The sequence below is a fragment of the Vibrio clamense genome (assembly GCF_050337905.1).
In the GTDB taxonomy this organism is placed as follows: Bacteria; Pseudomonadota; Gammaproteobacteria; order Enterobacterales; family Vibrionaceae; genus Vibrio; species Vibrio cortegadensis.
This window is the reverse complement of the sequence record NZ_JAKJTJ010000019.1, coordinates 173,014-288,356: the sequence shown is the minus strand read 5'-3', so window position 1 is coordinate 288,356 and position 115,343 is coordinate 173,014. Positions and strand designations below refer to the sequence as shown.

At 42.1% G+C, this 115,343-nt stretch carries 108 protein-coding genes, 4 tRNA genes and 1 other annotated feature (2 of these 113 only partly in view); of the genes, 64 read left to right on the top strand and 48 right to left on the bottom strand.

Going from position 1 to position 115,343, the window contains the following annotated elements; translation table 11 throughout:
- Positions 1-541: the 5' portion of a response regulator transcription factor gene (locus tag L4C39_RS04190; protein WP_171756413.1), read on the bottom strand. Its footprint begins 140 nt before the window's first position; the window shows 541 of its 681 coding nt (coding positions 1-541); the start codon lies at positions 539-541; the stop codon falls past the left edge of the window.
- A 129-nt stretch (positions 542-670) separates the two neighbouring features.
- Here L4C39_RS04190 and L4C39_RS04185 point away from each other — a divergent pair, with 129 nt between their 5' ends.
- The 3 genes from L4C39_RS04185 to L4C39_RS04175 are packed head-to-tail and all read left to right on the top strand — an operon-like array spanning position 671 to position 3,490.
- Positions 671-1,669: a glycosyltransferase family 2 protein gene (locus L4C39_RS04185; RefSeq protein WP_261888332.1), complete on the top strand. Its 999-nt coding sequence runs from the start codon at positions 671-673 to the stop codon at positions 1,667-1,669.
- A complete protein-coding gene (locus tag L4C39_RS04180; protein ID WP_429744601.1) occupies positions 1,666-3,111 on the top strand; it encodes an ArnT family glycosyltransferase in 1,446 nt (481 codons plus the stop codon). Before L4C39_RS04185 ends, L4C39_RS04180 begins: the two co-directional genes overlap by 4 nt.
- Positions 3,092-3,490 carry a GtrA family protein gene (locus L4C39_RS04175; protein WP_136993770.1) on the top strand — a complete coding sequence of 133 codons (399 nt, stop codon included), beginning with the start codon at positions 3,092-3,094 and terminating at the stop codon, positions 3,488-3,490. Before L4C39_RS04180 ends, L4C39_RS04175 begins: the two co-directional genes overlap by 20 nt.
- Before the next feature lie 100 nt (positions 3,491-3,590).
- On the opposite strand, the gene L4C39_RS04170 is transcribed toward L4C39_RS04175, so the two are convergent.
- Positions 3,591-5,960, bottom strand: coding sequence for a YgiQ family radical SAM protein (locus L4C39_RS04170; protein WP_429744599.1), 2,370 nt, complete (start codon positions 5,958-5,960; stop codon positions 3,591-3,593).
- Between the two features lie 332 nt (positions 5,961-6,292).
- Between L4C39_RS04170 and L4C39_RS04165 the strand changes: the two genes are divergently transcribed.
- Both L4C39_RS04165 and L4C39_RS04160 read left to right on the top strand, forming a co-directional pair.
- Complete coding sequence (locus L4C39_RS04165; RefSeq protein ID WP_017051995.1) at positions 6,293-6,973, top strand: hypothetical protein; 681 nt, start codon at positions 6,293-6,295, stop codon at positions 6,971-6,973.
- Positions 6,974-7,073: 100 nt separating this feature from the next.
- A complete protein-coding gene (locus L4C39_RS04160) occupies positions 7,074-7,268 on the top strand; it encodes a DUF4250 domain-containing protein (protein ID WP_017051996.1) in 195 nt (64 codons plus the stop codon).
- Positions 7,269-7,470: 202 nt separating this feature from the next.
- Here L4C39_RS04160 and L4C39_RS04155 read toward each other — a convergent pair whose 3' ends face one another.
- Complete coding sequence (locus L4C39_RS04155) at positions 7,471-8,382, bottom strand: LysR substrate-binding domain-containing protein (RefSeq protein WP_017051997.1); 912 nt, start codon at positions 8,380-8,382, stop codon at positions 7,471-7,473.
- Between the two features lie 332 nt (positions 8,383-8,714).
- Here L4C39_RS04155 and metE point away from each other — a divergent pair, with 332 nt between their 5' ends.
- Positions 8,715-11,054 carry a 5-methyltetrahydropteroyltriglutamate--homocysteine S-methyltransferase gene (metE, locus tag L4C39_RS04150; RefSeq protein WP_429744596.1) on the top strand — a complete coding sequence of 780 codons (2,340 nt, stop codon included), beginning with the start codon at positions 8,715-8,717 and terminating at the stop codon, positions 11,052-11,054.
- Positions 11,055-11,246: 192 nt separating this feature from the next.
- Here the strand turns inward: metE and L4C39_RS04145 are convergent, their stop codons facing one another.
- From L4C39_RS04145 to trpL2, 17 genes are all read right to left on the bottom strand, one after another.
- The gene (locus L4C39_RS04145) at positions 11,247-11,651 is read right to left on the bottom strand and encodes a GspS/AspS pilotin family protein (protein WP_113797391.1); all 405 of its coding nucleotides are present in this window, start codon (positions 11,649-11,651) and stop codon (positions 11,247-11,249) included.
- The gene (locus L4C39_RS04140; protein ID WP_017052000.1) at positions 11,652-11,948 is read right to left on the bottom strand and encodes a YciI family protein; all 297 of its coding nucleotides are present in this window, start codon (positions 11,946-11,948) and stop codon (positions 11,652-11,654) included.
- A 116-nt stretch (positions 11,949-12,064) separates the two neighbouring features.
- Positions 12,065-12,463, bottom strand: coding sequence for an acyl-CoA thioester hydrolase YciA (gene yciA, locus L4C39_RS04135; protein ID WP_017052001.1), 399 nt, complete (start codon positions 12,461-12,463; stop codon positions 12,065-12,067).
- Positions 12,464-12,571: 108 nt separating this feature from the next.
- Positions 12,572-13,144, bottom strand: a complete 573-nt coding sequence (locus L4C39_RS04130; RefSeq protein ID WP_017052002.1) for a septation protein A — start codon at positions 13,142-13,144, stop codon at positions 12,572-12,574.
- Between the two features lie 104 nt (positions 13,145-13,248).
- Positions 13,249-13,500: a hypothetical protein gene (locus L4C39_RS04125; RefSeq protein WP_017052003.1), complete on the bottom strand. Its 252-nt coding sequence runs from the start codon at positions 13,498-13,500 to the stop codon at positions 13,249-13,251.
- A gap of 189 nt (positions 13,501-13,689) precedes the next feature.
- Complete coding sequence (locus tag L4C39_RS04120) at positions 13,690-14,316, bottom strand: CDP-alcohol phosphatidyltransferase family protein (RefSeq protein ID WP_371730476.1); 627 nt, start codon at positions 14,314-14,316, stop codon at positions 13,690-13,692.
- The gene (locus L4C39_RS04115; protein ID WP_017052005.1) at positions 14,309-14,956 is read right to left on the bottom strand and encodes an ATP-binding cassette domain-containing protein; all 648 of its coding nucleotides are present in this window, start codon (positions 14,954-14,956) and stop codon (positions 14,309-14,311) included. The genes L4C39_RS04120 and L4C39_RS04115 overlap by 8 nt, the downstream gene beginning before the upstream one ends.
- The gene (locus tag L4C39_RS04110; RefSeq protein ID WP_429744592.1) at positions 14,922-16,649 is read right to left on the bottom strand and encodes an ABC transporter permease; all 1,728 of its coding nucleotides are present in this window, start codon (positions 16,647-16,649) and stop codon (positions 14,922-14,924) included. Before L4C39_RS04110 ends, L4C39_RS04115 begins: the two co-directional genes overlap by 35 nt.
- A 67-nt stretch (positions 16,650-16,716) precedes the next feature.
- Positions 16,717-17,856, bottom strand: a complete 1,140-nt coding sequence (locus tag L4C39_RS04105) for an ABC transporter substrate-binding protein (RefSeq protein ID WP_017052007.1) — start codon at positions 17,854-17,856, stop codon at positions 16,717-16,719.
- Positions 17,857-18,150: 294 nt separating this feature from the next.
- Positions 18,151-19,410 carry a dicarboxylate/amino acid:cation symporter gene (locus L4C39_RS04100; RefSeq protein WP_113797387.1) on the bottom strand — a complete coding sequence of 420 codons (1,260 nt, stop codon included), beginning with the start codon at positions 19,408-19,410 and terminating at the stop codon, positions 18,151-18,153.
- A gap of 479 nt (positions 19,411-19,889) precedes the next feature.
- Positions 19,890-20,696 (bottom strand): tryptophan synthase subunit alpha, encoded by an 807-nt coding sequence (gene trpA / locus L4C39_RS04095; RefSeq protein WP_017052009.1) that lies wholly within the window; start codon positions 20,694-20,696, stop codon positions 19,890-19,892.
- Complete coding sequence (trpB, locus tag L4C39_RS04090) at positions 20,696-21,913, bottom strand: tryptophan synthase subunit beta (RefSeq protein WP_017052010.1); 1,218 nt, start codon at positions 21,911-21,913, stop codon at positions 20,696-20,698. The genes trpA and trpB overlap by 1 nt, the downstream gene beginning before the upstream one ends.
- A gap of 145 nt (positions 21,914-22,058) precedes the next feature.
- Positions 22,059-23,489: a bifunctional indole-3-glycerol-phosphate synthase TrpC/phosphoribosylanthranilate isomerase TrpF gene (gene trpCF, locus L4C39_RS04085; protein WP_429744589.1), complete on the bottom strand. Its 1,431-nt coding sequence runs from the start codon at positions 23,487-23,489 to the stop codon at positions 22,059-22,061.
- Between the two features lie 4 nt (positions 23,490-23,493).
- Complete coding sequence (gene trpD, locus L4C39_RS04080; RefSeq protein ID WP_017052012.1) at positions 23,494-24,492, bottom strand: anthranilate phosphoribosyltransferase; 999 nt, start codon at positions 24,490-24,492, stop codon at positions 23,494-23,496.
- Positions 24,493-24,525: 33 nt separating this feature from the next.
- Entirely contained in the window at positions 24,526-25,116 is a 591-nt protein-coding gene (locus L4C39_RS04075; RefSeq protein ID WP_429744587.1) for an aminodeoxychorismate/anthranilate synthase component II, read from the bottom strand.
- Between the two features lie 2 nt (positions 25,117-25,118).
- Complete coding sequence (locus tag L4C39_RS04070; RefSeq protein WP_429744585.1) at positions 25,119-26,798, bottom strand: anthranilate synthase component 1; 1,680 nt, start codon at positions 26,796-26,798, stop codon at positions 25,119-25,121.
- A 77-nt stretch (positions 26,799-26,875) separates the two neighbouring features.
- Positions 26,876-26,977: a sequence feature (Trp leader region), on the bottom strand.
- Positions 26,924-27,034 carry a tryptophan operon leader peptide gene (trpL2, locus tag L4C39_RS04065; RefSeq protein ID WP_084654809.1) on the bottom strand — a complete coding sequence of 37 codons (111 nt, stop codon included), beginning with the start codon at positions 27,032-27,034 and terminating at the stop codon, positions 26,924-26,926. It overlaps the preceding feature by 54 nt.
- Positions 27,035-27,118: 84 nt before the next feature.
- Here trpL2 and rnm point away from each other — a divergent pair, with 84 nt between their 5' ends.
- The 3 genes from rnm to rluB all read left to right on the top strand — a co-directional run bounded on the left by rnm (position 27,119) and on the right by rluB (position 29,824).
- Positions 27,119-27,979, top strand: coding sequence for an RNase RNM (gene rnm, locus L4C39_RS04060; RefSeq protein ID WP_113797377.1), 861 nt, complete (start codon positions 27,119-27,121; stop codon positions 27,977-27,979).
- A 47-nt stretch (positions 27,980-28,026) separates the two neighbouring features.
- On the top strand, positions 28,027-28,647 hold the full coding sequence (locus L4C39_RS04055; protein WP_017052016.1) for an L-threonylcarbamoyladenylate synthase: 621 nt from the start codon (positions 28,027-28,029) through the stop codon (positions 28,645-28,647).
- 145 nt (positions 28,648-28,792) lie between these two features.
- The gene (gene rluB / locus L4C39_RS04050) at positions 28,793-29,824 is read left to right on the top strand and encodes a 23S rRNA pseudouridine(2605) synthase RluB (RefSeq protein ID WP_136993781.1); all 1,032 of its coding nucleotides are present in this window, start codon (positions 28,793-28,795) and stop codon (positions 29,822-29,824) included.
- Positions 29,825-29,921: 97 nt separating this feature from the next.
- Here rluB and L4C39_RS04045 read toward each other — a convergent pair whose 3' ends face one another.
- Both L4C39_RS04045 and L4C39_RS04040 read right to left on the bottom strand, forming a co-directional pair.
- A complete protein-coding gene (locus tag L4C39_RS04045) occupies positions 29,922-30,404 on the bottom strand; it encodes an RNA methyltransferase (RefSeq protein ID WP_017052018.1) in 483 nt (160 codons plus the stop codon).
- Between the two features lie 118 nt (positions 30,405-30,522).
- Positions 30,523-30,843: an HI1450 family dsDNA-mimic protein gene (locus L4C39_RS04040; RefSeq protein WP_029203296.1), complete on the bottom strand. Its 321-nt coding sequence runs from the start codon at positions 30,841-30,843 to the stop codon at positions 30,523-30,525.
- Between the two features lie 147 nt (positions 30,844-30,990).
- On the opposite strand from L4C39_RS04040, the gene L4C39_RS04035 reads away from it, so the two are divergent.
- Positions 30,991-31,758, top strand: a complete 768-nt coding sequence (locus L4C39_RS04035; RefSeq protein WP_113797373.1) for a nucleotidyltransferase domain-containing protein — start codon at positions 30,991-30,993, stop codon at positions 31,756-31,758.
- 10 nt (positions 31,759-31,768) lie between these two features.
- Here the strand turns inward: L4C39_RS04035 and L4C39_RS04030 are convergent, their stop codons facing one another.
- Complete coding sequence (locus L4C39_RS04030; RefSeq protein WP_429744581.1) at positions 31,769-34,132, bottom strand: DNA polymerase II; 2,364 nt, start codon at positions 34,130-34,132, stop codon at positions 31,769-31,771.
- A 388-nt stretch (positions 34,133-34,520) separates the two neighbouring features.
- Between L4C39_RS04030 and uvrY the strand changes: the two genes are divergently transcribed.
- From uvrY to nspC, 10 genes are all read left to right on the top strand, one after another.
- Positions 34,521-35,165, top strand: coding sequence for a UvrY/SirA/GacA family response regulator transcription factor (gene uvrY, locus L4C39_RS04025; protein ID WP_029203297.1), 645 nt, complete (start codon positions 34,521-34,523; stop codon positions 35,163-35,165).
- Positions 35,165-36,997: an excinuclease ABC subunit UvrC gene (uvrC, locus tag L4C39_RS04020; RefSeq protein ID WP_113797369.1), complete on the top strand. Its 1,833-nt coding sequence runs from the start codon at positions 35,165-35,167 to the stop codon at positions 36,995-36,997. The genes uvrY and uvrC overlap by 1 nt, the downstream gene beginning before the upstream one ends.
- Positions 36,998-37,043: 46 nt before the next feature.
- Positions 37,044-37,601, top strand: coding sequence for a CDP-diacylglycerol--glycerol-3-phosphate 3-phosphatidyltransferase (gene pgsA / locus L4C39_RS04015; RefSeq protein WP_017052024.1), 558 nt, complete (start codon positions 37,044-37,046; stop codon positions 37,599-37,601).
- A gap of 317 nt (positions 37,602-37,918) precedes the next feature.
- Positions 37,919-37,992, top strand: a tRNA-Cys gene (locus tag L4C39_RS04010).
- 26 nt (positions 37,993-38,018) lie between these two features.
- Positions 38,019-38,094: transfer RNA gene (locus tag L4C39_RS04005), tRNA-Gly, on the top strand.
- A 96-nt stretch (positions 38,095-38,190) separates the two neighbouring features.
- A tRNA-Leu gene (locus L4C39_RS04000) sits at positions 38,191-38,277 on the top strand.
- 34 nt (positions 38,278-38,311) lie between these two features.
- Positions 38,312-38,387, top strand: a tRNA-Gly gene (locus tag L4C39_RS03995).
- 830 nt (positions 38,388-39,217) lie between these two features.
- Positions 39,218-42,115, top strand: a complete 2,898-nt coding sequence (locus L4C39_RS03990; protein ID WP_429744579.1) for a pyridoxal phosphate-dependent class III aminotransferase — start codon at positions 39,218-39,220, stop codon at positions 42,113-42,115.
- A complete protein-coding gene (locus tag L4C39_RS03985; protein WP_429744577.1) occupies positions 42,115-43,359 on the top strand; it encodes a carboxynorspermidine synthase in 1,245 nt (414 codons plus the stop codon). Before L4C39_RS03990 ends, L4C39_RS03985 begins: the two co-directional genes overlap by 1 nt.
- A 72-nt stretch (positions 43,360-43,431) precedes the next feature.
- Positions 43,432-44,565 (top strand): carboxynorspermidine decarboxylase, encoded by a 1,134-nt coding sequence (gene nspC / locus L4C39_RS03980; protein WP_171756431.1) that lies wholly within the window; start codon positions 43,432-43,434, stop codon positions 44,563-44,565.
- Positions 44,566-44,647: 82 nt separating this feature from the next.
- Here the strand turns inward: nspC and L4C39_RS03975 are convergent, their stop codons facing one another.
- The 3 genes from L4C39_RS03975 to L4C39_RS03965 form a co-directional block, all read right to left on the bottom strand.
- Complete coding sequence (locus L4C39_RS03975) at positions 44,648-45,868, bottom strand: diguanylate cyclase domain-containing protein (RefSeq protein WP_261888318.1); 1,221 nt, start codon at positions 45,866-45,868, stop codon at positions 44,648-44,650.
- A gap of 101 nt (positions 45,869-45,969) precedes the next feature.
- Positions 45,970-46,482, bottom strand: coding sequence for a glycine cleavage system transcriptional repressor (locus L4C39_RS03970; protein WP_017054567.1), 513 nt, complete (start codon positions 46,480-46,482; stop codon positions 45,970-45,972).
- A gap of 213 nt (positions 46,483-46,695) precedes the next feature.
- Complete coding sequence (locus L4C39_RS03965; protein WP_040887335.1) at positions 46,696-47,580, bottom strand: DUF3943 domain-containing protein; 885 nt, start codon at positions 47,578-47,580, stop codon at positions 46,696-46,698.
- A 216-nt stretch (positions 47,581-47,796) separates the two neighbouring features.
- On the opposite strand from L4C39_RS03965, the gene L4C39_RS03960 reads away from it, so the two are divergent.
- A complete protein-coding gene (locus L4C39_RS03960; protein WP_017054565.1) occupies positions 47,797-49,038 on the top strand; it encodes a CinA family nicotinamide mononucleotide deamidase-related protein in 1,242 nt (413 codons plus the stop codon).
- 232 nt (positions 49,039-49,270) lie between these two features.
- Entirely contained in the window at positions 49,271-49,519 is a 249-nt protein-coding gene (locus tag L4C39_RS03955; protein WP_017054564.1) for a hypothetical protein, read from the top strand.
- A gap of 129 nt (positions 49,520-49,648) precedes the next feature.
- Here the strand turns inward: L4C39_RS03955 and yfaE are convergent, their stop codons facing one another.
- The 4 genes from yfaE to ubiG all read right to left on the bottom strand — a co-directional run bounded on the left by yfaE (position 49,649) and on the right by ubiG (position 54,654).
- Positions 49,649-49,927 carry a class I ribonucleotide reductase maintenance protein YfaE gene (gene yfaE / locus L4C39_RS03950; protein ID WP_429744574.1) on the bottom strand — a complete coding sequence of 93 codons (279 nt, stop codon included), beginning with the start codon at positions 49,925-49,927 and terminating at the stop codon, positions 49,649-49,651.
- On the bottom strand, positions 49,927-51,060 hold the full coding sequence (gene nrdB / locus L4C39_RS03945; RefSeq protein WP_017054562.1) for a class Ia ribonucleoside-diphosphate reductase subunit beta: 1,134 nt from the start codon (positions 51,058-51,060) through the stop codon (positions 49,927-49,929). Before nrdB ends, yfaE begins: the two co-directional genes overlap by 1 nt.
- A gap of 87 nt (positions 51,061-51,147) precedes the next feature.
- Positions 51,148-53,430 (bottom strand): class 1a ribonucleoside-diphosphate reductase subunit alpha, encoded by a 2,283-nt coding sequence (gene nrdA, locus L4C39_RS03940; RefSeq protein ID WP_171756437.1) that lies wholly within the window; start codon positions 53,428-53,430, stop codon positions 51,148-51,150.
- Positions 53,431-53,916: 486 nt separating this feature from the next.
- Entirely contained in the window at positions 53,917-54,654 is a 738-nt protein-coding gene (ubiG, locus tag L4C39_RS03935) for a bifunctional 2-polyprenyl-6-hydroxyphenol methylase/3-demethylubiquinol 3-O-methyltransferase UbiG (RefSeq protein ID WP_113797654.1), read from the bottom strand.
- A gap of 336 nt (positions 54,655-54,990) precedes the next feature.
- Here ubiG and gyrA point away from each other — a divergent pair, with 336 nt between their 5' ends.
- Positions 54,991-57,645 carry a DNA topoisomerase (ATP-hydrolyzing) subunit A gene (gene gyrA, locus L4C39_RS03930; protein ID WP_429744571.1) on the top strand — a complete coding sequence of 885 codons (2,655 nt, stop codon included), beginning with the start codon at positions 54,991-54,993 and terminating at the stop codon, positions 57,643-57,645.
- Between the two features lie 170 nt (positions 57,646-57,815).
- A complete protein-coding gene (locus L4C39_RS03925) occupies positions 57,816-58,457 on the top strand; it encodes a TPR domain-containing protein (protein WP_429744820.1) in 642 nt (213 codons plus the stop codon).
- A gap of 115 nt (positions 58,458-58,572) precedes the next feature.
- Here the strand turns inward: L4C39_RS03925 and L4C39_RS03920 are convergent, their stop codons facing one another.
- Positions 58,573-58,884 carry a DUF1330 domain-containing protein gene (locus L4C39_RS03920; RefSeq protein ID WP_429744569.1) on the bottom strand — a complete coding sequence of 104 codons (312 nt, stop codon included), beginning with the start codon at positions 58,882-58,884 and terminating at the stop codon, positions 58,573-58,575.
- A 377-nt stretch (positions 58,885-59,261) separates the two neighbouring features.
- Complete coding sequence (gene nrfA / locus L4C39_RS03915) at positions 59,262-60,695, bottom strand: ammonia-forming nitrite reductase cytochrome c552 subunit (protein ID WP_429744567.1); 1,434 nt, start codon at positions 60,693-60,695, stop codon at positions 59,262-59,264.
- 460 nt (positions 60,696-61,155) lie between these two features.
- Between nrfA and nrfB the strand changes: the two genes are divergently transcribed.
- The 15 genes from nrfB (at position 61,156) to fabV (ending at position 76,511) form a co-directional block, all read left to right on the top strand.
- Positions 61,156-61,743: a cytochrome c nitrite reductase pentaheme subunit gene (gene nrfB, locus L4C39_RS03910; protein ID WP_261888314.1), complete on the top strand. Its 588-nt coding sequence runs from the start codon at positions 61,156-61,158 to the stop codon at positions 61,741-61,743.
- Positions 61,744-61,747: 4 nt separating this feature from the next.
- On the top strand, positions 61,748-62,440 hold the full coding sequence (nrfC, locus tag L4C39_RS03905) for a cytochrome c nitrite reductase Fe-S protein (protein WP_017054553.1): 693 nt from the start codon (positions 61,748-61,750) through the stop codon (positions 62,438-62,440).
- The gene (gene nrfD / locus L4C39_RS03900; RefSeq protein ID WP_017054552.1) at positions 62,437-63,393 is read left to right on the top strand and encodes a cytochrome c nitrite reductase subunit NrfD; all 957 of its coding nucleotides are present in this window, start codon (positions 62,437-62,439) and stop codon (positions 63,391-63,393) included. Before nrfC ends, nrfD begins: the two co-directional genes overlap by 4 nt.
- A 94-nt stretch (positions 63,394-63,487) precedes the next feature.
- The gene (locus L4C39_RS03895) at positions 63,488-65,419 is read left to right on the top strand and encodes a heme lyase CcmF/NrfE family subunit (protein ID WP_429744564.1); all 1,932 of its coding nucleotides are present in this window, start codon (positions 63,488-63,490) and stop codon (positions 65,417-65,419) included.
- Positions 65,409-65,936, top strand: coding sequence for a DsbE family thiol:disulfide interchange protein (locus L4C39_RS03890; protein WP_113797336.1), 528 nt, complete (start codon positions 65,409-65,411; stop codon positions 65,934-65,936). The genes L4C39_RS03895 and L4C39_RS03890 overlap by 11 nt, the downstream gene beginning before the upstream one ends.
- A 41-nt stretch (positions 65,937-65,977) precedes the next feature.
- Positions 65,978-66,391: a heme lyase NrfEFG subunit NrfF gene (gene nrfF, locus L4C39_RS03885; RefSeq protein ID WP_371711245.1), complete on the top strand. Its 414-nt coding sequence runs from the start codon at positions 65,978-65,980 to the stop codon at positions 66,389-66,391.
- Between the two features lie 115 nt (positions 66,392-66,506).
- The gene (locus L4C39_RS03880) at positions 66,507-66,695 is read left to right on the top strand and encodes a hypothetical protein (protein ID WP_017054548.1); all 189 of its coding nucleotides are present in this window, start codon (positions 66,507-66,509) and stop codon (positions 66,693-66,695) included.
- A 210-nt stretch (positions 66,696-66,905) separates the two neighbouring features.
- Positions 66,906-67,535 (top strand): GTP cyclohydrolase II, encoded by a 630-nt coding sequence (locus tag L4C39_RS03875; RefSeq protein ID WP_113797334.1) that lies wholly within the window; start codon positions 66,906-66,908, stop codon positions 67,533-67,535.
- A gap of 195 nt (positions 67,536-67,730) precedes the next feature.
- Entirely contained in the window at positions 67,731-68,990 is a 1,260-nt protein-coding gene (locus tag L4C39_RS03870; RefSeq protein WP_017054546.1) for an imelysin family protein, read from the top strand.
- A 155-nt stretch (positions 68,991-69,145) separates the two neighbouring features.
- Entirely contained in the window at positions 69,146-70,531 is a 1,386-nt protein-coding gene (locus tag L4C39_RS03865) for a di-heme oxidoreductase family protein (RefSeq protein ID WP_429744561.1), read from the top strand.
- A 10-nt stretch (positions 70,532-70,541) separates the two neighbouring features.
- Complete coding sequence (locus tag L4C39_RS03860) at positions 70,542-71,603, top strand: imelysin family protein (protein WP_429744559.1); 1,062 nt, start codon at positions 70,542-70,544, stop codon at positions 71,601-71,603.
- On the top strand, positions 71,593-72,690 hold the full coding sequence (locus L4C39_RS03855) for a DUF1513 domain-containing protein (protein WP_429744557.1): 1,098 nt from the start codon (positions 71,593-71,595) through the stop codon (positions 72,688-72,690). Before L4C39_RS03860 ends, L4C39_RS03855 begins: the two co-directional genes overlap by 11 nt.
- A 493-nt stretch (positions 72,691-73,183) precedes the next feature.
- Positions 73,184-73,840: a 2OG-Fe dioxygenase family protein gene (locus tag L4C39_RS03850; RefSeq protein WP_017054542.1), complete on the top strand. Its 657-nt coding sequence runs from the start codon at positions 73,184-73,186 to the stop codon at positions 73,838-73,840.
- Entirely contained in the window at positions 73,824-75,053 is a 1,230-nt protein-coding gene (locus L4C39_RS03845; RefSeq protein WP_429744555.1) for a cysteine desulfurase-like protein, read from the top strand. The genes L4C39_RS03850 and L4C39_RS03845 overlap by 17 nt, the downstream gene beginning before the upstream one ends.
- A 255-nt stretch (positions 75,054-75,308) precedes the next feature.
- A complete protein-coding gene (gene fabV, locus L4C39_RS03840) occupies positions 75,309-76,511 on the top strand; it encodes an enoyl-ACP reductase FabV (RefSeq protein ID WP_017054540.1) in 1,203 nt (400 codons plus the stop codon).
- A gap of 76 nt (positions 76,512-76,587) precedes the next feature.
- Here fabV and L4C39_RS03835 read toward each other — a convergent pair whose 3' ends face one another.
- Positions 76,588-78,270 (bottom strand): aspartate:alanine antiporter, encoded by a 1,683-nt coding sequence (locus tag L4C39_RS03835; protein ID WP_017054539.1) that lies wholly within the window; start codon positions 78,268-78,270, stop codon positions 76,588-76,590.
- A gap of 186 nt (positions 78,271-78,456) precedes the next feature.
- Positions 78,457-78,723: a GrxA family glutaredoxin gene (locus L4C39_RS03830; RefSeq protein WP_017054538.1), complete on the bottom strand. Its 267-nt coding sequence runs from the start codon at positions 78,721-78,723 to the stop codon at positions 78,457-78,459.
- Between the two features lie 331 nt (positions 78,724-79,054).
- Between L4C39_RS03830 and L4C39_RS03825 the strand changes: the two genes are divergently transcribed.
- On the top strand, positions 79,055-80,284 hold the full coding sequence (locus L4C39_RS03825) for an iron-containing alcohol dehydrogenase (protein WP_017054537.1): 1,230 nt from the start codon (positions 79,055-79,057) through the stop codon (positions 80,282-80,284).
- A gap of 138 nt (positions 80,285-80,422) precedes the next feature.
- Here the strand turns inward: L4C39_RS03825 and L4C39_RS03820 are convergent, their stop codons facing one another.
- The 5 genes from L4C39_RS03820 to L4C39_RS03800 all read right to left on the bottom strand — a co-directional run bounded on the left by L4C39_RS03820 (position 80,423) and on the right by L4C39_RS03800 (position 85,815).
- Entirely contained in the window at positions 80,423-81,277 is an 855-nt protein-coding gene (locus L4C39_RS03820) for a MurR/RpiR family transcriptional regulator (protein WP_017054536.1), read from the bottom strand.
- A gap of 325 nt (positions 81,278-81,602) precedes the next feature.
- Positions 81,603-83,246 (bottom strand): pyridoxal-dependent aspartate 1-decarboxylase PanP, encoded by a 1,644-nt coding sequence (gene panP / locus L4C39_RS03815; protein ID WP_017054535.1) that lies wholly within the window; start codon positions 83,244-83,246, stop codon positions 81,603-81,605.
- 128 nt (positions 83,247-83,374) lie between these two features.
- Entirely contained in the window at positions 83,375-83,887 is a 513-nt protein-coding gene (locus L4C39_RS03810; protein WP_017054534.1) for a hypothetical protein, read from the bottom strand.
- Positions 83,888-83,961: 74 nt separating this feature from the next.
- Positions 83,962-84,867, bottom strand: a complete 906-nt coding sequence (locus tag L4C39_RS03805; RefSeq protein WP_017054533.1) for a LysO family transporter — start codon at positions 84,865-84,867, stop codon at positions 83,962-83,964.
- 27 nt (positions 84,868-84,894) lie between these two features.
- Positions 84,895-85,815 carry an HDOD domain-containing protein gene (locus tag L4C39_RS03800; protein ID WP_136993804.1) on the bottom strand — a complete coding sequence of 307 codons (921 nt, stop codon included), beginning with the start codon at positions 85,813-85,815 and terminating at the stop codon, positions 84,895-84,897.
- Between the two features lie 377 nt (positions 85,816-86,192).
- Here L4C39_RS03800 and L4C39_RS03795 point away from each other — a divergent pair, with 377 nt between their 5' ends.
- Positions 86,193-86,774, top strand: coding sequence for a TfoX/Sxy family DNA transformation protein (locus L4C39_RS03795; RefSeq protein WP_113797314.1), 582 nt, complete (start codon positions 86,193-86,195; stop codon positions 86,772-86,774).
- 136 nt (positions 86,775-86,910) lie between these two features.
- Here the strand turns inward: L4C39_RS03795 and L4C39_RS03790 are convergent, their stop codons facing one another.
- The 3 genes from L4C39_RS03790 to L4C39_RS03780 form a co-directional block, all read right to left on the bottom strand.
- A complete protein-coding gene (locus tag L4C39_RS03790; RefSeq protein WP_261888302.1) occupies positions 86,911-87,453 on the bottom strand; it encodes a hypothetical protein in 543 nt (180 codons plus the stop codon).
- 176 nt (positions 87,454-87,629) lie between these two features.
- Positions 87,630-88,127, bottom strand: coding sequence for a response regulator (locus L4C39_RS03785; protein WP_429744550.1), 498 nt, complete (start codon positions 88,125-88,127; stop codon positions 87,630-87,632).
- Entirely contained in the window at positions 88,120-90,099 is a 1,980-nt protein-coding gene (locus L4C39_RS03780; RefSeq protein WP_113797310.1) for an ATP-binding protein, read from the bottom strand. The genes L4C39_RS03785 and L4C39_RS03780 overlap by 8 nt, the downstream gene beginning before the upstream one ends.
- A gap of 208 nt (positions 90,100-90,307) precedes the next feature.
- Here L4C39_RS03780 and L4C39_RS03775 point away from each other — a divergent pair, with 208 nt between their 5' ends.
- Positions 90,308-91,582, top strand: a complete 1,275-nt coding sequence (locus L4C39_RS03775) for a DUF945 family protein (RefSeq protein WP_429744548.1) — start codon at positions 90,308-90,310, stop codon at positions 91,580-91,582.
- A 129-nt stretch (positions 91,583-91,711) separates the two neighbouring features.
- Entirely contained in the window at positions 91,712-92,809 is a 1,098-nt protein-coding gene (serC, locus tag L4C39_RS03770; protein ID WP_017054526.1) for a 3-phosphoserine/phosphohydroxythreonine transaminase, read from the top strand.
- A 214-nt stretch (positions 92,810-93,023) separates the two neighbouring features.
- On the opposite strand, the gene cydC is transcribed toward serC, so the two are convergent.
- The 4 genes from cydC to L4C39_RS03750 form a co-directional block, all read right to left on the bottom strand.
- Positions 93,024-94,745, bottom strand: coding sequence for a heme ABC transporter ATP-binding protein/permease CydC (cydC, locus tag L4C39_RS03765; protein ID WP_429744546.1), 1,722 nt, complete (start codon positions 94,743-94,745; stop codon positions 93,024-93,026).
- Positions 94,738-96,522, bottom strand: a complete 1,785-nt coding sequence (cydD, locus tag L4C39_RS03760) for a heme ABC transporter permease/ATP-binding protein CydD (RefSeq protein WP_429744544.1) — start codon at positions 96,520-96,522, stop codon at positions 94,738-94,740. The genes cydC and cydD overlap by 8 nt, the downstream gene beginning before the upstream one ends.
- Before the next feature lie 112 nt (positions 96,523-96,634).
- Complete coding sequence (gene trxB / locus L4C39_RS03755; RefSeq protein WP_429744542.1) at positions 96,635-97,594, bottom strand: thioredoxin-disulfide reductase; 960 nt, start codon at positions 97,592-97,594, stop codon at positions 96,635-96,637.
- 257 nt (positions 97,595-97,851) lie between these two features.
- Positions 97,852-98,877: a phage integrase gene (locus tag L4C39_RS03750; RefSeq protein WP_429744540.1), complete on the bottom strand. Its 1,026-nt coding sequence runs from the start codon at positions 98,875-98,877 to the stop codon at positions 97,852-97,854.
- Between the two features lie 100 nt (positions 98,878-98,977).
- On the opposite strand from L4C39_RS03750, the gene L4C39_RS03745 reads away from it, so the two are divergent.
- Complete coding sequence (locus L4C39_RS03745; RefSeq protein ID WP_429744538.1) at positions 98,978-99,355, top strand: DUF6575 domain-containing protein; 378 nt, start codon at positions 98,978-98,980, stop codon at positions 99,353-99,355.
- 112 nt (positions 99,356-99,467) lie between these two features.
- Here the strand turns inward: L4C39_RS03745 and L4C39_RS03740 are convergent, their stop codons facing one another.
- Positions 99,468-100,898 (bottom strand): MvaI/BcnI family restriction endonuclease, encoded by a 1,431-nt coding sequence (locus L4C39_RS03740; protein ID WP_429744536.1) that lies wholly within the window; start codon positions 100,896-100,898, stop codon positions 99,468-99,470.
- A gap of 411 nt (positions 100,899-101,309) precedes the next feature.
- On the opposite strand from L4C39_RS03740, the gene L4C39_RS03735 reads away from it, so the two are divergent.
- From L4C39_RS03735 to L4C39_RS03725, 3 genes are read left to right on the top strand one after another with little or no spacing between them, the layout of a single operon-like run.
- Positions 101,310-102,884 (top strand): DNA cytosine methyltransferase, encoded by a 1,575-nt coding sequence (locus tag L4C39_RS03735; RefSeq protein WP_429744535.1) that lies wholly within the window; start codon positions 101,310-101,312, stop codon positions 102,882-102,884.
- Positions 102,885-102,893: 9 nt separating this feature from the next.
- Positions 102,894-104,084, top strand: coding sequence for a hypothetical protein (locus L4C39_RS03730; protein ID WP_429744533.1), 1,191 nt, complete (start codon positions 102,894-102,896; stop codon positions 104,082-104,084).
- Entirely contained in the window at positions 104,084-105,397 is a 1,314-nt protein-coding gene (locus L4C39_RS03725; RefSeq protein WP_429744531.1) for a hypothetical protein, read from the top strand. Before L4C39_RS03730 ends, L4C39_RS03725 begins: the two co-directional genes overlap by 1 nt.
- A 56-nt stretch (positions 105,398-105,453) precedes the next feature.
- On the opposite strand, the gene L4C39_RS03720 is transcribed toward L4C39_RS03725, so the two are convergent.
- Positions 105,454-106,077, bottom strand: a complete 624-nt coding sequence (locus L4C39_RS03720) for a LexA family transcriptional regulator (RefSeq protein WP_429744529.1) — start codon at positions 106,075-106,077, stop codon at positions 105,454-105,456.
- Positions 106,078-106,386: 309 nt separating this feature from the next.
- Here L4C39_RS03720 and L4C39_RS03715 point away from each other — a divergent pair, with 309 nt between their 5' ends.
- The 17 genes from L4C39_RS03715 to L4C39_RS03635 form a co-directional block, all read left to right on the top strand.
- Positions 106,387-106,590 carry an excisionase gene (locus L4C39_RS03715; RefSeq protein ID WP_429744527.1) on the top strand — a complete coding sequence of 68 codons (204 nt, stop codon included), beginning with the start codon at positions 106,387-106,389 and terminating at the stop codon, positions 106,588-106,590.
- Between the two features lie 35 nt (positions 106,591-106,625).
- The gene (locus L4C39_RS03710; RefSeq protein WP_429744525.1) at positions 106,626-107,165 is read left to right on the top strand and encodes a phage regulatory CII family protein; all 540 of its coding nucleotides are present in this window, start codon (positions 106,626-106,628) and stop codon (positions 107,163-107,165) included.
- A gap of 9 nt (positions 107,166-107,174) precedes the next feature.
- A complete protein-coding gene (locus L4C39_RS03705; RefSeq protein WP_429744523.1) occupies positions 107,175-107,378 on the top strand; it encodes a hypothetical protein in 204 nt (67 codons plus the stop codon).
- A gap of 10 nt (positions 107,379-107,388) precedes the next feature.
- Positions 107,389-107,631: a hypothetical protein gene (locus L4C39_RS03700; RefSeq protein WP_429744521.1), complete on the top strand. Its 243-nt coding sequence runs from the start codon at positions 107,389-107,391 to the stop codon at positions 107,629-107,631.
- Positions 107,619-107,846 (top strand): hypothetical protein, encoded by a 228-nt coding sequence (locus tag L4C39_RS03695; protein WP_429744519.1) that lies wholly within the window; start codon positions 107,619-107,621, stop codon positions 107,844-107,846. Before L4C39_RS03700 ends, L4C39_RS03695 begins: the two co-directional genes overlap by 13 nt.
- Positions 107,843-108,112 (top strand): hypothetical protein, encoded by a 270-nt coding sequence (locus L4C39_RS03690; RefSeq protein ID WP_429744517.1) that lies wholly within the window; start codon positions 107,843-107,845, stop codon positions 108,110-108,112. Before L4C39_RS03695 ends, L4C39_RS03690 begins: the two co-directional genes overlap by 4 nt.
- A 6-nt stretch (positions 108,113-108,118) precedes the next feature.
- Positions 108,119-110,038 (top strand): rolling circle replication-associated protein, encoded by a 1,920-nt coding sequence (locus tag L4C39_RS03685; RefSeq protein WP_429744515.1) that lies wholly within the window; start codon positions 108,119-108,121, stop codon positions 110,036-110,038.
- Positions 110,038-110,289 carry an Ogr/Delta-like zinc finger protein gene (locus L4C39_RS03680; RefSeq protein WP_429744513.1) on the top strand — a complete coding sequence of 84 codons (252 nt, stop codon included), beginning with the start codon at positions 110,038-110,040 and terminating at the stop codon, positions 110,287-110,289. The genes L4C39_RS03685 and L4C39_RS03680 overlap by 1 nt, the downstream gene beginning before the upstream one ends.
- Before the next feature lie 84 nt (positions 110,290-110,373).
- Entirely contained in the window at positions 110,374-110,535 is a 162-nt protein-coding gene (locus L4C39_RS03675) for a hypothetical protein (RefSeq protein ID WP_429744511.1), read from the top strand.
- Between the two features lie 346 nt (positions 110,536-110,881).
- Complete coding sequence (locus tag L4C39_RS03670) at positions 110,882-111,757, top strand: DNA circularization N-terminal domain-containing protein (protein WP_429744510.1); 876 nt, start codon at positions 110,882-110,884, stop codon at positions 111,755-111,757.
- Positions 111,754-112,077: a hypothetical protein gene (locus tag L4C39_RS03665; protein WP_429744508.1), complete on the top strand. Its 324-nt coding sequence runs from the start codon at positions 111,754-111,756 to the stop codon at positions 112,075-112,077. Before L4C39_RS03670 ends, L4C39_RS03665 begins: the two co-directional genes overlap by 4 nt.
- Complete coding sequence (locus tag L4C39_RS03660; protein ID WP_429744506.1) at positions 112,074-113,012, top strand: phage tail protein; 939 nt, start codon at positions 112,074-112,076, stop codon at positions 113,010-113,012. Before L4C39_RS03665 ends, L4C39_RS03660 begins: the two co-directional genes overlap by 4 nt.
- On the top strand, positions 113,005-113,526 hold the full coding sequence (locus L4C39_RS03655; RefSeq protein ID WP_429744504.1) for a phage baseplate assembly protein domain-containing protein: 522 nt from the start codon (positions 113,005-113,007) through the stop codon (positions 113,524-113,526). Before L4C39_RS03660 ends, L4C39_RS03655 begins: the two co-directional genes overlap by 8 nt.
- The gene (locus L4C39_RS03650; RefSeq protein ID WP_429744502.1) at positions 113,526-113,723 is read left to right on the top strand and encodes a hypothetical protein; all 198 of its coding nucleotides are present in this window, start codon (positions 113,526-113,528) and stop codon (positions 113,721-113,723) included. Before L4C39_RS03655 ends, L4C39_RS03650 begins: the two co-directional genes overlap by 1 nt.
- Positions 113,720-114,106: a phage GP46 family protein gene (locus tag L4C39_RS03645; protein ID WP_429744500.1), complete on the top strand. Its 387-nt coding sequence runs from the start codon at positions 113,720-113,722 to the stop codon at positions 114,104-114,106. The genes L4C39_RS03650 and L4C39_RS03645 overlap by 4 nt, the downstream gene beginning before the upstream one ends.
- Positions 114,103-115,146 carry a baseplate J/gp47 family protein gene (locus tag L4C39_RS03640; protein ID WP_429744498.1) on the top strand — a complete coding sequence of 348 codons (1,044 nt, stop codon included), beginning with the start codon at positions 114,103-114,105 and terminating at the stop codon, positions 115,144-115,146. The genes L4C39_RS03645 and L4C39_RS03640 overlap by 4 nt, the downstream gene beginning before the upstream one ends.
- Positions 115,128-115,343 carry the 5' end (the start) of a hypothetical protein gene (locus tag L4C39_RS03635; protein WP_429744496.1) on the top strand. Its footprint extends 252 nt past the window's final position, so 216 of the gene's 468 nt are visible here — the first part of the coding sequence; it begins with the start codon at positions 115,128-115,130; its stop codon lies beyond the right edge, outside the window. Before L4C39_RS03640 ends, L4C39_RS03635 begins: the two co-directional genes overlap by 19 nt.

Genomic DNA, 115,343 nt, shown 5'->3' with positions numbered 1-115,343 from the left:
AAAGTTTGTTTGCTATCTGTTCGCGAGTGACAATTTCAGGTGCTTGTTGGCACAATAACTCAAGAATTGTATAGGTTGTTGGATTTAGTGAGAGTCGTTTGGAGTCTCGGTAAGCTTGATGTGTTTTTTGATCGATAACCAGGGAGCCATAACTCATTTTGGTGCTTGCTACACTGCCACGATAGCGATTGATTAAAGCATTCATTCGAGCTTCAAGGATGTCTAAATCAAAAGGTTTTGTTAGGTAGTCATCAGCACCATGTTCAAAGCCTTTAAGCATATCTTCGCGGTTATCTAGCGCGGTTAACATCAATATTGGAGTGCAGTTGCCTTTATCTCTCAGTTGATTACAAACGGTTAACCCATCCATACGCGGTAGCATTAAATCAAGAATGATGATGTCAAAGCTTTGTTCGAGAGCCAGTTGTAAGCCTAGCTCGCCATTGTCTGCGTAATCCAGTTCCATTCCAATGCATTCGAAGTAATCAAATAAAACGCCAGCGACTTCTCGGTTATCTTCAACTAACAGTACTTTCTTCATTTTTAAAATCTACGTTTAAAGGTGCTTTCCTATGATCATGATTTGATGTGAAAAAGATGTCAACGACATATCTTCCACATTGACTAGTAGACAATGCAAACAAATCCAATTTTATAGATTGTTGCATGAATGAATACACTACATAAAAACTACTTTGAGAAGCCAGTAGTACTTTCGGTTATTGTGCCTTATTTCAATGAGCAAGAGGTGTTACCTGAATGCCATTCTAGGTTGACTGCCGTTCTTGATGCTTTAGATGACCGTTGTGAAATAATTTATATCGATGATGGAAGTTCTGATAATAGTAAGGCGTTAGTGGAGAGCTTTCCTGTTTCGGGTTGCGACGTGATTAGTTTAGGGCTGAGTCGAAACTTTGGTAAAGAAGCGGCGATGTCTGCTGGATTGGAGCACTGTCGAGGGCTTGCTGTCATTCTCATTGATGCCGATCTGCAAGATCCACCAGAGTTAATTCCTTCTATGCTGGAAGAGTGGCGCAAAGGCTTTGATGTGGTCAATATGCAGCGCAGTCATCGACATGGGGAATCTTGGTTTAAACGTTTTTCCGCTGCGTCATTCTATCGAGTATTAAACTCAATGGCTCAGTTGAAAGTGCCCGAAAATGTCGGGGATTTTCGCTTACTAAGCCGTGAAGTGGTTGATCATATCAATCGTTTACCAGAGCGCAATCGCTATATGAAAGGCATTTTTTCATGGCCTGGTTTTAAACAATCTACGCTGCAATTTGAACGTGATGCTCGCTTTTGTGGTGAAACAAAATGGAATTATTTAAAGCTGTTTGGGTTAGCGATGGATGGTATTACTTCGTTCTCAATCCGCCCATTACGCATAGCGACCGTCCTTGGTGCGCTGATTGCGTGCACTGCTTTTGTATACGGTTCAATTATTGTAACGAAAACAGTCATGTATGGTGAAGCCGTAAGTGGTTACCCATCCATGATGGTTGTGATGCTTGGCCTTGGTGGGATTCAACTATTGAGTATTGGGTTACTTGGTGAGTACATAGGTCGAATATTTATTGAAACGAAAGCAAGGCCGTTGTATCTCGTTCAATCAATTTCAGAACAGCCAGCGAAACAACATACAACTTTTTTAAAGGCGATGGCATGAAACTGAACGTTGACATCAAGCGTAATCACCTCTGGATTTTACTTGGCTTTGCACTTTTACTCAGATTACTTTCATTAGCCGCTTACCCATTAATGGATACGACCGAAGCTCGTTACGGTGAAATGGCAAGGTTGATGGTCGAAACTGGCAATTGGTTGACGCCACAATTTGATTACGGGATTCCTTTTTGGGGTAAACCACCGCTGTTTACGTGGATGAGCGCTTACGGCATTCAAATTTTTGGACTGAATGAATTTGCAGTAAGAGCACCGCATTGGTTGGCTGGAGTGGCCACCATTCTTCTGATTGCTTACATGGCGAGAAGAGTGGGTGTGAGTGGGTTAGTTTCCGGTATTGTGCTTGCTACTTGCGGTATCTTCTCGATTGCGGCTGGTGCCGTTATGACGGATATGGCACTAACCTTAGCGATGACGATTGCCATGGTCGGTTTTTACTTTTGCTGGCTCGACAACAAAGCAACAAAAGCGGGATTTGCATGGGGAATAATCGGGTTTTTAGGGCTGGCCATGGGACTACTGGCGAAAGGACCCGTAGCGATCGTTATTATGGGTATTGCAGTTTTACCTTGGCTTATACTTCAACATGGTTTTCTGAATGGATTTCGTGAGCTTTGGCGTCGTTTCCCAATTGTCTTTGGTTCAGTTGCTATGCTGTGTGTGGCTTTACCTTGGTACATTTTAGCGGAACTGAAAACACCCGGTTTTATTGATTACTTCATTGTCGGGGAGCATTTTAAACGTTTCGTCGTCAGTGGATGGGAGGGCGATCTATACGGCTCTGCTCATGATGAAGTGAAGGGGATGATTTGGGTCTTCTGGCTACAAGCAGCGGCTCCTTGGTCTATTGTTCTACCGTTTTTAGCTTGGCGAAGACGAGCTATGATTAAAGACGTCGGTACTACTCACCATGGGCTGTTTAGTTTTTTATTATGTTGGTTGATCTCTCCATTAGTACTCTTTACTGCGGCTGGAAATATTCTTCCTGCATACGTGTTACCAGGAATACCCGCTCTTGGTCTCATGATTGCTATGCTGATAAAAGAGAAAGATTTGAAGTGGTTTTCAGGAGTCGCATGTATTTTACCTGTAGTACTGATGATTGCACTATTGATGCTTAATCTCGGTAAAGCTGAGCGCAGAAGTGATCGCGTTATCTTTGAACAAATCCAAGACAGTGCGCCTGCTTTTTATGTAGGTAAACGACCATTCTCTGGCCAGTTTTATAGTCGAGGGCAGGCTAAACGATTTACCTCGAATCAGCAGATCTTTAACTTAGATCGTTTTTACCTCATTGGAAAGATGGAACCTGTTGAAACGCTTATTAAGGATTTATCGCTGAATTGTAGAATGGAATTTACCGCGGTATCTAAGCGTTCACTTTTTACCTGCATGAAGATTGAAAATGATACAACGACTGATTAAGTTTTCTGTAGTGGGAGGCATCGGCTTCATAGTCGATGCCACCATCTTTGCGACGTTGAATATATTCTTTCATTGGGACCTGATGCTGATTCGAACTATAGCTTTCATTGGTGCCGCTACAACGACTTGGCTAGGAAATCGAATCTATACATTTAGTGACGTTGAAGACGCTCCTCGTTTGCAGCAATGGAAAAAATTTATCCTAGCGGCATCTATTTCTGCGGTGCCTAACTTTGTGGTGTTTAAATTGAGCCTGGAGTGGATTGGACCCGATGGATGGTATGTCTATATCGCCTTAGTGTTAGGTGTACTGGCGGGAATGATAAGTAACTTTTTATTGAGTTCTCGATGGGTGTTCAAGGCTTCAAGTTCATGTTAGCAATTTAACGTTAAGTTATTTAATGTTACGGATACAAAAAAGCGCAGATCTCTCTGCGCTTTTTATTATTTATAGACCTGAAGTAAGCCCGCTTGCACCATTAACGATGTTTAGGCTTACGATTTCCTTTCGGTTTTGCATTTCCACCTTGGGGGTTTCCATTCGCTTTCGCTTGGTTAGAACCTTGAGGGCGTTGTTTGCTTCGGCTTGGATTTTCACCTTGTTGATTATTTGCCGAGTTACGCTGACCTGTCGGTTTACCGTTACCATTCTTACTTGGTGAATGGTTGTTTTTCGAATGACCATTTGGCGATTTACGCTCTTTTTCACCACCCAATCCTGGTTGACCTTTTGAGTGTTTAGTCGCAAAGCGGTTTGCACCATGTCGCCCTGTTTTACGGCGTTGTGCTGGAGTCTGTGTTTCTAAGTCTTCAGCAGGCACTAAACAGTGAGGCTTGTCACCAATTAAGTGTTTTTGCCCCATCTCAATCAGAGCTTCACGAATGATCGGCCAGTTTGCTGGATCATGGTAGCGCAATAGAGCCTTGTGTAATCGACGATGACGTTCCCCTTTAGGTACAGGGACGTCTTCGCGTTTTTTATATTTCACTCGTTTCAGTGGGTTGGTTTCTGAGTAGTACATTGACGTTGCGTTACACATCGGTGATGGGTAAAAGTTTTGTACTTGGTCACACTCAAAATTATTTTTCTTCAACCACTGAGCTAGATGAAGCATGTCTTCATCTTCTGTTCCTGGGTGAGCCGAAATAAAGTATGGAATCAGGTACTGCTTCTTACCTGCTTCTTTACTGTACTTCTCAAACATCTCTTTGAAACGGTCATAGCTTCCCATGCCCGGTTTCATCATCAGATCCAATGGCCCTTTCTCTGTATGCTCAGGGGCAATTTTCAGATAGCCACCAACGTGATGAGTCACCAGTTCACGCACGTATTCCGGCGATTGAATCGCAAGGTCATAGCGAACGCCAGATGCAATCATGATACGTTTTATGCCTTTCACTTTACGAGCTTCACGATAAAGATCGATAGTGTGCTTATGATCGGTATTGAGCTTATTACAAATCACAGGGAAGACACATGAAGGACGGCGACAAGTCGCTTCTGCTTTAGGTATTGAACAGCCTAAACGGTACATGTTTGCGGTAGGGCCACCTAAATCCGAGATTGTGCCTGTGAAACCTGGAACTTTATCTCTGATCTCTTCCATCTCATTGATGATCGACTCTTGCGAGCGGTTTTGAATAATGCGTCCTTCATGCTCAGTAATTGAACAGAATGAACAGCCACCAAAACATCCACGCATGATATTGATCGATGTCTTGATCATCTCATAAGCTGGAATTTTAGCTCCGCGATACATAGGGTGCGGAACTCGAGCGAAGAATAGCCCAAACACATAATCCATCTCTTCAGTGGTAAGAGGAATAGGTGCTTGGTTAACCCACAATTCGCGATTGGCGTGGCGTTGGATCAGTGCTCGGCCAGAATGTGGGTTCGTTTCTAAGTGCATAATACGGCTAGCGTGAGCATATAGAATTCGGTCATTGTTCAGCTTTTCGAAAGGAGGTAAACGTATTGCTGTATTTTTAGAATCGTGGCGCGAAGGGCTTATATAAATCGGTTTTGCTTCAACTTCAACAGGCTTATCTTGTGCCGATTGAGCGTCTTTATTTGTTTCACACTGGGTTTCAACTTCGTATGGGTTAACCGGAACATAAGCGATTTTCCCCGGCTTTTCTATACGAGAAGAGTCAATGATTTTAAAACCTTCCGGCTCCGCTGGTAAATTAACAGCCGTACCACGAATATTGGTCATATCCGCGATGGATTCGCCATTTGCTAAGCGGTGAGCAATATCGACAAGGGCACGTTCTGCGTTACCAAAAAGAAGTATGTCTGCTTTTGCATCAAACAGCACTGAGCGACGGACTTTATCAGACCAGTAATCGTAGTGTGCGATACGACGCAAACTCGCTTCAATACCACCGAGTACGATAGGCGCTTCTTTATAAGCTTCGCGACAACGCTGTGAATAGACCAAAGTGGCACGATCTGGACGCTTACCGCCTTCATTATTTGGCGTGTAGGCATCATCATGGCGAAGTTTACGATCAGATGTATAGCGGTTGATCATCGAGTCCATGTTACCCGCAGTAATACCAAAAAATAGGTTTGGCTTACCTAGCTTCATGAACGCGTCTTTATTGTCCCATTTAGGTTGAGCAATAATACCAACACGGAACCCTTGCGCTTCTAAAAGGCGTCCGATGATAGCCATTCCGAAGCTTGGGTGGTCGACATAAGCATCACCTGTGACAATGATAATGTCGCAGCTATCCCAACCTAGAGCATCCATCTCCTTTCTACTGGTAGGCAAAAAGGGTGCGGTTCCGTAGCACTCGGCCCAGTATTTTTTGTATTGATGAATAGGAGTGATATCGCTGTACATATTTTGACCTCTGATCTTTGAGGCGGGAATTATAGCGATATGTGATGTGAGTAGCTAGTGGAACATCCCCCTTGATTTTCTAGGTGTTTTCTATCTTTGACTAATGCTAGTAAGGTAGTGAATCTCATTCTTATTTGGATGGTGGAATTCGCACACTTTAAAACAGCTTGTGACTATTAAATAACGGTAAATGTGTTGATATGGGTGAGATATTAGTCAATTGCCGGGCTTTTCGCTGTTATTGAACATGGATGAAATAGAACCATTAGGAACTCACCCTTTTACTCTGATATGATCCGCCCCCTATAAAATCAAATTACGAAGCAATTGAGATGGTTGAGTCTATTCTAATGTCATTCGCGCCTATGTTGTTAGGTGCACAGCTAGTGTTAACCCTAGTTTTGGTCAAAGGCGATATATGCCCAGGTCAGCGAGGAAGAGTGCATAAAATGCTGCCTGCGATCGGTGTACTTTGGCTCGCAGTAGCTTCGATTAAGATTGAAGCTTTCTTAGTCGTGTTTGCGATATTCTATTTTTTCTCTAAGGTTCAGACCAATAAAACTCGCGATAAAGGGCCGTTATGGTTGCTCTATCTAGCGAACGGACTTGCACTCGCTTACGTTGGCATTGTTATCAGTGAGCAGCCATCAATCGCAGCATCGATTGTGAATTTTGCCTATATTGGAACATTAGGGGCGATCTTCGGTCAGTTGTTACTGTTGATTGCTCGCTCTCGATTGGACGCATTTCATCGTATTTTACCTGTCGCTGGCGTATTGAGCGGTATGCTAGTGGTGCTGGCGACCTTGTTGCACGCATACAGTCTCAATGAAGAGTCACTGGCTTTGGCGACACAAGGCTTATTAATAAGCTTTGCTCTACTTATCATCGGTATTGTTATTTGGTGCTGGCATCTATTTTTGTCTCAGTCTCCGAATAAGTTACAACTGACTCTTGCAAACCTTACGTTGTTGGCTGCAACCATTGGTTTACAGGGCTTTTTTATCGTTTGAGATAATTGCGAAATTTTTCATCATATTTCGCAAAAAGTCACATTATGACCTTAAAATTCGGTCTACGCTTAAAGTAACTAAATCCACTAGGAGCGTGATCATGGAATTGAGCAGTGTGGGAAGCCTAGACAGCAGTATTCTATTAGGCATTGTGAATGAAAAACTGCGTTTAGAGTGTGATAGCTTTGAAGAGCTAGTGAGTATGTATGAAATGGATGAACAGAATGTCGTCGGCAAACTTGATGGTTTGGGCTATCAATATGATCCATTGACCAATCAGTTTAAGTCCTACTAGTGAATAGAACGTGATTCATTCGCTTCATTAACTGCTTGCTTTCAAAGTGCTTGCTTTTCAAATTGAAGCCAGTGATGCCGATAGAGTCCTTTCTCTATTGGCAGACTATTTATTGGCAAGCTATCTATTTGTAAACGTTCTATTAGCAAACTTTCTAATGGCAAACGTTATGTAGGTAGCCTTGTTATTGACTAGGTTTGTGTTATGCCATCTTGATCCCATCAAGATGGCTTTTGCATTGCTGGCGAGCGGTATTAAAAAAAGCTTGAAGGTAATGTTTATCTTTTTCTGCATTTCTTGTTGCCGCGAACAAACGTCTCCATAACCCTTCCCCTAAAGGTTTGCTGGTAATTAAACCTTGTCGAGAGAATTCACTGATAGCCCAGTTGGGTAATGCTGCGACGCCAAGCCCTGCGGATACCATCTGTACTAGCATCAACGTATTATCTGCTTGCTTCCATTTTGCGGGCTCAACGCCTGCGGGGCTCAGAAAATGTTTAACGACATCTAAGCGCTGTTTTTGAACGGGATAAGACAGCATCGTTTCATTGATGAGATCTTTGGGCTCGATGATCTCTTTATGGGCGAGCGGGGAGTGGGTAGAAGTAATCAAACGCATTTCGAAATCAAACAGTGGCTCATAGTGCACTTCAGATCGTGGTTGGATATCTGATGTGATCACCAAATCAAGCTCTCCCGCGAGCAGTGCTGGTAAAGGTTCAAAACCAAAGCCAGAAGAGAAGTCTAACGTGACACTTGGCCACGTAACTTGATACTCCTTAAGTGCAGGCATGAGCCATTGGAAGCAAGAGTGGCACTCAATCGCCATATGCAATCTACCATTTACATCTTCTTTCAAGCTTGCTAGCTCATTTTCTGCTTTTGCCATCCTAGGCATTATGTCGTCAGCCAGTTTAAGCAAAATATCACCTTCAGACGTGAATTTTACCGGACGAGTCTTACGTAAAAAAAGCTGTCCACCAAGCCTCGCTTCCAAATCTTTGAGTTGATGAGACAGCGCAGACTGTGTCAGATGCAATGACGTCGCGGTTGCCGTTAACGAGCCCGTATCCCTTAGCGTTACTAATGTCCGTAAATGTTTTAGCTCTATCATGAGTGTCCCTCATATTCCTTAAGCTTTCTGAACGTTATCAATACTTTTACGTGATTGAATTACTTACATCAGAGTTCTTTCTCGCTGTTTATAAGACTTAAACTACGACTCTTTTTGTGAGTTGTAAACATCTAGATGGCTAAATGGATTAATTAAATTTAATGGGGAGCTGAGAAACATGAATTTAATTCATAAACAAAATGAATATTTGGAGGTTGTTCAATGAGTCGTTTGACGTGATAGTTTAGCCATCCAGACATCTTGAGTGCGTTAGGGTAGTCAAGTGAACTGAGCGAAATGACCTATTTAAGCGAATAATAAGGAATATTAAGATGGCTAGATTTGAAGCAGTAGAAAATAAAACAACCACTCACATTCTTGGCTACCCACGTATTGGCGAGAAGCGAGAACTGAAGTTTGCTTTAGAAAAATATTGGCGTGGCGAAATTGATCAAAACGGTTTGAAAGAACTAGGAAGCGAACTTAGGCTTCGTAACTGGAATACTCAGGCTGAGGCAAAACTCTCTTTTGCCACCGCGGGTGATTTTGCATGGTACGATCACGTTCTCACAACCACATTACTGCTTGGTCATGCGCCAAAACGACATGCTGGTGGAGAAGAGGGCGAAAAGGCATTTCCAGATCTGGATACTCTTTTCCGCGTAGGTCGTGGTCAGTCTCAAGTTGAGTGTGGTTGTTCTAACCATTCTGGTGAAGGCAATGCAGCATCGGATATGACAAAGTGGTTTAATACTAATTACCACTATATCGTGCCAGAATTCAGTAAAGATGACAGTTTTGAAGTGAGTTGGCCCCAGTTATTTGAAGAGGTAAGCCAAGCCATTAATGCTGGCCATAAAGTGAAGCCAGTGCTGTTAGGTCCGCTGACTTATTTGTACCTTGGTAAAGAGGTTGACGATGGATTTGATCGACTTACTTTATTGCCGAGATTGCTGACGGCTTATCAAACTATTTTAGCCAAGCTCGCAAAACTAGGGGTGGAATGGGTACAAATTGACGAGCCGATTTTGTCGCTAGAGTTAGAAAAAGAGTGGCTGAACTCATTCAAACTTGCCTATCAAGTCCTGCAAAGTGATGTGAAGCTACTCTTAACCACCTACTTTGATTCGGTGTCAGATACACTCGATAAAATCGTTGAACTGCCTGTCAATGGCCTGCATATTGATTTGTCTGCCGCACCTGAGCAACTTGATTCTGTGGTTGAAAAATTACCGCAAGAGTGGGTACTTTCTGCGGGTGTGATTAACGGGCGGAATGTGTGGCGATCAGATTTAGGTGCTGAATTGGCTCGTCTACAGCCAGTGAAAAATAAGCTGGGTGATAAGCTGTGGGTCGCGAGTTCTTGTTCATTGCTTCATAGCCCGGTAGATTTTGAGCTAGAACAGAAACTGTCAGATGAAGTGAAGAGTTGGTTTGCATTTGCGAAGCAAAAAGTGACCGAAGTGAGCCTGTTAGGGGCGGCGCTTGATGGCGACCAAAACGCAATTCTAGCTTGTGAAACTTACAGTCAACCTATTGTTGCTCGTCGTACTGCTGAGCATGTCAATAAACCCAAGGTGCAAGCTCGGTTGAATTCAATTACTAAGACTTTGGCTGAACGAAGCGCGGCTTACCCTGAACGTGCAGCGCATCAAGCAGAGGTTCTTGGCCTTCCATTATTGCCGACCACAACCATAGGGTCATTTCCTCAAACCGGAGAAATTCGAATTCAGCGCAATGCGTATCGCACGGGGCAATTGACAGAAGCGGAGTACAACAGTGCGCTAAAAGGTCATATTGCTGATGCGGTTAAGCGCCAAGAAGCTTTGGATCTGGATGTTCTTGTCCATGGTGAAGCGGAACGTAACGATATGGTTGAGTACTTTGCTGAGAACCTTGAAGGCTTTCAAACGACTCAGTTTGGCTGGGTGCAAAGTTATGGTTCACGTTGCGTTAAACCGGCGATTGTCGTAGCAGACATCGAACGAGAAAAACCAATGACTGTCGAGTGGTCAACCTATGCGCAATCCTTAACATCAAAACAGATGAAAGGAATGCTAACAGGCCCTGTGACTATTTTGTGTTGGACTTTCCCTCGTGAAGATATTAGCCGCAAAGAGATTGCCCAACAATTGGCATTTGCGCTTCGTGATGAGGTTTCAGATCTTCAAGATGCAGGTATTAACATTATTCAAATTGACGAACCTGCAATCCGTGAAGGCTTGCCGTTGAAGAAGAGTGATCACGCAGAATACCTTGAGTGGGCTGTGGATGCGTTTAAGATTTCGGCGGCAAGTGCAAAACCAGAAACGCAAATACATACTCATATGTGTTACAGCGAATTTAATGAGATCATTCAGTCAGTGGCCGATTTAGATGCCGATGTGATCACCATTGAAACATCACGATCGAATATGGAGTTGCTCAAAGCGTTTGAGGAATTTAACTATCCGAATGAAATTGGCCCTGGCGTCTATGACATTCATTCGCCAAACATTCCAACGCAAGAGTGGATTGAAGATCTGCTTCGTAAAGCGGCGGATAAAATCCCAGCAGAACGCTTATGGGCAAACCCAGACTGTGGTCTAAAAACCCGTAATTGGAAAGAGACAGAAGCGGCTCTCGCGAACCTTGTGTCTGCGGCGAAGAAATTGCGCGTAGAACTGGCTTAAAAGGTTCTGGGTTTGGTCAAAGGGGCGGTGGTAATTCTGTTTGTTCGTTAATTCGTTAGTGTGAATGCTTAATGTGATACAAAAATGGAATGACCTAAAATAAAAAAGGTTGATACACATTCGCTATTTAAATAGAGAACCAGTATCAACCTTTTCGTTTCATTGCATCAAACAGCCTACGTGAAATAGGTTCTATAAACTTTCACAGCGCTGCTGAGATATAAGCTCATCGACCATCAACTGACCGCGAGAGTTTCTCAGCATAATTCGGTAACTCACACCTATCTCTAGGTTTTGAAGTACTTCAACATTATTGCAGTAATAATCCATGCTGCTTTTTATGACGCTGTCGATTGGTTTCGCACCTTTCGCGTCGGTGTTATAGAGCATCATTAATTCAACCACACCATTTTTAGCCGACGCTCGCATGATTGAAAGCGGGCCTTGCTCAATCGGTAAACCAGCAGAAAGAACACTGGCTCGGCTTTGAGCGGTAAGCTCTATCATTCGTTGCTTTTCCTGCTCTTCAGTTGATGCGCAACCTGATAAAACAAGTAAAGAACTCATGAGAGCAATGGCTATACGAATTGTGGTCATCTAAAACACTTTTTTGAATGGTTTCACAATAACATTTTCATACACACCAGCACCGATGTAAGGATCGGCATCAGCCCATGTCTGAGCTTCGGCAAGGGAGTTGAATTGTGCGATAACAGTAGAACCAGTAAAACCCGCTTCACCCGGATTATCTGAATCGATGGCTGGCATAGGACCCGCAGTCAGTAGGCGGCCTTCATCTTGCAGTAGCTGTAAGCGTTCTAAATGCTGCGCGCGCACGCTCATACGTTTTTCTAAAGAGTTTTCTACGTCTTGTGAAAAGATGACATACCACATATTCAATATCCTTACTTTATGTCTGACTTCTATAAATGCTTATACAGCTAAGTTAGTCCGTTCAATGTACTGGAAGTTCACACCTTTAACCTCGAATTGAGCGCTATTTTGTGAATCTATCCTTGATTTACTGGGCGTGGGCGACCTTCGCTGTCGATTGCAACATAATTAAATGTCGCTTCACAAACTTGGTATCGATCACCGATGCCATCAATCTTCACAGGTTTAATCCAAACTTCAAGATTGACAGACATAGAAGTGCGGCCAATTCGAGTACATTCACCGTAACAACACACCACATCACCAACGCTCACTGGTTGTTTAAAAGTGATACTTGATACTGATACGGTAACAACACGGCCGCAAGAAATTTCTTTTGCCAGAATAGCACCTGCGAGATCGAGCTGTGACATGATCCAGCCACCGAAAATATCACCGTTAGCATTAGTGTCTGCAGGCATAGCAAGTGTACGAAGAAGAAGTTGGCCTTTTGGCGAGTTGATTTCTTGAGTCATGTTTAGAGGGTTCCGAAACGACAAACGAATCAGCGACCAATACGGTCGCTGAAAATTTAATGGCGGGATTATATCAAAAATAATCTATTGATCATCTAATGATAAAGCTTAACCATCATTTTTATCATTAGATGCCTGGTCTTCCGGTAGCTGTTGATCTTTTGGCAGATGCTTATAGATATAAACACCAGTTAATAAGGTAAACGCGAAGGTTGCAGCAAGTAGGCCGAATACTTTGAAATTGACCCATACATCGAGTGGTAAGCTAAATGCAACATAAACGTTCAATGCTGCACAGAAGCTAAAGAAAACAACCCATGCCCAGTTAATTTTGTTCCAGACTGAATCAGGAAGCGTAATCTCTTTGCCTAGCATCCCTTTGATTGCCGATTTGCCTATCATATGGCTGATCAAAAGCCCAAGCGCAAAAAGAGTGTAAACAATCGTCACTTTCCACTTGATGAAGTTTTCATCATGCAGGAAGATCGTCATGCCACCAAATATGGCCACCATTAAAAAGGTGATGACTTGCATCTTTTCAACTTTTTTGTAGATGAAGTAAGTAATAGCAATCTGAATTGCTGATGCCACAATTAATGCGCCAGTTGCGGTATAGATGTCATACATCTTGTAAAGGGCGAAAAATATTATTAGTGGAATAAAATCAATTATTTGCTTCATGTTGCAAGATATATCCTATTTAAGTAATTGGGCACAGTCTAACGAAAAGTGCCCCAATGCAAAACAGATAGTGACAATTGGATACAAAAAATAAGCAAAGATCGTTATTTCATCATACTTGTAGATTGGAATTGTGGGATTAACCCTTTTATATCTTCCAAGTAACCTTCGCTTCGTAAGTTCTCAACAGTCGAGTGAAGCTCTTCACAACTCATCGCAAAGCATGAAGATTTTCCTGTCATCAAGTCTAAGTATTGATGGTATTCACTTTCAGTAAAGTGACCAATTCTGTCTAGTAGCAGGGCTTTGATTCCGTGATGGATGAGCCCGTAGTATGTGTGTCTTTGAACAGTCATAACTTGTACTCCATGTCTGAGTAGTTTGTCAGCAATTTCGATACTGGTCACTACTGTGTATGAAGAATAACTAGCAAAACAAATGCCAAAGTTTTAACGCTATTTTATTGCTTTTATGCCACAAATACTCAATTTGAAAATCAATTTGAATATTTGGCATCCCTCACCATTTACTGTTCCTCTCATTGTCTAAGACGTCTGTTTTTCATCTGCTTTAATGGTATGAAATCCAGACCAAATTCGAGTAAAGGTTGTGATCCAGCAAAGCGCTGAAAACACATAAGCGATATTTGCAAATTGAGAAGGAAATAAACAGAACAACACAAAACAGCCAATAGTTTCTGTTCCTTCAGTTAATCCGCTCATGTAATAGAGGGACTTATTACTATAGACCGGATTATTAATGTTTCTCTTTCCTGCCATAACAGCAAAAGCGAGAAAACTACTGCCGGTGCCAATGAACGAAAAGATAAGCAGAGCGCCAGCAATAGCGTTTTGATCGGGGTTTGCCAGTACAAAGCCGAACGGAACAAGCGAATAAAATAAAAAATCTAAACTGATATCTAAGAAGCCACCAGAGTCTGTGATCCCTTGAATTCTCGCAAGAGCCCCGTCTAAACCATCGAATATTCGATTGATCACAATGAACAACAAGGCCCACTGATACTGCTGAAAAAGTAGAGCAGGAAAGGCTAAACAACCGAGAGCGAAGCCAGCAACCGTGATTTGATTGGCGGTAAGCCCTGCGGTATTCGCGTTTTTAGCCGCGAAGGTGAGGGGTTGGCGAATGATTTGGATACTAAAGCGATCAAGCATGATTATCTCCCCATGGCCACGTTAAGCATTGGCTATTTGGTGGTACATCGTCACTGTCATGCGTCACCATTATTGTTGGTATATTGGCGTGTTTAAGCTGCGTAAATACCCAATCACGAAACTGAACTCTTAGCTCTTTATCTAATTTACTGAATGGTTCATCTAATAATGCCAGTTTGGGTTGAGCCAATAACATGCGTACTAAACTGACCCTTGCTCGCTGCCCACCAGAAATTTGGTCGGGGAGTGCATGGGCAAGTTCTAATAGACCCACTTTGTCTAAAGCCGCCATGGCAGCATCTTTACGCTCGTTTCCTTTGATTCTATTTGGCAGTGCAAACGCAAGATTTTCCCAAATGTTAAGGTGCGGGAAAAGGAGGTCTTCTTGAAATAGAATCCCCACTTGGCGCTTGTGTGGTGGTAGATCGCCAATAGTGTTACCACAAAGCGCTATCGTTCCTTGTGCCGTGAAATCGGGAGATAGATGACCTGCAATAGCGCTTAATAACGTTGATTTCCCACAACCACTTGGGCCCATCAAGGTTAATACTTCTCCAGCTTTAACTTGGGTCGAGATGACAGGAAATAGCAGATCGCCTTTATGTTTAGATATGGCGAGGTTTTTTATGCATAGACTCATGTTTTAATGGCTTCCGAACAATTTGAGGTTGCTGATGGTGAGAACGAGTTTTTGCGAGATGAAGGCGACTCACAAGCACCGCAAAAGAGAAGAAAATAAACGGCAGAAGAGCTTGCCACATGGCATAAATAGCAGTGACACGTCGATCATAGCCGCTAGCTAAGGCAACCGCTTCCGTTGTTAAGGTTGAAATTCTGCCCGCTCCCAGCATGAGAGTCGGCAAATATTGCGCTAGGCTGACACTCATACCGACTGCCCAAGCAAACATGATGGCAGGGAAAAGAATAGGCGCTTTGATTTTTAGCCACACATGCAGTGGCGTTTTTCCTAAACTTAGAGCCGCTTGTGAGATACGAGGATCGTAACTGCGCCAGGGGCCGTCTAGGGCTAAAAAAACGAAAGGAAACGCAAAGAAGATATGTGACCATGTCACCCAGAAGAAATAGGCATCGCCAGAAAAATAGAGTGTGGTGATCTGAATGCCGAATAAAATGGAGAGTTGAGGCACCAGCATAGGGATAGCAATCACAATGCCCGGCACATGCCAGCGGTTTTTTTCTCGGAATTCATGGCAAATAATGGCGAAAAATAGGGCGATGGTTGCGGCGAGTATGGCAATGAGAGTGCTATCAACGATGGTAGGCACCACGTTTTGCCACTCTGTCATCCAAAATCGAGTGCTCAGTTGCGTTGGGAATAGGTCAGGGAATCGCCAGCGTTGAGCAAAACTCCATAGCAGCATGAGAGGCAGCGTCATGATACTGATGCTAGCTAAACCTATGAATAGGCTAAGGCCCGGAAAGCTTACGCCAGAACGGCCTGATACTTGCCAATGTCTGCTGTAGTTGGTCACGAGATGCTCGACTAACCGAGCAAAGCCAATCAGCACTAGCGTAAGAGCAAATAACAACATCGCCCCTGCACCTGCTCGGGGTAGCAAGCTCAAGTCTGGATCACTAAACCACTGCCACACTAATACCGCAAATGTTGGCGGGTTGGTTGGGCCCACAATCAAACCCACATCAACGACGGACGCACTGTAAGCAATAATCGCCATCATCGGGAAGCGAATTTTGGTGAGCCATTGTGGTAATACACACTTCCACCACATTTGGGCTGGTGTGTAACCTAAACTACTGGCCACTTTGTGTGTTTGGTCGATATTAAGTTGCTGAATGATGGGAATGCTCATAAGCAGCAGAAAAGGAACCTCTTTGATGACCAGAACTAAGGTTAGTCCCAGAGCGTAAGCGTTTTTAATGAGCCAACTCTGAGAGGAAGGGTCACTGATGAAAGGTAGCCACTGAGCTAAAGGTTCAATCAAGCGAGCAAGCATTCCGGTAGGTGAGAAAAGGAACGCAAAACCGATGGCAAACGCAACATGTGGCATTGCCAGTAGTGGCGACAGGAGGTTCTCTATCTTTTTCCAGACAGTACTTTGCCAGCTATTTTGTAGAATGGCGAAAGTGATCAAGCAAGTGAGAAGACTGCTCGTAAGAGTGCTGAAAACGGTCAAACCTAAAGATTGCGCGCTGCCACTCCATTGAAAAACCGCTAGATAGCCGTTAAGCGAAACTTGGCTTAGACCTATCGCAGGAATATAGCCAAGTGACGATAAAATAACCCCGACAATACCTGGCGCGATAGGCACAATGCATACCGTCATAATCAGTAGGTAAAGCCCCCTTAACATTGAGGGCCTAACTGAATTTTTAGTGGTGCGTTAATCGTTTTAATTAAGATGATAGTGATGACCTATTTTATTTTCCGTAGCGTTTAAGCCACTCTTTTTCCAGTGCAACTTGCCAACTTGGATGCGGCTCAGCAACTGACTTGAATAGTTTGGTATTTTTCGCACTGCCTGTTAAATATTGCGACTGTAGGATAGATGGATCGCCCCAAATATTCAGGTCGCCTTTGCGTGATTGTGCTTCTGGGCTTAAAAGGAAGTTAATAGCAACTTGAGCCCCTTCTTTTGCTGAGGCATTCCATGGAATAGCCAAAAAGTGAATATTGCTCAGTGCGCCTGTCTCAAAAGCGTATGCTTGAGTTGTCTCTGCTAACTTACCGCTCGCTTGAGCAGAGAAAACGCCATTTGGATTGAATGTGATCGCAAGATCGATTTGATCATCATCAAGGAGCTGAAGCATTTCTGATGAGCCAGCAGGAAATTGCTTACCTTGACGCCAAGCGGTTTTGTGCAACTCGTCTAGGTATTTCCATAGTGAAGCGGTAACGAGTGGGAAGTCGGCGTCATTAACTGGTTTCTGCAGTGTTGCATCGTTACGAGTCAATTCAATAAGCAGTGCTTTCAGGAAGCTTGTCCCATGAAACTCAGGTGGTTTTGGGTAAGCGATACGATTAGGAAAGGCCTTGCTGTAGCTGAGTAACTCACTAAAAGAAGAAGGAGGATTATTTAATGTTGCTTGGTCGTGAATAAATACCAGTTGACCAATTCCCCACGGCGCTTCTAGTCCATCGGTTGGTTCAGAAAAGTCAAAATCAACAGGGAAATCTTGGTTTACATACTCCCAACTCGGTAAAGTGTTAACGAAAGGACCAAAGAGTAGATTGCTGTTTTTCATCGACTTAAAGTTTTCGCCGTTAATCCATACCATGTCGACACTGCCGCCATCACTCTTTCCTGCTGTTTTTTCTGCCAATAAACGAGCTGTCGTTTCTGATATGTCTGCCACTTTCACATGTTTAAAAGTGATGCCATAGCGACTGTTTAGCTCTTGTCCAGCCCAACGTAAATACTGGTTGATTTCTTGGCTTCCACCCCAAGCATGAAAATAGACAACTTGGCCTTCCGCTTTTGCTTCAATTTCTTGCCATGATGCGGCATGGGACGACAGAGAGAGTAGGGATGTACAAAGGAGCAAAAAAAATCGTTTCATAATGTCAAAAATCCATTTTAGTTAAACGGCAACAGTGCGTTTAAGTATTGTTGTAATTTATTGTATGGCAAGTTAATGATTTTGTAATGTTATCTCTGTTTAAGACCTGTTACCAAGGAAAAAACTTTCATAGTTTGACTGTTTTTAATTAGTTAGCCTGTTTTGGTCGGATAAAAGGGGACAATTAGAGTGGGAGTGTTTGAATTCGTGACATTATTTTCGGTTAATTGCGAATAAAAAAAGCTGCTCAAAATAGAGCAGCTTTTTATGACAATTAAGCTTTTGAGCTTAGGTTTAAGCTTGTTGTTTCTCTAGTTCTGCTTTCACAACGTCATCTTCAATTAATGAATCAACGATAACAGCACAAGCAGCATCACCAGTGATGTTTAGTGCAGTACGGATCATATCGAAAATACGGTCAAGAGCGAACAATAGCGGTAGACCTTCGATTGGAATGCCAGCAGCAAGTAGTACAGCTACAACTAGGAACGAAGGTCCAGGAACGCCCGCTTGACCAACAGCACCCAGTGTTGAAGTGATGATGATTGCGATGTATGCGCCCATCGAAAGGTCGATGTTGAATAGCTGTGCAAAGAAAATCGCAACAAGGCCGTAGTAGATTGCGTTGCCCGACATATTAATGGTGGCACCAAGAGGAAGAACAAAAGATGCTGTTGAGTTACGCACGCCTAGCTCTTTTTCGCAGGTTTCCATTGTTACTGGAAGTGTCGCCATTGAAGATGCAGTTGACAGAGCAACGGCTTGAGGTTTCTTCATTGCGGTTAAGAATTTCTTAGCAGACGTCTTAGTGAATATTTGGATCATTAGCGGGTAAGCAACAAAACCAAAGATTAAGATAGCAGCAACATAAACGACGAACAGTTTGAATACGACCATCAGTGCGCCGAAACCAAATGTGCCGACAGCTTCAGCCATAAGACCAAACACACCCAGTGGAGCGATGATCATCACTTTGTTGATCATCCATACCATTGCATCAACGATTGCGTTCACGCCATTGATAATTGGCTCACGTTTCTCTTTTGCTTGTTTCGAGATAGCGATACCAAAAAATAGGCAGAAAACAAGAATTTGAAGAATGTTAGCTTCGTTCAGTGATTGGAAAACGTTGGTTGGGATCATACCAGTGATGGTAGCCCAAAAAGTAGGTAGTTCACCTTTAGAAGCGTATTCAGCAGAGAACATGCCTTCGACGCCAGATACGTCGATACCACGTCCTGGTTCGAAAACCTCACCCATAATTAGAGCAAGTGTCACCGCAAGAGCTGATGTCAAAGCGAAGTAACCAAGAGTAGTCACACCAACTTTACCAGCAGAAGAGCTATTACCTAGACCAGCAGCACCAGAAATAAGTGCAACTGCGACTAAAGGTATAACCAGCATTTTGATTAAATTAATAAAGATTGCGCCTAGTGGAGCAAAGATTGTCGCGCTTTCACCCATCATGGCACCAACGGCAGTACCAATGATCATAGCGATGACAACTTGGACACCGATGTTGCTTAATAAATTGTTTTGTTTTAACACTTCCATAACCTCTGTGCTATTTAATTGTAATTTCCCAGTATTAGTCTCTACTGTACGGCATAGATGTGGACTAATATCTCGCAGTAGTTTTACACTTAATTTTCATATTTAGCAATGAGAGAACAATTGCGCATGGTCTCAAAGTGCTGTTTTATGTACCGTTGGGTTAAATTGCACACGCTGGCAACCGATTGCTGAGGTTTGTGCCACATTGTTTATGTGTTTTATTTATAAAGTAAATGCTAGCCATATGAATTGTGAATTATGAAAACAAGTGGATTGTTAACACTTGTGAGGGGGTGATGTGAGTTGATTTTTAGATCTTAAATTTAACAATATTTTGTGTTGAATGTTATTTTTTTGAGTCGGTGATTGTTATTGTGTTATGGGCGAGGAGAGCAAAAAAAGAGCACAAAATCGTACTCTTTTTGTTCAAGTCGTGTGTAAGTCAGATCCAGAGTTCAGATCATTATTTCACCTACTGTTTATTTTTGAGTTGCCGCTTTCATTGAGGAGACAAAGCTCGAAAGCTGGCTAAGCATCTTCTCTGGCTGTTCAAGATGACTCTCAATAATTTTAACGACGGCTGAACCAGAGATTGCGCCAGCGGCTCCAGCTTGAATGGCCTCTTGAACCTGTTCTGGTTGGGATATGCCAAAGCCAAGTAGGGCTGGTGGTGCGTCAAATGTATTGAGGCGCTCTAATAAAGCCGTAACAGGCATATTCGCTTTGGTTTCTGCTCCTGTTACCCCTGAACGTGAAAGTAGGTAAGTGTAGCCACCCCCAAGGTCAGATACCGATTTCAGAGTTTCATTACTTGCTGTCGGTGGGGCGATAAAAATTGGATGCACACCATGTTTTTCAGCAGCGGTGACGAACTCGGCACTCTCATTGGTTGGAACATCTGCGATTAATACAGAATCAACTCCCGCCTCAGCGCATCGTTGATAGAAATTCTCGATTCCACCCGCAAATACAAGGTTAGCGTACATCAATAAGCCGATTGGAAGATCTGGATGTTGAGCTCTGATTTTTGCGATCAGGTCAAAACAGATACTTGGAGTGGTTTTTGACTCTAAAGCTCGGATGTTCGCCCCTTGAATGGTTGGCCCGTCTGCAAGAGGATCTGAGAATGGAATGCCAAGCTCCAGCGCATCTGCACCCGATTCAACCAGTGTTTGCATGATCTGCAAAGAGAGCTCAGGGTTTGGATCGCCAATAGTGACGAAAGGAACAAAAGCGCCTTGTTGTTTGTCAGCTAAGCGCTGAAATAGTGTTTGATAGCGATCCATTATAGCGCTCCTTCTTTGTTGTCTGCTTTATTTGCAGCTTGTTGTTCAAGAATGTCATGTACAGTGAAAATGTCTTTATCTCCACGTCCTGAAAGGTTGACGACAAGCAATTGCTCTTTTTCTGGTTCGTCTTGAGCCATCTTGATTGCGTAAGCCAAAGCATGTGCTGATTCTAGTGCTGGAATAATCCCCTCTTTACGTGCTAATAGCTGAAACGTCTCTAGTGCTTCATCATCGGTAATGGATTCATACTGCGCTCGACCAATCGAGTTTAAGTAGGCGTGCTGTGGGCCAACAGATGGAAAATCAAGCCCGGCAGATACTGAGTATGACTCTTCTACTTGACCGTTAGGATCTTGCATCAAAGGTGATTTCATACCGAAGAAAATACCTGTTTTACCGTGTTTTAGAGGCGCGCCATGTTGGTCGGTATCGATACCTTTACCCGCGGGTTCAACCCCAATTAAGCGTACATTTTCTTCTTCAATGAAGTCCGCAAACATGCCAATCGCGTTCGAACCACCGCCGACACAAGCAATAACCGCATCAGGCAGACGACCTTCGCGAGCTAGGATTTGGTTCTTCGTCTCTTCGCCAATCATGTGTTGGAATTCACGGACAATGGTTGGGAAAGGGTGAGGGCCCGCAGCAGTACCTAATAAGTAGTGAGCTTCTTCATAGCTTGCAGACCAATCACGCAGTGCTTCGTTACACGCGTCTTTTAAGGTTGCAGAGCCTGAATGAACAGGAATGACTTCCGCTCCCATTAATTTCATACGGAACACGTTAGGACTCTGACGTTCCACATCTTTTGCACCCATGTAAACTCGGCATTTTAGATCAAGCAGCGCACACGCTAGAGCAGTGGCAACACCGTGTTGACCAGCACCAGTCTCTGCGATGATCTCTTTTTTACCCATACGTTTCGCAAGTAACGCTTGGCCTAATACTTGGTTGGTTTTATGAGCGCCACCATGGAGCAAATCTTCACGTTTAAGGTAAAGTTTTGTTTTTGTGCCCTTAGTCAAATTACGAGTTAGGGTGAGTGCGGTTGGGCGACCTGCATACTCTTGCAATAGCGTCATGAATTCAGATTGAAATTCAGGATCTTTTTGAGCATCAATAAAAGCTTGCTCTAGTTGGTCTAGTGCAGGTACTAAGATTTGTGGTACGTATTGTCCACCGTATTCGCCAAAATAAGCATCAAGTTTCGCCATGATTACATCCCTTTTTTTATCTTTTTGTTGCTGACATATCGGTTGGTATTGTTAATACATCAGCATTTAATTTGGTTGATTTGCTATTTATTCGTTCTTTAGCACTCGTTTTTATTGCTCAGTGTTGCTACGGATTCAGCTGTGGTTAATACGCTCGAACTTCAGCAAACGCATGTTGTAGCTTTTGACTGTCTTTTGTTCCCGGCTGTGATTCCACGCCAGAGTTGAAATCCAAACCTAAACAGCCCAATGCTGCTGCTTGTCTTGCGTTTTGTGGCGATAATCCGCCCGCCAACATAATGTTGTTTGTGTCATCGATGAGTTCCCAATCGAAACTCACTCCTGTTCCACCAGATTGATTGCCGACTTTGGCATCCAATAAATGACGGTCAATGTGAGAGGCGAGTAAGCTAGGCATCGTTTCAGCAACGCCATAGGCTTTCCAAATCTCAGTTGAGGACGGTAGTAAGGCTTTCAATGCGTCGACATAGTGTTGATCTTCCTCACCATGCAGTTGCACCGCGCTTAACCCAAGCTCAATGGCATAAGATGAGACTTGCTCAATAGATTGGTTTTGGAAAACACCCACATATTTAATTGGTGCACCGCTCATTACGATTCGGGCTGATTCCGGATTCACAAAGCGTTTGGATGCCTCGACAAAAATAAGACCACCAAAGACGGAACCTGCTTGATAAGCTTTGGCTGCGTCGTCGGGATGAGTTAATCCACACACTTTATTTTCGCCTAGAGTGACACTTCTGACGGCTAATTCAATGTCATCTTCAGCCATAATAGAGCTGCCGATAAGGAAGCCAGACGCAAACTCGGAGAGTTCTCGAACTTGCTGGTGGGTATAAATACCCGATTCCGAAATGATGGTGGTGCCTTTAGGAAGTAATGGCGCTAACTCTTTGGTGCGATTCAAGTCTGTTGATAGGTCGCGTAAGTTACGGTTGTTAATTCCAATCACTTTCGCTTTCAGTGCAACCGCGCGTTCAAGTTCTTCTTCATTGCTGACTTCTGTTAAAATGCCTAGCCCTAGTGAATGAGCCACTTCTGCAAGTTCACGGTATTGCTGATCATTAAGTACGGACAGCATCAGTAAAATGGCATCGGCACTATAATGGCGAGCTAGATAGACTTGGTAGATATCAACCATGAAGTCTTTACACAAAATAGGCTGTGTGACCTGATTACGAACTTGGGGTAAAAAATCGAAATTACCTTGGAAGTATTTCTCATCGGTCAAAATTGATATTGCACTGGCGTGGTTGTTATAAACTGAGGCAATGTAATCAAGGTCAAAGTTATCGCGAATTAACCCTTTAGAAGGCGATGCTTTTTTACATTCCAGTATAAAGGCCGCTTTATCACCAGAGAGCGCCGCGTAGAAATCTCGGTCGGATGGAACCAACGATGCTTTAAAGCTTTCTAGAGGTTGAGACTGTTTTCTCGCCTCAATCCATTTGTGTTTGTCGTTGACAATTTTTACCAGCACTTCAGCCATCTCGGTATTTTCAATAGAGATGTGCTCTGAAAGTTGTTCTGCTTTGGCTTCTGATCTCGATGTCATCTATTTATCCTCGTTGCGCGAGTTGTTGTACTAGCTCAAAGGCTTTGCCTGAATTCATTACCTCAATCGCATGTTGGGTATTTGCTTTGAGATCTTCTCGTCCAAATAGGCGCAGTAATAGAGCGACATTGGCAGCAACGGCACCTAATTGAGCATCGGTTCCTTTGCCTGTCAGCATGTCGGTAATGATTGCGCGATTCTCTTCTGGCTCTCCACCTTTAATGGCGTCAAGCGGGTAAGTTTCTAATCCAAAGTCTTCAGGCTGAAGTGTGTACTCTGTGATTTTTCCATCCTTAATTTCAGCCACTAAGGTTTCGCCGTGAATTGCGACTTCATCTAGGCCACTACCATGTACTACTGCCGCTCGTTTCATTCCCATTTGTAGCATGGTTTCCGCGATAGGACGAACCAGTGACGCATCATAGACGCCCATTAACTCGATGTTAGGACGAGCAGGGTTGATCAATGGCCCTAAAATATTAAAGAGAGTGCGCGTTTTCATGGTTTGACGAACAGGCATCGCGTGACGGATGCCACCGTGGTATTGCGGTGCGAACAAGAAAGCGACACCAAGATCATCGACGGCTTTACGAGTATCTTCTGCGCTCATCGCAAGGTTAATGCCGAAGGAATCAAGTAGATCCGATGATCCAGATTTACTTGATACGCCACGGTTGCCGTGTTTTGCGATTTTTACGCCACATGCCGCCGCGACAAACGCTGCGGTGGTTGAAATATTAATGGTGTTTGAACCGTCGCCACCTGTGCCAACGATGTCGGCGAAGTCATAATCAGGGCGAGGGAAAGGACTCGCATTGGCAAGTAGCGCTTTTGCGGCGCCTGCGATTTCATCTGGTGTCTCGCCTTTTATTTTTAGAGCCGTAAGGGCTGCCGCCATCAGAATTGGGTCCAATTCACCTTGAATAATGACATCAAAAAGCTGGTGGCTCTCTTGCTGAGTCAACGATTGTTGGTCGTACAATTTGTTGATGATGCTTTCCATTGTTGATTCCATAATTTTTTCCTCTAAATCCGTTTAGGCGTGTGCTTCGTCTAAAGCCCATTCAATTGCGTTGGAAAGCAGTGTTGCTCCGTAAGTCGTCATAATTGATTCTGGGTGAAACTGAAAGCCGCAAATTTTGTCTTGTTCATGAACCACTGACATTACTAAACCATCCACTTCGGCGGTAATGGTTAATGTTGGTGGCACATGAGTTGCCACGAGTGAGTGATAACGCGCAATCGCAAGTGGAGAGGGTAAACCTTGATAGGTCGAGTGATTGCTGTGTTCCATCATCGAAACCTTACCATGAATGATTTCACCTGCGCCCGCAACTGTGCCGCCATAAGCTTCAACAATGGCTTGGTGTCCAAGGCAGATACCAATCATCGGTACTTTGCCTTTTAGTGCTGTGATCAGTTCAGGCATACAACCCGCTTCTGATGGTGCGCCAGGGCCCGGTGACAATAAAACCAGTGGGTTATCGAGTTGATTGATGGCTTCTGCTATCACTGTAGCGGCAATGTTGTTTCGATAAATAGTCACTTGATGACCCAGTGAGCGGAATTGATCAACTAGGTTATAAGTAAAGGAGTCGAAGTTATCGACAAAGACGATATTAGCCATGCTTATGACTCCTGCTGTTGGGGGTTTTTAGATGCGGCTTCTGGTTTGCGGTGTGCATCTTGAATGGCAGAAATGACAGCTTGAGCTTTGCCGCGTGTTTCGTCTGCTTCTGCTTGTGGGTCGGAATCAAACACCACGCCAGCTCCCGCTTGAACTTGTGCCATTCCGTTTTCAACATAAGCCGAACGAATCACAATGCAGGTATCTAAATCGCCTTCACCGGTTAAGTAGCCTACAGCACCACCGTAACTGCCTCGACGAGCTTGTTCGACGTCACGAATCAATTGCATTGCTCTGATCTTAGGTGCGCCAGTCAGGGTTCCCATGTTCATGCACGCTTGATACGCATGAAGAGCGTCAAGATCTTCTCTTAGTTGCCCAACCACGCGAGAAACGAGATGCATGACGTGGCTATAGCGGTCTACTTTGAGTAAGTCAGCAACATGACGAGTGCCTGCGGCGCTGATTCTCGCCACATCGTTACGAGCTAAATCGACCAACATCATGTGTTCAGCGTTCTCTTTTTTGTCTGTGCGAAGTTCAAGTTCAATTCGGCTGTCTAAGTCAAAATTGATACTGCCGTTTGCATGTTTTCCGCGTCGACGAGTTCCGGCTATTGGGTAGATCTCAACTTGGTTTGTGTCTGTTTCGTATTTCAATGCGCTTTCTGGTGATGCCCCGAAAAGGGTAAATAGCTCATCTTGCATATAGAACATGTAAGGGCTTGGATTACTCTCTTTTAATGCTTTGTATGCGGCAAGGGGAGAAGGGCAAGGGAGAGTAAAACGGCGTGAAGGCACAACTTGGAACACATCACCTTTCACGACAAACTGTTTTAAATCACGAACGGTTTGACAGAAATCTTCATCACTGACACTTGGAACTGCATCGTTGCACTCAACGGTTTGAGCAGCAGGTAGATTTGCCAGAGACTGGCATTGGTGATTAATCTGTTCTAGGCGTTGTTCGAGTTGACATTTTTCTATCTGAGTGGATTCAAATAGACTAGCTTGAAGTGAGCAGGACTCCGTTTGATGATCGACGATCATCAAGGTTTCAGCTACATAGAATACATAGTCTGGACACTGGTTCGTTGCTTTCGCATCGCCAAGAGGTTCAAAGCTTGCGACTAAATCATAAGCGAATAGACCACCAATGAAGATCGCATGTTTGTCTTGGTTCTCTAAATTGAAACTGTGTTGTACTAAACGTAGAGCATCAAATGAAGACGCCTCTCTTAGGCGACTGTCCTCATCTAGGCAGAGGTTATTCGTTGAATCATCAGAAGCGTTATCATCTTGGTAGATAATAGTAAGCGTATTCTCTTCAAGTTGGGATGAGATGTGTTGATGGATGTTACCCGCTAAGTGTTTAATTAGGTTACGCCCATTGTCTGTTAGGGCATTAAATACAACCTTGTGCCCATGACAGACAATTCGAACCGCTGCGTCAATCAGTAATAGGCTTTTAAGATTCTGTTTTGAATCAATCTCAGCAGACTCAAGTAAAAGACTGTCGGTTTTGTTTTCACATAATGTATGGAATAGACGAGTTGGATCTTGAGCATACGGAATAGAGGTATGCAAGACGTCGATTTTTCCTAGCTTCTTAATTTCAATGGCCTTGTTCACAAGACCTCCTTGAGTAATATTTATTAATTCTTCCTGCCTACATAGTCGCATAAAGCGAGAACGCACCCAATCTGCAATCTTCCGATATCGATGTTTTATTGTTCAGTTGAGTGTGAGATGTACAGCAAAATAAAAAGCCCGCTCATTGAGCGGGCTAAATGTATAGATTTTATTAATTAAAAGTATACGTTAGCCCACCAAGAACTTGTCCAAGTGCGCCACCAACTAAGATCAGTTGCATTAACTGAAAGTTTGTCTTTATGGTTTTGGTTAAATTCTTGTAACATAGTGAACCCAAAAAATGATTTAGTGTATTTGCGTACTAGTTAACTAGTGCGAAGGTAAAAAGTCAAGCCGAAAAGTAATGAATAATGAGAATAGATCTACACAGTCACACAACCGCTTCTGATGGTCGGTTTTCACCTAGCGAATTAATCGATCGCGCTTTGGGCTTTAATATCGAAGTGTTGGCGATCACAGATCACGATACTTTGGATGGTTTGCCGGTTGCGCATCGTTACATCGAAGACAACCAACTACCGATTCAATTGATTAATGGCATTGAAATTTCGACGGTTTGGCAAAATAAAGATATTCATATTGTTGGATTGAATGTTGACCCTAATTCCGCGGAACTTGCGGCGCTTATTGAGCGCCAAAAAGCGCATCGAGTTTCACGTGCTGCGTTAATTGCAGAGCGATTGAGTAAGGCAACACGTGAAGGTGTGCTTGAAGAGGTGCAAGCTATTGCGGGAGACGCTCCTGTTACGCGTGCTCATTTTGCTAAATGGTTAGTCGATAACGGCTACGCCAAAACAATGCAGCAAGTGTTCAAGAAATTTTTAACGCGGAATAATCCAGGTTATGTGCCACCGACATGGTGTTCAATGACGGATGCGGTAGAAGCGATTCATGCTGCTGGTGGGCAAGCTGTATTGGCTCACCCTGGGCGATATGGGTTGACTGCTAAGTGGGTTAAGCGTTTACTAAGCGCCTATGTTGAAGCGGGTGGGGATGCAATGGAAGTTGCTCAACCACAACAAGCTCAGCAAGAAAGGCGCAACTTGGCGGATTATGCTATACAATACAAACTATTAGCTTCCCAAGGCAGCGACTTTCACTATCCATCACCTTGGATGGAGTTAGGAAGAAACCTCTGGCTCCCTTCTGGGGTTGAGCCAGTATGGCAAGATTGGGCTCTTATTGAGAAAGAAAAACCTTTAGAACAATAAGTACGCCACACAGATAGAGTCGAGAGACTCGATAATGAGGAATTACAATGAGCCAGTTTTTTTACGTACACCCTGAAAACCCTCAGGCTCGCTTGATCAGTCAAGCCGTAGCAATCATTCGTAATGGCGGGATTGTGGTTTATCCAACCGATTCCGGTTACGCATTGGGTTGTCAGTTAGAAAACAAGCAAGCGTTAGAGCGTATTTGCCAAATTCGTCGTTTAGATAGCAAGCATAACTTCACGCTGTTATGTCGTGATCTTTCTGAAATTTCACTGTATGCACGAGTCGATAATACTGCATTCCGCTTATTGAAAAGCAATACCCCGGGGCCATACACCTTTATTTTTAAAGGGACTAAAGAAGTGCCGCGTCGTTTGATGAATGCAAAAAGAAAGACGATCGGTATTCGTATCCCTGATAATCAAATTGCCTTAGATCTTCTTGAAGCTCTTGGTGAACCTTTGATGTCTACGTCATTGATTCTTCCTGGTAATAGCCATACTGAATCCGATCCAGAAGAGATTCGTGACAGTCTGGAGCATGCCGTTGATGTGATCTTAAATGGTGGCTATTTAGGTGAGCAACCAACTACGGTTGTTGATTTTAGTGAAGACGATGTCACGATTTCACGTATTGGTGCTGGTGATACGGTACCGTTTGAATAAAACTGATTTGATAACGAGCATCTGCATTTGTCGAAATAACAGATGCTTTTTTTCATTGAATTTGCGATAATACGCGACCGCGATTCGATCGCAAAAATATTCATTCGACGTCTGTGAAGACGACAATTAGGTAGATAGTAGATAAATGAGCGAAAAAATACAGAAGGTTCTAGCACGCGCAGGTCACGGTTCTCGTCGTGAACTTGAAGCTTTGATTAAAGCGGGTCGTGTTAGTATTAATGGTCAAGTTGCTAAACTAGGTGAGCGCCTAGAAGACGAAAGTGCGGTTATCCGTATTGATGGTCATACTGTTTCTGGTAAAGCTTCGGAAGAAGTTGTATGTCGTGTACTTGCGTATTACAAACCGGAAGGGGAGTTGTGTACACGTAACGATCCTGAAGGTCGTCGTACCGTATTTGATCGCTTGCCAAAAATCCGTGGTTCTCGTTGGATTTCAGTGGGTCGTCTTGATGCGAACACTTCTGGTTTACTACTTTTTACAACGGATGGTGAACTTGCTAACCGTTTGATGCACCCTAGCCGTCAAGTTGAGCGTGAATACTTGGTTCGTGTTTTTGGTGAAATCAACGAAGACAAAGTTAAGAATGTAGTTCGCGGCGTTAAGCTTGAAGATGGTATGGCTCGTTTCGAAGATGTTGTTTATGCTGGCGGTGAAGGTATGAACCACACTTTCTATGTAGCAATCAACGAAGGTCGTAACCGTGAAGTTCGTCGTTTGTGGGAATCGCAAGATACCACGGTAAGCCGTCTTAAGCGTGTTCGTTATGGTGATATCTACTTAGATAAGAAATTACCTCGTGGCGGTTGGAAAGAGCTTGATCTAACAGAAGTTAACTACTTAAGAACATTAGTAGAACTTCCTGCTGAGAAAGAGACAATGCTTGATCTTGATGCGAACAATACTTCGCGTCAGCGTGAGCGTTCTCGTAGCCAAAAAATTCGTCGCGCAGTTAAGCGTCACGAAGAGCGTGCAAATGCACCGAAAGGCCGCAGTAATCAGCAGAAACGTCAAAAACCGAATACTCGTGGTACGACAACAAATGAAGCTGGAGCACCGCCGAAAGGTTCTGCAAACAAGGCGAAGCCGAAACCGGGTTCAAGAAAACCGAATAACGGCCGTCCAAGTAAGCCGAGTAAGCCAAGAACTCGTATCTAGAGTTTCATGAGTTAAATAAAAAAACCTGCTTAATATGGCAGGTTTTTTTGTACCTCAATAATGAGATTGATGCCCTTCAATTCATCGCTAACTTAGATCACTTATGGTTTGAAAAGTTATCGCCTTTCGCCATTCGATCGTAGAGGATTACGTTTACCGCAGCCGCAAGGTTCATGCAACCATTGGTCGGTACGTAGATCGTTTCGCGACAAAAATCAGTGATCTCTTTTTTCAGTGTTCCATCTTCAGGGCCAAAAATATAAAAGGCACGAGGTGGATGCTTGTAGTCAGGAAGAGGTTTCGCCCCTTCGATTAAATCGACCGCAACAGGAACACAGCCCAAAGGAATAATATCTTTTAAGCTTTCAACTCCGATAAGAGGAATATCTAAATGCTGTTCTTTTGTATCAGTACAAAATTGTCTCGCGAGATCGTAACGTGTTCCCGTGTAGAATACTGAATTTACGTCATAACAGCCTGCAGCGCGCATGACTGAACCGACGTTTTCCGGTGTTTTAGGATTAAACAGGCCAATGCAAGAGTAGCCTTTAGCTAAGGTGCCATTTGTTGCTTTTGTCATAATTGAAATCGAATGCTAAAGATAAGTAAAAGAGAATAAAAAAGCCTGAGTGCCGTAGTTAAAAGTAGGCTCAGGCTTAATCTTTACGCTAATGAAAACGAAGCTAAAATGGTAAGAACTAGTCGCGTTTCCATAGGGCGTGGCAAGAACGGTTGTCTGGGTCTCGGCTGATAAGTAAACGAGCAAACACATCGTCTAGGACATCGTCAGCTTCATTGACTAGGCCAATTCTAATTTCAGCGTAAACTTCTTTATCAACTTCAAATCCAACTTCTTGTACCCAGTCGTCTCCAGTCTCTACCAGTTCAGCGGCGCCTCGGTCTTCAAATTGTGCAGTGAATAGAATGACATCCGCAGGTTCTAGGTTGTCTGGTGCCATTTCTAGGAAGATGTCGTATGCCACATCGATAGCGTCATCATAAGAAATTAGTTCTGTCATTGTGTAACCTTCATTGGGTAGGCTTAAAGTGCTTGGGACATAGTATATCAAGCCACGCACTATAAAAGGAATAACTTGATCGATTGATTCAGCTAGTAGATCATAACCTTGTGTATTCTTTTTCATTTTTAAAGACAAATAATCAAGATGGTATTACCTGTTATCAATCCAAGCTCGCCGTTTCAGGCCGAATTCCAACCGGCAATCACTGATCTTTTGAAATTCCTCAAGGGTGGGCTTGGAACCAACCTACACAGTGTTTATCTCTACGGTAGTGTTGCAAGAAAGTCGGCAAAGGTTGGTCGCTCCAACTTGGATGTCGTTGTGATCACTCATCGCGAATTTAACGATAACCGAACGACACTACTTAATACTATTAAATGGCGTTTTCAGAAAAGCTTTCCGCAACTTACTGAGGTTTCCATTAAGACAGCGTTGGTGAGTGATATTGTCGATCTAGATAATATTTTTACTTGGGGTTTTATGCTTAAGCACTGCTGCGTATGCATCTATGGAGAAGATCTGTCAGATTGTTATGGTGAATTCGAACCTAGCTGGGAAATTGCAAAACACTGGAATATGGATGTAGATGATTGGTTGGAGATCTATCGCCATAGGATCGCAAAAGCGGCAACGGCACACGAGCAGATACACGCGCAAGTTACGATTGCTAAGAAGTTGCTGAGGGCAAGTTACTCGCTGATCATGTATCGCGATAAACGCTGGTTTGATGACCCAACGGAATGTGGGAAAGAGTTCTTACGTTACCATCCAGATAAAGAAGTCGAAATTCAACGATTGAATATACTGCTCACTGGAAAGTTGATTCCGAAACGCTCCGTGATTGGGATCTTAGATGGGTTTGGTGCTTGGCTGACAAAACAGTATAAAAAAACAGAGTTTAGAATAGGGTAGTGCTTCTTTATTAAAATAGTCCCAGCTGAGCGGCATTGAGTCGCTCAAAGTCGATATCAATAAATGGAAGAATAGCTTCGGCAACGGGTTTAATCTGCTTGTCTACATAGTGTTGATAATCGATTAAGCTCTGCTGGTACTCTTTTGGTTCAGGGCCGTTGATGGTGATGACATACTCGATTCGTCCCTTATTTTGATATTGAAGAGGACGACCGCGCTTCGCATTTATCTCATCTGCCATACGCGCTGCTCTGACTTGAGGTGGCACGTTTTTCTGATATTCGTGCAGTTTTCTGCGTAATCGTTTTTGATAGCTTAGCTCATCATCGAATTGACCTGCCTTGGTCTGTTCAACAAATTGACGGACATATTCACTTGGATCTTCACCATGAAAAACCATTTGGTAGAGTTGCTGTTGAAATCTTTGTGCAAGCGGTGTCCAATCCGTTCTGGCACTTTCTAATCCTTTAAAAATGATTTTCTCATTGTCACCTTCTCCAATCAGCCCTGCATAACGTTTCTTTGATCCCGTCTCTGAACCCCGAATGGTGGGCATGAGGAACTTACGGTAATGGGTTTCGTATTCAATCTCTAAAATCGACGTGAGGTTGTACTCCTCCCTTAGATGAGCAGTCCACCACTCGTTAATTTCTTCAACTAATTGATGACCAATCTTGTCAGCTTCTTTCTGTGATAATTGACCGTTTAGCGAGACAAAGGTGGAGTCGGTATCACCATAGATCACTTGATAACCCCGTTGCTCAATCAGCACTTTGGTCTGTTTCATTATTTCATGACCGCGCATCGTGATTGAAGAGGCGAGTCGAGTATCAAAAAAGCGACAACCAGAAGATCCTAAAACGCCATAGAAAGAGTTCATGATGATTTTTATCGCTTGTGAAAATGCTTTTTCATTATTCTTCTTTGCGATGTCGCGAGCAGCCCATAGATCTTCGATCATCTTAGGTAAGAAATGTTGTTTCCGATGAAATTGACCACCTCTAAAGCCAGGTACCGATCCCTTTTCGTCATTCCCAATCTCTTGTTTCAGCCCTTCAATTAAACCGATAGGGTCAATCAGAAATGAACGAATAATTGAGGGATAAAGACTTTTGAAATCGAGTACCAGAACAGAGTCGTAGAGCTGAGGAATCGAGTCCATAACATAGCCGCCAGGGCTAGCAATCCAGTTTTCAGGCGCTAAATTGGGGGCGACATAACCTGAGCGATGGATCTGTGGGAGATACAAATTGGTGAAAGCCGCGACAGAACCGCCAATCCGGTCAAGTTCTACGCCAGTCAATCGTGTTCTTTCTATAGCAAAATCGAGCAAATGCGTATATTGAAATATTCGATTTACGAGTACGCAATCTTGCAAGTTATAACGAGCGAGTGAAGGTTTATCTTCACGGAACATTCGATTGATTTCATCCATTCTGTCATGAACATTATGGATGTCTTTGCCTTCACCAAGTAATTCTCTTGAGACAGATTCTAACGACCAGGAGCGAAAATGGTAAGTCGCGGTTTTTAAGGTATCAATGCCATCAAGAACGACTCGACCTGGAATGGTGATAAAACCTTGTTGACTTTGGTTAGAGGTTCGAAAGAAACTGGATTGCTTTGCTCGACCAATTTTTAAAGCTAAGTGATGCCATTCAGCGCGCTTATGCAAAAGCCGGAAATCAAAATCAATAACATTCCACCCAATAATAATGTCGGGATCAAATTGTTGAAACCAATCAACCATTGCGATTAGCAGGGATCTCTCATCGGAGACCCATTGGATCTGTGTCTCACTGGGTTGCGAAGGCCCGATCATAATGACTCGGCTGTCCATCGGGCTATCTAACCCTATAGAGTAAAGAATCCCTTTTTCGGAACATTCGATATCAATTGATACGACAGAAAGTGACGGTATGTAATCGGTCGCTCTGCATTTTGCTTGTTCGATATGTCGATACGATTGCTTCTGTTTTTGTCGCCCTGTGAATTCAACACCGCCTTTAATGAATCGCTCCATTAAATACCTGTCGGCGAGTTTAATATCGGCCTCATATGTGGTGATGTCATTTAATGCCAACGTCGCTGAAAATTTATTGGCGTCTTTACTCGTATTGAAATAACAGCCAGTAAGTGAATGCTGCTTAAAAGAAGTTAAAGGTAAAGGTTTAAACTGGACATTAACCGACTCTTGCTGCGCGATGGTTTGACACTGAGAAAGAGTGGATTGTGGAATAAAGAAAATGGGTTTTTCTTGAGGTATCGTTAATAGCGTAGGCCCGTTAGGCGTGCTGAGCCATAAGTCAATTTGAGTTGCACCAGATGTATCTCTGGCTTGGCGGGTAAGAATAAACCCCTGTTCAGTATTCAAAATAGACACTCAAAAAAAAAGTGATGAGATAATAACAAACCTCAGTAAGAATAAAAGAAGATTGGGAGTTGTAATGAGAGTATTAAATAAATGCGGTGGATAAATATACACAAAAGTTAATATTCAGCAGAGTGATTTAAGTTGTTAGTTGCACATGTAACAAGTTGATTACAATCGTTTTGGTTGCTTAGGTAATACTTTAACTTAGTGATCTATAAGAACTTTAATGATGATTTATTGCTCTTATAAAATAAGTTCTTGCTAAAGTTTGAGTTTGGGCACATATTCTTGATAAGCATTTTTATACGAAATGCGTTACTATAAGCAACCATGCTGCTTCCCATATTTTGGGGATGCAGAACCAATAGACAAGTGTGGAGATACAAGTTTGATAAATGTTTTCCTTGTAGATGATCACGAGCTGGTTCGCACAGGGATACGACGTATTATAGAAGACGTCCGTGGAATGAACGTAGCAGGGGAAGCTGAAAGCGGTGAAGATGCAGTAAAATGGTGTCGGAGTAATAATACCGACGTTATTTTGATGGATATGAATATGCCGGGTATTGGTGGGCTTGAAGCGACCAAAAAAATCTTGCGATACAATCCAGATGTTAGAATCATTGTTTTGACGGTTCATACGGAGAATCCGTTTCCAACTAAAGTGATGCAAGCAGGAGCTGCCGGTTATCTAACCAAAGGTGCAGGTCCTGACGAAATGGTGAATGCTATTCGTGTAGTCCATACTGGACAGCGATATATTTCCCCAGAAATTGCGCAGCAAATGGCATTAAGTCAATTTTCGCCTGCGTCTGAGAATCCATTTAAAGATCTTTCTGAACGTGAACTTCAAATCATGATGATGATCACCAAAGGACAGAAAGTCACGGATATTTCAGAACAATTAAATTTAAGTCCAAAAACAGTCAATAGCTACCGTTACCGCTTGTTTAGCAAGTTAGATATAGGTGGTGATGTCGAGTTGACGCATTTGGCTATTCGACATGGAATTTTAGACACCGAGACCTTGTAGTGACATCATCGTTTGACTCGGTAGCTTTTCTAAAAACAGTCACACATCAGCCCGGCGTTTATCGTATGTATAACGCCGATGCTGTTGTGATATATGTTGGAAAAGCCAAAGACCTCCAAAAACGCCTTTCTAGTTATTTCCGCAAAAGAGTAGATAGTGAAAAAACGCGCGCTCTTGTAAGTAATATCGATAAAATTGATGTCACAGTGACACATACTGAGACAGAAGCTCTGATCTTAGAACATAACTACATTAAGCAGTATTTGCCTAAGTACAATGTTTTATTGAGAGATGATAAGTCTTACCCATACATCTTTATCAGCGGACATAAACATCCTCGGTTATCAATGCACCGAGGAACGAAAAAGCGCAAAGGCGAATATTTTGGTCCTTATCCTGACTCTGGTGCGGTTCGAGAAACACTTCATTTAATTCAAAAAATATTCCCAGTTAGACAATGTGAAGATACGGTTTATGGTAATCGTACTCGTCCGTGCTTGATGTACCAAATTGGACGTTGTGCCGCACCATGTGTGAAAAGCATCATATCCGATGAAGATTATGCCGAGCTGGTGGGGTATGTTCGTCTGTTCTTGAAAGGCAAAGATAAGCAAGTACTTGAAACCTTGATCGACAAGATGGATAAGGCGAGCCAGCAACTCAAATTCGAAGAGGCCGCAGGGTTCAGAGATCAGATTCAGGCAATTCGACGAGTTCAAGAGCAGCAATTTGTCTCTGAGGACAGTATGGATGACATGGATGTACTCGGTTTTGCTCAAGAGAATGGCATTGCATGCATCCATATTTTGATGATCCGACAGGGTAAGATCCTGGGTAGTCGTAGCCATTTTCCAAAAATACCCAGCAAAACAACCTCGGAAGAGGTCTTTTATAGTTTCCTCAGTCAATATTATTTGGCACATAACGAATCGCGAACTATACCGACCCGAATAATATTAAGTGCGGGCTTAGTTGAAGAGACGAACGCTCTCCAAGATGCCTTAAGCGATGTTGCTGGGCGGAAAATTACTTTTCAGACGAACCCAACGAAAAGCCGAAGTCAGTACCTTAAACTTGCTAACACCAATGCATTAACCGCGATCACGACCAAAATAAATCATAAGATGACGGTCAACCAGCGCTTCAAAGAGCTTCAAGATGTGTTGGCGGTTGAATCAATTCGCAGAATGGAATGTTTCGACATTAGTCATACTATGGGTGAAAGTACGATTGCGTCATGTGTTGTCTTCAATCATGAAGGCCCCGTGAAGCAGGAGTATCGCCGCTATAATATTACCGGAATTACAGGTGGTGATGATTACGCGGCAATGGGTCAAGTTCTAGAGCGCCGTTACTCCAAACAACTGGATGTAGATAAAATACCTGATGTGATTTTCATCGATGGTGGCAAAGGGCAACTGAATCGGTCACTAGAGATAATTTCCAAACATTGGGAAGATTGGCCAAAACGCCCAATCATGATTGGTATTGCTAAAGGCGTTACTCGTAAACCCGGGCTTGAAACCTTGATTACTACCGATGGTGAAGAGTTTAATTTACCAAGTGATGCGCCTGCACTTCACCTCATCCAGCATATTCGAGATGAAAGCCATAATCATGCGATTGCTGGGCATAGAGCTAAACGTGGCAAAACGCGTCGCACGAGCCCTTTAGAGGGGATCGAAGGTGTCGGTCCGAAACGCAGACAAGCCTTACTAAAGAACATGGGCGGATTGCAAGAATTAAAACGTGCTACTGTTGAAGAAATAGCCAAAGTGCCCGGTATTAGTATTTCTTTGGCAGAAATTATTTATCAAGCATTGAAACAATAGCAAAAATCCCGCAACATGAAGGCGCAATTGATAAGAGCCTAATAATATGCGTTTTAATATACCTAACATTTTGTCGTTATTGAGATTATTTCTCATCCCTGTCTTTGTCGTAGTTTTCTATCTACCGTATTCATGGGCTCCATTTGCTGCGGCAATGGTGTTTTGGGTTGCGGGTTTTACCGATTGGTTAGATGGTATGCTAGCGCGAAAATTAGGCCAAACTTCTCGTTTCGGGGCATTCATTGACCCTGTGGCAGATAAGGTCTTAGTCGCAACGGCATTGATATTAGTGACTGAGCACTACCATTCAATATGGGTGACAATTCCAGCGGTAACTATGATTGGCCGTGAAATTATCATCTCTGCTTTAAGAGAATGGATGGCGGAAATCGGTAAACGAGCAAGTGTTGCCGTTTCGTGGGTAGGTAAAGTTAAAACCGTTTCTCAAATGTTTGCGCTTTGGGTGCTTATCTGGCGCTATGATGATTGGATGATTTGGGTAGGATATGGTGCACTTTACATTGCGACCATCTTAACCTACTGGTCAATGGTTCAATATTTGGCCGCTGCAAAAGATGATTTGCTTGATGAGCAGCATCATTAAGAATTAAAACAAAAAAAGCGAACCAATGGGGTTCGCTTTTTTTGTTTTAGTCTATTGGTTTTAAGGTGATGACTTCTGTGATTGAGTAGGAGAATGCACTTTCTTACTCTCATTCTCTAAGTTGCTAGCAGTTATCTTCTCCAATATGGAGGTTTAATTGCTACTAAACTGACCAATTTGGCACGTTTTGAATGTTTAGTAGCCAAACAGTCTGAAAATAGAAAAAATAGTGTTGACTCAACTGCTCTAATCCGTAAAATGCATCCCGTACCCAAGAGGAGCTCAACGAAATAAGTGAGCAACTTAACGGTGATAAAGGCGCCTTGGCAGAGTGGCTATGCAGCGGATTGCAAATCCGTGGACCTCGGTTCGACTCCGGGAGGCGCCTCCATTCTCTCTTTTAAAGAAGAATGAAATGCGATACTAGCTCAGTTGGTAGAGCGCAACCTTGCCAAGGTTGAGGTCATCGGTTCGAACCCGATGTATCGCTCCAAATTTGAATGTAGCGTTATGGCGACGATACATAAGATGGTGTCTAACCACTCTTCATTGAGTTACTGGTTAGGAGCATCGCAATAAAGAATTGCGTGCCCTGGTGGTGGAATTGGTAGACACAAGGGATTTAAAATCCCTCGGCGTTCGCGCTGTGCCGGTTCAAGTCCGGCCCGGGGCACCATCTATAAAAGTCTGTATTCTATGAATGCAGCGATGCGATACTAGCTCAGTTGGTAGAGCGCAACCTTGCCAAGGTTGAGGTCATCGGTTCGAACCCGATGTATCGCTCCAAATTGAAGAAGCCCGATCAGAAATGATTGGGCTTTTTTTCGTCTGAAATAAATAGATTGGGTGCGCAACCTTACCCAGGGTGAGGTTGCGCCTAATGTTTTGAAGAGAGGGGTCTTGTGTGTCGCTCTCATTAATACCAATCGTAGTAAATAACTGGTCATCCTAGCTTGTTAAAATACTCGATAACGGCGTTAGAAATTTTGATTGTAGAATAACTACTTATCGAAAATTTCTGCCTTGTTCTCAAGCATTTTTCCTACGCTTTTTATGACCATCTACTTACTGTGATTGGTATAATTAGACAGAAAGTAAATTGCCCTGATAGAAATCCCCGTTTTTTTTCCGCTGTCGTTAACAGGTTAAGAATTTATTCTAAAGATGATCTGCTCTTTATTTGTCCAAAGAATGTTGGTTTTAACAACCTTGTCATTAAAAAATTGCAATCGCATTATTGTTTATGTTACTTTTCCGCCCAATCTCGGAATGAATCTGGGGGAGACGCGTAGTGAGCATTCTGCTGATTGTGAAACTGCGTAGGGTAGGTATTAGTTAAGCCTTTTAACTAATAGACGGGATACTAATGGTGCGATGCATCATGTTAATGGGAAACCCAACATTGAACTCAATTAAACTGCTTTTAAAAATCAGCTTTATACTTCCAACCAGTAGCATCATTACAGAACCTTGATCGCCTGAAGTTTAAATTCGTCATCGTTGAATGACCGTTTTCCCGAATCCGCAATATGCAGATCCGGCGCTTTAGCTACCCTAAAATTATTATTACACACTAATATAAACGTAATTTAGGGCTTATATATTTAGGTATTTGTATGAGTACAGTTTTTGATATCAACGCATCGAGTGTTGATGCCTTAGTTTCTATTCAAGTCCCGGTGACTGACGGACTATATGATCTTACGCTTGACCAAGCGTTGCTGGACCAGGCTGAGCATGAATCAGAAGTCCGTTCTTATCCTCGTCGTCTGCCTATTGCAATCAAGCGTGCATTTGGTGCATTGGTTGAAGATACGCGCGGTCAAATTTATTTAGATTGTCTTGCCGGAGCTGGAACCTTGGCTCTTGGTTATAATCACCCGGAGATCAATCAAGCACTGAAATCTCAGCTTGATTCCGGATTACCGTATCAAACTTTAGATATTACTACTGAGGTTAAAAATCATTTCATCAAACAGGTGAAAGCATTTCTACCTCAAGATTTTTCACATAATTCATCGATTCAATTTTGTGGTCCCTCAGGGGCCGATGCTGTGGAAGCTGCCATCAAACTTGCTAAGCAAACAACAGGTCGTAATACCATGTTTGCATTCCGTGGTGCTTATCATGGGATGACTAACGGAACCATGGGACTGATGGGGAACTTAGGCACCAAAGCGCGTAGAACGGGTTTAATGTCTGACGTTCACTTTATGCCATTCCCATATAATTTGCGCTGTCCTTTTGGTATTGGCGGCGATGAAGGTGCCAAGCAGAGCATTCGATACATTGAACGATTATTGAATGATGATGAAGCGGGTATCATGAAACCGGCAGCGATCATTGTTGAGCCAGTTCAAGGTGAAGGCGGTGTTATTCCTGCCCCTGCATTCTGGCTTAAAGAGTTACGTCGAATTACTCTTGAGCATGGAATTTTACTTATCTTAGATGAGATCCAATGTGGTGTAGGTAAAACTGGTCATCGCTTTGCATTTGAAGAGGCGGGAATTACGCCAGATATACTCTGCTTATCGAAAGCCATTGGTGGCGGTTTACCAATGTCTCTCTTAGTGTTTAGCAAAGAGATCGACACCTGGAAAGCGGGTGAACATACTGGAACATTCAGAGGCAACCAGTTAGCCATGGTGTCTGGTGCCAAAGCTCTGGAGATCATCGAGCGAGATAACCTTGTCGAACACGCTAACATTGCAGGGCAGTACTTACGCTCAGGGCTTGAAAAAATTCAGAGCAAGGTTAATTGCATCGGTGAAGTTCGCGGCAAAGGTTTAATGCTCGGGCTCGAAATTGTTCAGCCATCAGGCGAGCGTAATAAATTTGGTGAGCCTGCTTCAGATGGCGACTTAACGCTTGCGATTCAACGTGCGGCATTAGAGCGTGGGTTGATGATCGAAAAAGGCGGACGTGATGGATCGGTAATTCGTTTCTTGCCGCCGTTGATTATTTCGTTTGAGCAGATCGACTTTGCATTAAAAGTAATAGAAGAGGCGATCATTGCATCAGGCGGTGGGGTGACAAATACGCCTGAAAACCTAGCATGGAAAAAGCACTTCATTCACACCGGTGAATTTGGTAGCCAAGAATTTGCAACGGTAATGAATCATACCACTCAAGCGATGAAATCCTTGTTTGAGCAAGTAGAAACACCCTATTCGGCAATGGACCCTCTTGCTCTTGAAACTGCAATCAATAACGTCAATTTGGACAGCAAGAATGCAGTACTCGCAGACGTGATTGATGACACAGCCGAGCTTGTGGCAAAAAACTCAATATTCGTTCAGCACCCAGATTGCATCGCTCATCTACATACGCCGCCTTTACTTTCATCTGTTGCCGCTGAGTCGATCATCGCCGCATTGAATCAATCAATGGACTCTTGGGATCAAGCTTCTTCAGCAACATATGTTGAGCAACGCGTTGTAGATTGGATGTGTGATAAATTCGATTTAGGTGAGAAAGCCGATGGGGTCTTCACCAGTGGTGGCACTCAGAGCAACCTTATGGGGCTTCTATTAGCCCGAGATTGGATTGCCGACAAGTTCGATCAGCACTCGATTCAAAAGTTGGGACTACCTGAATATGCGTCTAAGTTACGTATTTTGAGTTCCAACAAGTCGCATTTTACTGTTCAGAAATCCGCATCGTTATTAGGTCTCGGAGAAAAGTCAGTGGCGTGTGTGGATACGCATCCTAACGGCACGATTAAAACAGATGCACTCATCGACACGATAGAACAGCTTAAATCTGAAGGGCTGATCCCGTTTGCTTTAGTGGGAACAGCGGGAACCACCGATCACGGTGCGATTGATGATCTCAGCACTCTTGCAGATATCGCGCAGCAGCACTCAATTTGGTTTCATGTTGATAGTGCTTATGGCGGCGCGTTGATCCTTAGCGGTTCAAAAGCTCGTTTATCTGGCATTGAACGTGCTGATTCAGTCAGTGTTGATTTCCATAAACTGTTCTTCCAAACCATCAGTTGTGGAGCAGTGTTAATTAAAGATAAAGCGAATTTTAAATATCTGCTTCATCACGCTGATTACCTAAATCGTGAGCATGATGAATTACCTAATTTAGTCGATAAATCCATTGCGACAACGAAAAGATTCGATGCGCTAAAAGTCTTCATGACGATGCAAAACGTTGGGCCACAAGTTTTAGGTCAAATGTACGATCATCTATTAGCGCAAACGCTAGACGTTGCAGATTTAGTGCGAGGCAGCAGTGATTTTGAATTGCTCGCGGAGCCTTCACTCTCCACGGTACTTTTCCGTAGTACACCGAAGAACTGCATAGATCTGAATCAGCTAAATAAAAATCTAAGACTTGAGGCTCTAACTAAAGGGGTTGCAGTGTTGGGCGAAACGGTGGTTGATGGGCATTCAGCGCTCAAATTTACCATTTTGAATCCGTGCCTTGCGCTATCAGATTTTGATTCACTTCTTACAAAAATTAAAACACTAGCCATTGAGTTAGTAGAAAAAGGAAATAAATAATGTCTATTTTACAAATTGGCGCAGGTGGCGTTGGTTGGGTTGTTGCACACAAAGCGGCACAAAATAATGAAGTACTTGGTGATATCACGATTGCATCACGCACCATTTCGAAGTGTGAGAAAATCATTGAATCAATCAAAGGTAAAAACAATCTTAAAGATCCATCGAAAAAATTAGAAGCTCGAGCAGTCGATGCGGATGATGTTGAAGCGTTAGTGGCATTAATTAAAGAAGTACAACCAGATTTGGTTATCAACGCGGGTCCTCCGTGGGTCAATATCACCATTATGGAAGCGTGCTTGCAGGCTAAGGTGTCATATTTAGATACTTCAGTGGCGGTGGATCTTTGTTCTGAAGGGCAACAAGTTCCTCAAGCTTATGATTGGCAGTGGGGCTTCCGTGAGAAGTTCGAAAAAGCGGGTATTACTGGCATTTTAGGTGCAGGCTTTGATCCTGGTGTTGTGAGTGTTTTTGCTGCTTATGCGGTTAAGCATTTGTTCGATGAAATTGACACCATCGATGTCATGGATGTTAACAATGGCGATCACGGCAAGAAGTTTGCGACAAACTTTGATCCTGAAACCAACATGTTAGAGATCCAGGGCGACTCTTTCTACTGGGAAAACGAAGAGTGGAAACAAGTCCCTTGCCACACTCGTATGTTGGAATTTGATTTCCCTAATTGTGGTAGTCATAAAGTGTACTCAATGGCACATGATGAAGTCCGCTCGATGCAAGAGTTTATCCCAGCTAAACGTATTGAGTTTTGGATGGGATTCGGCGACAAATACCTGAACTACTTCAATTGCATGCGTGACATTGGCTTATTGAGCCCAGATCCACTGACTTTGCATGATGGTACGGTTGTTCAACCTCTGCATGTACTTAAAGCGCTACTGCCAGACCCAACCTCACTTGCTCCGGGATACACTGGCTTAACGTGTATCGGTACGTGGGTTCAAGGTAAGAAAGATGGCAAAGAGCGTAGTGTGTTCATCTACAATAATGCAGACCACGAAGTGGCTTATGAAGATGTAGAGCACCAAGCGATTTCATACACGACTGGTGTACCAGCGATCACGGCAGCACTGCAATTCTTCCGTGGCGAATGGGCTGACAAAGGCGTGTTCAACATGGAACAGCTAAACCCAGACCCGTTCCTAGCAACAATGCCTGAAATCGGTCTAGATTGGCATGTTCAAGAGCTAGAGCCCGGTCAGCCGCATATCAATATTATTAAATAATCACTGAGAGATTATTTGCTTCCAAGCCGATGTTGAACATCGGCTTTGTTCGATTTAAATAGTGATATAAAGATGCAGAAGAGTGAATTGAAAACCCCTTACTTTATGATTGATGAGAGTAAGCTAGTTGCAAATTTGGAAAAAGCGAAGTACTTGAAAGATATTTCAGGCGTTAAGTTAGTATTGGCTTTGAAATGCTTTTCTACGTGGGGCGTGTTTGATCTTATCAAACCCTATCTTGATGGGACAACCAGTAGCGGTCCATATGAAGTGAAGCTTGGACATGAGACCTTTGGTGGAGAAACTCATGCTTATAGTGTGGGCTACAGTGAAGATGACGTGCGTGAAGTCGCTGATATTTGCGATAAAATGATCTTTAATTCCCAGAGCCAATTGGCTGCGTACCGTCATATTGTAGAAGACAAAGCATCAATTGGGCTGCGTTTAAATCCGGGAGTGAGCTATGCAGGACAAGATCTAGCCAATCCTGCGCGTCAGTTTTCACGTTTAGGCGTCCAGGCAGATCAAATCAATCCTGCCGTTTTTGACTCACTGAATGGTGTCATGTTCCATATGAACTGTGAGAATAAAAGTGTTACTGCATTCAAAGGGTTACTTGACTCTATCTCGCTTCAATTCGGAAAATACCTTGATGAGCTAGAGTGGGTGAGTTTAGGTGGTGGTGTTTTCTTCACGTGGCCAGACTACGATATAGATACGTTAGGCTTAGCATTAAAAGAGTTTGCAGAGCGTCATGGTGTACAACTGTATCTTGAGCCAGGTGAAGCGATTATCACCAAAACAACGGATCTCGTGGTTACCGTTGTGGATATTGTTGAGAATGGTAAAAAAACGGCGATTGTGGATTCAGCTACTGAGGCACACCGTCTTGATACGCTTATCTATAACGAACCAGCATCAGTATTAGAAGCGTCTGAAAGTGGTAGCCATGATTATGTGATTGGTTCATGTTCGTGCCTTGCAGGCGACCAGTTCTGTGAAGCAAGCTTTGACGAGCCACTGAACATTGGTCAAAAGCTGCATCTGTTGGACAGTGCGGGTTACACCATGGTGAAACTGAACTGGTTCAATGGCCTTAAAATGCCATCAATCTATTGCGAGCGCAGCAATGGTGAGGTTCAGATGCTGAATGAATTTGGTTATGAAGACTTTAAACGTTCATTGTCACAATGGTCGGTTAAGTAACAGAATTTATTATTCATAGAAATAAAAAGAGCAGCTAATGAGCTGCTCTAATTTAATTTGTATTTTCCAATTCGCTGCTCTGTTAGCTATTTTTATTTTTGTACATCTCATGATCAGCCGCGCTCAGTAACATATCCGCCGACGTTTCTGCTTTGGTGTGTACCACATGGCCAATTGAGGCTGAATATGAGATATCTAGCCCATTAAAATCTACTGTGGTGGTCATCGCTTTTGTTATTCTTGAAGCTAACTGCTCTGTTTCGCCATCGTGTCTTACATTCGAAATCATGATGACAAACTCATCACCACCTATTCTAGCAAGTGTATACTCAGAGCTAATCTCATTTTTTAATGCTTGAGCGCAACTGATTAATACTCGGTCTCCAGCAGCGTGCCCCCATGTATCATTGATGTATTTAAATTTATTGAGATCGATAAATAACAGCCCGATATTGTTACTTGTTGAGTCCTTTAGAGCCAAGTCCATCATCTTAGTGAGTTGATTTAGATTCGCGATTTTTGTTAATGGGTCATGACAAGCTTGGAATTCTAATTCGGACATGAGGCTTTGAGACTGTTTCAAAGATATTTTAAGTTGTTTCACTAAAGGTAAAACTAAAAATACACCACTGATAGATACAAGTAGGGCAACGATTACGCTTAAGCAGGTGTAGTCACTCTCGAATATATTTTCGGTTGAAACTGGGAAACTGATTTCTCGAACACCACGAAAGTCGCCATCTTTCCAAGTTATACCAGTGTAATCTGACATGGCGTTATGGCAGTTAAGGCATGGTTTTGACATATAAATTGGCGTGATCAAGGTGATCATGTTTTTTTCGCCGCTATCCATTTTTTCATACTTGAAAATATCTTCGGTATTTCCTTGTTCAAAATAAGTAAGAGCAGATTTCTGAGAATCATTTAGTTGTCTGTCTTTTCTATTTTCGAATGGATATTGGCTATAAATTTCAACGGATACATCAGAAAGTTGCTTGTTTAATCGTTGACCAAAAGCATTGCTGAATGTGATAGGGAAAGGCAAATCATGATCATTATCTAAGTAATTTAAGCTTGTTTTTGCTCCTGATGCTTTAGCTCTCGGAAGAATTTCATCAGAGTAATATTGATGTAAAAGTGAAAGTGTATTGCTGTATATGATAGCCGTATCTTGTGCGACACGCTTATAAGTGGAATCTTTATAATATTGGCTACCAATGAGGAATAGGCAAGATACAGAGAGAATATAAATAAATATTACAGACGTAATATTCTTAACCAATAAACACTTTAACGATTTCATTATAATTGGATACCTTTTTTACCGTTCGACATTCTATCGAATGGCGAACGGTATATCAAATAGTATCCATAATGGGGCGTAATTATTCAGACCCTGTATGGTTATGCTTCTAAAATTACTCGTGTATCTTCGCTTAATGCTTCTAGTTCACTTGCCACATCTTCTATTTGTACATCCACAGGTAAGCGAATCGATAGAGTCGATGTGAATAAGCTCGAACTCACACCACCACCACCAGCGATGAATACCCGTTGGCAATCCATATCTAAAATACTGATTCCCTGTCCATCCAAAACGTGTGTAATTTCATTCACGATGCCCGCTCGATCATTTGAATCAAGTCGTAGTTGATAGATGGTATCAACTTCATGTGCTGTGCTTGCTGAATCAACGATATCGACCATTAAGTTTTTTTGTGCTTTAAATGCGGCTTTGACGGTTTCAGCATTGGCTTCTGGAAGTTCAATTTTAATCACCGCGGCCACTTGGCTTTCTATGAAATTAACCTTGCTTATCAACCATTTACCACCATTTTCGTGAGTTGTGGCTGCAAGTTCTTTTATGGTTGCTGGTGAGGCTTTACCGACGAAATTTACAATAAATGTACTATTCATATTTTATTCCCTCTTCTAAATACCAGTCATACATCTAACCTACTGGTTGATAACTATTTTATTTATATCCTTGGTTTTAGTGTAGAAGGTCTGTGGTAGGAATAGTTGATGAATATCAATTTTTTGGCCTAAGCGAAGGTCGGAATCTCAAATATCAAAACTCAGACACAAAAAAGCGGCAACAGAGTGCCGCTTAAATTGAAGATGTTTATATTAAAAAGTGATTTTTAAATCAACGCCGTAATACTGATTGTCATACGCGGCACCAGCATCAAGGGCAAACTTGGCGGCATCTTGATTATTACCCCAAGGCTTATTGTTAAAGCTGAATTCGGCTTCACCGCCCCATGCATCACTTACCCAGTAATGGATATGACCGACTGGGTTTAGGAAAAAGAGTGATACGTCACCAACGGTTTCAGACCCCATTACTTCACCACCATTCGCCACAATCTCTTGTTCTGTTTCGAACATGATTTCACCAGCAACAGCACCAAAGAAAGGAGTAATGAAAATATCTTGCCATGAAGGTACTTCTGCAAAGGCTTCTACACCATATTCCCAGAAAAATGTGGACATAGTGAACGAGTACATGAATGACTCAAACTCATTAAACCCAGCATGGCGAGCAGCGGTGTAATAAACACCACCAAAATATGGGTGAGCAATATAGTTAAGGAAATGTTCATCGCGGTCCCATGTAGGGCCTGAAGTGACGTTATCTTTCCATTTGCTGCCAATATTGCTTAAGTCACGATCTTCAGCATCCCATTTGGTGATACTTTCAGGAAGTAAAGTCATCAAACCTACAGTCGCAACGCTAAGACCTAAAATTGTGTAAGTTTGACCTTTCAAGTAGTCCCAATCTTTCTCACTGCGAGGATTCATATACAAAGGCAGTTCAGGTTCTGAAAAATCTAAGCTTTGATCTGACGTTAGGGCATAAGAATTGCTTGTGTTGTAACGATAAGAGTTATTATCTAGGCAAAACTCTTGTTTGCAATCAACGGTATAGGAAAACTCAATATCTTGGCTAATATTGCTGTTTGCGTGGACTGTTACAGAAGATGACAGTGCTAGTCCTGCAATAGTTTTCATTAATACGGTTTGCTTTGACACGGATTGCTCCAAAGAGTGGGTTATTACGATCAAGATCGCAATTATCCATGAATAGAGCATGCTTGAAAACACTAAATAGGTAATTTTTCTGAAACTTATTGTGTAAAAGCGTTGTCTGATACTAGATCAGCGACATTTAAATACCCCCAGAGTATCAATGCCCGATTAAGTCATCGTGCACCAAAGGAATATATTATGTTGAAAATTGCAATGTTGAGTACTGGTGAGGAAGTTCTTCATGGTGACATTGTTGATACAAATGCTGCATGGTTATCGAGTAAATTCTATCAACACGGTTTTGGGCTATCTAAGCGATCAACCGTTGGTGATCAGCTTAGTGCTCTCACAGAAGAGTTTTTAATGCTGAGCTTTAATTACGATGTGATTATCGTAAATGGCGGTTTGGGGCCAACAACTGACGATATGAGTGCTGCCGCTGCTGCTAATGCTTCTGGCGAAAAATTGGTATTGTTTAGTGATTGGCTGAAAAAACTTGAAGCGATGTTTAGTGCTAGAGGTGTGGTAATGCCAGACAGCAACTTAAAACAAGCGATGTTGCCAAGTAATTCCGAGATTATTGATAATCCGATAGGCACTGCTTGTGGCTTCAAAATGAAAATTAACGATGCTATTTTCTATTTTACTCCTGGTGTACCTAGTGAATTCAAGCGAATGGTACAAGATCAAATATTGCCCGATTTGAAGATGTCTCAACCAGACGTTGAGCAGTCTGAATGCAGCCGTTTATTTACTTTTGGTTTGTCAGAGTCAGGAATTTCTGATTCATTAGATCAACTTAAGTTACCTGCTGGCTACGAACTTGGCTATCGTTCCTATTTACCTTTTATTGAGGTCAAGTTATTTGGCCCTAAAGATGGATTAGAAGTTCGGATAAAACTACTGCAGATGATCTATAAGCTGCTAGAAGCTCATGTTGTCAGTGTAGATGAACCTATGTTGACGCACTTAGGGCATTTATTGGTTGATCAAAAGAAGACATTGTCGATTTCAGAGCAATCCACAAGAGGCTCCTTATCTTCTTGGTTACAGAGTGATGAGCTTATTGAAAGCTGTTGTGGGCATTCATGGATAATGAGCTCGTTAAATGAATCCCCAGGTGATGGGGGAGACCCTTTAGCCGCGGCGTTTGCTTTAGCAGCGGCTACACGAGAAAAGTGTGCGACTGATATTGCGTTAGTTACTGGAAAAATAGAGGAAAATCAATTTTCAGTTGCACTAGCAACACAAACTGGTGAATGGGGGCAGGTTCTTGAGTTTAAAAGAGACTACAACCGCAATGATGCTCGAAAAGTCATCAGTACAGTGGCGTCAGATATGTTGAGGCGTCACCTTGAAGGTAAGCCGATGTTTGTTCAGTATGGTTCACTGAATAGGATAAAAGAGCTGTTTATACCCGTGAGTGTTATTCAAGCTTAACCGCATAGTCAGCTCGCTGTAATTTTGTGCGCCGAAAAAGGTAAGCCGATGATAAATCAGCTTATCTTTTTTTTATCTTTATCTTAATTATCTATAAGTAATCGATCTATCGCTTAACTCAATGATTTTATTAGGATGATTTTTATGTCTCACTTTTGATACGCGCGAATAAAAAATAAACGGTTAAACTGACTCTAGTACTCATCAATGGATAGTGAGACTGGAGGCAAGGATGCAGCAACAATCAAAAATAAAAGTTTTGTATCAAATCGCAAGTCAGGAAGTGGTATTAGGGGAGATTTTCAATAGCGCCAAGGGAGACATTGTCTCATTATGGCGTGGTTTTCCGAGTTCATTTCATCAACTTCCTAAGCAAGGTTATCGGTTGTCACTGTTTGATGATGATGGAAAACACATTGGGGATAAATCAGTTTCAGTCGATACGGCGGATATGATCTTGCTCGAAACTAAAGTGGGATAACGTTAAACGAGTAATATTTGGAATAAAAAAGAAGAGCCAGCGCGGTGAGGCGTTGGCTCTTTCGTTTTTGGAAGTCTTGAAGGGTCGAATACTTAGCCGAGGTGTAAAATTTAGCAAATCAGATGGAATCTAAGCTCGCTGTTTTTTGACCGAATAGTTCACACCACTTAACGCAACATCCGTTTTTGCTCGACAGACACAAGGTAAGATCTCGTCATCGTTCGTATATGCCATTGCAAAACCAACATACTCGACCTCACCAGACTCTAGCTTGCAGCGACATGCGCCACAATGACCATCTCGGCAATTATACTCAGGGGTGAGCCCTGATTGCTCCATGGCCTCAAGTAGAGTGCTAGATGAGTTAGACTGGATAGAGGTCAAGCCGTTAATTTTGAGTGCTGGCATTACAGTTCAAAACCTTCGAAGTCATCCGCACTTACTTCGTTATCAATTTGACCTACGAGGTAAGAGCTAATTTCTGCTTCTTGAGGCGCAACTTGTACGTTGTCTGATGATAACCAAGCGTTGATCCATGGAATTGGATTCGAAGTTGCATGTGGGTAAGCGATGCCTAAACCGACAGCCTGCATACGAATATTGGTAATGTATTCAACATACTGACATAGAATGTCTTTGTTCAAACCAATCATTGAACCGTCTTTAAATAGATACTCTGCCCACTCTTTCTCTTGTTCGGCAGCGGCTTTAAACAAGTCAAAACAGTCCTGCTTACACTCTTCTGCAATCTGCATGAAAGAGAAATCATCTTGACCATTACGCAGAATATTAATCATATGCTGAGTACCTGTTAGATGAAGCGCTTCATCACGAGCAATCAGCTTGATGATTTTTGCGTTACCCTCCATCAACTCACGTTCTGCAAAGGCAAATGAGCAGGCAAAACTTACGTAGAAGCGGATTGCTTCAAGTGCATTCACGGACATTAGGCACAAGTAAAGTTTCTTCTTCAAGTTATGAAGGTTTACATCGACTGTTTCGCCATTAATATCGTGCTTGCCTACGCCATAACGGTGGTAGTCATTTGATGTCGCAATCAAATCGTCATAATAGTGAGCGATGTCTTTCGCGCGCTTTAAGATCTCTTCATTTTCTACGATATCGTCAAATACAACACTTGGATCATTGACGATGTTACGAATGATATGAGTGTAAGAGCGAGAGTGAATCGTTTCAGAGAAAGACCAAGTCTCGATCCAAGTTTCGACTTCAGGTAGTGACACTAAAGGAAGCAAAGCCACGTTTGGACTACGTCCTTGAATTGAATCCAATAAAGTTTGGTATTTCAAGTTAGAGATGAAAATATGCTTTTCATGATCTGGTAGTTTGTTGTAGTCAATACGGTCGCTTGATACATCAACTTCTTCTGGACGCCAGAAGAAACTGAGTTGCTTCTCAATCAATTTTTCGAAAATTTCAAACTTCTGTTGGTCGTAGCGTGCAACGTTTACTGATTGACCAAGGAACATTGGTTCTTTTAGTTGATCGTTTTTATTTTGAGAAAATGTACTGTAGGCCATGTGAACCTCTAAATCTTGTGAACTTATCAACCTAGTCGTTAGATTGAAGCAATAAAGCCTACCGTGGCTAGGTAGGCTACATTGGTGTTAAATTTTACAACCGCCGCCTTCGCAATCATCATCTTCCGGCTGAGCAGTGTCACCTTGGTCATCTTTAGCACCATCACGAGTGTTATGATAATAAAGCGTCTTCACACCGAACTTATAGGCTGTTAGTAAGTCTTGTAACAGCTTCTTCATTGGTACTTTACCGCTGTCATAAGCACTTGGATCATAGTTGGTGTTAGCAGAGATAGCTTGGTCAACAAACTTCTGCATGATGCCAACTAAGTGAAGGTAACCATTGTTTGAACCAATATTCCAAAGCAACTCATAGTTGTCTTTCAAATTCGCGAAATCAGGAACAACTTGCTTCAAAATACCATCTTTCGATGCTTTCACTGATACAAAACCGCGAGGTGGTTCGATACCATTGGTTGCATTCGATATTTGAGATGATGTTTCTGACGGCATTAAAGCTGTTAATGTTGAATTTCGTAGGCCGTGCGTCATGATCTCTTGGCGTAAAGTATCCCAATCATAATGAAGCTCTTCATCACAAATTAGATCGATATCTTTTTTGTACGTATCGATTGGCAGTAAACCTTTCGCATAATTTGTTTCGTCAAAAAGAGGGCATTTACCTTGCTCTTTCGCGAGTTCAACAGACGCTTTAAGCAAGTGATATTGAATAGCTTCGAATGTACGGTGAGTCAGAGCGTTTGCGCTGCCATCAGAGTACTTAACACCATTTTTCGCAAGGTAGTAAGCGTAGTTGATAACACCCACACCTAATGTTCTGCGATTCATTGTTGACTTGTAAGCCGCTGGCAAAGGGTAGTCTTGGTAGTCAAGTAGAGCATCAAGAGCACGAACCACAAGTTCAGACAGTTCAGCAAGATCATCTAAAGAATCGATGGCCCCAAGGTTAAATGCTGAAAGCGTACAAAGTGCAATTTCACCGCTGTCATCATCAACATTCGTTAATGGTTTAGTTGGCAGAGCGATCTCCAAACATAAGTTTGATTGACGAACGGGCGCAACTTTTGAGTCAAATGGACTATGAGTATTACAGTGATCGACGTTCTGAATATAAATACGACCCGTTGATGCTCGCTCTTGCATAAGGAGAGAGAATAGTTCTACTGCACGAACGGTTTCACGTTTTACAGAAGCATCGTTTTCGTATTTAACATACAGACGTTCAAATTCATCTTGATCTTCGAAAAAAGCATCGTAAAGGCCGGGTACATCAGATGGTGAGAATAGGCTGATATTTCCGCCTTCAACCAAACGTGAGTACATCAGTTTGTTCAACTGAACACCGTAATCCATATGACGAACACGGTTCTCTTCAACACCACGGTTGTTTTTAAGCACTAATAGAGATTGAACTTCACCATGCCACAGTGGATAAAATACGGTTGCCGCACCACCACGAACGCCACCTTGAGAGCAACATTTTACCGCAGTTTGGAAATATTTATAGAAAGGTATACAACCAGTATGGAAAGCTTCACCATTACGGATTTCAGAGCCTAAAGCGCGGATACGACCTGCATTAATACCGATACCAGCACGCTGAGATACGTAACGTACAATTGAGCTCGCCGTTGCATTGATTGAATCTAGGCTATCACCACATTCGATAAGTACACATGAGCTAAACTGGCGCGTAGGAGTACGAACACCAGACATAATTGGTGTTGGTAACGAGATCTTGAATGTTGAAGCCGCATCATAGAAGCGCTTAATGTAATCAAGGCGTGTCTCTTTTGGGTATTTCGCAAATAAACACGCAGCAACCAAGATATACAAGAATTGAGCACTTTCGTAAATTTCTTTAGTTACACGGTTTTGAACGAAGTATTTACCTTCAAGCTGCTTAACGGCGGCATAAGAGAAATCCAAATCACGGCGGTGATCAATGATGCCATCAAGTTGGTTAAGCTCTTCGCGAGTATAGTCTTGCATGATGTGTTGATCATACTTACCCATATCAATTAAACGCGAGACATGATCGTATAAAGTTGGTGGCTCGTATTGGCCATATGCTTTTTTACGAAGGTGAAATACTGCTAGACGCGCGGCTAAGTATTGATAATCAGGTGTCTCTTCAGAGATTAAATCTGCGGCTGACTTAATGATGGTCTCATGGATATCCGAAGTAGTAATACCGTCATAAAACTGAATGTGAGCTTTCAGTTCTACTTGAGATACGGATACGTTGTGAAGGCCTTCTGCTGCCCATGTGATAACACGGTGTAGCTTTTCAAGATCAATGCTTTCTTTACGTCCATCACGCTTGGTGACAGTGAGTTGTTGGTTCATTCTGCTTTAGTTCCCTAACAAAACTGATAAAAGCCGTATTTTGAGTGTTTTTGTTTGCAATTATTGTAAATTGCGCTGCGGCTTTGTGATCTGAATCTACCCATATATTGTAGACTAAACACAAGATATAGGGGTAAGTTGTTTCGTGGCTACAAGATAGTGCTATCTATGATTATTTTCAAGGAGCAGTTTTGGACAGGGCTGTGGATAAGTAGGGGAAAGAAAAAAAACAGTTAGTAACCACTAACTGATGGTAACAGGGTGCACTTGATTGAATGAAATTGATGGTTTGCCGATGCTTTTAATTTGACCATTAACAAAAATAAATTCCTTGATCTTTGAACCAAACTGAGCAACAGATTTGTGGTGGTTAAAATAAAAACGGGTTGGTCAAAATGGAATCTAGAGCACGAAAAATAGGCTGAACTGAGCATCAAAAATATGATAAATGCAACTCAGTTCAGAGATATTTTTGAGAAAAATAAATCACACTAATCGAGTATGGACAATGTAGTTCACATCGACATTTGGGCCTAAGCGATATGTGTCCATTAACGGATTGTAATGTAGACCTGTGATCCCTAATTCTTGCAATGGCGTTTGGTCTACCATTTTGATGAGCTCGGCTGGACGGATAAATTTGTCATGGTTGTGAGTTCCGTCCGGAACGATTTTTAATAGTTTCTCAGCACCGACAATGGCAAACAGATAAGATTTGATATTACGGTTGAGAGTAGAGAAGAAGACATGGCCACCAGGTTTCACTAATTTTGCGCATGACTGGATAATAGAGAGTGGGTCGGGTACATGTTCGAGCATCTCCATGCAAGTGACGACATCGTAATGATGGGGATGGCTTTGAGCGTGATCCTCAATGGTGCTTTGAATATACGAGAGCTTTGTTCCCGTTTCTAATGCATGTAATCGTGCGACTTCTAATGGTTCTTTGCCCATATCTAACCCAGTAACAATCGCGCCCTCTTTAGCCATACTTTCAGCAAGGATGCCACCTCCACAGCCAACATCAAGAATCGTCTTGCCAAAAACACCGTCGGCTTTTTCTAAAACATAATTTAGACGCAGCGGGTTGATTTGATGTAGAGGTTTGAACTCACCTTCGAGATCCCACCAACGAGAAGCCATATCTTCAAATTTCTTAATTTCTAACGGATCGACATTTTGAGATTTGCCAGAACTGATGTTTGATGCTTGATCTTTGATCATATTTTTCGTCATAGGTTGTTTCACAATAAGTGCTGAATGGGTGTAATAGTCTAACGTCAGATTAAAGAATGCAACCATGATGCTAGATTGCGTTATTGTCGTTTTTGCATGTGGTGACTTAATGTCCAAAAATATGTATTTATATTGACTGCAAAACAACCTACTTTCAGTAAGATATGAATCGTCAGTGCAATTTTTCACCAATTGATTCGCCACCAAGCTCACAACATGATAAAAGGACGATGAAAGTGATGCCGAATCAGGTAAATTTGTGTTATATTTTTTGGTCTTGTACGTATTAAAAATACGATCAGACTATAGAGGGAAAATGGCTCTATGAGCGATCTAGCTAAAGAGATCACGCCCGTAAACATTGAAGATGAGCTTCGAGGTTCATACCTAGACTATGCGATGTCAGTTATCGTTGGTCGTGCTCTTCCAGATGTGCGTGATGGCCTAAAACCAGTACACCGCCGCGTATTGTTCGCGATGAATGTACTTGGTAATGATTGGAACAAAGCATATAAAAAATCTGCCCGTGTAGTGGGTGACGTAATCGGTAAGTATCACCCACATGGTGATAGTGCGGTATACGATACTATTGTACGTATGGCACAACCATTCTCACTTCGTTACATGTTGGTCGACGGTCAAGGTAACTTTGGCTCGATCGATGGTGATTCAGCGGCGGCGATGCGTTATACCGAAGTTCGAATGTCGAAAATTGCTCATGAGCTTTTGGCTGACTTAGAAAAAGAAACGGTAGATTACGTACCTAACTACGATGGTACTGAGCAAATCCCTGCGGTTTTACCAACAAAAATTCCGAACCTATTGGTTAACGGTGCTTCTGGTATCGCAGTAGGTATGGCAACGAATATTCCACCGCATAACTTAGGTGAAGTGGTAGATGGTTGCCTAGCGTTTATTGATGATGAAGACATTACTATCGATGAGCTAATGGGATTCATCCCAGGCCCAGATTTCCCGACGGCTGCTATGATCAGCGGACGTAAAGGCATCATTGATGCTTATAAAACGGGTCGTGGTAAAGTTTACATGCGTTCAAAAGCGGATATTGAAGTTGAGAAGAATGGTAAAGAGACCATTATTGTCACTGAAATCCCGTATCAAGTGAACAAGGCTCGCTTGATTGAAAAGATCGCAGAATTGGTAAAAGACAAAAAAGTTGAAGGCATTAGTGCACTACGTGACGAGTCTGATAAAGACGGTATGCGTATTGTTATCGAATGTAAGCGTGACGCTGTGGGCGAAGTTGTTCTAAACAATCTTTACTCTCAAACTCAGCTTCAAACGACTTTTGGTATCAATATGGTTGCGCTTGATAATGGCCAGCCGAAATTGTTTAACCTAAAAGAGATGATCAAGTGTTTCGTTGATCACCGTCGTGAAGTTGTAACTCGTCGTACTATCTTCGAACTTAAAAAAGCTCGTGATCGTGCTCATATCCTTGAAGCACTAGCACTAGCATTAGCCAATATCGATGAAATCATCGAACTTATTCGTAACGCAGCAACACCAGCTGAAGCAAAAGTTGGTCTGGTTTCTCGCGGATGGGATTTGGGTAATGTTGCTTCTATGCTTGAACGTGCAGGTACTGACGCGGCTCGTCCAGATTGGTTAGAAGATCAATTTGGTATTCGTGACGGTCAATACTTCTTAACTGAGCAACAAGCTCAGGCGATTCTAGAACTGCGTTTACACAGACTAACAGGCCTAGAACACGAGAAAATCTTAGATGAATATAAAGATTTGCTCGAAGTTATTGCTGAACTTATGCATATTCTTGCTAGCACTGAACGCTTGATGGAAGTTATTCGTGAAGAGCTAGAAGCAGTTCGTGACGGTTTTGGCGACCCTCGTCGTACAGAAATCACAGCGGCAATGCACGATATTGATATGGAAGATCTTATCACTCAAGAAGATGTGGTAGTGACGCTTTCTCACGAAGGTTACGTGAAATATCAAATCCTTAGCGACTACGAAGCTCAGCGCCGTGGTGGTAAAGGTAAGAGTGCAACTAAGATGAAAGATGAGGATTACATTGAGCGTTTGCTTGTTGCTAATACTCACGACAATATCTTATGTTTCTCTACTCGTGGTAAAACGTACCGCTTGAAAGTATATCAATTGCCTCAAGCGAGCCGAACCGCTCGTGGTAAGCCAATCGTCAACATTCTTCCACTTGAAGAAAATGAACGTATCACGGCTATCCTACCAGTTACTGAGTTTACTGAAGATAAGTTTATCTTTATGGCAACTGGTGACGGTACCGTTAAGAAGACATCATTAGCAAGCTTCTCTAACGTTCGTTCAAACGGCTTAATTGCGGTTAACTTACGCGACGAAGATTCACTGATTGGTGTTGACATTACTGACGGCGAAAGTGACATCATGCTGTTCTCTAAAGCGGGTAAAGTGGTACGCTTCAGTGAAGATAAGGTTCGTAGCATGGGACGTACTGCGTCTGGTGTGCGTGGCATGAAGCTAGCGGAAGATGACCAAGTTGTGTCTCTGATTGTTCCTTCAAATGAAGGCGACATTCTAACTGTAACGCAAAATGGTTACGGTAAGCGAACGACGCTTGCTGAGTACCCAACGAAGGGTCGTGCAACACAAGGTGTAGTTTCTATCAAAGTATCAGATAGAAATGGACCAGTTGTTGGCGCGGTACAAGTTGAGGAAGGTGATGAGATGATGATGATCACCGACGCTGGTACTCTAGTTCGTACACGTGTTTCTGAAGTTAGCCAAGTTGGTCGTAACACTCAAGGTGTGACGCTAATCCGCACGACTGAAGACGAAAATGTAGTTGGTTTACAACGCATTGATGAAGTCGAAGAGTCTGAAGTTTTGGACGGCGAAGATGTAGAAGGTCATATTGCTGAAGGTGGACAACCTGCTAGTGATATCGCTGAATCTTCTGACCAACCGGAAGCTCCGACTGAAGGTGGCGATAGCGAAGAGTAGTCTCAAGACTCACTGAGCATTCTCCCCAAAAACCGAGCCTTTGTGCTCGGTTTTTTTATCCATAAAATACATGACTTTTATTGATCAATCTTACAATTTACAAGCAAAAACAGATTGTAAGTGCCTAATTGATATACCATAAACTGATAATTAGAGTGAGAGGAAAGATGATGCAACAGTGGACATTCGTTTTTATCACTGTGACATGTGTATTTATCGTTGGTTTTATCTATGCAATGACGCCAAAAGGGGAGCAGAAGAAGTACTCCCTAGCGTTAGGCGTCGGGGTCGTAGGGTTAAGTGTACTCGCGTGGTTTGTCTTACGTCAGCCAGTACAAACTGTCGCAGTGGATACCCCAGTTAAGCACTCTAGTCAGAAAATAATGACATTGAAGGAGGAGTTGCAAGCTCAACTCACACAAGATCCTAATCAAGGCGAGCTGTGGTTTCAACTTGGCCATGGTTACGTTCTTGAAAATGATTTTCAATCGGCGCTGACGTGTTTTGATTACGCAATTCGACTCAGTGAGAGCCCAACTGCAAGTCAATATGCGGCAAAAGCAACAGCACTTTATTACGTTAGCTCGCAACAAATGAGTTCGGATGTTGTTGCACTGTTAGATGCTGCTTTTGAATTAGATCCACAAAACCAAACGGGTTTAATGTTAGTCGCAAATGATCATTTTATCAGTTTCCGCTATCAACTCGCGATAGAGACTTGGACAAAAATTCTGGATTCGGAAAGACAAGAAGTGGATAGGGTAAGCTTGATTCAGTCGATTAATCGAGCCAAGGAGTTGGTAAATAATTGAAACCTTGATACAACTTCCAATCTAGAATCTGCTCCTAGATTGGAAGTTGAGTGCTATTTATCCACCTAAGCTATTCATTCACCTAAGTTATTCATCACCTAAGATGTTCATTCTTCTATTCTGGTAACACCAACTTATCCACGATAAATGAGTTGATGTTTGTCGTGGAGTTCAGTCTAATTTGCTTCACTTTTGCGTATTCAGGGTCGTCGTGCCAAGCGAGTGCGGCTTCTTTATTTGGAAATTGAACCACAACCTTCATCTGAGCCATTTCCCCATCAACTACATGCCCTTCATTCGTGGCGACAAGAATTTCTCCGCCGTGTTTAGCAATCGTCGCTGCTGTTATGCCAATCGAACTTGGGTTGTAAAGCGAATACTGTTCTGGAACTGAAACATCATAATTTAAAATGAAAAATACCGTCATATAGATTCTCTTAATTTGGATTTTGGTTTAATTATAGAGTAGATAATTATCTATATTGCAGGAAATACTCGCTGTCCAAAAGGTGAATAAAGTCCAAGGATTATGGGTTGAAATTGCCATAATCGAATGCCTCATGATTCTGATGTGGATATTAATAGTGATGCGAATGGTTCTCAAACTAATTGCTGTTAGCTTTATGTTTGGTTAGATTTAATAGTATTAAGGATGGAAATGATTTTAAGCTTTATCAGCGAATTGAGTTCACTCTCTTCTAAATAGTAATAAAAAACCAGCCACGAGAGCTGGTTTTTGGAACAATATTGCTTATTGCTTATTGCTTATTGCTTATTGCTTATTGCTTAAAGGTTGTGAGTGGTTTATTTGTAGTCGTAACCCGCTTCACGTTTTTCTGCTTGCTCTTCCCACTGTGGAACGATGGTTTCTAAGAATGTCTTCTTATCAGCATTCATCTTATCCATATTCATACCAAGCGCTTTTTGAGCTTTTGCTTTGGTAGAGATATCAGGGATTTGAACAGGTTCAGTAATACCTTTCTTCGCAAGTAAGCGAATTAGCTTAGTACGCGCATCAGCGGCACGGTCAACTGCTGTACCTAGTACTTCAAGTGCAACTTCAGGAGCGTGCATATGAACACCGTGAGAAGCGATAGCGTAGTCCCAGCGCCATTGTGCATGACGAATATCTTGTAGGATAGGCTTCATTTCTGCTTCTGTTGCACCAGCATCCCATGCTGCGCCCGCTTCAAAGTGTGCTGCCACAATTTGTTTTTCAGCGGTTAGCTTCATGTTTGTCACTTGAGTTTTACGAGTCGCAACAATACTTTGCATTTGTTCTTTGCTTTGAGTATGACATTGTGCACACGTGTCATCAAAACGATCGAATGGGTTACCCACTTTATGATCAGTAAAGACAGTGCCATCTTCTTTGGTTACTTTCGGCATATGACAGTCAACACAAGCAACTTTATTTTTGCCGTGTATGCCTTCGCGCCATGTTTCAAAGCCTGGGTGTTGTGCTTTTAGCATTGGAGCTTTAGATACTTTGTGCGTCCAGTCTTTGAAGCCAATACCGTCGTAGTACTCTTCCATTTGCTCAACTTTAGTACCTTTGTCCCAAGGGAATTTCACACCTTTCGTTGGTCCAGTAAAGTAGTATTCAACGTGACATTGAGAACAAACTGAAGATTGTTGATCTAAGCGAGACTGGTGATCAAAGTTTTTGCCGATAGTGTCAAAAGCACGTTCAACATAGGGACGAGTGATTTTTAATGCTGGCTCGCCATTCTTGAACTCTTCACTTTTCGTATCGTGGCAATCTGAACAACCGATAGGATTAACGATTTCGTTACCTAGACGAGCCCATTTACCTTCAAAATAGCCATCTTCACCACGATCTTCAATTGAACGAGCTACATCAGGGCTTTTACAGCTCCAGCAGGCCATCGGCATAGGACCAGTCTTTTCATCTGTTGGTCCACCCGTTCTTAGGGTTTGACGTACATCATCAATCGCGTAAAAGTGACCACGAGCTTTGTTGTAATCTTTTGCAAAACCATATCCAGCCCACATGATAACCATATTTGGATCGCTTTTTAGTGCATCTTCCAGTTCTTCGCTTTCAGATGTCTGTTTCCAAGTTTGGTATTGGTCTGGGTGGTTTTGTTCAAATTGGGTATTTCGTGGGTCACCAATTTCTTTTTCTTCTGACGCTGCAAAACTGGCGAAACCAACTAAAGAGGTGGTTACCATCAGTAAGGTTGCAGCCGAATTACGTATCCAGTGCTTTTTCAAAATAATATCTCCGTATTCTAGATTTTTATAACAAGCGTTGTGAACTGGCTATATTCCAAATAAGAACTGGAGAGTTGTTGAAATAATAGTACATATCTTGAAACATTTATTAGCAATTATATCTAGAATTGTCTTAGATCAAATATCAATAGTGATCCATGTCACATCTGGTTCCGTATAACCCTAAAGGGGTAGTTATTAAGCTTGTTTCTTCAAATAGTTCATATAGTTAGAGATATGACCATTATATTAATAAGGTGAAATAGGTCACTAATTTGAGAGGTGTATATATATATTCTACTACTATAGAGTTATTATATTTACTTATAGCGTTGTGGCTTATCCAAAATAAGAATTGATATCATTTAGATTTGGCAATATACCATTCTAAAGGTACATTTTATTTGACCGGAATAATTAAGTAGAGAGCTTAATTTCGCTGGTATAAGGAAAGGATATAATGGGCAATATAAAATTGACCATAGCCATAATGTTGAAGTCTCTTCTAGCATTCTGTCTCTATGGTTATTCCATCCATGCCGTTGCCGACTCTTCATCTGTTCAGGTTGAAGATGCCTCGACACGACATGAAGTCAGCCTCATTCGTGATAAAGATTATAAATGTGTGCAATGTCATAAAGATTCAAAAGAAACTCTTTTTGGTTCTCATGGCGAAGATGCGCATAAAATTCTTGGACGCGAAGTAAATTGTACGGAATGTCATAGCAATATTAGTCCTGATCACCGTGAAGGTGCTCCGAAGGTTATTAAGTACTCCAACGCTCAATCGCAACCTGGCTCTGAAAAGGTATTCCTTGAACCTGACGCTATTTTAAAAGCGAACAGTCAATGTACCGATTGTCATAAGCCAGAATATTTACGTGAGTCCAGTTGGACACACGATGTTCACGCGAAAAACTTAACTTGTTCTAATTGCCACGATGTTCACGCTAAGAAAGCGAAAGTATTGGCATTCGACAAGAAAGAAAAAATTAAGCTATGCGTGGATTGCCACTCAGACTTCAACCAGTTAAAAGAAGAGGAGTGATGTTATGAGTTGTTCTAGACGTAATTTCTTAGCAGGCGCTGGTGCCGTTATTGTTACTACTGGTGTTGCGGGTACCGCTGTTGTTACTAGCCGTAAAACATTGGCAAGCGTTCAAGAAGATGGCAATAAACGCTATGGTATGATCCACGATGAAACTGCTTGTATCGGTTGTACGGCATGTTCAGATGCTTGTCGTGAAGTAAATAATGTTCCTGAAGGTGTATCACGATTAGAGATCATTCGCAGTGAACCTCAAGGCGAATTCCCTGATGTTGAATACCGTTTTACTCGCCAATCTTGTCAACATTGTGAAAATGCTCCTTGTGTTATGGTTTGCCCTACAGGCGCAGCCTATAAAGATGAGAAAACAGGCATCGTCGATGTGCACCACGATAAGTGTGTCGGCTGTGGCTACTGTTTAGCGGCTTGTCCTTACCAAGTTCGTTTCTTCCATCCTGAAAACAAATCAGCAGATAAATGTAACTTCTGTCGTGACACAAATCTTGCTCAAGGTAAATTACCTGCATGTGTCGAGTCTTGCCCGACGAAGGCGCTGACATTTGGTGACTTGAACGATCCTGAAAGTGAGATCAATCAAGTATTGAAGAATGAAGTGGTTTATCGAGATAAGGTTCATTTGGGTACTAAGCCTAAGTTGTTCAAAGTACCGCATCAGAAAGGGGAGATTTCATCATGAGTGCATGGGACACCGCATTTCAATCTAGCACAGTCGTGTGGGATTGGATTATTGCTATCTACTTGTTCTTAGCTGGTATGTCAGCAGGTGCTGTAATGATCTCAATTTACCTTAAACGCAAGGTAATTGAAGGAAACCCAGCTGAAAATGGTATTTTGAAAGCGACGGCTTTCCTTGCACCATTCGGTATCATATCTGGCCTAACGATTCTTATTTTCCATCTAACAAAACCACTTTCGTTTTGGAAAATAATGATCTTCTTTAATCCAACATCTGTGATGTCTATGGGGGTTATTCTCTTCCAAGTCTACATGGCGGTATTGTTTGTTTGGATTGGTATCATCTTTAAAAAACAAATTGTCGATTTCCTACAAGGTCGCTTTGCATTTGTTGATGGTTTACTGGAGAAATTCACTAAGTTTGAGAATTCAATTGAGCTATTCCTTGGGTTCCTTGCGCTACTACTAGCGGCTTATACTGGTTTCCTATTGTCAGCACTTCAAACGTACCCAATGCTGAATAATCCAGTACTTCCAATACTGTTCTTGTTTTCAAGCCTATCCTCTGGTGCTGCGGCATGTATCTTATTCGGCGTTCTTGTATTTAAAGAGTCTCCGCATGGGCCAAGTGTTTCATGGATCCACGGGTTTGAACGTCCAGTCGTTATGTTTGAGTTGTTCGTTTTGGTCACCTTCTTCACTGGACTAATTTTCTCTGGTGGACAGGCTGAGATTTCGGCAATGAATGCGATTGGCGAAGGCTTTTGGGCATCTTGGTTCTGGTGGGGCGTAATTGGCGCAGGTATGTTGCTACCGCTTCTACTTAATGCAGTCACGCCTAAGTCAATTCGTCATAGTGGCGGTTTTATTTTAGTCGTAACAACGCTGAGTTTAGTGGGCGTATTGATGTTACGTACTTTCATTCTATACGCAGGTCAAATGACAGTTGTTTAAATCAGTTTTGATTGATAACACTAGTGTTTGAAAGTGTCATTGCTTGTAAACTATAAGCTCCACTGATTTTGGTGGGGCTTTTTTTTGAGGTTTTATGATTGGTGAGTTAGGTCTATTTTCTCTTGTTCTAGTCGCTTGTTTGAGTTCAATAATCTGCGTGGCTATTGGCTGGAAAAGACAGCAAAACTCGCCGATTGAACTCTCTACTGTGCGCTCTTGTACTCAGCTATCTGCGCTGTTTTCTATCGTGAGTATAGTCCTGCTTGGCTTCGCCTTCTATATTGATGATTTTTCAATATCATATGTTGCAGCGCACTCTAATACTGAATTACCGATATTTTTCAAATTGGCGGCCGTATGGGGTGGTCATGAAGGCTCCCTGCTTTTCTGGGTTTTAACTCTTGGGTGCTGGAGTGGTTTAATTACGTTGAACCGACGTTATCCGCGAGCATATTTGATCAATGTTCTCTGGGTGATGAATGGCTTAATTGCGGTGTTTGCGTGGTTTACGCTTATCGCATCCAATCCATTTGTGATGAGTTCTATGATTCCTGTAGAGGGGCGAGATTTAAATCCTATGCTCCAAGATGTGGGGTTAATATTCCATCCGCCACTGCTCTACTTGGGCTATGTTGGCCTTTCGACGGTACTGGCATTTGCCGTTGCCGCCTTATTAACGCCGGAAATTGAGTACAACTGGGTTAAGTATTGTCAGCCTTGGTGCCAGAGCGCTTGGGTGTTTCTAACTGGTGGCATTATTCTGGGCTCTTGGTGGGCTTATTACGAACTAGGCTGGGGTGGTTGGTGGTTTTGGGATCCGGTAGAAAATGCATCTTTATTGCCGTGGTTAACTTCAACAGCACTATTGCACTGTTTGTCTGTTGCTCGTTATAAGCGTCAGCTAATGAAATGGGCGTTTTCGCTGTCTTTTATCACTTTCAGTTTGAGCATTCTAGGCACGTTCATCGTTCGATCTGGAGTACTGACATCCGTTCATGCTTTTGCCGTTGATCCGGGGAAAGGATTGACACTCTTATTGATACTTTCACTTGTTTTATTCGGATCATTTTGTCTATTGCTGACTAGAGGCGACGAGATTAAATCCGAGCCTATCACTCACTTTCTGAGTAAGAGTTTTGTGTTACTGCTGGCCAATAGCCTGCTTATTGTTGCGATGATAGTTGTCCTCGTTGGGACCTTCTATCCAATGCTATTTAGCTTATTAGGATTAGGAAATATTTCGGTAGGAGCTCCTTACTTCAATACCGTTTTTTCTCCGCTAGCGCTCATTGCTCTATTTATGATGGGAGCCAGCCCTTTTATTTCTTACTACAAACAGCGTAAGAGCGTAAAACAAGTCGTTATCATTACCGCTATTACTTCTATCGTTGTTGGTGTATTGCTCTACCAGGTTCAAGTTGAATACAGTGATTGGCTAGTACAACTAACCTGGATAATTGCAGTTTGGGTGGTGTTATCTCATCTGTATTTGCTGAAATTTTCGCTGGTAACATCGGGTCGAGTACGAAGTGTTGCGGTTAATATGGCGCATATTGGTGTTGCTGTTGTTTGTATAGGTTCTGCGATGAATAGCGAACACTCTTATGAACTTAACTGCAGAATGGCACCAGGAACAGAAGTGGTATTCGCTGACTGGACGATCAAACATTTAGACACTGAGTTATATATTGGGCCAAACTATACATCAGAGAAGATATGGTTAGAGATTAGCGGCAATAACCGGACTGATATCATTATACCTGAGAGACGCCATTATCAAGTCCGCGTAATGAACATGAGTGAACCGGCTATGAAATGGTTCTGGCATGGTGATATTTATGTCACGGTTGGAGAGAAGGTCGATCTCAAATCCTATGCTGTAAGGATTCAATACAAGGCGTATGTTCGCTGGATATGGCTAGGAGCGCTGCTTTCGATTTTAGGCGTAGTGTTGCTTTTAGTTCAACCAAAACGCAGTCGCGAAAATCAACAAAAAACCAATACAGGGGCTGGCTTTGCAAAATAAAACCAAACTAAAAATTGGCGTACTGTTCCTCGTGATGTGTGCTTTTATTGGCACTCTGACCATTGGGTTATCTGAGAGTCAGAGTAGTAAATCAGTTTCGGTTAATAAACCTTTACCTGAGTTCATGCAAGCGGACTTAAGAGATTCACAGCAAGTTCTCACCAAGGTTGATGTTCTTACAGAGAATGTTCAATTGCTCAATGTATGGGCCTCTTGGTGTGGCGTTTGTAAATCAGAGCATGAATTTCTCAAAGAATTGAAAGATGAGAATATTAATATCATTGGTTTGAATTATAGGGATGATCTTAAACTGGCAAATAATATGCTTTTGGAGGAGGGTGATCCTTACAGAAGGATCATATTTGATCCTCGTGGAGAGTTTGCGTTGGATCTTGGCGTTATTGGTACTCCTGAATCTTATTTAATTAACAGGGATGGAATTATAATTAAGAAATACAGTGGAGCATTAACCCGTGATATTTGGAACCAAGAATTTAAACGCTACTTTAATAATTGATGAATCGTTGAAGAAAAACTATGCAAATACTATATTTTTTTATGATGGTTGTATTAGCCTCTTGTCATGCTCAAGCCTCAACTGACGAGGTGTTTGTCGGAGCAAGTAAAGAAGTCAGCCAACAGGTTGAATTGTTTGAGTTTGATACGCCTTTACAGCAGAAACATGCCATTTTACTCGCAAAGTCATTGCGTTGCCCACAGTGTCAGAACCAAAATCTTGTCGAATCTAACTCTCCAATAGCTAAAGATTTGCGCTTAAAAGTCTTTACCATGGTAAAAGAGGGTAAGTCAGAAGAAGAAATAATAGAATTTATGACGGATCGTTTTGGTGATTTTGTTATGTATAAGCCCGCATTTAATGCGAAAAATCTATTACTTTGGATCTTTCCACTGCTGTTGTTGATCTTATTTCTACTCTTTGCGATAAAAAGTGTTAAAAAAAATAGTTTGTGACTATTATTCCATTTTCAATTAATGATTGTGTAATATATAAACGAAGTGATATTATTTAATCAAATAATATCACTTCGCACTATACCAAACGTTAATTGAATATAAGGCTTTGCACATGGACTCGATAACCTCGCAATTAAAAAATGACTTTTATGCGCATCTTCGTTCTATGCAAGCCAATAATTCCGGAATCTCGACCTCAAGTGTTTCTCTACTCACTCAAGAGGAGCTTTCTGAACTGGAAAGTGTTTGGATTCAATTAGCGGTGTGGAAAAAATCGCAGAAACAGCAACTGAATTGCTAATGTGTTCGTTATGTGTGGATAATATAACACATTGAAAATAAGCAACTTTAGTATAATGCCTCAATTTTATCATTATAAAATTGGGGCTTTTTATTGCCTGTGGATTGAAATGTTATAATATAACAATTATGATTTGGTCATTGAAAAATGAGGCGTGAGTCCCCATAGTTGAAGAATCGTAGTGCGAATACACTGCATTCCTTTTCTAAAATGCAGACAACAAATAGTCAAGTGAGTGAGAATATGGCGGAAGTACGTGCCAGAATAGAGTTGAAAGTCGGAGCAAAGAGTAACATCGATGCAGAGATGCTCTCTTTTAAAGGATTAGAAACGGATAAAGAACATGTAGCGGTTGTCTTCAAGTCTGTTGATCAGCTACCCACAATTCCGTTAGTTAGAATGCATTCAGAGTGCTTGACTGGCGATGTTTTTCATTCATCCCGTTGTGACTGTGGTGAGCAGTTAGAAGAAACGATCCAAAAGATGGGTGAGCAAGGCGGCATCATTCTTTATTTACGGCAAGAAGGTCGTGGTATTGGTCTATATAACAAGATTGATGCATACAAACTTCAAACTGAAGGGATGAATACCTATGAGGCGAACAATCATCTTGGATTTGGTGATGACCTTAGAGACTTCACTGAAGCCGCACAAATGTTAACAGCATTGGGTATTAATAAAATTCATTTAGTTACCAATAATCCTAAAAAAATCAATGATCTTAAGAACTTTGGTATTGAAATAGAATCAGTCGTTAATACGCTCGCTCATATTAAATCGGGCAACGAAAGCTACTTACAAGCGAAAGTCTCTCATGGGAAACACAACCTGAAGTTGTAGCCCCTCCTTAAAGTCTCTTCCCTAGATTTTCTGTTGAATTTGAATAAAGCCTCACTATTGTGAGGTTTTTTTGTTTTTGTCTTGCAAAAAAATTGTAAATTTGTATTATCCCAAACCTAAGTGCAAATGATAATAAGTTGCACTATCAATATAATTAAAATTTAGAATACGATTAAGCTCAACAAGGACGCTTTCATGACTATTAAACATTTAGTGGCAACAACCATTGCATCGTCACTACTTCTAGCTTCAGGCTCTACATTTGCCGCAGTAACTAAAGATCAAGTAGTAGAGCATTACGCAGATATTGCTCACGCGGTATTTGAAGACTCTGTTATTACAGCGAAAACTCTGGACACAGCAATTGATGGGTTTTTAGCCCAACCTTCAGCATCAAGTTTTGAGAAAGTAAAACAAACTTGGTTAGATTCACGCGTACCGTACCAACAATCTGAAGTATTCCGTTTTGGTAACGTCGTGGTCGATGACTGGGAAGGGCAACTGAATGCTTGGCCTCTTGATGAAGGTTTAATTGATTATGTTGGTAGTGATTATCAGTATGAGCTTGGTAATGAAGGTGCGAGTGCAAATATCGTAGCTAACAAAACTCTTAAAGTTGGTTCAAGTGTTATTGATGCAACAACCATCACTCCTGAGTTGATCGCAGATTTAAATGAAATTGGTGGCTCTGAAGCGAATGTAGCCTCTGGATACCATGCGATTGAATTCTTACTTTGGGGTCAAGATCTTAACGGTACAAATGCTGGTGCAGGCGCTCGTGCATACACCGATTTCGTTGTAGGCAGCGAATGTACAAATGGCAACTGTGATCGACGTGGTCAATATCTTAAAGCGGCTGCTGAACTTTTGATCCAAGATCTTGAGTGGATGGAAAAACAGTGGGAAGCCGGTGAAAAAGGTAACTATCGCCAAGAGCTATTAGCAGATTCTGCTGATAACGGTTTGCGTAAAATGCTGTTCGGCATGGGGTCACTTTCATTAGGTGAGTTAGCCGGCGAGCGTATGAAAGTGGCATTAGAGGCAAACTCAACGGAAGATGAGCATGACTGTTTCTCTGATAACACTCATAACTCTCACTACTACAATGAGCAAGGGATCTATAACGTTTATACAGGTTTGTACAAACGTGAAAGTGGCAAGTTACTTTCAGGACCTAGCCTTTACGATTTAGTGGCTCAGAAAGACAAAAAAGCGGCTAAAGAGATCCAGAAACAGTTCGATCTAGCTCGCGCACAAGTTGGTCAATTGGTGACTTCAGCAGAGAAAAACAATCAGCATTTCGATCAACTGATTGCCGCTAACAACCCGGCAGGTAATGCTTTGGTTAATAAGACAATCATGGCATTGGTTGCACAAACTGGTTCTATTGAAAGAGCGGCATCTGTCATTGGTATCAGCAGCTTAAACCCAGATACTGCCGATCACGAATTCTAAGCATAAAATAATAATATAGAAGGGCTCTCTTGAGCCCTTTCTGCTATCTCTAAAATAATAATCATATTTAAGTCAATGACAGCGGAAACCGCCTGCAATATGACCACTCTTTGATGGCATTTTTGAAAGCTAAATTACACAATAAGAATACAGTTATGAAATCATATATTTTCTCAGCAGCTATTGCCTTGATCACATCGTTTTCAATACAGGCAAGTGATGTTAAATCTGGTGGGCAAACCAGTGTGAAAAAAGAAGGGAGCAATGCCTTTTCTTTACCTGCTGCAAATTTACCAATGAGCAAACGCCTTGATTTTAGTGTTGGTAACAGTTTTTTCCGTAATCCGTGGGTGCAAGCACCAGCTTCAACCGATGCTCGTGATGGGTTAGGACCTCTATTCAATACGAATGGTTGTCAGAACTGCCACATTAAAGATGGGCGAGGGCACGCTCCTGAAAAAGGGGATACTCATGCCGTCTCTATGCTAGTTAGGCTAAGCATTCCAGCCATGACGGCAGAGCAAAAAAAAGCGTATATCAAAGATGGTGTCATTCCAGAACCCACGTACGGTGGTCAACTACAAGACTTTTCCTTACCAAATATAAAACCTGAAGGTTCAATTCAAATTGATTACACCGATGTCCCTGTCACGTTTAAAGATGGTGTCATTGTCACCTTACGTAAACCCACATTAGCCATTAATGATCTCGGCTTTGGTGAGATGCACCCAGACACTCAATTTTCTGCTCGCGTCGCCCCACCTATGATTGGTCTTGGTCTGCTTGAAAGTATTCCTGAAAGTACTATTTTGGCGTTTGCTGAACAACAGAAGCTAGCGGGACAAGGCGTTTCAGGTAAAGCTAACCGTGTATGGGACGTTCAAGCGGATGAATTTGCGCTTGGTCGTTTTGGTTGGAAAGCTGGACAGCCGAATTTGATGCAGCAAAACGCGGCCGCCTTTAATGGTGATGTTGGATTAACGAGTTCACTTTTCCCAAATGAAAACTGTACATCGAAACAGAGCTTATGCGATGAATTGCCAAATGGTGGCGATATTGAAGTAAGTGATAATATTCTAGACTTTGTAGAGTTCTACTCTCAGCACCTTGCTGTCCCTATTCGCCGTAACGTGAAAGACGAAACCGTAATGAAAGGGCAAGCTCTTTTTGCTCAATCTGGTTGCCAAAGCTGTCACCAAACCAATATCAAGACGGCAAATCGTGAGGGTCTACCCGCGATTTCAAACCAAGTAATTAACCCTTATACCGATATGTTACTGCATGATATGGGTGAAGGGCTTGCAGATAATCGTCCTGAGTATTTAGCAAATGGCCAAGAGTGGAGAACAGCGCCGCTATGGGGCATTGGCTATACAAAAGAAGTCAACGGGCACACGATGTTTTTGCATGATGGTCGAGCAAGAAACCTTCTGGAAGCTGTGCTTTGGCATGGTGGAGAAGCGGAATCAGCAAAACAGCAAGTCCTCGGTTTTGACAAAGCAGAGCGTGATGCGCTGATTGCTTTCTTAAACTCATTGTAAGGATAAGTATATGTGGTTAAAAACATCTCGGATAATGAGTTTAATTGTTCCGACTGTATTGGTTTTAGGATGTCAGAGTACTGACTCGAAACACTCATCAAACCAAGCAGTGGTGAGCAAAATGGACACGACTGAACATATCAGTTCCAGCTTGTACCAAGTACAGTTTCAATCAGCTGTGAAACTGAACGAACAAGCAATATCTTTAAATAAGTCGATAAAGTCATTCTGCTCTAATGGAGCCGACCTTTCGGATTTAAAAGGATATTGGCAAGCATCGATGGCGGCTTGGATGCATTTACAAGGACAGGAGAGAGGCCCGGTAAAAGCATTGGAGCAGAGTTGGAATGTTCAATTCTGGCCAGACAAAAAGAATACGACAGGTCGAAAAATGTCTCAGTTGGTGTCATATGATAAATCATGGACAGCTGAAGAGATCTCGAACCAGAGCGTGACGGTGCAAGGTCTTGGTGCTATTGAGTGGATGTTGTTTGACGCCCAGTCACCTCTGCTTACCAATAAAGGTGAGACATGCTCATCAGCGACTGCAATCAGCCAGAATTTACAGAATCGTACTTCACAGATTCGACAGGCATGGCTCATTAACCCTTGGACCTCGATGAATGAAGCACAGTGGAATTCGGAATACGTGAGCCTACTTTCGAATCAGCTTGAATACAGTATGAAGAAGTTGAGTCGACCACTGGCAAAAATGGGCCATCCACGAGCCTACTTTTCTGAGTCGTGGCGTTCTGCGTCATCGTTATCCAATCTGAAGGAGAATCTGAAAGCGATGCAGGCTATTTATTTTGCCAATGGTTCTGGATTGGATGCGATCTTGCGTATGAGAGATAAAGGCGAACTTTCTGATCGAATCGCTTTACAGTTTGATATGGCCATCGACACTTGGCCAGAGCAAGACAGCCTATTCAATATGCTACAAACTAAGAGTGGGTACCAAAACGTACTTGCACAATACAATAAATTAGAACAGCTTAATTATTTGATCCATGAAGAAGTGGCAATTGAACTTGGCGTAGTGATAGGATTTAACGCGACCGATGGTGACTGATTTAAATCGAAGAACGCTATTGAAAGCGGCTATGTATGGGGCGATGGTTCCTGTATTGCCCTATGGATGTGCAGCGCAATCAGTCAACGCCAATGCTTCTCCGGCATTGATAGGTTGCTCCTTGAGTGCAAAAAAGCAGTATCGTGCTGTTGTCGCTGATGAATCTGGCGTTGAAGTTCACTCATTACCAATACCTGAGCGTGGTCATGGCGTTGCTATCAATAGCCAACATGGTGAGCATCAGTATAAATATCACGCTGCTGTTTTTGCTAGGCGTCCGGGCTCATATTTAATGGTGTTCGATTATTTATCTGGTGAGCAGATCTTGCTGCGGCCAGCGGATAAAAATCGCCATTATTATGGTCATGGTGTTTTCAGTAATGATGGTATGTACTTGTATGCAACCGAAGGTGAACGTGGTACTAGCCGTGGGATCATTGGTGTATACCGTGTTCAAGATGGCTATAAGAAAGTGGAAGAGTTTTCCGGTTTTGGATTGGGGCCCCATGAAGTGATCGCAATGCCAGATAATACACTCGCGATTGGGGTAGGTGGCGTTCATACTGATGGACGAAACGCATTGAATCTCGACGCTATGTCGCCTAGTTTGAGTTATGTATCCGCAGAAGGAAAGTTACTCGATCAAGTTTCTCTTGATGACCGCCACTTAAGCATTCGACACTTGGCACATGACGGAAGTGATACCGTGCTTTGCGGTCAGCAGTACCGTGGTGAACCTGATGAGTATCCCTCTTTACTGGCGATGCACCGTCGCGGTAAAGACATGGTTCAGCTTCAAGCAGAGCCTGAACAGTGGGCACGATTCAATCACTATATTGCAAGCATTGCAGCAAGTGATGAATTGATTCTGGCGACATCGCCTCGTGGCAACTGTTATGGGATATGGTCGAAAGAGAGTGGCGCATTGATCGAATTAGCGGCACTTCCTGATGCATCCGGTGTGATTGAAGCTAACGGCATGTTTAAGGTGAGCTCTGGCTCGGGCTCGGTTGTTACTCGCAATAAGCAGCAATCCACTTCCAAATACTCTGGCGTGCAATGGGATAACCATTGGTCTGCCATTTGATCTATTGAATCACATTTTGACTTGAGCTTTTACGATGACGGCCCTTTGATTGTTAAGGGCTGTACACAAAAATGTTCGGGGTTGGATTTATATTCGAACTGAATGCCGGTATAACATCGTAGAGTCAAACACACTGCTTTATCTGAATTCTGACACTTTTTTACTCTGATAATATCGCATTTACTCCCCGCTAAAATTTCGCGAGATTCTTACATCTTAAGTAAAGTGATGAGACGATATAAATACAATTTTCAATAATTTCAATATTTTAGTGTGACCGCAGTGAACTCATCTGCTTTTTAACTATCCACAATTCAAATATCGGAGTGTTTAACTTCTAATTGTTAACTTGTTGGTGTTTAGTGTGGTTTTTGTCTATTTTATGGAATTATTGATGGCGACGCCTTGTGTTTGCCATATTTGTGCGTATTCTTTGTGTAAACTAAATGTTAAATTTATTGATTGTTAATGTTTCTTTATCAAGGAGTCGATGATGTTACATAACCACGAGAGTACCCTACATATCACTAGTTTATCCCGTCACGCTTTAGAACAGTTATCCCCTTCATTTAACCAACTACCATCAACAGAACATGCGGATGGTAAATATCGATTACGTCGTTATTCAGTTATATGCCTGCAAGATGGAACCGTGACAGAGTTGGATAACCCAGGGTTTGTACAAACTGATGATATTAACCATTTTCAAGGTGATATTGTCCGTCAATTTGAATCCATTGAGCAGGGCATTCTCGATAGTGATGGCATGAAGGAGATGTGCCAACTGTTTGTTGATAGCAACAAGTTACCTAACGGGCAAGAAATTGAAATTCATCAAATTCGAATCGCAGCAATATACGATGAGACACAAGTTGCGCCGGAAGGGGTTCACCAAGATGGTTTTGATCACCTTGCATTAATCGGTATTGATCGTAGTAACATCATTGGTGGTGAGATTATGCTGTACAACAATAGCAATGAAGCACCATTTTTCAGAAAAATACTAGAGAATGGTGAAGTAGCGATGTTGGCCGATAGCAAGCTGTGGCATAACGCTCAACCGATATGTCCCGTCGAGAATGAAGAAAAAGGACATATGGATGTTTTTGTTCTGACAGCAAAGGATGCGCGTAATGAGCTTCAATCTTAATTCTGTTCGTGAACAGTTTAGTGCGTTATCTCAGCAATATAATGGAAAGCCCGTGATATTTTTGGATGGCCCTGGAGGTTCTCAAGTGCCGCAATCTGTCTTGGATTCGATGACAAGCTATCTCGGTTTCTATAACTCCAATCTAGGCGGGCATTTTTTTTCGAGTCAACACACGACAAATCTGATGGCACAGGCAAGAGAGTCAGTTCAAGCTCTAGTGAATGCAGAAACTCCCGATAATATGGTGTTTGGGGCGAACATGACGTCGTTGACCTTTCAATTGAGTCGAGCAATAAGCCGAGATTGGAAGGCTGGAGACGAAATCATCGTCACAGCATTAGATCACTATTCAAATGTTTCAAGTTGGCAGCAAGCGGCTGAAGATAAAGGCGTTGTAGTACATCAGGTTAAAGTCGATGAAAGTAATTGCTCGTTGGATATGGATCACTTTGCCTCTCTGCTTAGTGAGAAAACTAAGCTGGTGGCGGTAACATTCGCATCGAATACCACAGGCTCAATTGTCGATGTAAAAACAGTGATCGAACAGGCTCACTCTGTTGGCGCGAAAGTGTATGTTGATGCTGTTCATTACGCGCCGCATCATCTGATTGATGTTCAAGATTTAGGCTGTGACTTTCTAGCCTGTTCGGCTTATAAGTTCTTCGGCCCACATGTTGGTATTGCATATATTGCACCTCAATGGCTGCAAACCATTCAACCTTACAAAGTTGAACCTGCAACGAATTTAGGCGCTGGTCGGTTCGAAACTGGCACTCAAAGCTTTGAAGGCTTAGCTGGCGTGATCCAAGCGGTGGAGTATTTGTCACAATGGGGCGAGAAAGGTAGCTCATTGAGGAAGAAGCTTGAACAGAGTTTCAGTCAATATAATCAGCATGAACAAGCGCTCAGTGAATACTTCTTAAAACGTTTGAGTACACTTGGTGATAAGGTCGCTCTACATGGGCGTGATGAAGCTGATTCGAACCTTCGTACTCCAACCTTTGCTCTTACATTCAAACATCATCATCCCGAATTTGTCGCTAAAAGTTTAGGTGAACACAACATCTGCGTCTGGAATGGCCACTTTTATGCGCTGGGGCTGATTAGGCAACTTGGCTTAGAGGAGAGTGGTGGTGTCGTAAGAATCGGCTTCATGCATTACAACACAATAGAAGAGGTCGATCAGCTGTTTGAGGCGCTTAACGGGCTGTAAATTTACTCGACTTATTGATGTATACTTGAAAGATATCAATACCAATCAGAGATACACTGGTTGGTATTTTTTATGCTCTTATCAAAATATAATGATCCTGTTTATGACGCTATTTCCGTCTTTTTCATATTTTTGGGAACAAAAGTGGCCGGTAGTGCTCCAACCACTTACATTTTAAGGGTCTTTTTGAAGAAATTAGATGCCATTTGAGAGCGAAACTTTTATCCTACCAAGGATTTTTTAAGGAAGTTGAATATGATCATCAAACCTAGAATTCGTGGATTTATCTGTACTACAACGCACCCAGTGGGTTGTGAAGCGAACGTAAAAGAACAAATTGCTTATACTAAAGCGCAAGGCCCAATCAAAAATGCACCTAAACGTGTACTTGTTGTGGGTTCATCAAGTGGCTACGGTCTATCTTCTCGTATTGCAGCGGCATTCGGTGGCGGGGCATCAACGATTGGTGTTTTCTTTGAAAAAGCGGGTACTGAGAAAAAACCTGGTACGGCGGGTTACTACAACTCAGCTGCTTTTGAAAAATGTGCACATGAAGAAGGCTTGTACGCTAAAAGCTTAAATGGCGATGCATTCTCAAATGAAGCTAAACAAAAAACAATCGATTTAATCAAAGAAGACTTAGGTCAAATCGATATGGTGGTTTACTCATTAGCGTCTCCTGTTCGTAAGCTCCCTGATTCTGGTGAGTTGATTCGTTCATCTCTGAAGCCTATCGGTGAGACATATACGGCTACAGCGGTTGATACCAATAAAGATCAAATCATTGAAGCGAGCGTTGAGCCTGCAACTGAAGAAGAGATCAAAGACACTGTGACTGTAATGGGCGGTGAAGATTGGGAACTTTGGATGAATGCGCTTTCTGATGCAGGCGTGCTTGCTGAAGGCTGCAAAACGGTTGCTTACAGCTACATCGGAACAGAGCTAACATGGCCTATCTACTGGGATGGCGCGTTAGGTAAAGCGAAGATGGATTTAGATCGCGCTGCAACGGCATTAAATGAGAAGCTTAGCTCAACAGGTGGTACCGCGAATGTTGCAGTACTCAAATCTGTTGTGACTCAGGCAAGCTCTGCGATTCCTGTTATGCCGTTATACATTGCGATGGTATTCAAGAAAATGCGCGAAGAAGGTGTACATGAAGGCTGTATGGAACAGATTTTCCGTATGTTTAGCCAACGTCTGTATAAAGAAGATGGCAGCGTTGCAGAAGTGGACGATAAAAACCGTTTACGCCTAGATGACTGGGAACTGCGTGAAGACATCCAACAGCATTGTCGTAACCTTTGGCCACAAGTGACGTCTGAAAACCTTAAAGAACTGACGGATTACGTTGAGTATAAAGAAGAGTTCTTGAAACTGTTTGGTTTCGGTGTAGACGGTGTTGATTACGACGCTGACGTAGCTACAGCCATCGATTTTGATGTGATTGATATTTAAGTCGATTAATCAGAAATTACTGATAATAGAAAAGGCGCTCATTGAGCGCCTTTTTGTTATCTGACCGTTTTGACTTTTAGCTAAGAATAATTAAGAACGTTCCTGCTAAAGTCATCAATATATTGGCGATAGCATAAGTGCCTGCGTAGCCCAATGCCGGAATGGTCGATTTTGCGTACTCATTAACGACATCCATTGCTGGCGCACACGTTCTTGCTCCAATAATGGCACCGAACAACATGGCTCTGTTCATTTTTAAAACATACGCCCCGACTAAATACGCGAGCATCACGGGAACCACACTCACGATGAGTGATAAGCCAATAACTTGAGGTCCAACTTGGGTTAAATGCTCGAACATATTCCCACCGGCACTTAAACCGATCCCCACCATAAAGAACATTAAGCCAAGGTCTTTAACCATGTTCAATGCACCTTGCGGGACATAACCAAAAGTAGGGTGATTGGCTCTTAAGAATCCAAGGGTAATACCGGCAAGTAATAACCCTACTGCGTTACCTAAGCTGAACGAGACCTGCCCAAAGGTCATTGTGACTAACCCGAAGAGTAGGCCTAAAATAAAGAAGCTACAGAATGCAAGTAAATCAGCCATTTGGCTATGTATAGAAATGAAACCAATTTTTTCCGCTAGACCGTGAACTCGGCTCTTTTCACCACTAATTTGCAGGACATCACCTTTAGCGAGAACGATATCCAAATCCATCGGCATTTCGATTTGAGCTCGCGTTACAAGGTTTAGAAAACACCCATACTCTGACAGGTTGAGATCCGAAAGGCGCTTACCTGCGATACTGTCACTTTTAACTACGATCTCTTCTTCAACCACGCGCAAATCGAGTAAATTTCGATCGAAAACTTCCTTACCGTTTCTGAAACTAGGATCTAGGCGAGCATGACTATCTGGAAAACCTACTAATGCTATTTCATCACCTTCTTGTAAAATAGCATCCCCATCAGGATGGGCAAGAATGCCATTACGACGAATTCGTTCAATGTAACAACCTGTTTGTCGGTAGATACCAAGCTCACGTAGGTTTTTGCCATCAGTCCAGTCAATCAGCTCTTGCCCAACGCGATAGGCTCGAATAATAGGTAAGTAGACCTTACGCTGACTTCCGCCTCCAAGACCGCGCTCTTTTGCGATCTGTTGAGCTGAATCGTGCAAATTCTCTTTTTGAAGCTTAGGCAACAATTTAGCAAACATTATCATGCTGATTAAGCCAACCAAATACGCCATAGCGTAACCGACTGAAATACTCTCAAGTATCAGTCCGATATCCATATTTCGCGGAATATTCGCCAGTCCGGAATTTAATGCATCCTGAGCACCTACTAAAACGGGTGTTGCGGTCAGTGCACCTGCCATCATCCCGGCAGCTAAACCGAAATCAAGCCCCAAATAATGGCTACAGAAGTAGGTCAAAGAGACAGCGGAGACTAACACCACGAGGCTGAGAATAAGGTAATGCTTGCCATCGCGAAAAAAAATGCCGAAGAAGTTGGGGCCAGCTTCAATACCAACGCAATAGATGAAGAGCATGAAGCCGATAGTGAGAGCTTCCGAGTTAAATGAGAAACCGAGGTGGCCCATAACAAGTGAAGTGATTAGCACGCCAATCGAGTTTCCTAATTGCAAACTTCCAAAGCGGATTTTTCCAAAGGCAAGGCCAATAGCAAGGACAACAAAAATTAAAAGGATGGGGTTTTGCTCTAGTAGTAGTACTACGTCTATATTCACAGCGTTAGCTCAGTTTAACTTGATTTATAAAAGGTATTTAAGAGTGGGGGATTGTAGCGAATAATAAAAAAATGATAAGTGATATTTTTTATCTTTTGCTATTAGCTGACATAACATAACGAAAACAGTAGATATAAAAAACCCGCCTATCAATAGCGGGTTATTTTAGATACTGTGGTTGAGCGATTACTCGTCAAATAGACCAAGGTGCTCTTTAGCGTATGCTTCAAATTCTGTACAACCACCGATATGGTCTTGATCTACAAAGATTTGAGGAACAGTTTCAACTGGCTTACCAACTGTTTTTTCAAGATCAGCTTTGCTGATGCCTTCGGCATGGATATCAACATAGCGATAGTTGAAATCATCACGTTTCGCTTTTAACGTTTCAGCATGCTCTTTTGCACGAACACAGAATGGACAAGCAGGGCGACCAAAGATAACAACAAACATAACTCTCTCCTTTATTTTCTTGAAAGCAACTATGCCTCAATAGTCAAAGGAAATAAAGACAGATTTACCTGTTGTTTCAATAGGTAAAACCTATCAGGTGATTTCGTGAGCAAAACGGTGGTTACAGAAATCGTGAGCTTGACTTGAAACGTCTCATCTCAATTGTGATACGGTGCAAAAAACAGGCAATGCATCGGGATTCTTATCTGCAAATTGCACCAAATCAAATATTTATGCGTATTTAAAGCGCAATCTGTACTGAGTCCATCGAATCGAATTTGAGCCTAAATTGTCTATCAACGACGAAATTAGGTAAGCATAAGGATATCGCATGTTTCAATTTATGACGTCAACTCGGATAATTTTTGGTGAGGGGGCGTTACAGTCCTCGCTATCGATACTGAATCAATTTGGCTACAGTGTTTTACTCGTCACGGGTCAAGATCCTGAGCGGTCCTCCCCCATAATCCAATACCTTAAAAATCAATCAATGCGTTATCAACATGTCGCCATCAATGGTGAACCCAATATTACAATGGTTGAGGAAACGGCGGTATCGGGGCGAAAATTTCAGCCCGATATGGTGGTCGCTATCGGAGGCGGTAGTGTGATTGATATGGGTAAGGCGTTGGCGGCTGTTATTCCAAATCAAGGGGATGTTTATGATTACGTAGAAGTCGTTGGGCGAAATGTACCATTAAAAACGAAGCCAATTCCGCTTATTGCCATCCCCACCACAGCAAGCTCAGGGTCTGAAGTGACAAAAAATGCAGTATTGAAATCAGGTCAAGATCGAGTGAAAGTGAGTCTGCGAAGCCCTGATATGTTGGCTGATGTCGCTATTGTTGATCCTACGCTTACATATGGAACTGATGCGTATACCTCTGGAAGAGGCGCAATGGATGCATTTACTCATCTGATGGAGGCGTATGTATGCGGGGACCCAAACCCACTCACCGACATGGTGTGTGAAGAGGGACTTCGTCGATTAAGCCCGTCGATTATTGCGGCCTGCAAACAAGATGATCATAAAGCTCGAGCTGACCTCTCTTTTGCAGCAATGCTAGGAGGGATGGCAATTACCAATGCAAAACTAGGCGCTGCTCATGGGTTAGCCTCCGCTCTTGGTGGAAAGCTTAATGCACCACATAGCGTGATCAGTGGGCGTTTGGCTCCATTTGTCATGAGTGAAAATATCAATGAGGCAAAAGCGGCAGGGCGTAGTGATATCTTAAACCGATATAAAAGAATCGCACAGATAGTCACTGGGCGAACCAACGCTCATATTGAGGACAGTGTGCTTTGGGTGCAAATGGTACTGGATAAATTAGCACTGCCTCACCTTTCCGAATTCGGTGTTTGCAGTACCTCTTTTGAACAAGTCGCGCAAGACGCATTACAGTCGGTTGCGATTAAAGGAAACCCATTACCTTTAAATGAAGAGAGGCTAATACACATTTTAAATCAAGTTTGTGGATCGGTGTGTGTTTGTGAAACGCAAGACTCAGTCACGCAAGCAAATGTGAAAGTGATTGATTCTATATTGCAGGCTGAGAAATAGTGCTATCAGGGAGGTGGAGGCTAACGGCTTGGAGATAGATAAATTGTAGGCGTACAGTGCAAAGATAAAAAAGTGAGTCTCGACATATTATTGAACATACTAATATGTTGAGACTCGCTTGTGTTAGTCATTGGAATCTTAAAATTGCGACATCTTATCGTAGCGAGAATCTTTAAGAGAATCTTTAACTCGCTTTAAGTTGTCACGAAAACCAGATCCACGACGAAGAGTAAAACCTGTCGCTAGCACATCAATGACCGTCATCTGTACTACACGGCTTGCCATTGGCATATAAACGTCAGTATCTTCAGGTACATCAAGTGAAATAGACAGTGAGCTCGCTTTATCAAGAGGTGAATCTTTTGCTGTGATAGCAATGACAGTTGCACCGTTTTCACGAGCGAGATTCGCAACTTCAACTTGGCTTTTCGTACGACCAGTATGAGAGATAAGGACAATCACATCGTTATCACTGCAATTTATGCAGCTCATACGTTGCATGACAATATCTTCAAAACAAGTGATTGGGATATTGAAGCGAATGAACTTATTCTGTGCATCTTTTGCAACAGCAGAAGAAGCTCCAAGACCAAAGAATGAAATTCGTTTAGCTTGAGTGAGCAAATCCACAGCACGATTTATCTGCATAGAGTCGATGCTATTTTTCGCTACATCTAAACACGCCATTGTCGATTCAAAGATCTTATGCGTGTAAGCATCAGGACCGTCATCTTCTTCAACGTTACGGTTTACATAAGGCGTTCCATTCGCAAGGCTTTGTGCAAGGTGCAATTTAAAGTCTGGGAAACCTTTAGTATCAAGACGACGACAGAAGCGGTTAACTGTAGGTTCACTGACATCAGCCATTTTGGCTAGTGTCGCAATACTAGAGTGGATTGCTGTTTGGGGCGACGCCATGATAACTTCAGCTACTTTTCGCTCAGATTTGCTAAAATTTTCTAGATTTTTTTGTATTTTTTCTAATGTATTCATAGTGTTCACGAGGGCGTAGAGAACAACTTGCTGATTTTTGCCATTACTTCTGAATCAGAAGTTATCACCACTAGCAGAGCTAGGTGAATATTTAATGACAAGAGCAAACCAGCACCATAAAAATAGTATAAACGTAACTGTGCTTAGCCTATAACAAAAGTCGAAACCAATTGGCTAGAATATGACAAGCCTCAAACAATATTTTGGGAAAACTACAGAATTGGAGGCTAAGTGGAAAAAAAACAGGCTTTTCTAGCACGAGGCTGATGTATTTGTTACACCAAAACGAAATAAATTTTCATTTTGGTGTAATTTCAAATTACTATTAAGCGAGGATTTCTTGCGTTAATTGCTGAATTTTAGCCATTAATTTAGGTGCTAAAGAGGCGATTTGTCTCTGTTCAACAAGAACCGATTGAAGAATGTCGTGGGTGGTTAATGGGTTTGCCAATACCACTCTAAATACGATGGTATTAAGCTCATCCCATTGCTCAGGATTGAGTTGAGTTCTGGACACAAATGATTTTCCAGTCTCACGCTGCTTCTTCTGAACGAACTTGGTTAGCTCATTGATCAAGTTGTTGAGCTTTTTCTTACTTCCTTTATCCGCAATGAACAAGGCTTGTTTTACGTCTTGAGGAAGATAGCGGTAGGTCAGTAAGCACAGCTCAGGCTGAGAAACTAACTCAAAATCTTGTTGCTGTTGAATTAGCTCTGCGAAATATTGAGCTTTTTCAATACTTTCATTAATTAAAAGTTCGTAACCCGGTCGCCCGATAATATGCATGCTGGCATAAACAAGCATTGCCATACCTGAACGTGAGCCTTCAAGAGTATGGCTGCCTAAATCTTTCGAGCCTTTTCTAAGAATATACTGAGCGTGATGTTCGATTGCCATCATTGCGTCAGGATCTTTAAACAGCACCATTCCTGCACCCATTGGAATATAAAGCTGTTTGTGAGCGTCAATGGTGACTGAGTCCGCCTCTTCGATGCCATCAAGCAGCGAACGATGAGAATTCGACATTAACGTTGCGCCACCCCAAGCGGCATCAACATGGAAATGGCAGTCATGTTTTCTACATATAGCAGCCATTTCTTTCAACGGATCAATATTGCCGGTTTCTGTTGTGCCTGCAACACCAATGGCAGCAAATGGCAATATCTTATTAGCCTTTAGCTCGCTCATTTTTTCATCCAGTGCTCGTGGACAAATTCGGTTGTGGTGGTCGGTCTTGATCGCAATAAGACTATCTTGGCCAATCCCAAGAACATCGGCCGCTTTTTTAAGCGAGTAGTGACCACGTTCTGAAACTAAGATGGCTAAACCTTCATAGCCATAGTGTTTCATTGCACGGAATAAGCCCTCTTTTTCGACACCTTTGAATGAACCTTCCGCTCGTAAAGCATTGTTACGTGCAACCCAAAGAGCGGTGATGTTCGCAATGGTGCCACCAGAGCAAAACGCACCTAATGAGTGATTCGAACTGTGCATCCATCGAGAATAAAACTTATCATCTTGCTGATAGATAAGACGATGAAGCATACCTAGAACTTGGCGTTCAAGAGGAGTGAAAGCTTTAGATGTCTCGATTTTTACCAAATTTTGGTTTAGCGCAATCATGATCTTAGATAGCGGCATTAAGAAATAGGGCAGAGCAGAGGTCATGTGCCCAATAAAACTTGGTGATGCAGTATGTACAGAATGCGCGACGAGAGAATCTAGCAAGTGTTCAGTATGTTCAGAGACAAACTCAGGTTGCTCTGGGATATGAGCATTAGAAAAATCTTTCTCGATTTCGAGTAATGGCTTCTCTTCCGCGACGATATGTTCACGTAAGAATTGATTAAGATTTTGGGAAAGTTTTTCTTCGATTTGAGTTAACGTTGAATCAGGTCCTTCTGGGACAGTGAAAATTCGAAGTAAGCTTTCGAAATTTACGTCAACAGTTTTTTGTTCCGATACCATAGCAGCTAGTTATTTTTCTATTATTTAAAAGCGCGAGCGAGATAATTTAAACGAAAACGGGAACAATGTCCCGTCTTAATTATGAAAACGAATTTTCCAGCAAATGATGTGGTAAAGAGGATGATAGCCTATTTACATACTGTATTTTCGACGGTTTTGATCGCTTGATTGTACTTGTTTAACGCACTATCAATGTTTTTTGGGTGGCTAAGAAGGTCAGCAAAAGCGGATCTTAACTCATAGTTTTTATCGTGCGGAGTTGATTGACGGTCATTGAAAGTTGAAGTCGCAATCTTGCCTAGCGCATTGTCTTTAGAAGCTAACTCTTTGATATCTTTCTGCTCTAATTGCAACCAAGCTTCAATTGGTTGTTCAGTCGCGACTTTACTCGAATCATTTTTAAGGTAGTAATGAACGGCTGCTCGATTAAGTTCAAAATGATGTTTACGCCCCTCTAAAAACCATTCCCCGACTTCATTTAGGTTCGGATATTGAGCTGATGTTAAATCGACAAGGTCTTGATACCAAGTTAGCGAAGCATCAATATAAGCGTCATATTTTCCAGTTAAGCATTGAGTATCAGACGCTAGACTCATGGTTGAAGAGGTGGCGAGAAGCATTCCGATAATAAAGCGTTTCATAGTGATTCCTTTTGAATTATTTTGATTATTATTTTTTGCGTATTGTAATAGAGCTGAATACAAATTCATGCGATCTAGCTAGCAAGTGAAACAAAGAACAACATCATTATTGGGACTAAAATACTTAAAATAAAACCACTTACAATGGCTATCGGAACACATCTGACGCCGCCAGTTGTTTGGATTACAGGTAAGGTAAAGTCCATCGCTGTCGCCCCAGCATAGCCGATAGAGGTGCATGGTGCGCTACGAATAAATAGAGGTATAAGTACTAAAGAGACAAGTTCTCTAAGTAGTTCAATCATAAAGGAGGCCCCACCATAAACCGGGCCAAAAGCATCACCCATTAAAATACCTGCGAGTGAATACCAACCAAAACCGGATGCCATTGCTAAACCACGAGCCATTGGAATGTCCAGAATGAATGAGGCGATAATACCTCCAATCATCGAAGTTCCGACAACCACAAGAGCAATGACCATTCCGTGTTTGTTGAGCAGAATTTGTCGTAACGTTAAGCCACTGTTTCTTAATTGAATGCCAATAAAAAACAGTAAAATAAACAAGATCCACTCACTCGCGGTGTCTACCCAAGATAGATCGATTGGAAGCAATAACCCTATGATGAGACCGCTGCCGACAACAAGAATAAGTTTAAGTGATTCTAGTGCCATACTTGATAGTGGCAACTTAGTATTGGATTGGTCTGTTTGGATAGGCATTAATTTATCGATCAGAGGAAGCCCTGCCAAGTTACATACGCTTAAGCAGATAAAGAAAGTTCCTGTGAACTGTAAAATGACTTGTAAATTTTCACTGAGATTATCAAGTGCAGCAAGGCTTAATCCCATCAAAGCTAGAATGACATATATTAAATATGAAGTAGCTTTATTGATGACATTTAACACTGACTGTTTTGATATGGAAAATAGATACCCCACCACCAGTGGGGCAAAAATGAAAATCATCCCTGTAAACATTGTTGATTAACCATCCTTGTTGTTTATTTAGAAGCCGCTTGTGTTGATTACATCCTGAATCTTAGATCTGAAAACTTCTTCGCTTAAATTGCTTAATTCATAAAGTATTTCAGCCCCAACGAGATCGAATTCAACTTCATGTTCATCAATATTTTCATCTTCACTTCTAAACATCAATAAATGATTAGATATTCGAGCGATATCGAGGTAAGAGACATTGGAGTGCTCGGCAGAAGAAGGTTCATTTGATGCGACTTCAATAAAATCAACGTCGAAGCCCCAACGTTTTAGCACCTGTTTGCTAGTAATAGCACATCGACTTTGGAAGATCTGCATCGCAAGGTCTTGATCCAAATAATTGCCATTTTCTAAATAGTGATGGTACTCATTAACCAAGCAAAATAGGCCAATATCCGCAAGAAGCCCAACCAGTAGTGCCTTCTCGTGTTCTAAATTCGAATGTTGATCAGGAGCTCGGCGTTTGAATTCGTTGGTTACTAGTACCATCGTTGCCCCGAGTTCGCGAGAAACATGAGCACTTTGAGATAGAATCGCGCTGCATTCGTTGGTGAGATTGACGCTATGCTTGAGCTGTTCAATCGCTTGGGCGGTAACGATATCTCTTACTCGTAAGATGCCTAGTCGAGATACCGCAGTCATCAAGTCATGGCAAGTGATATTACGGCGATTAAAAACAACAGAATTAGCGATACGAATTACAACCGCAGTTAACCCTGGGTCTTCCAGCAAACACTCTGCAATTTCTGAAATACCTGTCGCTTCAAAAGTACATAATTGTTGGATTTTTAAGACCACATCTGGGATTGGAGGAAGAGATATCTTTCCTGAACTAATGGATTGCTCGACAAGCTGAGCAAATTCAGTTTCTAACCCTTTAAGAAGCTGTGATTCATTGTGCGGTAACCAGTAAAAAGAGAGGTGTTCCATAGAGAAAAGTACCGAAGGCTTTATATGAATACAGTGTACCTTTAACGTTTGGTTTAACGCAATAGAATGAGAAGCAAATTAAGTATTGTGTCAATAAATGGGATGTTGTTTTTTTTGTATTATGTTAGAGAAATGCTGCATTGATTTGATTTGTAATGTGCATTTTGTCACATTTTTAGGCCGTTGAGATTTGTTTGATGTGAGCTGTGACCAGACTTAATTTGTTTTGTTAAGTATCATTGGTACCCATAATAGCATCTATGCTAAATAATAATTATTATACAACTAATTGATTTATAAAATTTTTCGCGAAAATTACAAGCTGCTATCTGGTGATCATAACTAATCGGGGTAATTCAGATTAAGGATCAATAGATATGACAGGGCACAATTTTTATAATTATGTAGAGCAGTTTGGTACTTCCCAAAAACGTTCTATGTTTGGTGGTATCGGCCTCTTTATGGATGAGGCGATGTATGCACTCATCAGTAATGACTCTATCTTTATCCGTGGTGGCCATGAACTAGACGAAAAACTGAAAGTGCTAGATTGCGAGAAGTATCGCCATGTTAAAAAACAGACGACCGCAACAGTAAACTATTATGACATTACTCACTTATTTACAGCGGATCATCGTGAGCTACATTCAATCGTTGAAGAGTCTATTAATTACTCCGTTAGGCAAAGAAATTACCAAAAATCATCCGCGAGCCGTCGTCTTCGAGATCTCCCTAACATGCAATTAACCCTTGAAAGAATGGTGAAAAAGGCCGGTGTCGATGATGTTTCTACATTTATGGAATTGGGTGCTTCTGACGTCTTTCGTAAAGTTAAAAAAGCGTATGGGAATGATGTTGATATCAAATTGCTATGGAAATTTGCAGGGGCCATTGACGGAATTCATTGGAAGTTGATTCAAGAGCCAAGAAAACGCCAGTTATTAGAGTTTTGCGAATAAGATCAGTAGACAAAAAATCGACGAAAAAAAACCGAGGACACTGCCTCGGTTTTTTTATAACAATTGTATATAGCAAACACGCTGTTTAAATCAATAACGATGTAAAGCTTGTCGTTATTTAAAACCTTGTCGTTATTTAAAACTTAAAGCGTGTTGTGAACATCGCTTGGTCGCCGTAGAAATCATTAATTCGAGCTTCTGCGCCAACAGAGAACAATTCTGTTGAATGGAACCTAACGTAAGCTGAAGCAATCCAATCATCGTTATCATCAATAGATACGTAACCACCACTGCCACCAACTTCAAGTTGTGGACCAAGCCATTGACGCACTCCTAGGTTTAACTCCATGCCAACATCTGCACTGCTTTTATCACTTGGCTGTGCAACGCGCATTAACATAGAGCCGGTCATATCAGCCCAATTGTTGATTGGAGCATGAAAGCCGAAACCAACAGCGGAATCAAAGTCACCGTCAAATTCAGAATCGATACGGCCAATAACGTGAGCATTTGGGTGCACAGATTTACTCATAGCGGCACCGAATGTAACAGGGCTTGCGCCAATACGAGCTTCTAAGTAATCATAGCTAAAGTTGCTCATTGATTGGTTTGGATCTTCTTGTGCAAGAGCGTGGTTTGATGCCAGCAACAATGCTGCTGCAAGTAATGTTTTGCGCATAATAACGGTAAACCTTTATCGAGTTAAATCTTTGATTTAAAGCTAATCTCTAAATCGTCAAATTATTACCTGACATTTTAATGCATAAAAAGAAAAGGTCATCATAAAAAATGTCATTGTTTTGTCGTTTACTCAAAAAACTAGCAAATAAAGTGCCACTTACCCTGATAATGTCACTATTCTCCAAAGTTAATGCGATTTTCAGCAATAGCATTAAATATCTTTTCAGTGTTTAAAGCCGATGCCCAAGACATTAGATTATCATCATGCTTGATCATGTAATCAGTTAACTGCTCGGTTAATGTTTCTCGAAGTTTATCTCCGTACCATGGTTTGGCGATATAGAAGTCTAAGCATGAGTGGTTAACCGCTTCAATCGTATCTTCGAGACCAGCTTGCCCAGTGAGTAAAATTTTACGTGCATTTTTGGTCTGCTTATTTTGGTTCAGCTCGATCAAGAAGCTGATGCCTGTCTGCTCTGGCATGATGTGGTCACATAAAATAAGGGCAAGCTTAATACCTTCATCGGACATTTCTTGGATAACATTACGAGCTTCAGAAACAGATTCAGCACCTTCCACAACAAAGTTATCTTCGAATGGAGCAAGATCTTGTAACACACTGTCTAGAACTTCTCTTTCATCATCGACACATAAAATAAGATATTTATTCATGGCTTACTCCTTGCTCTGATTTCGATGGATTATTACTGGCGATTAGCCGTTGATCGACTGGTAACCAAACTTTCATATGAGTGTACTGATTAGGAACGGAATCGACTTCGATCCACCCTTTGTGAGCGGTGAGAATTTGTTGGCAAACGGATAGACCAATACCGAGCCCAAAGTTTCCTTCTTTTTTTGTCGTGTAGTTTAATTCAAAAATTTTTCTCTTCTGCTCTTCAGGGATCCCACTGCCGTTATCTTTAAAGTTGACAGTAACGTAGTGGTTCCCATTTCTGAAGCACTGCTCAGTTGATATCTCAAGTATGCCATTCTCGGGGAATGCATCGATCGCATTAGAGATTAAATTCGTCCATACCTGCTGTAAAGCGATGGGTTGGCAAAAAACCGGAGCGATATTTTGATACTCTTTTATAAGGGTATGCATTTTGAGGCGGTTTTCGAATATCACTAAAGTGTCTTCTATACCTTCATGGATATCAACGGTATGGTTGGTTTCATCATCAGGTCGTGCGTAGCCCTTCAAACTCTTGACCATATCCGCAATACGTTGAGCACAGACATGAACAGAGCGTAACGTTGAACCAGTAAGGTGGTACTTTTCTAGTTGGTTGAGGGAACTAATACTCTGGGCATTTTTGTTGCTCAAAGATTGCACGAAGTCTTCGTCTTGATCTAATTTCAGCTGGACTAATTTTTTGGCAATAAGACGATCGCCCACTCGTTCCTGTATCTGCTTAGCTTGTTCTCTGACTTGGGAAGTGGACATGGGGTGTGACAGCATCGCTTGATTGAGCACTTCGGCGCCTTTGATGTGTATATCTTGGCTTGATTCTAATTTAACTAACTCATCAATATTCTTCGCTAACGTCTCCGCTCCTCGCAAAATCGCCGCGACAGGGTTATTTAATTCGTGGGCAACCCCAGCAACAAGCTGACCAAGCATGGCCATTTTTTCACGTTCGATTAATTGTTGATGAGCGGACTCCAACGATTCCAGTGTTTTTTGCAACTCTAATTTAGTGTTGATGCTGCGTTGAAGCCTACGGTTGAAATGCCTAAGTAGTAGATTAGTAAATAATGGTAACAAACTACTGTCGGAGTGCATCACTTGAGCGAATACATCACGTTCGAGTTTAATCACTTGAGTTTTTGTCAGCGTAATGGCTGTAGAAAATGAGTTTTCGCCAGTAACAAAAGACATACCACCGACAAGGTTGCCTTTTGAGTGTCGAACTACCTCGCGCTGCACGCCTAAGTCATCTTTCTTATATAGTGCCACTTCGCCTTCAGTGATAAACCACAGGAATCGGTTCTCTTCACCTTCTTTTGTCAGCAGGTGATCGGGAGAATAAGTTCGGCATGCATGGTGTTCATCTTGTTGTTCGAAAAATAGACCTAAGGCACCAATAACCTGTTCGGCTAACTCACTATCGGATAAATTATGAAAATCATGAATGAAACCCGCTCGATAAGATTGCATTTTGTTTTCAATGTGAGCCCTTAATATTTTCTGTTGGTCTAAGACTTGGCTATAGTGAAGTAAATCCTCTTTTTCGTGTGACAAAATAAACGTTGTTAGCTCTTTTTGGGCGGTTTTGTAAAGCACCTTATCTTGTAGTGGTTTAGTGAGGCAGTGATCCAATCGTCCTTCATTGACCGCAGATAGAATCGCTTGAATGTCACTACTGCAACTGACTAGAACCTTACGAGCTTGCTGTGTATGAGTTGATCTATCCAGTTGAATGAGAAAATCAACGCCATTGAACTGAGTATGATGGCTTGCAATGACCAGTGCGACCGATTGCTGTTGTTCTTTAAGGTAGGTGAGGGTCTGCTCTGCTTCTTCGATGGTATCTGCGGTGTGGATATCGAAGCGATGAGCAAATGAGGCCAGCTCCGAACGAATCTGTTCGATGCTGATAGGGTTATTGTCTAAACATAAAACAGCATAACGGTTCACTCTATACCCCACATAATTAACACAGCAATAATTTTACAAATATATACTGGCAATGTAGCAATAAACGAAATTATTGATTGAGAGCTAAGTATTAAAAATAGTCTCTGAAAACAGCAATAAAACAATACAGTGACGTAACTCAATGTTTTCTCATTTGAAAACATAGGATAGACTGGATTCATAAACTCAGAAGGTTAGAAGACAATCCATGAAAGAATTAAGAAAAATAGCCGCAGTTGGCGGTGCAATTTCGTTAGCGTTATGTTGGCCTTTAGCGGTTGGTCAAATTGGTAAAAATGTTATCACTGATGGGGTCGAGCACCTCAATTCGGCCTCGATTCAAGCGGAAGTGGTTGAGTATGATAGAAGTTACTTCTCTTCACGTGTATTAACTCGTTACCAAGTAACCGACCCTGTGCTTATTGAGCAATTGGAAGCTGATGGGTTACCGTCTGAATTTTTAGTTAAGAGTGAAGTTGAACATGGATTGGTGAGCTTAAATGCAGTATCAACAATCGATGGACTTGAAGAACTGCCTCTTACACTTACCACCACTACACAGCTTAATGGTAATACAGAATTTTCATTGGATTTAGAATCATGGAATCACCAAACCGCTGGTGAAGGTGCTGTTTCTATCGCTGTTGCAAAGTCAGAAATTACAGGAAGTGCGAGTGTTCTGGGGCAGTTGACATATCAGTTGGATATCCCCTCTATACAGCTGAATTTTGCTAATGGCGAGCAAGTGGCACTCTCTGGCATATCAGGCGACGGAGATGGTAAGCAAGCTCAAGGATATTGGTTAGGGACTCAGCAGTATAATATTGATACTTTTGTTGTGAATGCTAACAACGCTCAGCCAATGTTCAGCATGGACGACTCGACGTATCAGTTTGAGTCATCTATTGATGATAAAACGCAACGCCTCAGCAGCAAAGTGCTTTTAGATATCTCGAAAATGATGACAGTTGATGGTGTGGTGAATGATTTAAGTGTTGATTTCGAATTGGCGAAATTGGACATTCACTCATTTGAGAAAATTTTTGAGCTAATTCAGACTAACCCCGAGTTGACTGAAGAAGACGTTCAATCGTTGCTCCCTGCTGTTGATACGCTTTTTGCTAAAGGCTTTGATATTTCGATGAATAAAGTGTCACTGAAGCTTGGAGAAGGTGAATTTCAGTCTCAGTGGTTAATGACGGTACCTGAAGGTACTGAAAATGTATCACAAAATCCTGGCGCTTTAGTTCCTGCTTTAACCGGTAATCTAAATACGTATTTTTCGAATGAACTCGTGACTGAGTATCCATTTATACAAGAGGGTATTGATGAACTGATCGTGATGGAAATGATCACTCAAACGGATGCTGGGTATGAAATTAAAGCGGAATTGAATGATGGTAATTTAGTTTTCGAAAATGGCCAGCAAGTGCCAGTTTTCGCTCTGCTAATGCCTGCATTAATGGGCCAAGCAGCGAAGTAAACTGATAAATCATGCAGTTAGTGAAGAAAAGAGGTCTGAAGACCTCTTTTCTTGCTTTTTAAGTGAAGCAAAACATGGTATTTGTTAACTAACCACTACAAAACAAGAATGAGCAGGAGCAATAAAATCATGGAGCCGATTACGGACAATATTTTTAACTTTAGTGCAGGCCCAGCGGCGTTACCTAAAGCAGTGATGCAGAAAGCACAAGCGGAGTTCATCAATTGGGGCGGCTTAGGTACGTCTGTGATGGAAATAAGCCACCGCAGCAAACCCTTTATTAAAGTTGCTGAAGAGGCAGAACAAGATCTGCGTGACTTGTTGAATGTTCCAGACAATTACAAAGTTTTGTTTTGCCAAGGTGGTGCTCGAGCACAATTTGCTGCGGTTCCAATGAATCTACTAGGGCAGTCGAAAACGGCGACTTATGTCGATGCAGGCTATTGGGCTGAAAGTGCGATAGCAGAAGCGAACAAGTATTGTGAGCCAGATGTCTTTGTTGCCAAAACAGAGAAAGAGGGCAAAGTAGCCGTTCTACCTGCAAGTGAATGGCCAGTCGCAACTGATGCGGCTTATGTGCATTTCTGCCCAAACGAAACCATTGATGGGATTGAAATTAATGATTTGCCTGTCACTGATAAACCGATCGTGGCTGATATGTCATCGACGATTTTATCGCGCGAAATCGATGTTTCAAAATATGGTGTTATTTACGCAGGCGCGCAGAAAAATATCGGCCCTGCTGGTCTGTGTATTGTGATTGTTCGTGATGATCTGTTAGATCTTGCTGCTCAAGCTCTGCCAAGTATTTTGAACTACAAAGTGTTGGCTGAAAAAGATTCCATGTACAACACGCCGCCGACCTTTGCTTGGTATTTATCAGGTCTGGTTTTCAAATGGCTGAAAGAGCAGGGCGGTGTGAAAGCGATTGAACAAGTAAACCGTGAGAAAGCGGCACTTCTTTATGCTTATATTGATCAATCACCGTTCTATAAGAATGATGTTCATGCAGACAATCGTTCATTGATGAATGTGCCCTTCCAACTGCTTAAACCTGAACTTGATAGCAAGTTTCTTGAGTTAGCAGAAGCTTCAGGGCTACAAGCTCTGAAAGGTCACCGAGCGGTTGGTGGTATGCGAGCTTCGATTTATAACGCAATGCCGCTTGAAGGCGTTAAAGCCTTAGTCGATTTCATGGCATCGTTTGAAAGTGAATATGCTGATTAACTGATTAGGAAAAAGCGGCCTTCGTCAGTTGTTTTGTATGTCGCTTTCGAAATAACAGCTCTGCTTATACAAGAAACCCACTAAAAAGTTAACTTCTTAGTGGGTTTCTTTGTTTGTAACCAAGCTTTTTATGGAACCGGTTTATTTATAAATCCAGGCATACTTATAAAATTAGCCCTGCTTGTTAAATTTGAATCTGTCTATAAAACCAAGCCTATAGCGTCTGGCAAAGTTGGTAATAACGACCTTTTTGCTCAATTAATGACTGGTGATGTCCGTGTTCCAGGATCTGACCATGCTCAATTAAACATATCGAATCCATGCTATCGAGTTCGACTAGGCGGTGGGTAATAAACAGTACGGTTTTGTTGGCAAAATGCTGCTTAAACAGCTGCATAATGTTTTTCTCAGTTTGTTTATCTAGCCCTTCTGTTGGCTCATCCAAAAGAATGATCGGCGCATCATGTAACAGTGCTCGTGCAATACCAATACGGCGTTTTTCACCACCAGAAAGTTGTCTACCACCGTCACCTAACCAAGCCTCTAAACCTAGACCTTCATTAAGTGATTCTAGCCCCACGCTGTTAAGTACCGTTGCTAATTGCTCATCTGTTGCATCCGGTGATGCCATGATGAGGTTGTCTCTCAAGCTGCCGTTGAGTATGTCAACTCGCTGGCTTACAACGCTTATTGCTTCTCGCAGTTGACCTTCACTCCATTGAGTCAGCGCTTGGTCAGCAATACTGATTGCACCTTGCTGCGGGTCCCAGTAACGGGTAAGCAGTTGAAGCAGAGTCGATTTACCAGAACCTGTTTGTCCTACAATCGCGACCTTGTGACCTGCAGGTATGGAGAGCTCGACACTGTTTAGGACATTTTTGTCGCTGTCTGGGTACGCAAAAGTGACATTATTGAAATGAATACCGTAGTGTCCAGAGTGCTTAATTTCTTGCTCTGAAAATTGAACATCTGGCTTTGCAAGAATAACGTCATTTAAACGACGAGCAGAAGTGAGAGTTTGACCTAAATGCTGAAATGCACCTGCGATTGGCATTAACAGCTCGAAACTTGCCATAGTCGCAAATGCCATCAGTGCGATAAGAGGATCGGGTTGATTACCACCGACACCATCCGCTGCAAGCCAAAGCATAAGAACCAGAGCCCAACCATTAACTAGCATTAATAAAGCGGTCGCAAGGCCACTTAAGTTCGCATTTACAAACTGATTTTTTATCAACTTCGTTTGAGCCAAAGTGATCGCCTGTCTGTAGCGCTCTTCCGCTCCAAATAGAGTCAACTCACTGTAGCCTTGTAACCAATCTAAGGCGGTAATACGTAGGTCAGCTTTATTTTGTGTCAGTTCCGCCCCATTCTGTTTGCCTAGTTTATAGAACAATATCGGCCATAAAATAAGAGCAATAGCTAAGATTGCACCTAAAGTAAGACCAAGAGTCATATCAAACCAGCACAAAAATGCTGTCAAACAAGCGATGCCCACAACACCAATAGTAACAGGGCTGATTAAGCGCAGATAAACATGATCCATCGCATCAACATCTGCAACCAATCGGTTTAGAAGGTCAGCGTCTCGTAGGTTGGAAACTCGGCCTGGAATTAATGGTGCGAGTTTTTGGAAAAAGAAAATGCGCAGATCAGTCAGTAGTTTGAAGGTCGCGTTATGACTAATGACACGCTCACCCCAACGTCCAGCAGTTCGACCCATGGCAAAACCACGAACGCCACCGCCGGGCAGCATATAGTTAAATGTTTCTCTGGCGATGGTTAACCCTGCAATAGCCGAGGCGGAGATAAACCAACCAGAAAGGGTCAGCAGGCCAATAGAGGCGAACAGAGTTGCGAATCCAAGCAACATACCTAGCGAGAGACCAAACCAATGCTTTTTATACAGCTTTAGATATGGGAGTAAATCACGCATCTAAATTCCCCTTATCATTATGTTGAGCGAGGTTTGCACTTAGCATCTCGGCAAACAGTCCGTCTTGTTGTTGTAGTTCTTGATAGCTGCCAGATTGAACAACTTGACCTTTTTGCATCACTAGAATTTGATTAACGCTGCGCAAAGGTTCTAACTGGTGAGTAACCATGAGAGATGTGGTCGATTCCGTGTATTTCTCTATACCCTGCATCACTAACTGCTCACTACGGGCATCTAAACTCGCAGTAGGTTCATCCAGTAGCCAGAATGATCCATTTTGTAGCATTGCTCTTGCTAAGGCGATCCGCTGGGCTTGTCCTACCGATAACCCACCTGAACGATCGGATATTGGGTAATCTAAACCATGTTGATTGACAAATTCGGCAGCGAAGGCATTTTCAATCACGGCATGAACGTCTGAGTCAGAGATATTATGCTTACCTAGAGTTACGTTGTCACGAATTGTCCCGTGGAGTAACAATGGGTTCTGTCCAATCCAACTAATCTGTTTGCGCCAATGGGTCAGGTCGAGTTCTTTCATCTCAACGCCATTCACTTTCAGGCTACCTTCATAAGGCATGAAACCGAGAATTGCATTGATCAAACTGGTTTTACCTGCACCACTTGGGCCGACTAGCGCGGTGGATTGGTTGGATGCAAGAGTGAAGGATATCGGGCCGACCAGTTGAATGCCTTCCGGGCTCACTACTTTTAGATCGTGAGCAACAATATCTATTTTTTCTGGTTGAGCGAGTAGGGTATTACCTGATTGGATCTTCGTAATATCTGTTTCTAGGAACTCAACAATACTTTCAGCCGCACCAACTGCTTGTGCTTTGGCGTGATAAAACGTGCCTAGGTCGCGTAGTGGTTGGTAAAATTCAGGCGCAAGGATCAGGATAAATAAGCCAGCGAATAGGGTAACGCCTGCACCATAATGGCCGAAATTCAATTCACCAATGTAGCTAAAGCCAAAGTAGACGGCAGTAATAGCAATCGAGATAGAAGTGAAAAACTCTAGAACGGCAGAAGATAAGAATGCAATCTTCAAAACGTCCATTGTACGAGTACGGAATACTTCAGATGCCCCTTTAAGAACTTCAGTTTCTGCATGAGTCCGGTTGAACAGACGAATCGTCGTCATCGATTGTAATCGGTCATAGAAATGACCAGACAGACGTTGCAAGGCTTTAAAATTCTTACGGTTTGCATCGGCTGCTTTCATTCCAACTAATGCCATGAAAAGAGGCACCAATGGGGCAGTAATCAGAAAAATTAATCCTGCAGCCCAGTTAACAGGGAACACGACAATTAAGATCACGAACGGGATGAGCACCGAGAGCGACATTTGCGGCAAATAACGGGCGAAGAAATCTTGCATATCTTCAACTTGTTCCAGCAGCAGTGTTGCCCACGTTCCCGCTGGCTTTCCTTTAATATAGGCTGGTCCAAGTCCCCTGAGTTTATCGAGTATGAGCTGCCTGATATAAACGCGGATCTCTTCTCCACATTTAAACCCGGCAATTTCTCGTCCCCAAGAACAAGCAGCACGCAGCGCAATCATCAGCGCTAACCCTGCAAAGTGAGGCAGTAACTCATATTTATCTGTGTGGTCGATAATCAGTTGTTGAAGTATGGAGGCGAGTAGAGCGGCTTGAGCCAATAAAAACACGCTTGATACTACGCCAAGGCCCACGGCAATCATAAGCCAGCGTTTGGCTAACTTACTCTGTTGCTTGAGCCACTTATTCAAGTCGCGTTGCTTTTTCTTATCCATTTAGAAGGCTTAATGATAATTATTATGAAGTTATAGCGAGGTAGTATACAAAGAAAAGCCCAGTGGATATACCACTGGGCTTTAGGGTTTTACGACAAAAATGAAAAATAAGTTATTTATCATTTAATCCGTCAAGGAATCGCTCTGCATCTAGTGCCGCCATGCAACCCGTTCCGGCTGAAGTGATCGCTTGGCGGTAGTTATGATCCATAACATCACCGGCAGCAAAAACACCTTCAATACTGGTTTGGGTCGCATTTCCACTTAGACCTGAGTTCACGATGATGTAGTCATCTTTCATCTCTAATTGGCCTTTGAAAATAGCGGTGTTTGGCTGGTGGCCTATGGCAATAAACGCGCCCATTACATCAATATCTTGAGTCGCGTCAGATTGAGTATCTTTCACGCGAACACCCGTTACGCCCATGTCATCGCCCAATACTTCTTCAAGTACACGGTCGGTATGAAGAACGATGTTACCGCTCTCCACTTTATCCATTAAGCGTTTGATTAGGATTTTTTCAGCGCGGAAAGTATCACGGCGGTGAATAAGATGAACTTCAGAAGCGATATTCGAGAGGTAAAGTGCCTCTTCAACGGCCGTGTTACCACCACCCACAACCGCGACTTTTTGGTTGCGGTAGAAGAAACCATCACAAGTTGCACAAGCGGAAACGCCACGACCTTTGAATGCTTCTTCAGATTCTAAACCTAAATATTTAGCAGAAGCCCCAGTCGAAATAATTAGCGCATCACAGGTATATTCTGCTGAATCGCCTTTAAGGCGATATGGACGAGTACTCAGATCGACTTCGTTAATGTGATCAAACACAATTTCAGTTTCGAAACGTTCGGCGTGCTCTTTCATGCGCTCCATTAGTGCTGGGCCTGTGAGTCCTTCAGGATCACCTGGCCAGTTTTCAACTTCTGTTGTGGTTGTTAGTTGGCCACCTTGCTGCATGCCCGTGATCATCACTGGTTGCAGGTTTGCACGTGCCGCATAAACCGCTGCCGTATAGCCAGCAGGGCCTGAACCAAGAATTAATAAATTACAATGCTTTACGTCGCTCATTAGGACTCCGAAATCAGCAGATAGCTTGAATAAATATAGTGATAAGGATTGTATGGAAAATATGGGGGTAATAAAAGTGTAAACAAGGTGTAAAACGGAATTATTGGTTATAGGTTAGAATATTAAGTGATTTTCAAGACACTAGGTATACCAAGGCTTTGTTGAATTATCAGTGACTTAGAATTTACTGGACACTGTGTATATATACATATATCTATGGATATAAGTAAAATATGCCGCCATTTTGTCGCCACTGATTATTTTCGTTTAGCCATAGGGTTTAGGTGTACAGCTTCACTCAAATGGTCTGGTGAAAAGTGAGCATAGTTCATCGTGTGTTCTATCTTCTGGTGTCCAAGAATACGCTGTAATACTAAAATATTGCCACCGTTCATCATGAAATGAGAGGCGAAAGTATGGCGAAGAATGTGAGTCGCTTGCCCATTAGGAAGGTTCGGTAACGTGCTGCTTAAACAGTTATAGAGTGACGAATACGAATAATTGAACAATCGCCCGTTAGTAGGTTTATATATCTCGTTGTAAAGCTCTTCAGAAATAGGAACTGTTCTATTTCGTTTCCCTTTTGTTTTTGTAAAAGTGATTTTGTACTTATCCACTTGCGAACCTTTCAGTTCCGCCGCTTCCATAATCCTCGCGCCAGTTGATAAGCATATTTTGAAAATGAGCTTTGCTTGTTCTACATCTAGAGTGCCTTTTGTTTCGTTTAATAGAATGGTTATCTCATCTTGAGTTAAATAGGCTAACTCAGTTTCGTGGTTCTTGAGCCTTTTAATCCCTTTCATTGGGTTGGGGAAGTTCCATTCGCCAATTTCGATCAGGTGAGAAAACATACTCTGTAAGCATTGCTGATCATAGTTATGTGAAGATGCTTTAAGTTCTTTGCCTTTATTTGCACTTTTAGGGGAAATGTTCGTTCTAGATGCACGGTAATGAAAGAAATCAGCGGCACTGAAAGTCATGGCTACAGGGTTGAGCAAAGCACGACTAATAGCCATCAAACGTTTTTGTACGGCGATACCCGATTTAAGATGCTTACCGTGAAGCTTATACCAAAGTTCAATAAGCTCATCCAGCCTGCGTTTGTCTGCTTTTTCACCTAGCCATGGTTTGTCTTTTGCTTCATGAATAATGAATTGCTCATAGCTTAATGCTTCGCCTTTGGTTGCGAAGCGTTTACGAATTCGTTTTCCTGTTCGGCCAGTTGGATAAACTTCTACATTCCAAGGCTTCTTACTGCCGTCTTTTAAATTTCTAATTGTCATCACGCATATACTTAAAAATAACTGTATATATAAACAGTATTTTATTGTAAGGTAAAAATCAATGTTCGTTATATAAACTTAGAAACATAAGGTATGAGCAATGAACTTACTTCCTACGGGTACGCAGCTCGGAAAATTAGAATTATTAGAAGTGTATGAAGATTTTTTAGGGCCAAAGTGCTTCTCTGTAAAAAATGAAAATACTCAAAGATTTATGGTGTATTGGAGTGGTGATTACGAAGAAGGTAAATGCATTAAGTGGGCTTACATTCCAGTGACTAAGCCTTTGTTGGCAAGTTTACTAAACAACCAAGTGAGCTTTCATGATGCTTTTCATCAAGCTGCAGAGCTTTATATGGCCTCAATTTATTCAGATGGAGTGGGGAAGCCCGCGAAGGTAGAGTTGGTGAATGGCATGAATAAACACTTGGTGAACTTACCACCTCTAGATTTTGAAGTTGACCTTGAAGAAGCTTAAGGGCTTATTTTGATAAAACAAGGAGACTCAATGTCTCCTTGCTTGTTAAATTGGTAATTTTCTTGGTTGTAATTCACCAATACTAATACACGTTTTTATATGCGTGTATCACTTACACAAGTGAATACATTTTAGGCTCGGGGAATAGTAGGTCTAAGTTGCGTTTATCTATTTTGAATAAGGGACCTTTTTCGCTAATGCGACCTTTCGAATTCTTCTTGATAAGATGATCCATCGTAATGACTCCTGATTGAAGTAGAGGCATCAATTGACTGGCAATCGGAGACTTCGTGTGAGTGACATTTAGAAGTTGGAAATGTTCAATACCATCAATGACTTCGCTGCTTGCTTTAACCCAAAACGTTTCAGCATGCTTCTCTCTAAGCCTTTTACGTAATAAGTCACCAGGCCAAATAGCAACAAGCTCATTTTTATTGTGCCACTCTTGGAGCTCATCCTTGGATTGATCGTAAATGAAACTCAACCCCTGCGTATTTTCACGTAAGGTAGATAGAGTGCAATATAACCTAAAGTCCTCGCCGCGCTCGTAGCCATATTTGTTTAGAATTTCGGCACTTTTCTTACATGGGCTAATTCCCCAATCCGCCACTTGAGCAAAGAGGTTGCTTCGGTTTTTATTAGCACCTCTACCTGACTTTATCTCAATGCCTTTATAGTCGGGTTCTTTACTCGAATTCTCTTCTAGACCTAACATTATTTCTAAGGTGTACCCGAGTGCTGTGTCACCATTACGCATGGCTGGAAAGGGCTTTTTAGCAAGCACTTTGAGTTTTGAAAGTAACTCATCAGCTACAGTATTATGTTGAGCATTGAACGCGATGAAGAAGTCTTTTATATATGAACTGTCTTTAACTAGGGAGTCTGCAATTAACTCTGAACTAAGATTTATGAGGTAGGGCTGATCATTTTGAATTACGATTGCAACTTGGTCACCAGGCTCTGCAAAACTGGGAAGCCCTCTAAACCACATTCTCGGGTCGCCGCTCTTTGTTTTTGGGCGGTATAGGCTAGCACTAGATTTTTTCAGGTATTCATCGGTAAGCAAGTAAGCTTCTTTCTTCACTTTATATTCTGGGCCTTGTCCTTGTTCCCAGTAAAAGTGAAAGTTTTCTAGTTCGAAGTGAGTTCTGACTGCTTGAGTTGCATCTAGAATGGATTTTTTTAAACCTGTTATAGTGGGTTCAAATATCGAAAACTCAGCCCCCATACTGGTTAGCTGCTTTCGGTTTTCTGCAACCCGTTTTTTTAAGTCAGTAGGGAGATCATTTACTCGTTCCTGGTCAAGAAGTTCGAAATCATCATCATCCATCTCAACATCTTCATACTCAACGAATGTAGTTGTCGGAGAAGGAGTTGGAATTTTAGCGTGTTCGTTTTTTTTTAATTCATCTTGGAGAGTTGGCCAATCTTTAAACCCCAAACTAATACTGAGTTCAGTAAGAGCTTCTGAGTGTGTGATATTTCGTTCTTTTTTGAGTTTTTTCGCGCGTTGCTTAATGCGATCGATACTAGGCATCGTCATAATTTGTTCCCAATACTTTCCGTGTGCTTAAAGAAATATTGGGTGCGCGTTGGCGCTTGATTTAGAGGCTCCCCATACCAACCTAGATCGACACAAGTGAAAATGGGACACAGAAAAGCCACCTACACGAATGTCTAGGTAGATAAATAACGACTGAGTAGTGTTATGGAAGTAGTTGCCTGCAACTGCAAATAAACACCAACAGATTTGTTGATTTATCTACAGAGAGGACCAGAAGGGGTCTTTACGTGTTTATGGTCGGCTGCTCTCATTTAGCCGTAAATAACTGTACATAGTCACATCATGTATGTCAATGCACATATGAAGAACGTCGATTACATCAATTATTCCTGGACTTTTGTTGGGTGATTGAATAGAATTACCAACAAAATTACACCTATTGGATTTCTTGTGAATCATATTGAACTATTTTCAGGTTGTGGCGGGCTTTCACTCGGGCTTGAACAATGTGGCTTTGAGCTAACAATGGCGAATGAACTTTCGCCAATGGCTGCTGAATCATTTGCGTATAACTTTTTTAATGAAAATTTAGAGAAGCTCGCTCGAATCGGGCAGCAGCCAGAAAATACATTATGGTTGAATAGCAACTTTGCTGAGTTAAAGCCAAAGTTACGTGAAAACCCATTTACTTTCCCTGCGTTTGACGAGCCGGGTTATAGTGGTATTCCAAATGATACTTCTGATCTTCAAGGTAAACTGATTGTTGGTAGCATTGTAGAGTTGAACCGCTTACTGGATGCGAATGAAGATTTTGTTGAACAATTGAGGACTTCTTTTGGGTCGGAACGAGGCCTTGATCTAGTTTCTGGTGGACCACCTTGTCAGAGTTTTAGCATGGCAGGTTTACGCCAGCGTGATTGTGAAAAAAATACACTTCCGTGGGAGTTCGCAAAGTTTGTCCAGCATACGCAACCTAAAATCGCAATGTTAGAGAACGTAACTGGAATTTTACGTGCATTCAAAGATGAAGAAGGTAATAGCTTTCATGCATGGTACGAAGTTGCAAAAGTTTTTGCTTCTATCGGCTATGTGCCATTGTGCTTACATATCAATGCGAAGCTAGCGGGTATAGCACAAAATCGCCCACGCTTTATTATGATCGCAGTTAGATTGGATCATTATAATTTGATAGCGGAAGGTTTTGAAAATGGTGATACCAATACTGAGCTGTTTGCTCCATCATTAGCTTTTTATAAGTTGGTTCAAAAAGTTGGTGAAGAACTACCGTTTGGACATTTGGATTATTTTGATGCGACTAAGCCTGCACAGCGTAGATTCTTTGAAAACTCATTTCTATCAGATTTGGTAAATGGTGACGCAGTAACTGTGCGTGATGCTCTCGATGATTTAAAACAAAATTACCCATCAGAGCCATCAAACTTTATCACTACGTTGAATGATTCTTTTACAGTTTTGCCCCAAAGAGATGCATTGGCTAATCATGATTTCCGCAATAATGGAGAGGTGGTTCAGCGCCGTTTTAGATTGTATCAAGTGTTACAAGCTATTGATGATCGTTCCATAACTAAAGCTGTGTTTACGGTTTTAAAAGGTGATGCTGTTGAGCTGGCTGATGAAGTGTGGTCGGTATGCCGTGAATATGAATACCTTCAGGTTGATGGTGAATTATTACCGTTCCTAACTAAGCAGTTATTCATTGAATATTTACGTGCACACCCCACGAAGAAGCAAACACAAAAAGCATTAGTCGCTAATGCGCAAGCGCCAGCTGCACTATCAATACCCGATGATGCATGCCACTATGATGAGCATGAACTTCGAGTTTTAACTGTGCGTGAAATGGCACGAATTCAATCATTTCCAGATAACTTTGTGTTCCGATCTAAAGTAACAACTGGTGGGCAGATGAGAAAGTTTGAAGTGCCGCAGTATACGCAAGTGGGTAACGCGGTACCGCCATTACTCGGTGTAAAGCTAGGTTACACTATTAATAAAATTCTTTAAGGAATAATAATGCCATTCGAATATTTAGGAAAAACTAAAGATCTTAGAACCGGAGCCAATGTTGTTTATTGTAAATGCTCTATCTTAGAATATCTGAATATCGTCGGAACTGACTTTGAAAATTTTTCAATTCAGAGAAAAAAAGAAGCTCATAAAGCTTACCAACGTTTAAAAGATGACCTTAAGCAAGGAGCGTTATTGCCTGCGATCACATTGTCGGTAAAGCATCACAAAGTGAGCAATATTATTGAAGTGCTCGACAATAAAGAGCAAGTTGTCGAGAAGTTAAATGCTACTGGTGAAGTGGACATTTTAGATGGCTTACAAAGAACCTATATTATCAATGACCTATACAAAGACGGTCATAAATTTCTAGAAGGGCAAGAGGTGCTGTTAGAATTCTGGCTTGAAGAAAGTATGAGTAAGCTTATCTACAGAATGATAGTACTTAATGCAGGCCAGAAGGCTATGTCAATGCGTCATCAGATAGAGCTATTATTTATGTCACTTAAAGAAACAATTTCAGAAAAAATTTCGGATATTGACATTTTCATAGAGCGAGATGGTCAGAGAAGAACATTAAGTAATAAATATTCATTAAGTATTTTAGCTTCGGCATATCAAGCATTTCTTACTAAAGGTACAGAAGTCGACAAGAATAATATTGTGTCTGACGAGCTAATGAAAAATAGTGTGATGGACTCTAGTGAGAATGAGCACACAGAACAATTCAATGACTTTATCGATTACTTTAAAATTGTAAAAAAAATTGATGAGAAGCTTTGGGATAAATATTCTGAATTGAATGACCCTGAACGACTAGCTGCTTTAAAAGCAATAAATGAAAAAGAAAGAACAGTAGAAGAACAAAGCGAATTTTTGAAGTTGTCGGCTTATAAAAATGCACATTTATGGTTAGGCAATGAAAATGTAATGCTGTCACTATTCTGTGCTATTGCTCAATTCAAAAGTACAGGGAAGGAAGATCGAGTTAAACAAGCTTTACTGAAATTAGAGAATAATACATCGCCTGATCCAATAGAAATTGTGACCTATGAAGCTCTTAAATCGGGTATCAATCCACGTAAGTCAAATGTAGGTCACGCAACTAGAAAACTTCTGCTTAATGGTTTTAAAGAATATTTCCGTGACGAAGGTGATACTAATTTTGCAATGTGTTGGGAGCAGGCTTCAGACTAATGAGATTTGACCAGCTAAATTCTGAAAAAGGCGTCGACTGTAACTTGACGCAGTTATCATTAGCTTTGCAATGTTCAGATGATAACAATCGTGTAATTGTAAAGGTTATTTATACAGATGCTAACGCAGATGCAGATGCAGATGCAGATGCAGATGCAGATGCAGATGCAGATGCTGACGCAGATGCTGACGCAGATGCTGACGCAGATGCTGACGCAGATGCTGACGCAGATGCTGACGCAGATGCTGATAATGTATTAGAGTACGTAGTATTGAGTGTCACAGGAGCTCAAAGCTCAAAAACCTATGATGGGGATACGCTTGTTCGAGAAAATGAGGGATCTGGTGAGTTAGGTGTTCTTTGTATTGCTGATGGCGCAGAAATAAAGTTTGCAGAACTCACAGCTTATAAAGCGATCGCTGTTTATTTGGATTGGCTGCGGAGTGAATCGGAAGAGGCATTCCAAATTTCTCCCCATTCGGTATTTAAAATAGAGAATTCATATTTATTTGTGCGCGTTGATAAATATGAAGACTATCAGGACAGTTATAGGGAAGGAGCGCCAATTTGGGGGGGCTTTAGTCACGTAGAGCCGAATGAAAAGCATCAAGACTCAGTAACTGAGATTGTGGCAGTGAAGGGGATAAAGATGCCTACTTCTGAACATAAAATGAAGCTTAGTAAAATTATTTCTTCATCAGATGGATTCGAGCGCTTTTTGTCCAAGTATCATTTATTAGAGTTACTCTATGATTATGTTTGTGTAGCAAAGTTAAGGTCTTTAACTGAAATTAAGGACTTTCGGGATGTTATGACTTTATATAGTCGGGAAGAGATAAAAAATCTTAAATCTCTGTTGACAGATTATGTTTCAGATATATCAGGTTTGCTTGATATTATTCCTACCATTAAAAGCTATGAAACATTAGCTGTCGACATTTTTCAAAAACATGGCAAAGACAGTAACCCGGTAAAGCTCGATGATAATTGGAATAAGTTAATCTATGCCATAGACTCAAATAGATTAACTTTTGCTAATATGTCAGATAAAGACGTTCGCTTTAATAATGGTATAGATAAAGAAGAACAAAAATTTAAAGAATCGATATTGAATATTTGTTCTTATTGGATTTATAGGATTAGATGTTCAATTGCCCACAATAAAATTGGCGAATATATATTTTCTGTTGGAGATGAAGAATTTGTAATTTTGTTTGGTGAAAAAATATTGGATGAAGTTATAAAACAATTATTTATTGATTCCGAATTGAACGCATTAATGGACAAATCCAAGTTAATAGATGCGATGTGATTTTACAAAGGGAGCCGATTGGTTCCCTTTTTTATTACGTATTCCTTAATGAGCCCTTAAACCCTTTGCCCTGACCAAACGACTTCGCCGATGATCTCAAAATCAACGGCCGCCATTTCATTTCTTGTTAGTTCCCACGGTTCGTAGGTTGTGTTGTCGCTGACTACGCTTAAGCCTGATTTGGTAAATTGCAGGCGCTTCACCATTAGCTGGCCGTCGAAGCGGAACACATAAATGCCATCTCCGGCAAAATCTTCAATACGATTTACCATGATAAGGGCTTGGTTCTTTAGCGTAGGGATCATGCTGTCGCCACGAACGGGCATTAGGAATATATTGCTCGCATTCACCCCAATTTCTTTATCAATAAAAGAACGGCTAAACGCAATGCCATCAGATTGTTCTTCACGCTGAACAAGAGCACCACCTCCGGCACTCACTTCTACTTCGTAAAAATCTAACTCAATGTATTTAGATTTTCCTGCATCGAAGGCTGGGTTCACTGAACCATCAGCAATTTGCTGTGCCTTCAGAAATATTCGTTCAGGGATTTTTCCTCTAGCGCGCCAGTTTTGGATGGTATTTCTAGCTACGCCAAGGGCGGTAGCAAGCTCGATTACCTTGGATGTGCCAGTGAGCACTTTCAGGTCATCTATCTGTTTTTCTATATCAGTACTCATTATGCACCTTGAAGAACATCACAAATAAAGACAAATAGCGCTTTACTTAATCTCAAAATGGATCAAGAATAAACTCAACAACGCAAAAGGTATTCATTGAGTGCGTAATTTGGTGTTATTTGGTGTTATACGCGTTTATTTAGTCATTTACGTAAGAATTGCACAACTTTGACTTCAAAACAAACTCAACGATGTTTTTTGAGTGCATTTATGAACAAATGCATGAGAAAGGAATGGGTAATCAGCCGATAGGTTCCAGCCAAGTCTGATTACCCATGAACACAAACGACAACAATTGAGGAAATTAGCATGAGCCAACCACTCGTTATTGCTATTGCAGCGCCATATGTAACGGTCGAAAAGTACGCCGAGATTTCAGGTATGAAAGTCGGAACAGTCGAAAAAAAGCTAAAGGATGGAAAGATCCCTCGTATGCCTAAAGACGGCTCCCGCGAGCTCAACCTTATTAACCTTGCGCTGTTAACTAAACAAGCTTTAGAAGCTCAGTTTTAGTTAACGTTTCACTTGCTACCAATTGAGTATCTGATATGGACGCTTATTCCTCAATGTGCGTTTTCCGTGAGTCCAAACAAAAGGCGTTTGAAGAAGCCTGCTGTGCATTTGGTCAAAACGAAAACATGACAGCCGTTGCAAACGCAATAGGCATGTCACCAACCATGCTACGCAATAAGTTAAACCCAGAACAACCACACGTTCTGACATGTGTAGACATGGTTCAAATCGCCAAAGTAACGGGCAATTACACCATTGTGAATAGCCTTTTGCGTGGGCTTGGCGTGGTAACCGCACAAATCCCAACAGATGCAAGTGAAGAAACTTTTGCTCGTCGTGCTCTAGAAAACTCTGTTCATGCCGGTGATCTGGCACAAGAAGCCTTAGACCATGCAGGCCGAATAACCATGAACCGCAGTAGCAAGCAAACCATCATTCAAAAAGCACAAACTTCTATCGGAAATTTGGTGCTGCTTATCAATGACCTCGAAAACCGAACCACCGGAGTAACGCCATTTTTAACAATGAGCGTCGATTTCATTGCCAATGGCGCACCGATACCGGGTCTTTCTTAAGGAATCTCTATGTCTACTATCTCTGTCCAAATTAACAATCTAGATGAAGCTATCAATATCGAAAACGTTGCAGCGTTGAATATTACTAAATATCAGAAAAACAAGGTGAAAGGACAAGAGCATCTGCAAAGTGCTTTGGTACGTATGTGGCGTGACATTCACAAGCAAGCAGGTGAGGTGATTGACAACATGAAAGTGTGTGAAGAGGAATAGGGGCTGACTCATGAGAAAGCTACTTAAGAAAATGTCTGTGGGAGTAGATACGATTCTTATCTACGAAGGTGGTTTTGTAGATGGTGTTAAAGCTGCTGAAGCTTATTTTGCAGGTGAAGAAGGTTGGGGTGTCTCTATGCACTTTCCTTTATTCCAATTAGATGATTTCGCACAAAACCAAACTCAAGTTCGTGCATTTATTCACCTTGCTAAAGAGAAGTTAGGAATGGAGGTAAAGCCATGCAATACGTAGCGGTAGCATTAAACAGTGGCGGTGGTGTCGTTCGTGATGCTGAAACTTGTGAAGCAATGAATGTGCAGTTAGGCGAATTCGAATCACCAGAAAATGCCATTGATTCAGCGTGCGAAACATTTAACTGCAAACACATAATGAACGGCGTGCTAATCAAGGGTAATAACACTGGTGGGCACATGGTTATGGATACACAGGAGTTAAGTGAACTATGAGTGAAGTGAATTTTCAAGCAGCAAAATCAATCGCTGACTTACCGATTACATCACCGATTCATGCACCATGCCCCGACATGGAAGGCATGAAAGATCCTGACCCGAAAAAGCGAGAACGAGCATGTTTTCTAGTATCAAAGTTGCGCGAAAAACATGGCATCAAAAGGCGAGCTAAAAGCAGTGCTCAACCAATGAATTATGTATGCCATGAAAATGGTTGTTTTGAACCGTGGGGTGCAGTCAGTAATGAAGAGCCTTGGGTGTGAAGATAGATGAAAACTGAAACTCTCTACCACGTGGCCGGATCCGTCCGGCCAATTGATGAAGTTAAACTTGCCAATGCCAGCTATGAAGCTGGTTTTTTAGGTTCTAAAACTCCTGCATACACACAACTTGAACAACAATTGCTCGATAATGGTGTGGTTAAAAGCCTACCTATTTATGATCGAGTTCTTGGCCGTAAAGAAAAGCATCATCAGGAATTATATTTAGCCACTGCTCATTTTGAAAAGCTAAATACACGCTCAAAACTCACCCGCGAAGCGGCGGCCGATAGGCCGGAGACAGTAGGCTTGTCCAAGGGCGCAAAAGTCCGACACGATAAAAAGCGCTCAAAGTTGGCTCGAATTCATAAGCGCCTGCGCACTATCGAGGCTCCGATAGGCAAGTTAACTGAACTTGATAGCCGTATGGGGCACGACACTTATGATGCGTTCTATGACAATACAGAGCGAAACATAGCGCGAGTTTTACCTTTAAAACACGAGAAAGTGCCGCCATTCGAACGAAATCTATCTCCAGTATCGCTGCAACTTCAAAAGCGTGATTGGTCCGGTCAATTCAGAGCTCAAGTTGTGACGCAAACTCCAGCAGGGAATGCTCCTGCAGCGAATGTCGGGACTCGTTATACCGAAAAGCTAACGCCGAAGAGTGTTTCTAATATGTTTGAAAGTGGGGCATATGTTGCCCAGTGCCATGAGGGTTTTACGACATTCATCACATTGACGTTCACACCGGCACAACGCCATGCAATTTTTGGTTCTATGGATGAAGGGATTGATGCAGATGGCCCTTATACGCCAGTTGTGTTTGAACGAGAGCTCGGAGACATCGTATATGGGAATGACGGCCCGTTCACTCAGCTACCAAAACGACCTTTCAAAATCATAAAACCACTCGATACCAGTATTGGCCGTGAGATTTCTCGTTTTCTCGATGGCAGTAAAAAAATGTTCCATCGTGGCTGGTATACCGAAGACGGTGATTACGTTCCTGGGCAATTCAAAGCCAAAAGGTCTGATTTCGGCCCTGATCGAGAGAAAGCAGATTTTCATTATATGTGGGTAGCAGAAAGCCCAATGAATAAGGATGGTGAGCCAAATCCACATGTGCATTTATTGTTGAAGTGGACGGTGGAAAAAGAACACTTTAAAGATTGGGCTAAACGGTTGGAATCGTTATGGGGTCACGGAATGGCTCATATCGAAAGAATTAAACAGCCTAAAGCGGCCAGTTCTTATCTGATAAAAGCAGTGGGTTATGCGGCTAAAGGCGAGAACGCAGACCAAGGGCTTATCAAAGGGAACCGTTACAGTATTGCTCGTGTTTCACGTGCTCCGAATTGGGAAACTCTTGCTTCGTTTGATGCAGACAATATTACTGCGGTGATCCGTGAGCTGGGCTATAAGCTTGAGCAATGGAAGAAACCTTTGTTGCGTTCAGTTTCGCGTATTAATAAACAAAAAGCCCAAACCATAAAAGCTTCAAACATTGCTAGGAAGCAAGGTAAGTCTGAAAGCGATATTAAAAAACTGCAGTCTCGAATTATTCGTCTGGAACATGCAGCGAAGAAGATGAACCAAGACATGAAATCTAAACAAATGCATGCCTCCAGTGGTAACCGGTTCTCTATTACGTTTGATGGTGATGAAGCGAAAGAACGAATGGATAAATTTTTACTGTGGGCGGCTGGTGCTCGTGGTTGGTCGATGGAGTGTAGAGACATAGATTGCAGTGATCTGAAAAGAATTGCGGATGACATCTATCAAGAACAATTTGTTTATTTTCAGGAACGGCGAGCTTATTGGCGCTCTGTTCTTGGTGAACCTTATGATCGAGATGAACCAAACGAAGATGAGGTTAGTTACTGGCAAAACCTCAAGGTTGATTATTTAGAAGGGAGATTACATTAATGTTGATTACCTGCCCTGTATGCGAAAGCAAAGCACGAATAGCCACATCACGAGCTATGAGTAAAGAAACACGTGAAGCCTATTGCCAATGTTTGAATTTGAACTGTGGTAAAGCATTCACCACTCTCACGACCGTGAGCCGAATCATTGAGCCAACAGGCCATAAACCAGATCCAGAATTACAACCAGAGCTATGCAAAGGCAACGTGGACCAAATGGACATTTTCTCTCAATTTGATCAACATGCATAAAATAGGGAGTCTAGACTACCGATAATGAACATTATCCCAAAGAAGAGGCTTAATGCTTTGTTTGAAGTAATAAGCAGAAGAGAAATGCCAGAACAAACACGAAAGGCGGTAACGTTGGTGTTTGAATCTGGCTTTTCCTATGAACAGGCATCATTCACAACGGGTGTTTCTGCTAAGCGAGTTTCACTGGCCGTGCGCAAAATCAACCGCATGGATGATGTATTAAGAGAAGCGTATAGGCTGTAATGAGCGCCATGAATCGATGTGTGTAACGGCTAACTATGTACGTAAATAGTTAGTTTTTGCCCACATAAAAAGAAGAAGATCACTTTTTCCTTAAAAACGCACAAAAACGATCTCAGACGATCTCTATATTCCCCATCTAAAACAGCCCTTGATGTAGTTCCCATAAGGGCTGTGGTCAAATAAACCTACCGAAATGAATTGCGTCTTTAAGATCGCAAAATTGCAGTGCGGAATTTTAGTGCGGAGGGAGGGGTGAGTCCGAGCAAGGGCTAGAGCGCCACCATCGCATCGAAATTCTCCAATCTGCATTGATCCGCTTTTCTTCTTAAAATTGTAGGGTTTTACGATGTGGGAACGACAATACGAGCAAGGGCGATGGAACGGGCATAAGCTCAACATTCTGTCTACTGCCATTGATGGTGGTAAGCGTCTGCACGTCAGTGAAATTCCTTATGCTGAGTTACCTCATATCAAGGTAATGGGCAGCAAAGCTCGCAGCTTTAAATTGGAAGTGGTCTTTGTGGGTACTGGTTCTCTTGCTGATGCCAATGCCTTTATCGATAACTTGGAAGCGTCCCCTGAAGGTGAATTAGAACATCCGTGGCTAGGTGAGCTGCCGCTCGTGATTGAAGACTTTTCACTGAATATTAATACCAAGCGCGGCCTCGTAACACTAAGCCTTAGTTTTGTTCGCTCTGGCGCATCCCCAACCATAAATGCCCCGACCATCGTTAGAGCGAAAGAGCACGCCAATATTGTTGAAGGGATTTCGATTAAGTCGTTTGTTCAAGACGTATTGAATATGGACGTTCATCAAATCAACCAAACACAAGAGCACTTCACAGAGTCATTAAACGTTTTGGTTGATATCACTAATCGCCTGAACCTCGATGATGAAACGCTTCAAGACATTAATCACTCAGTGAATGAAGGCTTTTCAGGCGTTAGCAATCTCAGTAATGAACCTGCTGAGTTTGCTGGCCTATTTCGTTCAGCTGTCGATGCGGTAGCAGGAGGCGTTCAAGCTGAGCCTGATTCAGAAAGTGAAGCCGTAGATAACTCTCGTAATGCCCAAGCCTTAATGCTTGCCTTGGTCAAAGACAATGCGCCAAGTTCTCATTACAACGTGCAGATGGTGACTGCAGCAGTGAAGATGAGTAAAGACCTGGCAGAGCTTGAAAAAGCGGACAGTTTTGATATTACAAAACTGGTGAACGCATGAATACTACGATCATGCTCAACGACTTGACCGCCTTAATTAATAAGATTGATTGGGTGATTCACGATGTCACTCAAGTTTCAACGTTAGAGAGCTTAGCCCTTTTTGATGCGTTAGTTGTGTTGAAAAGTAACATCCAAAGCCAGCACGATAAGATGGTTACAGGTATCACGCCTCACCGCTTTGTTACCACACCGAGATTTAAACCTGCCTTAGTTGTGGCCCATGATGAGCACACAAAAGAAAAGGTACTGACGGCCATCAACGCATTACAGCACCCGCTTTTTATGCGTGGTGCGATTGCTGCGAGGGATGTTGAATGAAAAAACTGACCTTGCAGATGAATGGAACGCCAGTGCCCTTTTATCAAGCCGATTTGAACTACTCCGTTGAGCAGTTAGCGCATACGTTTAGCTGCAAAATTCCACCAATGAGTATTACTCAGCCGCTGCCCGTAGAATTTCGACTCGATGATAAGCCTATTTTAACCGGGCAAATTGATGAGGTTGGTTCTGCTACCGCATCGAGTTCACACGACATCACCATCACTGGCCGCTCAAAGAGTGCCAACATGATCGATTCGCGTATCACGATGGATGCGATGTATGACCAAAACATCGAGAAGTTACTTCGAACGTTATCGAAACCCTTTGGTTTAAACGTAAAAAGCTTGGTGGGTGCGATGCCGTCTATCGCTGAGTTTCAGATTAATGCTGAATCTCCCGTAGAGAACGTCGCGCAAATCATCCGTGAGCAAGGCTTCATGTTGATTGAACGCAATGGTGTATTGACCATCGAAAACACGGCGCATGCCATCATTCAAGGTATTGGTCTTGAGGTTGGAAATAACATTGAAAGCCTTGATATCACGCGAACCTTTAACAAGCAGTTCGCTCACACTGAAGTGCAAGGCGCTTGGGATGATGCCAATGCTGTGGTGACCTCAGCCAACATCAACAAAGCGCGAACCTTGGTGATCATCAGCGACCAATTACAAAGCGCAGAGGCGTGTTTATCACGAGCGAAATATGAACGTGATTTAGCTATGGCTAATAGCTTAACCGCTTCAAGCACGATTGCCGATGTCTTCCAGGTGCTTGCCATTGATGGGTTAAACCGAGTTATTCGTGTGATCGACAAAGCTCAAGGTTTCAATGAAATGTTAGTGATTAAGGCTTTGGGGTTATCGGTGTCCGAAAGCTCGGCAAGTACCTCAGTTGAACTCTTTCGTCCCTTTAAGGAGCAAAGCTATGTCTAACATAGGTCAGCGATTAATGGCGCGAATTAAAAATGTGGTCGGGCTTGGGGTCGTGACGGGAGCTACAACCAGTGTGGTGCAAATTAAGACCTCCACAGGAAGAACCAATGATCGTATTAAGCGAGTGCATAACTACGGGTTCATGAGTCGCCCTTTGATTGGTGCCAAAGTTTACAGCCTATTTCTAGGGGGTGTCACTGCTCGTGGGTTTACCGTTAACGTTGAAGATGAGCGCTATCAAATTGATTTAGAGCCAGGTGAAGTGGCGATGCTCGATGATAAAGGCAACCTTGTTCACTTCACGGCAAGCGGCATTAAAGTTCAATCCATGGCAAAAATTGAAGTGACGGCCAAGCAAGACATTACCGTTAATACGCCTGCCAATATCATTCAGAACGGAAAGAACATAAAGCTGAATCAAGGTACAGGAGCCATTACGTGTGAAAGCATTTGCCCGTTCATGGGTAAGCCTCATGTGGATGGCTCAAGCACCGTCACGATAGGAAAAGACTAATGGCTCTGAGTAAAAAGGCACTGAAAAGCAAAATAATCAAAGAAATGAACGCACAAGGGATGGTGACCGATGGGCCATTTGCCAAAGCGGGTAATTTAGCTGAAGCCATTGCCAATGCGGTCGTGGATGAAATTCAGGCTAATGCGGCGGTCAATGTGTCTGGCGGCAGTAGCGCAGGGAGTTACAAAGTCACATGAGCCGTTTTAACTTAAATGCGCTGACCGCTCCTATTGCCTCTCAAGAAGGTATGACTCACGCGGTATTGCAAAGTATTCATAACCATGGCGAATCTACGAAAAATGATCGCGCACGAATGGATAAAGATAAGCGCGGTGGCAACTGGAGTGATGAACTGCTTTCCATTGTAGGTTCACGTGATTGGACGCTTGAAAGAGCAAAAGTCACACCGCAAACCCTAAGCTTGGCAAAACGTTTTTATGAGAATGCGCTTAAGTGGTTAATCACCGAAGGGCATGCCAAATCTATACAGGTTTCAGTATGGGAAGAGAAGCCCAATCAACTTGGGCGCAATGTAATGATCACGTTAGTCAATGGTTCTAAATTTAAGGTAACGCCATGAGTCAAAATCGCAGCCTACAAGCATTGATAAACCGAGCCAAATCGACACTCATTGCTCAAACAGGTCAGAATAATCCTGCTATTAATGCGATTGCCAGTGCGATTGCAGGCGTCAGTTATGGCCAATACGGTTATCAAGATCAGCTCTTTAGAGAGCTTCACCCTGAAACCTGTTCAGAGTCTTGGTTATATCTGCATGCTAATCGACACAATGCTCCGCGATTATTGCCGACTTTCGCGCGGGGTTTTGTTCAGTTTGAGCAACTTGGTGGTGTGGTAGTGATCCCCAAAGGAAGAGTCTTAGTTAGCAATGGTCTTGAATTTGAAACCGTAAAAGAGCAATACAGCAACACACCAGTAGAAGTTGTGGCGCTGGTTTCAGGTTTTGGCAGTGACCTTCTTGCTGGGAACGTATTGAAACTCACGGAAGGGTTAAATGGTGTTAATCCTAATAATGTACAAAGCCTTGGTATTGAAGGTGGTGCTGATATTGAAGCACTAGAGCATTGGCGCGCACGTGTCATTGTTGGTTTTGAGAAAAATGAACTGGTGGGTAAAGCCGATGATTATGAAGCGTGGGCGGTATCGGCTCATTCTGATGTCGATTTTGCCTGGGCGCTTGATAACACACCAGAGCGCGGGATGGTGGAAATCTATATTGGCACTCGTCAAAGTAACCCCGTACTAACGAATGAAGTGGTGAATTTAGTTCAAGCCGCTTTTGAAGCAAAGCGGTTAGCGGGTTGTCACCCTCGTGCGTTGTTGCCACAGCAAATGACGCTCAATATTGAAATTCAGGGAATAGACGACCCTGTGATCCGCAATGGCGTTGTAATCGCTCTACAGAGCTTGGTGAAAAGCAAGATGGGTCGAATTAATGCTGATACCAAGAAACCAGAAACGATCACGCCAACAGAAATCGTCCTCTCCATCTCTGCGGTCACCAGTAATTTTTTGGTAAAAACTCCGACGAGTGAAGTGTTTATTGAAAACAATCAAATTCATGTATTAGGAGACATCACGTGGACACCTCCGACTTAATTATGAGCTATAGCGAGGATGACTTTGCTGCTGCAATTCGCTCTCTATTACCTAAGGGCCAGTATTGGCAAGAGTCTGAAAATATAGAGTTAACCCAAACGATTAATGCCATGGCCATTGATTTTAAAATGACCCATGACGACATTGAATTGTCGTTGCTGACCAATTTTAAAACAGAGTTGTTTGGCTGGAAAATC

Bases quoted from the DNA above. Each gene is read 5' to 3' on its own strand.
- L4C39_RS03975 (WP_261888318.1), bottom strand. From the start codon at position 45,868: ATGAAATCGTTAAAGTGTTTATTGGTTAAGAATATTACGTCTGTAATA.
- trpL2 (WP_084654809.1), bottom strand. From the start codon at position 27,034: ATGTTACAAGAATTTAACCAAAACCATAAAGACAAACTTTCAGTTAAT.
- L4C39_RS03990 (WP_429744579.1), top strand. From the start codon at position 39,218: ATGAGTACAGTTTTTGATATCAACGCATCGAGTGTTGATGCCTTAGTT.
- gyrA (WP_429744571.1), top strand. From the start codon at position 54,991: ATGAGCGATCTAGCTAAAGAGATCACGCCCGTAAACATTGAAGATGAG.
- L4C39_RS03700 (WP_429744521.1), top strand. From the start codon at position 107,389: ATGAGAAAGCTACTTAAGAAAATGTCTGTGGGAGTAGATACGATTCTT.
- L4C39_RS04100 (WP_113797387.1), bottom strand. From the start codon at position 19,410: ATGGAAGTGTTAAAACAAAACAATTTATTAAGCAACATCGGTGTCCAA.
- L4C39_RS03730 (WP_429744533.1), top strand. From the start codon at position 102,894: ATGCCATTCGAATATTTAGGAAAAACTAAAGATCTTAGAACCGGAGCC.
- trpCF (WP_429744589.1), bottom strand. From the start codon at position 23,489: ATGACATCGAGATCAGAAGCCAAAGCAGAACAACTTTCAGAGCACATC.
- L4C39_RS04040 (WP_029203296.1), bottom strand. From the start codon at position 30,843: ATGACAGAACTAATTTCTTATGATGACGCTATCGATGTGGCATACGAC.
- L4C39_RS04155 (WP_017051997.1), bottom strand. From the start codon at position 8,382: ATGATAGAGCTAAAACATTTACGGACATTAGTAACGCTAAGGGATACG.
- fabV (WP_017054540.1), top strand. From the start codon at position 75,309: ATGATCATCAAACCTAGAATTCGTGGATTTATCTGTACTACAACGCAC.
- L4C39_RS04185 (WP_261888332.1), top strand. From the start codon at position 671: ATGAATACACTACATAAAAACTACTTTGAGAAGCCAGTAGTACTTTCG.
- metE (WP_429744596.1), top strand. From the start codon at position 8,715: ATGGCTAGATTTGAAGCAGTAGAAAATAAAACAACCACTCACATTCTT.
- L4C39_RS03650 (WP_429744502.1), top strand. From the start codon at position 113,526: ATGGCTCTGAGTAAAAAGGCACTGAAAAGCAAAATAATCAAAGAAATG.
- L4C39_RS04180 (WP_429744601.1), top strand. From the start codon at position 1,666: ATGAAACTGAACGTTGACATCAAGCGTAATCACCTCTGGATTTTACTT.
- L4C39_RS03925 (WP_429744820.1), top strand. From the start codon at position 57,816: ATGCAACAGTGGACATTCGTTTTTATCACTGTGACATGTGTATTTATC.
- L4C39_RS03985 (WP_429744577.1), top strand. From the start codon at position 42,115: ATGTCTATTTTACAAATTGGCGCAGGTGGCGTTGGTTGGGTTGTTGCA.
- L4C39_RS03805 (WP_017054533.1), bottom strand. From the start codon at position 84,867: ATGTTTACAGGGATGATTTTCATTTTTGCCCCACTGGTGGTGGGGTAT.
- L4C39_RS03970 (WP_017054567.1), bottom strand. From the start codon at position 46,482: ATGAATAGTACATTTATTGTAAATTTCGTCGGTAAAGCCTCACCAGCA.
- nspC (WP_171756431.1), top strand. From the start codon at position 43,432: ATGCAGAAGAGTGAATTGAAAACCCCTTACTTTATGATTGATGAGAGT.
- L4C39_RS04130 (WP_017052002.1), bottom strand. From the start codon at position 13,144: ATGAAGCAAATAATTGATTTTATTCCACTAATAATATTTTTCGCCCTT.
- L4C39_RS03960 (WP_017054565.1), top strand. From the start codon at position 47,797: ATGTTGAAAATTGCAATGTTGAGTACTGGTGAGGAAGTTCTTCATGGT.
- trpB (WP_017052010.1), bottom strand. From the start codon at position 21,913: ATGGCGAAACTTGATGCTTATTTTGGCGAATACGGTGGACAATACGTA.
- L4C39_RS03675 (WP_429744511.1), top strand. From the start codon at position 110,374: ATGCCAGAACAAACACGAAAGGCGGTAACGTTGGTGTTTGAATCTGGC.
- serC (WP_017054526.1), top strand. From the start codon at position 91,712: ATGGAGCCGATTACGGACAATATTTTTAACTTTAGTGCAGGCCCAGCG.
- L4C39_RS04120 (WP_371730476.1), bottom strand. From the start codon at position 14,316: ATGCTTGATCGCTTTAGTATCCAAATCATTCGCCAACCCCTCACCTTC.
- L4C39_RS04035 (WP_113797373.1), top strand. From the start codon at position 30,991: ATGGTATTACCTGTTATCAATCCAAGCTCGCCGTTTCAGGCCGAATTC.
- L4C39_RS03825 (WP_017054537.1), top strand. From the start codon at position 79,055: ATGTTTCAATTTATGACGTCAACTCGGATAATTTTTGGTGAGGGGGCG.
- L4C39_RS03795 (WP_113797314.1), top strand. From the start codon at position 86,193: ATGACAGGGCACAATTTTTATAATTATGTAGAGCAGTTTGGTACTTCC.
- L4C39_RS03790 (WP_261888302.1), bottom strand. From the start codon at position 87,453: ATGCGCAAAACATTACTTGCAGCAGCATTGTTGCTGGCATCAAACCAC.
- panP (WP_017054535.1), bottom strand. From the start codon at position 83,246: ATGGTATCGGAACAAAAAACTGTTGACGTAAATTTCGAAAGCTTACTT.
- L4C39_RS03695 (WP_429744519.1), top strand. From the start codon at position 107,619: ATGCAATACGTAGCGGTAGCATTAAACAGTGGCGGTGGTGTCGTTCGT.
- L4C39_RS03640 (WP_429744498.1), top strand. From the start codon at position 114,103: ATGAGTCAAAATCGCAGCCTACAAGCATTGATAAACCGAGCCAAATCG.
- cydD (WP_429744544.1), bottom strand. From the start codon at position 96,522: ATGGATAAGAAAAAGCAACGCGACTTGAATAAGTGGCTCAAGCAACAG.
- L4C39_RS03860 (WP_429744559.1), top strand. From the start codon at position 70,542: ATGTGGTTAAAAACATCTCGGATAATGAGTTTAATTGTTCCGACTGTA.
- trpD (WP_017052012.1), bottom strand. From the start codon at position 24,492: ATGGAAAGCATCATCAACAAATTGTACGACCAACAATCGTTGACTCAG.
- nrfB (WP_261888314.1), top strand. From the start codon at position 61,156: ATGGGCAATATAAAATTGACCATAGCCATAATGTTGAAGTCTCTTCTA.
- L4C39_RS03800 (WP_136993804.1), bottom strand. From the start codon at position 85,815: ATGGAACACCTCTCTTTTTACTGGTTACCGCACAATGAATCACAGCTT.
- L4C39_RS03680 (WP_429744513.1), top strand. From the start codon at position 110,038: ATGTTGATTACCTGCCCTGTATGCGAAAGCAAAGCACGAATAGCCACA.
- L4C39_RS03660 (WP_429744506.1), top strand. From the start codon at position 112,074: ATGAAAAAACTGACCTTGCAGATGAATGGAACGCCAGTGCCCTTTTAT.
- pgsA (WP_017052024.1), top strand. From the start codon at position 37,044: ATGCGTTTTAATATACCTAACATTTTGTCGTTATTGAGATTATTTCTC.
- L4C39_RS03745 (WP_429744538.1), top strand. From the start codon at position 98,978: ATGAACTTACTTCCTACGGGTACGCAGCTCGGAAAATTAGAATTATTA.
- L4C39_RS03965 (WP_040887335.1), bottom strand. From the start codon at position 47,580: ATGAAAACTATTGCAGGACTAGCACTGTCATCTTCTGTAACAGTCCAC.
- L4C39_RS03855 (WP_429744557.1), top strand. From the start codon at position 71,593: ATGGTGACTGATTTAAATCGAAGAACGCTATTGAAAGCGGCTATGTAT.
- rluB (WP_136993781.1), top strand. From the start codon at position 28,793: ATGAGCGAAAAAATACAGAAGGTTCTAGCACGCGCAGGTCACGGTTCT.
- L4C39_RS04055 (WP_017052016.1), top strand. From the start codon at position 28,027: ATGAGCCAGTTTTTTTACGTACACCCTGAAAACCCTCAGGCTCGCTTG.
- L4C39_RS03740 (WP_429744536.1), bottom strand. From the start codon at position 100,898: ATGACGATGCCTAGTATCGATCGCATTAAGCAACGCGCGAAAAAACTC.
- trxB (WP_429744542.1), bottom strand. From the start codon at position 97,594: ATGAGCGACGTAAAGCATTGTAATTTATTAATTCTTGGTTCAGGCCCT.
- L4C39_RS03775 (WP_429744548.1), top strand. From the start codon at position 90,308: ATGAAAGAATTAAGAAAAATAGCCGCAGTTGGCGGTGCAATTTCGTTA.
- L4C39_RS04070 (WP_429744585.1), bottom strand. From the start codon at position 26,798: ATGCGACTATGTAGGCAGGAAGAATTAATAAATATTACTCAAGGAGGT.
- L4C39_RS03720 (WP_429744529.1), bottom strand. From the start codon at position 106,077: ATGAGTACTGATATAGAAAAACAGATAGATGACCTGAAAGTGCTCACT.
- L4C39_RS03750 (WP_429744540.1), bottom strand. From the start codon at position 98,877: ATGACAATTAGAAATTTAAAAGACGGCAGTAAGAAGCCTTGGAATGTA.
- L4C39_RS03785 (WP_429744550.1), bottom strand. From the start codon at position 88,127: ATGAATAAATATCTTATTTTATGTGTCGATGATGAAAGAGAAGTTCTA.
- L4C39_RS03845 (WP_429744555.1), top strand. From the start codon at position 73,824: ATGAGCTTCAATCTTAATTCTGTTCGTGAACAGTTTAGTGCGTTATCT.
- nrfF (WP_371711245.1), top strand. From the start codon at position 65,978: ATGATGGTTGTATTAGCCTCTTGTCATGCTCAAGCCTCAACTGACGAG.
- L4C39_RS04110 (WP_429744592.1), bottom strand. From the start codon at position 16,649: ATGTTAAGGGGGCTTTACCTACTGATTATGACGGTATGCATTGTGCCT.
- L4C39_RS03705 (WP_429744523.1), top strand. From the start codon at position 107,175: ATGTCTACTATCTCTGTCCAAATTAACAATCTAGATGAAGCTATCAAT.
- L4C39_RS03865 (WP_429744561.1), top strand. From the start codon at position 69,146: ATGAAATCATATATTTTCTCAGCAGCTATTGCCTTGATCACATCGTTT.
- trpA (WP_017052009.1), bottom strand. From the start codon at position 20,696: ATGGATCGCTATCAAACACTATTTCAGCGCTTAGCTGACAAACAACAA.
- cydC (WP_429744546.1), bottom strand. From the start codon at position 94,745: ATGCGTGATTTACTCCCATATCTAAAGCTGTATAAAAAGCATTGGTTT.
- L4C39_RS04115 (WP_017052005.1), bottom strand. From the start codon at position 14,956: ATGAGTCTATGCATAAAAAACCTCGCCATATCTAAACATAAAGGCGAT.
- nrfC (WP_017054553.1), top strand. From the start codon at position 61,748: ATGAGTTGTTCTAGACGTAATTTCTTAGCAGGCGCTGGTGCCGTTATT.
- L4C39_RS04175 (WP_136993770.1), top strand. From the start codon at position 3,092: ATGATACAACGACTGATTAAGTTTTCTGTAGTGGGAGGCATCGGCTTC.
- L4C39_RS04170 (WP_429744599.1), bottom strand. From the start codon at position 5,960: ATGTACAGCGATATCACTCCTATTCATCAATACAAAAAATACTGGGCC.
- L4C39_RS04145 (WP_113797391.1), bottom strand. From the start codon at position 11,651: ATGACCACAATTCGTATAGCCATTGCTCTCATGAGTTCTTTACTTGTT.
- rnm (WP_113797377.1), top strand. From the start codon at position 27,119: ATGAGAATAGATCTACACAGTCACACAACCGCTTCTGATGGTCGGTTT.
- nrdA (WP_171756437.1), bottom strand. From the start codon at position 53,430: ATGAACCAACAACTCACTGTCACCAAGCGTGATGGACGTAAAGAAAGC.
- nrfD (WP_017054552.1), top strand. From the start codon at position 62,437: ATGAGTGCATGGGACACCGCATTTCAATCTAGCACAGTCGTGTGGGAT.
- yciA (WP_017052001.1), bottom strand. From the start codon at position 12,463: ATGACTCAAGAAATCAACTCGCCAAAAGGCCAACTTCTTCTTCGTACA.
- L4C39_RS04075 (WP_429744587.1), bottom strand. From the start codon at position 25,116: ATGGCTAATATCGTCTTTGTCGATAACTTCGACTCCTTTACTTATAAC.
- L4C39_RS04165 (WP_017051995.1), top strand. From the start codon at position 6,293: ATGGTTGAGTCTATTCTAATGTCATTCGCGCCTATGTTGTTAGGTGCA.
- yfaE (WP_429744574.1), bottom strand. From the start codon at position 49,927: ATGCCAGCACTCAAAATTAACGGCTTGACCTCTATCCAGTCTAACTCA.
- L4C39_RS04160 (WP_017051996.1), top strand. From the start codon at position 7,074: ATGGAATTGAGCAGTGTGGGAAGCCTAGACAGCAGTATTCTATTAGGC.
- L4C39_RS03895 (WP_429744564.1), top strand. From the start codon at position 63,488: ATGATTGGTGAGTTAGGTCTATTTTCTCTTGTTCTAGTCGCTTGTTTG.
- L4C39_RS03725 (WP_429744531.1), top strand. From the start codon at position 104,084: ATGAGATTTGACCAGCTAAATTCTGAAAAAGGCGTCGACTGTAACTTG.
- L4C39_RS03645 (WP_429744500.1), top strand. From the start codon at position 113,720: ATGAGCCGTTTTAACTTAAATGCGCTGACCGCTCCTATTGCCTCTCAA.
- L4C39_RS04125 (WP_017052003.1), bottom strand. From the start codon at position 13,500: ATGACTGTTCAAAGACACACATACTACGGGCTCATCCATCACGGAATC.
- L4C39_RS03655 (WP_429744504.1), top strand. From the start codon at position 113,005: ATGTCTAACATAGGTCAGCGATTAATGGCGCGAATTAAAAATGTGGTC.
- L4C39_RS03685 (WP_429744515.1), top strand. From the start codon at position 108,119: ATGAAAACTGAAACTCTCTACCACGTGGCCGGATCCGTCCGGCCAATT.
- L4C39_RS03955 (WP_017054564.1), top strand. From the start codon at position 49,271: ATGCAGCAACAATCAAAAATAAAAGTTTTGTATCAAATCGCAAGTCAG.
- L4C39_RS03880 (WP_017054548.1), top strand. From the start codon at position 66,507: ATGGACTCGATAACCTCGCAATTAAAAAATGACTTTTATGCGCATCTT.
- L4C39_RS03670 (WP_429744510.1), top strand. From the start codon at position 110,882: ATGTGGGAACGACAATACGAGCAAGGGCGATGGAACGGGCATAAGCTC.
- L4C39_RS03920 (WP_429744569.1), bottom strand. From the start codon at position 58,884: ATGACGGTATTTTTCATTTTAAATTATGATGTTTCAGTTCCAGAACAG.
- L4C39_RS03820 (WP_017054536.1), bottom strand. From the start codon at position 81,277: ATGAATACATTAGAAAAAATACAAAAAAATCTAGAAAATTTTAGCAAA.
- ubiG (WP_113797654.1), bottom strand. From the start codon at position 54,654: ATGATCAAAGATCAAGCATCAAACATCAGTTCTGGCAAATCTCAAAAT.
- L4C39_RS03870 (WP_017054546.1), top strand. From the start codon at position 67,731: ATGACTATTAAACATTTAGTGGCAACAACCATTGCATCGTCACTACTT.
- L4C39_RS03830 (WP_017054538.1), bottom strand. From the start codon at position 78,723: ATGTTTGTTGTTATCTTTGGTCGCCCTGCTTGTCCATTCTGTGTTCGT.
- L4C39_RS04045 (WP_017052018.1), bottom strand. From the start codon at position 30,404: ATGACAAAAGCAACAAATGGCACCTTAGCTAAAGGCTACTCTTGCATT.
- L4C39_RS03715 (WP_429744527.1), top strand. From the start codon at position 106,387: ATGAGCCAACCACTCGTTATTGCTATTGCAGCGCCATATGTAACGGTC.
- L4C39_RS03810 (WP_017054534.1), bottom strand. From the start codon at position 83,887: ATGAAACGCTTTATTATCGGAATGCTTCTCGCCACCTCTTCAACCATG.
- L4C39_RS03690 (WP_429744517.1), top strand. From the start codon at position 107,843: ATGAGTGAAGTGAATTTTCAAGCAGCAAAATCAATCGCTGACTTACCG.
- L4C39_RS04105 (WP_017052007.1), bottom strand. From the start codon at position 17,856: ATGAAACGATTTTTTTTGCTCCTTTGTACATCCCTACTCTCTCTGTCG.
- L4C39_RS03850 (WP_017054542.1), top strand. From the start codon at position 73,184: ATGTTACATAACCACGAGAGTACCCTACATATCACTAGTTTATCCCGT.
- L4C39_RS03665 (WP_429744508.1), top strand. From the start codon at position 111,754: ATGAATACTACGATCATGCTCAACGACTTGACCGCCTTAATTAATAAG.
- L4C39_RS03710 (WP_429744525.1), top strand. From the start codon at position 106,626: ATGGACGCTTATTCCTCAATGTGCGTTTTCCGTGAGTCCAAACAAAAG.
- L4C39_RS04140 (WP_017052000.1), bottom strand. From the start codon at position 11,948: ATGTGGTATGTCATCTTTTCACAAGACGTAGAAAACTCTTTAGAAAAA.
- L4C39_RS03875 (WP_113797334.1), top strand. From the start codon at position 66,906: ATGCAGACAACAAATAGTCAAGTGAGTGAGAATATGGCGGAAGTACGT.
- nrdB (WP_017054562.1), bottom strand. From the start codon at position 51,060: ATGGCCTACAGTACATTTTCTCAAAATAAAAACGATCAACTAAAAGAA.